General features: G+C 35.7%; 107 protein-coding genes, 3 tRNA genes and 1 riboswitch (1 of these 111 running past the window's edge). Of the genes, 56 read left to right on the top strand and 54 right to left on the bottom strand.

The features are described from left to right. Both ACLMCG_RS14435 and ACLMCG_RS14430 read right to left on the bottom strand, forming a co-directional pair. Positions 1 to 1,225, bottom strand: partial view of a SusD/RagB family nutrient-binding outer membrane lipoprotein gene (locus ACLMCG_RS14435; RefSeq protein WP_413960124.1) — the 5' portion only. Its footprint begins 389 nt before the window's first position; the window shows 1,225 of its 1,614 coding nt (coding positions 1–1,225); its start codon is at positions 1,223 to 1,225; the stop codon falls past the left edge of the window. 24 nt (positions 1,226 to 1,249) lie between these two features. Beyond that, positions 1,250 to 4,255, bottom strand: a complete 3,006-nt coding sequence (locus ACLMCG_RS14430) for a SusC/RagA family TonB-linked outer membrane protein (protein WP_309872852.1) — start codon at positions 4,253 to 4,255, stop codon at positions 1,250 to 1,252. A 546-nt stretch (positions 4,256 to 4,801) separates the two neighbouring features. Between ACLMCG_RS14430 and ACLMCG_RS14425 the strand changes: the two genes are divergently transcribed. Further along, positions 4,802 to 5,386: a ribonuclease HII gene (locus ACLMCG_RS14425; protein ID WP_413960125.1), complete on the top strand. Its 585-nt coding sequence runs from the start codon at positions 4,802 to 4,804 to the stop codon at positions 5,384 to 5,386. Positions 5,387 to 5,516: 130 nt separating this feature from the next. Here ACLMCG_RS14425 and yidC read toward each other — a convergent pair whose 3' ends face one another. The 3 genes from yidC to ACLMCG_RS14410 form a co-directional block, all read right to left on the bottom strand. Further along, entirely contained in the window at positions 5,517 to 7,316 is a 1,800-nt protein-coding gene (gene yidC, locus ACLMCG_RS14420; protein WP_413960126.1) for a membrane protein insertase YidC, read from the bottom strand. Positions 7,317 to 7,520: 204 nt separating this feature from the next. Next, on the bottom strand, positions 7,521 to 9,128 hold the full coding sequence (locus tag ACLMCG_RS14415) for a CTP synthase (RefSeq protein WP_413960127.1): 1,608 nt from the start codon (positions 9,126 to 9,128) through the stop codon (positions 7,521 to 7,523). Between the two features lie 227 nt (positions 9,129 to 9,355). Next, on the bottom strand, positions 9,356 to 9,925 hold the full coding sequence (locus tag ACLMCG_RS14410; RefSeq protein WP_413960128.1) for a YceI family protein: 570 nt from the start codon (positions 9,923 to 9,925) through the stop codon (positions 9,356 to 9,358). Positions 9,926 to 10,061: 136 nt separating this feature from the next. Here ACLMCG_RS14410 and radA point away from each other — a divergent pair, with 136 nt between their 5' ends. Continuing rightward, positions 10,062 to 11,411, top strand: a complete 1,350-nt coding sequence (gene radA / locus ACLMCG_RS14405; RefSeq protein ID WP_047379126.1) for a DNA repair protein RadA — start codon at positions 10,062 to 10,064, stop codon at positions 11,409 to 11,411. Positions 11,412 to 11,541: 130 nt separating this feature from the next. After that, entirely contained in the window at positions 11,542 to 12,135 is a 594-nt protein-coding gene (locus ACLMCG_RS14400; protein ID WP_223599792.1) for an ACP phosphodiesterase, read from the top strand. Between the two features lie 210 nt (positions 12,136 to 12,345). Here ACLMCG_RS14400 and ACLMCG_RS14395 read toward each other — a convergent pair whose 3' ends face one another. Beyond that, positions 12,346 to 12,861 carry a DUF6702 family protein gene (locus tag ACLMCG_RS14395; protein ID WP_223599791.1) on the bottom strand — a complete coding sequence of 172 codons (516 nt, stop codon included), beginning with the start codon at positions 12,859 to 12,861 and terminating at the stop codon, positions 12,346 to 12,348. Between the two features lie 80 nt (positions 12,862 to 12,941). Then, a complete protein-coding gene (locus ACLMCG_RS14390) occupies positions 12,942 to 16,160 on the bottom strand; it encodes a S8/S53 family peptidase (protein ID WP_413960129.1) in 3,219 nt (1,072 codons plus the stop codon). 151 nt (positions 16,161 to 16,311) lie between these two features. Here ACLMCG_RS14390 and ACLMCG_RS14385 point away from each other — a divergent pair, with 151 nt between their 5' ends. The 4 genes from ACLMCG_RS14385 (at position 16,312) to ACLMCG_RS14370 (ending at position 20,153) form a co-directional block, all read left to right on the top strand. After that, positions 16,312 to 16,890, top strand: a complete 579-nt coding sequence (locus ACLMCG_RS14385) for a HupE/UreJ family protein (protein ID WP_413960130.1) — start codon at positions 16,312 to 16,314, stop codon at positions 16,888 to 16,890. A gap of 67 nt (positions 16,891 to 16,957) precedes the next feature. Further along, complete coding sequence (locus ACLMCG_RS14380) at positions 16,958 to 19,345, top strand: M1 family metallopeptidase (protein WP_223599788.1); 2,388 nt, start codon at positions 16,958 to 16,960, stop codon at positions 19,343 to 19,345. 295 nt (positions 19,346 to 19,640) lie between these two features. Then, a complete protein-coding gene (locus ACLMCG_RS14375; protein ID WP_165790518.1) occupies positions 19,641 to 19,778 on the top strand; it encodes a hypothetical protein in 138 nt (45 codons plus the stop codon). Between the two features lie 240 nt (positions 19,779 to 20,018). Then, positions 20,019 to 20,153 carry a hypothetical protein gene (locus ACLMCG_RS14370; RefSeq protein ID WP_262497574.1) on the top strand — a complete coding sequence of 45 codons (135 nt, stop codon included), beginning with the start codon at positions 20,019 to 20,021 and terminating at the stop codon, positions 20,151 to 20,153. A gap of 55 nt (positions 20,154 to 20,208) precedes the next feature. On the opposite strand, the gene ACLMCG_RS14365 is transcribed toward ACLMCG_RS14370, so the two are convergent. Both ACLMCG_RS14365 and ACLMCG_RS14360 read right to left on the bottom strand, forming a co-directional pair. Further along, positions 20,209 to 20,907: a LytR/AlgR family response regulator transcription factor gene (locus tag ACLMCG_RS14365; protein ID WP_223599787.1), complete on the bottom strand. Its 699-nt coding sequence runs from the start codon at positions 20,905 to 20,907 to the stop codon at positions 20,209 to 20,211. Continuing rightward, on the bottom strand, positions 20,900 to 21,808 hold the full coding sequence (locus ACLMCG_RS14360; RefSeq protein ID WP_413960131.1) for a sensor histidine kinase: 909 nt from the start codon (positions 21,806 to 21,808) through the stop codon (positions 20,900 to 20,902). Before ACLMCG_RS14360 ends, ACLMCG_RS14365 begins: the two co-directional genes overlap by 8 nt. A 442-nt stretch (positions 21,809 to 22,250) precedes the next feature. On the opposite strand from ACLMCG_RS14360, the gene ACLMCG_RS14355 reads away from it, so the two are divergent. The 8 genes from ACLMCG_RS14355 to ACLMCG_RS14320 all read left to right on the top strand — a co-directional run bounded on the left by ACLMCG_RS14355 (position 22,251) and on the right by ACLMCG_RS14320 (position 30,268). Beyond that, complete coding sequence (locus tag ACLMCG_RS14355) at positions 22,251 to 22,859, top strand: DUF2490 domain-containing protein (RefSeq protein ID WP_413960132.1); 609 nt, start codon at positions 22,251 to 22,253, stop codon at positions 22,857 to 22,859. Between the two features lie 24 nt (positions 22,860 to 22,883). Then, positions 22,884 to 24,170: a CitMHS family transporter gene (locus ACLMCG_RS14350; protein ID WP_413960133.1), complete on the top strand. Its 1,287-nt coding sequence runs from the start codon at positions 22,884 to 22,886 to the stop codon at positions 24,168 to 24,170. 43 nt (positions 24,171 to 24,213) lie between these two features. After that, positions 24,214 to 25,425, top strand: a complete 1,212-nt coding sequence (locus tag ACLMCG_RS14345) for a cation:dicarboxylate symporter family transporter (protein ID WP_413960134.1) — start codon at positions 24,214 to 24,216, stop codon at positions 25,423 to 25,425. Continuing rightward, positions 25,412 to 26,203 (top strand): TerC family protein, encoded by a 792-nt coding sequence (locus ACLMCG_RS14340; RefSeq protein WP_413960135.1) that lies wholly within the window; start codon positions 25,412 to 25,414, stop codon positions 26,201 to 26,203. The genes ACLMCG_RS14345 and ACLMCG_RS14340 overlap by 14 nt, the downstream gene beginning before the upstream one ends. Positions 26,204 to 26,319: 116 nt before the next feature. Further along, positions 26,320 to 26,598: a co-chaperone GroES gene (groES, locus tag ACLMCG_RS14335; RefSeq protein WP_034696138.1), complete on the top strand. Its 279-nt coding sequence runs from the start codon at positions 26,320 to 26,322 to the stop codon at positions 26,596 to 26,598. 102 nt (positions 26,599 to 26,700) lie between these two features. Continuing rightward, complete coding sequence (gene groL, locus ACLMCG_RS14330; protein ID WP_413960136.1) at positions 26,701 to 28,326, top strand: chaperonin GroEL; 1,626 nt, start codon at positions 26,701 to 26,703, stop codon at positions 28,324 to 28,326. Between the two features lie 260 nt (positions 28,327 to 28,586). Next, positions 28,587 to 29,414 carry a hypothetical protein gene (locus ACLMCG_RS14325; RefSeq protein ID WP_413960137.1) on the top strand — a complete coding sequence of 276 codons (828 nt, stop codon included), beginning with the start codon at positions 28,587 to 28,589 and terminating at the stop codon, positions 29,412 to 29,414. A 239-nt stretch (positions 29,415 to 29,653) separates the two neighbouring features. Further along, positions 29,654 to 30,268, top strand: a complete 615-nt coding sequence (locus ACLMCG_RS14320; RefSeq protein WP_413960138.1) for a hypothetical protein — start codon at positions 29,654 to 29,656, stop codon at positions 30,266 to 30,268. A 493-nt stretch (positions 30,269 to 30,761) separates the two neighbouring features. Here ACLMCG_RS14320 and ACLMCG_RS14315 read toward each other — a convergent pair whose 3' ends face one another. Both ACLMCG_RS14315 and ACLMCG_RS14310 read right to left on the bottom strand, forming a co-directional pair. Beyond that, on the bottom strand, positions 30,762 to 33,629 hold the full coding sequence (locus ACLMCG_RS14315; protein WP_413960139.1) for an SIR2 family protein: 2,868 nt from the start codon (positions 33,627 to 33,629) through the stop codon (positions 30,762 to 30,764). Between the two features lie 163 nt (positions 33,630 to 33,792). Then, positions 33,793 to 34,053 carry a helix-turn-helix domain-containing protein gene (locus ACLMCG_RS14310; protein ID WP_255812675.1) on the bottom strand — a complete coding sequence of 87 codons (261 nt, stop codon included), beginning with the start codon at positions 34,051 to 34,053 and terminating at the stop codon, positions 33,793 to 33,795. A 697-nt stretch (positions 34,054 to 34,750) separates the two neighbouring features. On the opposite strand from ACLMCG_RS14310, the gene ACLMCG_RS14305 reads away from it, so the two are divergent. The 25 genes from ACLMCG_RS14305 to ACLMCG_RS14185 all read left to right on the top strand — a co-directional run bounded on the left by ACLMCG_RS14305 (position 34,751) and on the right by ACLMCG_RS14185 (position 53,319). Beyond that, positions 34,751 to 35,275, top strand: a complete 525-nt coding sequence (locus ACLMCG_RS14305; protein ID WP_413960141.1) for a hypothetical protein — start codon at positions 34,751 to 34,753, stop codon at positions 35,273 to 35,275. 123 nt (positions 35,276 to 35,398) lie between these two features. Next, a complete protein-coding gene (locus tag ACLMCG_RS14300) occupies positions 35,399 to 36,034 on the top strand; it encodes a hypothetical protein (RefSeq protein ID WP_413960142.1) in 636 nt (211 codons plus the stop codon). A 233-nt stretch (positions 36,035 to 36,267) separates the two neighbouring features. Continuing rightward, positions 36,268 to 36,810 carry a hypothetical protein gene (locus ACLMCG_RS14295; protein WP_413960143.1) on the top strand — a complete coding sequence of 181 codons (543 nt, stop codon included), beginning with the start codon at positions 36,268 to 36,270 and terminating at the stop codon, positions 36,808 to 36,810. Between the two features lie 24 nt (positions 36,811 to 36,834). Continuing rightward, the gene (locus ACLMCG_RS14290) at positions 36,835 to 37,284 is read left to right on the top strand and encodes a hypothetical protein (protein ID WP_413960144.1); all 450 of its coding nucleotides are present in this window, start codon (positions 36,835 to 36,837) and stop codon (positions 37,282 to 37,284) included. A 246-nt stretch (positions 37,285 to 37,530) separates the two neighbouring features. Beyond that, entirely contained in the window at positions 37,531 to 38,037 is a 507-nt protein-coding gene (locus ACLMCG_RS14285; protein ID WP_413960145.1) for a hypothetical protein, read from the top strand. Positions 38,038 to 38,062: 25 nt separating this feature from the next. After that, positions 38,063 to 39,235, top strand: a complete 1,173-nt coding sequence (locus ACLMCG_RS14280; protein WP_413960146.1) for a kelch repeat-containing protein — start codon at positions 38,063 to 38,065, stop codon at positions 39,233 to 39,235. A gap of 125 nt (positions 39,236 to 39,360) precedes the next feature. Further along, positions 39,361 to 39,738 carry a hypothetical protein gene (locus ACLMCG_RS14275; RefSeq protein ID WP_413960147.1) on the top strand — a complete coding sequence of 126 codons (378 nt, stop codon included), beginning with the start codon at positions 39,361 to 39,363 and terminating at the stop codon, positions 39,736 to 39,738. Between the two features lie 93 nt (positions 39,739 to 39,831). Further along, complete coding sequence (locus ACLMCG_RS14270) at positions 39,832 to 40,407, top strand: hypothetical protein (protein WP_413960148.1); 576 nt, start codon at positions 39,832 to 39,834, stop codon at positions 40,405 to 40,407. Positions 40,408 to 40,590: 183 nt separating this feature from the next. After that, positions 40,591 to 41,136 carry a hypothetical protein gene (locus ACLMCG_RS14265; protein WP_413960149.1) on the top strand — a complete coding sequence of 182 codons (546 nt, stop codon included), beginning with the start codon at positions 40,591 to 40,593 and terminating at the stop codon, positions 41,134 to 41,136. Between the two features lie 7 nt (positions 41,137 to 41,143). Continuing rightward, positions 41,144 to 41,803, top strand: coding sequence for a DUF2461 domain-containing protein (locus ACLMCG_RS14260; protein WP_413960150.1), 660 nt, complete (start codon positions 41,144 to 41,146; stop codon positions 41,801 to 41,803). 200 nt (positions 41,804 to 42,003) lie between these two features. Then, the gene (locus tag ACLMCG_RS14255; RefSeq protein WP_413960151.1) at positions 42,004 to 42,792 is read left to right on the top strand and encodes a hypothetical protein; all 789 of its coding nucleotides are present in this window, start codon (positions 42,004 to 42,006) and stop codon (positions 42,790 to 42,792) included. Between the two features lie 195 nt (positions 42,793 to 42,987). Continuing rightward, on the top strand, positions 42,988 to 43,320 hold the full coding sequence (locus ACLMCG_RS14250; protein WP_309872916.1) for a PadR family transcriptional regulator: 333 nt from the start codon (positions 42,988 to 42,990) through the stop codon (positions 43,318 to 43,320). 1 nt (position 43,321) lies between these two features. Continuing rightward, entirely contained in the window at positions 43,322 to 43,936 is a 615-nt protein-coding gene (locus ACLMCG_RS14245; protein ID WP_413960152.1) for a hypothetical protein, read from the top strand. Between the two features lie 157 nt (positions 43,937 to 44,093). Further along, positions 44,094 to 44,291 (top strand): hypothetical protein, encoded by a 198-nt coding sequence (locus ACLMCG_RS14240; protein WP_413960153.1) that lies wholly within the window; start codon positions 44,094 to 44,096, stop codon positions 44,289 to 44,291. 47 nt (positions 44,292 to 44,338) lie between these two features. Continuing rightward, positions 44,339 to 44,878: a dihydrofolate reductase family protein gene (locus ACLMCG_RS14235; RefSeq protein WP_223599764.1), complete on the top strand. Its 540-nt coding sequence runs from the start codon at positions 44,339 to 44,341 to the stop codon at positions 44,876 to 44,878. Between the two features lie 18 nt (positions 44,879 to 44,896). Further along, positions 44,897 to 45,271, top strand: a complete 375-nt coding sequence (locus tag ACLMCG_RS14230) for a VOC family protein (protein ID WP_413960154.1) — start codon at positions 44,897 to 44,899, stop codon at positions 45,269 to 45,271. A gap of 19 nt (positions 45,272 to 45,290) precedes the next feature. Next, positions 45,291 to 45,812, top strand: coding sequence for a hypothetical protein (locus tag ACLMCG_RS14225; RefSeq protein WP_413960155.1), 522 nt, complete (start codon positions 45,291 to 45,293; stop codon positions 45,810 to 45,812). Then, entirely contained in the window at positions 45,790 to 46,326 is a 537-nt protein-coding gene (locus ACLMCG_RS14220; RefSeq protein WP_413960156.1) for a hypothetical protein, read from the top strand. Before ACLMCG_RS14225 ends, ACLMCG_RS14220 begins: the two co-directional genes overlap by 23 nt. A gap of 73 nt (positions 46,327 to 46,399) precedes the next feature. Next, a complete protein-coding gene (locus ACLMCG_RS14215) occupies positions 46,400 to 48,010 on the top strand; it encodes a serine hydrolase (protein ID WP_413960157.1) in 1,611 nt (536 codons plus the stop codon). Positions 48,011 to 48,143: 133 nt separating this feature from the next. Then, a complete protein-coding gene (locus ACLMCG_RS14210; RefSeq protein ID WP_413960158.1) occupies positions 48,144 to 48,527 on the top strand; it encodes a 5-carboxymethyl-2-hydroxymuconate Delta-isomerase in 384 nt (127 codons plus the stop codon). A gap of 32 nt (positions 48,528 to 48,559) precedes the next feature. Next, positions 48,560 to 49,063: a DinB family protein gene (locus ACLMCG_RS14205; protein ID WP_223599757.1), complete on the top strand. Its 504-nt coding sequence runs from the start codon at positions 48,560 to 48,562 to the stop codon at positions 49,061 to 49,063. A 471-nt stretch (positions 49,064 to 49,534) separates the two neighbouring features. Continuing rightward, positions 49,535 to 50,779, top strand: a complete 1,245-nt coding sequence (locus ACLMCG_RS14200; protein WP_413960159.1) for a hypothetical protein — start codon at positions 49,535 to 49,537, stop codon at positions 50,777 to 50,779. Between the two features lie 41 nt (positions 50,780 to 50,820). Beyond that, on the top strand, positions 50,821 to 51,174 hold the full coding sequence (locus ACLMCG_RS14195) for a DUF2200 domain-containing protein (RefSeq protein WP_413960160.1): 354 nt from the start codon (positions 50,821 to 50,823) through the stop codon (positions 51,172 to 51,174). 145 nt (positions 51,175 to 51,319) lie between these two features. Beyond that, positions 51,320 to 51,445: riboswitch (FMN riboswitch) on the top strand. 92 nt (positions 51,446 to 51,537) lie between these two features. Then, positions 51,538 to 52,185, top strand: coding sequence for a 3,4-dihydroxy-2-butanone-4-phosphate synthase (gene ribB, locus ACLMCG_RS14190; RefSeq protein WP_413960161.1), 648 nt, complete (start codon positions 51,538 to 51,540; stop codon positions 52,183 to 52,185). Between the two features lie 135 nt (positions 52,186 to 52,320). Next, a complete protein-coding gene (locus ACLMCG_RS14185) occupies positions 52,321 to 53,319 on the top strand; it encodes a T9SS type A sorting domain-containing protein (protein ID WP_413960162.1) in 999 nt (332 codons plus the stop codon). A 63-nt stretch (positions 53,320 to 53,382) separates the two neighbouring features. On the opposite strand, the gene ACLMCG_RS14180 is transcribed toward ACLMCG_RS14185, so the two are convergent. Continuing rightward, positions 53,383 to 55,467 carry a TonB-dependent receptor domain-containing protein gene (locus ACLMCG_RS14180; protein ID WP_413960163.1) on the bottom strand — a complete coding sequence of 695 codons (2,085 nt, stop codon included), beginning with the start codon at positions 55,465 to 55,467 and terminating at the stop codon, positions 53,383 to 53,385. A gap of 165 nt (positions 55,468 to 55,632) precedes the next feature. Between ACLMCG_RS14180 and ACLMCG_RS14175 the strand changes: the two genes are divergently transcribed. Next, a complete protein-coding gene (locus ACLMCG_RS14175; protein ID WP_413960164.1) occupies positions 55,633 to 56,385 on the top strand; it encodes a DUF3575 domain-containing protein in 753 nt (250 codons plus the stop codon). A 103-nt stretch (positions 56,386 to 56,488) separates the two neighbouring features. After that, positions 56,489 to 57,781, top strand: a complete 1,293-nt coding sequence (locus ACLMCG_RS14170; RefSeq protein ID WP_413960165.1) for an MFS transporter — start codon at positions 56,489 to 56,491, stop codon at positions 57,779 to 57,781. Positions 57,782 to 57,842: 61 nt separating this feature from the next. Here the strand turns inward: ACLMCG_RS14170 and ACLMCG_RS14165 are convergent, their stop codons facing one another. Continuing rightward, on the bottom strand, positions 57,843 to 58,058 hold the full coding sequence (locus ACLMCG_RS14165; protein ID WP_034696179.1) for a hypothetical protein: 216 nt from the start codon (positions 58,056 to 58,058) through the stop codon (positions 57,843 to 57,845). Positions 58,059 to 58,277: 219 nt separating this feature from the next. Between ACLMCG_RS14165 and ACLMCG_RS14160 the strand changes: the two genes are divergently transcribed. The 5 genes from ACLMCG_RS14160 to ACLMCG_RS14140 all read left to right on the top strand — a co-directional run bounded on the left by ACLMCG_RS14160 (position 58,278) and on the right by ACLMCG_RS14140 (position 61,671). Then, positions 58,278 to 58,952, top strand: a complete 675-nt coding sequence (locus tag ACLMCG_RS14160) for a DUF4919 domain-containing protein (RefSeq protein ID WP_047425610.1) — start codon at positions 58,278 to 58,280, stop codon at positions 58,950 to 58,952. Positions 58,953 to 59,155: 203 nt separating this feature from the next. Then, positions 59,156 to 60,007: an alpha/beta fold hydrolase gene (locus ACLMCG_RS14155; protein ID WP_413960166.1), complete on the top strand. Its 852-nt coding sequence runs from the start codon at positions 59,156 to 59,158 to the stop codon at positions 60,005 to 60,007. Then, positions 60,007 to 60,477: an RNA polymerase sigma factor gene (locus tag ACLMCG_RS14150; protein ID WP_223599747.1), complete on the top strand. Its 471-nt coding sequence runs from the start codon at positions 60,007 to 60,009 to the stop codon at positions 60,475 to 60,477. Before ACLMCG_RS14155 ends, ACLMCG_RS14150 begins: the two co-directional genes overlap by 1 nt. Further along, positions 60,467 to 61,060, top strand: a complete 594-nt coding sequence (locus tag ACLMCG_RS14145) for a hypothetical protein (RefSeq protein ID WP_413960167.1) — start codon at positions 60,467 to 60,469, stop codon at positions 61,058 to 61,060. The genes ACLMCG_RS14150 and ACLMCG_RS14145 overlap by 11 nt, the downstream gene beginning before the upstream one ends. Beyond that, positions 61,057 to 61,671 (top strand): class I SAM-dependent methyltransferase, encoded by a 615-nt coding sequence (locus tag ACLMCG_RS14140; protein ID WP_413960168.1) that lies wholly within the window; start codon positions 61,057 to 61,059, stop codon positions 61,669 to 61,671. Before ACLMCG_RS14145 ends, ACLMCG_RS14140 begins: the two co-directional genes overlap by 4 nt. A gap of 71 nt (positions 61,672 to 61,742) precedes the next feature. Here ACLMCG_RS14140 and ACLMCG_RS14135 read toward each other — a convergent pair whose 3' ends face one another. The 5 genes from ACLMCG_RS14135 to truA all read right to left on the bottom strand — a co-directional run bounded on the left by ACLMCG_RS14135 (position 61,743) and on the right by truA (position 66,248). Then, positions 61,743 to 63,500, bottom strand: a complete 1,758-nt coding sequence (locus ACLMCG_RS14135) for an ABC transporter ATP-binding protein (protein ID WP_413960169.1) — start codon at positions 63,498 to 63,500, stop codon at positions 61,743 to 61,745. 132 nt (positions 63,501 to 63,632) lie between these two features. Continuing rightward, entirely contained in the window at positions 63,633 to 64,403 is a 771-nt protein-coding gene (locus tag ACLMCG_RS14130; RefSeq protein ID WP_223599743.1) for an alpha/beta hydrolase, read from the bottom strand. A gap of 85 nt (positions 64,404 to 64,488) precedes the next feature. Continuing rightward, on the bottom strand, positions 64,489 to 65,076 hold the full coding sequence (locus tag ACLMCG_RS14125) for a Crp/Fnr family transcriptional regulator (RefSeq protein WP_413960170.1): 588 nt from the start codon (positions 65,074 to 65,076) through the stop codon (positions 64,489 to 64,491). A 68-nt stretch (positions 65,077 to 65,144) separates the two neighbouring features. Then, a complete protein-coding gene (locus ACLMCG_RS14120) occupies positions 65,145 to 65,489 on the bottom strand; it encodes a hypothetical protein (RefSeq protein WP_413960171.1) in 345 nt (114 codons plus the stop codon). Between the two features lie 27 nt (positions 65,490 to 65,516). Further along, positions 65,517 to 66,248, bottom strand: a complete 732-nt coding sequence (gene truA, locus ACLMCG_RS14115) for a tRNA pseudouridine(38-40) synthase TruA (protein ID WP_413960172.1) — start codon at positions 66,246 to 66,248, stop codon at positions 65,517 to 65,519. A gap of 109 nt (positions 66,249 to 66,357) precedes the next feature. On the opposite strand from truA, the gene lpxK reads away from it, so the two are divergent. The 6 genes from lpxK (at position 66,358) to ACLMCG_RS14085 (ending at position 72,260) form a co-directional block, all read left to right on the top strand. Further along, entirely contained in the window at positions 66,358 to 67,383 is a 1,026-nt protein-coding gene (lpxK, locus tag ACLMCG_RS14110; protein ID WP_213277125.1) for a tetraacyldisaccharide 4'-kinase, read from the top strand. Continuing rightward, entirely contained in the window at positions 67,367 to 68,182 is an 816-nt protein-coding gene (locus tag ACLMCG_RS14105) for a purine-nucleoside phosphorylase (protein ID WP_413960173.1), read from the top strand. The genes lpxK and ACLMCG_RS14105 overlap by 17 nt, the downstream gene beginning before the upstream one ends. 215 nt (positions 68,183 to 68,397) lie before the next feature. Next, positions 68,398 to 68,913, top strand: coding sequence for a TlpA family protein disulfide reductase (locus tag ACLMCG_RS14100; protein ID WP_413960174.1), 516 nt, complete (start codon positions 68,398 to 68,400; stop codon positions 68,911 to 68,913). Positions 68,914 to 68,999: 86 nt separating this feature from the next. Continuing rightward, entirely contained in the window at positions 69,000 to 69,455 is a 456-nt protein-coding gene (locus ACLMCG_RS14095) for a GNAT family N-acetyltransferase (protein ID WP_413960175.1), read from the top strand. 190 nt (positions 69,456 to 69,645) lie between these two features. Then, positions 69,646 to 70,743 (top strand): DNA polymerase IV, encoded by a 1,098-nt coding sequence (dinB, locus tag ACLMCG_RS14090; RefSeq protein ID WP_223599735.1) that lies wholly within the window; start codon positions 69,646 to 69,648, stop codon positions 70,741 to 70,743. A gap of 44 nt (positions 70,744 to 70,787) precedes the next feature. Continuing rightward, a complete protein-coding gene (locus ACLMCG_RS14085; RefSeq protein ID WP_413960176.1) occupies positions 70,788 to 72,260 on the top strand; it encodes an alpha-amylase in 1,473 nt (490 codons plus the stop codon). Between the two features lie 39 nt (positions 72,261 to 72,299). Here ACLMCG_RS14085 and ACLMCG_RS14080 read toward each other — a convergent pair whose 3' ends face one another. The 3 genes from ACLMCG_RS14080 to ACLMCG_RS14070 form a co-directional block, all read right to left on the bottom strand. Beyond that, a complete protein-coding gene (locus tag ACLMCG_RS14080) occupies positions 72,300 to 72,467 on the bottom strand; it encodes a hypothetical protein (RefSeq protein ID WP_223599733.1) in 168 nt (55 codons plus the stop codon). Between the two features lie 243 nt (positions 72,468 to 72,710). After that, entirely contained in the window at positions 72,711 to 74,048 is a 1,338-nt protein-coding gene (locus ACLMCG_RS14075; RefSeq protein WP_413960177.1) for a carboxylesterase family protein, read from the bottom strand. Between the two features lie 204 nt (positions 74,049 to 74,252). After that, the gene (locus tag ACLMCG_RS14070) at positions 74,253 to 75,155 is read right to left on the bottom strand and encodes a helix-turn-helix domain-containing protein (protein WP_413960178.1); all 903 of its coding nucleotides are present in this window, start codon (positions 75,153 to 75,155) and stop codon (positions 74,253 to 74,255) included. A 191-nt stretch (positions 75,156 to 75,346) separates the two neighbouring features. On the opposite strand from ACLMCG_RS14070, the gene ACLMCG_RS14065 reads away from it, so the two are divergent. Then, positions 75,347 to 76,399 carry an NAD(P)-dependent alcohol dehydrogenase gene (locus ACLMCG_RS14065; RefSeq protein ID WP_223599730.1) on the top strand — a complete coding sequence of 351 codons (1,053 nt, stop codon included), beginning with the start codon at positions 75,347 to 75,349 and terminating at the stop codon, positions 76,397 to 76,399. 53 nt (positions 76,400 to 76,452) lie between these two features. Here the strand turns inward: ACLMCG_RS14065 and ACLMCG_RS14060 are convergent, their stop codons facing one another. Beyond that, entirely contained in the window at positions 76,453 to 76,881 is a 429-nt protein-coding gene (locus tag ACLMCG_RS14060; protein WP_223599729.1) for a winged helix-turn-helix transcriptional regulator, read from the bottom strand. Between the two features lie 82 nt (positions 76,882 to 76,963). On the opposite strand from ACLMCG_RS14060, the gene ACLMCG_RS14055 reads away from it, so the two are divergent. Continuing rightward, positions 76,964 to 77,842: an NAD(P)H-binding protein gene (locus tag ACLMCG_RS14055; protein ID WP_413960179.1), complete on the top strand. Its 879-nt coding sequence runs from the start codon at positions 76,964 to 76,966 to the stop codon at positions 77,840 to 77,842. 84 nt (positions 77,843 to 77,926) lie between these two features. On the opposite strand, the gene ACLMCG_RS14050 is transcribed toward ACLMCG_RS14055, so the two are convergent. From ACLMCG_RS14050 to tuf, 25 genes are all read right to left on the bottom strand, one after another. Continuing rightward, positions 77,927 to 79,210 (bottom strand): ectonucleotide pyrophosphatase/phosphodiesterase, encoded by a 1,284-nt coding sequence (locus tag ACLMCG_RS14050; protein WP_413960180.1) that lies wholly within the window; start codon positions 79,208 to 79,210, stop codon positions 77,927 to 77,929. A gap of 109 nt (positions 79,211 to 79,319) precedes the next feature. Continuing rightward, the gene (locus ACLMCG_RS14045) at positions 79,320 to 80,165 is read right to left on the bottom strand and encodes a GNAT family N-acetyltransferase (protein WP_413960181.1); all 846 of its coding nucleotides are present in this window, start codon (positions 80,163 to 80,165) and stop codon (positions 79,320 to 79,322) included. Positions 80,166 to 80,337: 172 nt separating this feature from the next. Further along, entirely contained in the window at positions 80,338 to 81,117 is a 780-nt protein-coding gene (locus ACLMCG_RS14040; RefSeq protein ID WP_223599725.1) for a T9SS type A sorting domain-containing protein, read from the bottom strand. 4 nt (positions 81,118 to 81,121) lie between these two features. After that, positions 81,122 to 81,646 (bottom strand): ankyrin repeat domain-containing protein, encoded by a 525-nt coding sequence (locus tag ACLMCG_RS14035; RefSeq protein WP_413960182.1) that lies wholly within the window; start codon positions 81,644 to 81,646, stop codon positions 81,122 to 81,124. Further along, positions 81,643 to 82,188 carry a YceI family protein gene (locus tag ACLMCG_RS14030; protein WP_413960183.1) on the bottom strand — a complete coding sequence of 182 codons (546 nt, stop codon included), beginning with the start codon at positions 82,186 to 82,188 and terminating at the stop codon, positions 81,643 to 81,645. Before ACLMCG_RS14030 ends, ACLMCG_RS14035 begins: the two co-directional genes overlap by 4 nt. Positions 82,189 to 82,198: 10 nt before the next feature. Next, positions 82,199 to 82,546, bottom strand: a complete 348-nt coding sequence (locus tag ACLMCG_RS14025; RefSeq protein WP_413960184.1) for a hypothetical protein — start codon at positions 82,544 to 82,546, stop codon at positions 82,199 to 82,201. A gap of 1 nt (position 82,547) precedes the next feature. Beyond that, complete coding sequence (locus ACLMCG_RS14020) at positions 82,548 to 83,390, bottom strand: DUF5777 family beta-barrel protein (RefSeq protein WP_413960185.1); 843 nt, start codon at positions 83,388 to 83,390, stop codon at positions 82,548 to 82,550. Positions 83,391 to 83,515: 125 nt separating this feature from the next. Further along, the gene (locus ACLMCG_RS14015; RefSeq protein ID WP_223599720.1) at positions 83,516 to 84,166 is read right to left on the bottom strand and encodes a Crp/Fnr family transcriptional regulator; all 651 of its coding nucleotides are present in this window, start codon (positions 84,164 to 84,166) and stop codon (positions 83,516 to 83,518) included. Between the two features lie 185 nt (positions 84,167 to 84,351). Then, positions 84,352 to 84,657 carry a DUF3467 domain-containing protein gene (locus tag ACLMCG_RS14010; protein WP_002976436.1) on the bottom strand — a complete coding sequence of 102 codons (306 nt, stop codon included), beginning with the start codon at positions 84,655 to 84,657 and terminating at the stop codon, positions 84,352 to 84,354. Between the two features lie 87 nt (positions 84,658 to 84,744). After that, positions 84,745 to 89,010 carry a DNA-directed RNA polymerase subunit beta' gene (rpoC, locus tag ACLMCG_RS14005; RefSeq protein ID WP_223599719.1) on the bottom strand — a complete coding sequence of 1,422 codons (4,266 nt, stop codon included), beginning with the start codon at positions 89,008 to 89,010 and terminating at the stop codon, positions 84,745 to 84,747. Between the two features lie 84 nt (positions 89,011 to 89,094). Next, positions 89,095 to 92,916: a DNA-directed RNA polymerase subunit beta gene (gene rpoB, locus ACLMCG_RS14000; RefSeq protein ID WP_149833638.1), complete on the bottom strand. Its 3,822-nt coding sequence runs from the start codon at positions 92,914 to 92,916 to the stop codon at positions 89,095 to 89,097. Between the two features lie 441 nt (positions 92,917 to 93,357). Next, complete coding sequence (locus ACLMCG_RS13995; RefSeq protein WP_413960186.1) at positions 93,358 to 95,955, bottom strand: T9SS type A sorting domain-containing protein; 2,598 nt, start codon at positions 95,953 to 95,955, stop codon at positions 93,358 to 93,360. A gap of 36 nt (positions 95,956 to 95,991) precedes the next feature. After that, positions 95,992 to 97,125, bottom strand: coding sequence for a hypothetical protein (locus ACLMCG_RS13990; RefSeq protein ID WP_413960187.1), 1,134 nt, complete (start codon positions 97,123 to 97,125; stop codon positions 95,992 to 95,994). A 131-nt stretch (positions 97,126 to 97,256) separates the two neighbouring features. Continuing rightward, positions 97,257 to 97,754: a hypothetical protein gene (locus tag ACLMCG_RS13985; RefSeq protein ID WP_413960188.1), complete on the bottom strand. Its 498-nt coding sequence runs from the start codon at positions 97,752 to 97,754 to the stop codon at positions 97,257 to 97,259. Positions 97,755 to 98,029: 275 nt separating this feature from the next. Continuing rightward, positions 98,030 to 98,395, bottom strand: coding sequence for a 50S ribosomal protein L7/L12 (gene rplL / locus ACLMCG_RS13980; protein ID WP_007845452.1), 366 nt, complete (start codon positions 98,393 to 98,395; stop codon positions 98,030 to 98,032). Positions 98,396 to 98,441: 46 nt separating this feature from the next. Further along, entirely contained in the window at positions 98,442 to 99,029 is a 588-nt protein-coding gene (gene rplJ / locus ACLMCG_RS13975; protein ID WP_047379247.1) for a 50S ribosomal protein L10, read from the bottom strand. Between the two features lie 17 nt (positions 99,030 to 99,046). Further along, complete coding sequence (rplA, locus tag ACLMCG_RS13970) at positions 99,047 to 99,739, bottom strand: 50S ribosomal protein L1 (protein ID WP_047099699.1); 693 nt, start codon at positions 99,737 to 99,739, stop codon at positions 99,047 to 99,049. Positions 99,740 to 99,750: 11 nt separating this feature from the next. Next, complete coding sequence (gene rplK / locus ACLMCG_RS13965) at positions 99,751 to 100,194, bottom strand: 50S ribosomal protein L11 (protein ID WP_047379251.1); 444 nt, start codon at positions 100,192 to 100,194, stop codon at positions 99,751 to 99,753. Positions 100,195 to 100,518: 324 nt separating this feature from the next. Next, positions 100,519 to 101,187, bottom strand: a complete 669-nt coding sequence (locus tag ACLMCG_RS13960) for a hypothetical protein (RefSeq protein ID WP_413960189.1) — start codon at positions 101,185 to 101,187, stop codon at positions 100,519 to 100,521. Between the two features lie 7 nt (positions 101,188 to 101,194). Continuing rightward, on the bottom strand, positions 101,195 to 101,842 hold the full coding sequence (locus ACLMCG_RS13955; RefSeq protein ID WP_223599714.1) for a hypothetical protein: 648 nt from the start codon (positions 101,840 to 101,842) through the stop codon (positions 101,195 to 101,197). 12 nt (positions 101,843 to 101,854) lie between these two features. Next, a complete protein-coding gene (locus tag ACLMCG_RS13950) occupies positions 101,855 to 102,475 on the bottom strand; it encodes a hypothetical protein (RefSeq protein ID WP_413960190.1) in 621 nt (206 codons plus the stop codon). Between the two features lie 464 nt (positions 102,476 to 102,939). Next, positions 102,940 to 103,482, bottom strand: coding sequence for a transcription termination/antitermination protein NusG (gene nusG, locus ACLMCG_RS13945; RefSeq protein WP_223599712.1), 543 nt, complete (start codon positions 103,480 to 103,482; stop codon positions 102,940 to 102,942). 19 nt (positions 103,483 to 103,501) lie between these two features. After that, entirely contained in the window at positions 103,502 to 103,708 is a 207-nt protein-coding gene (secE, locus tag ACLMCG_RS13940; protein WP_045501119.1) for a preprotein translocase subunit SecE, read from the bottom strand. Between the two features lie 12 nt (positions 103,709 to 103,720). Beyond that, positions 103,721 to 103,791, bottom strand: a tRNA-Trp gene (locus ACLMCG_RS13935). A 54-nt stretch (positions 103,792 to 103,845) separates the two neighbouring features. Continuing rightward, positions 103,846 to 105,057 carry an elongation factor Tu gene (tuf, locus tag ACLMCG_RS13930; protein WP_034687396.1) on the bottom strand — a complete coding sequence of 404 codons (1,212 nt, stop codon included), beginning with the start codon at positions 105,055 to 105,057 and terminating at the stop codon, positions 103,846 to 103,848. A 323-nt stretch (positions 105,058 to 105,380) separates the two neighbouring features. Here tuf and ACLMCG_RS13925 point away from each other — a divergent pair, with 323 nt between their 5' ends. After that, complete coding sequence (locus tag ACLMCG_RS13925) at positions 105,381 to 106,886, top strand: DUF4394 domain-containing protein (RefSeq protein WP_413960191.1); 1,506 nt, start codon at positions 105,381 to 105,383, stop codon at positions 106,884 to 106,886. A gap of 89 nt (positions 106,887 to 106,975) precedes the next feature. Here ACLMCG_RS13925 and ACLMCG_RS13920 read toward each other — a convergent pair whose 3' ends face one another. The 7 genes from ACLMCG_RS13920 to ACLMCG_RS13890 all read right to left on the bottom strand — a co-directional run bounded on the left by ACLMCG_RS13920 (position 106,976) and on the right by ACLMCG_RS13890 (position 115,181). Continuing rightward, complete coding sequence (locus ACLMCG_RS13920) at positions 106,976 to 110,074, bottom strand: efflux RND transporter permease subunit (protein WP_413960192.1); 3,099 nt, start codon at positions 110,072 to 110,074, stop codon at positions 106,976 to 106,978. Positions 110,075 to 110,143: 69 nt separating this feature from the next. After that, positions 110,144 to 111,229: an efflux RND transporter periplasmic adaptor subunit gene (locus tag ACLMCG_RS13915; RefSeq protein WP_184557673.1), complete on the bottom strand. Its 1,086-nt coding sequence runs from the start codon at positions 111,227 to 111,229 to the stop codon at positions 110,144 to 110,146. 4 nt (positions 111,230 to 111,233) lie between these two features. Next, complete coding sequence (locus tag ACLMCG_RS13910) at positions 111,234 to 112,475, bottom strand: TolC family protein (RefSeq protein WP_413960193.1); 1,242 nt, start codon at positions 112,473 to 112,475, stop codon at positions 111,234 to 111,236. Between the two features lie 218 nt (positions 112,476 to 112,693). Continuing rightward, positions 112,694 to 114,058: an ATP-binding protein gene (locus ACLMCG_RS13905; protein ID WP_223599708.1), complete on the bottom strand. Its 1,365-nt coding sequence runs from the start codon at positions 114,056 to 114,058 to the stop codon at positions 112,694 to 112,696. Next, complete coding sequence (locus ACLMCG_RS13900) at positions 114,059 to 114,739, bottom strand: response regulator transcription factor (RefSeq protein ID WP_047379264.1); 681 nt, start codon at positions 114,737 to 114,739, stop codon at positions 114,059 to 114,061. Between the two features lie 255 nt (positions 114,740 to 114,994). Continuing rightward, positions 114,995 to 115,066, bottom strand: a tRNA-Thr gene (locus tag ACLMCG_RS13895). A 42-nt stretch (positions 115,067 to 115,108) separates the two neighbouring features. Beyond that, positions 115,109 to 115,181: transfer RNA gene (locus tag ACLMCG_RS13890), tRNA-Gly, on the bottom strand. Between the last annotated feature and the right edge of the window lie 162 nt (positions 115,182 to 115,343).

The following is a 115,343-nucleotide window of genomic DNA, read 5'->3' as shown; positions in this document are numbered from 1 at the left end:
AGAAAATAGCTGGATATCTTACAGCAGCTTCAGCTTGAAGGAAATCACTCTCTGAACGAGTCATTAAAACACCTGATTTAGCAGATCCCACAGATGTTAGCTGAGCATTACTTGTAGGGCTTCCTGCACCAAATATTAAACCATTTCCAAATCTTGAAACAGTAGTAAGATCCGTTGGAGCTCCTGGCTGACCTGGTGTAGCACCTTGTCTAACTCCTTTAACAACTGGAAGACCATTGTAAGAAATTAATGAGAACATTCTTCCTCTTCTTGCATCAATGATTCCATTAAATTTCTGATAAACATTATCAGTCATATTATAAGGGTTACCATTAAGACAAGTTGCAATGTGCTCAGAAGCTGTAAATAATGTATTGTTTTGCAACTGAGAATTAGAACTATTTCTTACATAATATCCAAAAAATGGATTTTGCTGATCATCATTAGCAGCACTATAACCAGGGTTAACTAAAACATCACTTTCTACAAAGTCTGCTCCTGATAAAGTTTGAAGCTGCTGATCTCTAAAAGTAGCCATAGAACCTGTTACTTTAGACATTCTAACCAACATTCTTAATTTCACAGTATTAGCAAGACGCTTCCAGTTATCCATATCCCCTTGGAAAACAATATCAGTAGGGCCTAATTCAAGAGCTGCAGCATTCGCATTATCAATAATTGTAATTGCATCATTGATACCAAGAATTAATGATCTATAGATTTCCTCATCATTGTCATATTTTGGAGTGGAATTTGCCTGCCCCATAAATGCTTGGCTATAAGGAGCATCACCATATAAATCTACAATTGTCTGCATATAGAATGCCTTCATTACTTTTGCGGCTGCTAAGTAATTATCATACTTATGTGTTGAATTGTCAAATTTTTCAATCGCCACAAAGTTACTCACGTTTCTATATAAACCATCCCAGATTTGTGGATAAAAAGAACTATCTACATTCAGAGTATATTCATTACCAAATGGAGATCCAAAAGAATAAGAGTTACCAGCATAAGAGTTCATCATAAGCCCACCAAATCTATTCATCCATGTAGCTTGAGTTCTATAAGTCTGAGCAACAGCACCAGGGAATAATAAAGTTGGAGTAATAGCTTCTGCATGGATGTTATTTGGATTTTCATTAATATCCAGATAATGATCACATGAAGTCAACGTCATAGAGGCAACAATTAAACCTAGTATTGTATATTTAAATTTTTTCATTTTCAAGTAATAATTAATTAAAGTTTAGAAAGATGCTTTAAGATTTAAACCAAAGCTTCTAGTCGATGGATACTGTGTCGTATAAGCAAAACCTGCAGCATTCCCCGTTGTACTTGCAGTTTCCGGATCAGCATAGTTTCTATTGTTATCTGCGTACTTAAAGAATGGGTTTCTTGAGTAAACGCCAACTGTCAGTGAGTTCAAGAAAGTAGAACTTAGGACAGATTTTGGTATATCATAGCTCAATGCGATTTCTCTAATCTTCAATGCAGTTGCATCCACTACCAAGTTTTCTCCAACAGCTCTATAAGCACTACTAGAGAAGTAGTTCGTAACGTTAGTATAAGTTCCCGCACCTCCAACTGGAGTATTGTTAGGAGTATAAACCGGATTGGCTGCTGTACCCGTGTTTTGTACTGAATTAGGGACAACATATCCTTGCGTTCTGTCAAACTCAGCTGATTCTTCTAAACCTCCTGTAAAGGCAAGTAAGTTTTTCGTAAATGATACAAATTTACCTCCTTTTCTAAAGTCTCCCATTGCAGATAATGTGAATCCTTTATATTTAATGTTAGTTGAGAATCCAAGAATATAATCAGGGGTAGCTCTTCCTAAAACCTGAAGGTTACTTGTTGTCAAAGGATTTCCTTTAGAATCAACAATAATTCTTCCCTGATCGTCTCTCTGGAATGCACTTCCTTTAATAACCGGGAAGTCAGATCCTTTTACAGCAAAGATACCTACAGCCGCTGCAGTACTGCTCAATAAAGATACTTCATCAGCTCCATCAGCCAATTCTAATACTTTAGACCTGTAAGTAGAATATGACACTTTCATATCCCAAGTAAAATCTTTTGTTTTAATTGGAGTTAATCCTAAATCAACTTCAAGACCTCTTAGCCTCATTTTACCTACGTTATCTAGAACGCTGGTTAGACCAGATGCACTAGATGTTGTTTTAGCTGTGATCAAGTCATCAGTAGTAGACTGATAAACTGAAGCATCTAATCTAACTCTATCCTTCAAGAATCCTAGAGATACTCCGAAATCTAAAGTATTAACAAATTCAGGCTTAATATCTACTGCCGTAGGAGTTTGGTTATTGATATATGAACTTAAGCCGTTGAAAGGGAATCCTGTTGGAAATACTCCGATCTCATCTGTTGCATATGGAGGAATTGCAGAAGTATTACCTACTCTTGTATATGAACCTGTAATTTTTGCATAATTAAGGATATCTCCTTTTAAATTAGCAAATGCCTTTGTAGGAACAAAAGACAAACCTACAGAATAATATGGATAAACCGGGTTTGTTCTCTTACCTGTATTATAAGGGATTGTAGACATTACTGAGGATTGCTCAATTCTGAAAGTAGAGTTTAAAAATAAATAATCATTATAACTTAAATCTAAATTCGCAAATCCTGCAATGATTCTACTATTCGTTTGATAGTTATCTAAATTCGCACTTGAAAAAGGATCTGGATTCAGGACGTTCCTAATATTATACCAACCTGGGATATCAAGATTATTTCCCCCCACAGATGTTACATTATAAGTTCTGTCCTGGATGTTATTACCAATGTTAAGTTTTAAGTTGATTTTATCTGTTAAATCATAATTAAAGTTAACCATTAAATCACCATAAAAATTTCTTTCTTTTGATGTACTTTCATAATACCAAGAAGTGATATCACCCTGTCCTAAATCACCAAAAGTAATTCCATCAATAGATGTTCCTGGAAGATTATATGTTTTACTGAAAACCGCACCATCATTATGTCTTGTATAAGTCATCCCTCTTGATGTAAGGTTTCCGGTATATGTAATATTAATGTTCTTATTTAGCTCATAATCTAAGCCAAGGATAGCACTGAAATAATCACTGCGTCTGTCATATCTCTCGTGATCGATAGTCCAGTAAGGGTTTACAGCATATCCTGTATAATATCCTTCAATACCACTATTTCTGTAAAGCTTTATATTATTATTAGTAGGAGTCTGAAGAATATCATCGTATAAAGATGAGTTAGTATTAGAAACTATTCTATTAATATAGTTGATGTTACCATCAATTCTCAATTTTCCAATTTTCTTACCTCCTTTGAAAATAAAACTGTTTTGTCTCAGTTTATCTCCCTCAACTACGAAATTGTTTTCTGTTCTGTTAGCAGAGAAAGATACATAAGAATCAGATCCACCTGCAGTTGCAGTAATTCCGTTTTGAGTTAATACTCCTGTTGAGAAGAATTTATTCATGAAATTTTTCACCGGAGCATATTTTTCATAAATAAATGATCCATCAGCCTGTGGAAGACCTGAAGGCATCATAGTTCCTCCGATAACCGGATTGTCATAAGCAGCACCCCAAGACATGTTTTCCCACGGCACATAGTTTGTACCACCATAGCTTACATCACTCCAACCTTCATCCTGAACTCCTTTCCCGTATTTCTGCTGAACTTTTGGAAGCATGAAAACGTTAGAAATATCAATAGATGAATTGAATGTCATCTGAAGTTTCTCAGATTTCGTACCTCTTTTTGTAGTAACAATAATCACCCCATTTACCCCTTGCTGACCGTAAAGAGCAGCTCCTTGTAAACCTTTAATTACGTTAATGTTTTCGATTGCTTCTGGTGGTATCTGCTGTAAGATGTCAGCAGATGAAATAACGTTATCAATTACAATTAATGCTTGGTTGTTACCCGTGATAGATTTAGCACCTCTTAAGACAACTCTATAACTAGGATCTACACCATTATTTGTCAAATTGATTTGTAAACCTGAAACCTTTCCTGTCAATGCCTGTACAGCAGTTGGTGCAGACGCCTGATTCAGCTCTTTTGTCGTTACAACTTGCTGTGTATTTGTTACCGCATCAGCCTTTCTTTTGATACCTAAGGCTCCGGTAACAACTATCTCCTCTATATTTTTGGTTTTTAGAGTATCCTTCGTGTTTTGGGCTGACATCATCACAAATGAGGACGATAGAACAACCGCAAATACACTCGCAGTTAATTTCTTCATATCAAATTCAATTATTTTTTACAGGCTACAAATTTGTAAAACTTTCTTAAAATTACAAAGGATTTTCTTAAAAAAAATAAAATTTTCAATTATTAACAATAAAAACTAAAAATAAAATATTAATATTTGTTAAAATTATTTTTCTTAACAAATATTAAAAAAAAATCAAACAATATTTTTTTTAATCCCACAATAGTAATTTTAATTGATTTTTTTGACGTCAATAATAAAAAAATAAAATTCAAAAACCTGATTTACAATTCATTAAATTCAATTCATTAAGAAAAACACTACAATATTAGAATATTAGGAATATTATTTTCAATACTTTCACCTTCACCAAAAAAAAGAAATAATATAAGAAATCAGAAACAATAGTATTATTATCAAAAAAAGCATCTTTTTTATAAGAAATAACCATCTACCACCTATACGGAATCACCTTAAAAATTAGTTTTACGTCAATTTATATTTTTGACAAAATCTGATCAAACAATAGATTAATATATTTGTTTTTTTAATTTTGCATCTATTATTTAGACAAATATGGAGCTAATAAAAAACTGGTCAAACCTTTACATCGAGGCCGGATGTGATGAAGTAGGAAGAGGATGTTTAAGCGGTCCAGTGGTAGCTGCAGCGGTAATTTTAGACGATGATTTCCAACAGAATCTTGTGAATGATTCAAAAAAATTAACGTTCAAAACCCGAATGGAACTGGATAATTACATTAAAGACAATGTGAAAGACTATGCCATATCAGAGCTCCCTCCTTCGTTTATTGATGAGCATAATATTCTTAACGCAAGTATTCATGCAATGCATCGTGCACTGGATAAACTTACCATAATTCCAGAGCTTATTCTGGTAGATGGAAACAAATTTCATCCTTATAATTACATTCCACATCAATGTATTATTAAAGGAGATTCTAAGATTTTATCTATTGCTGCAGCGTCTATTCTAGCTAAAAACTACAGGGATAAATTAATGATTCAGCTTCATGAAGAACATCCTGAGTATGGTTGGGACACCAACTTTGGCTATGCTACAAAAAAGCATCAGGAAGCCCTTATAAAGTATGGTCCCACATCTCATCACAGGCAATCTTTCAGACTGAAATATGATTGAACCGTCTCATTTTCAATTATTAAATTCTTATGCCAAAATCAGAAATTTGAAATCATTCTAAATAAAATTCAAATAAAAAAAAGAGAAGCAATTATTCAATTGCTTCTCTTTTTATGTTATAATTAAGAAATTATTTCTTTTTACTTCTTTGCTGCTCCTGAGTTTTTTGCTGCTCTTGAGCCTTCTCCATCATTTCTCTCATTCTCTTTTGGAATTTACCTTCTGCTTTCGGTTTTTCCTTGTTAGACTGAATCTGAGCATGGATTTTCTTTTCATCCAGGATCAGATATTTAATTACCAGGATAATTAAGATGTTAATCGCATTCGACACAAAATAATACCATGAAAGACCTGAAGCCGAAGTATTAAGGAAGAATAGGAATGTAATCGGGAAGATATACATTAAAACCTTCATATTTGGCATTCCTTCCTGTTGAGGCTGTTGCATATTTCCTGAAGTCATTACAGTATATATCAAGATAACAACTGTACAAGCTAATGCAAAAATACTTAAGTGATCTCCAAGGAAAGGAACTTTAAACGGAAGTTTGATCAAATCATCATAAGCCGTTAAATCCTTTGCAAACCAGAACCCTTGCCCTCTAAGATCAATAAAGTTCGGGAAGAAACGGAACAATGCATAGAAGATAGGAATCTGAACCAATGCAGGCAAACATCCCGCCATCTGATTCACTCCTGCTTTTCTATAAATTTCCATTGTAGCCTGTTGCTTCTTCATTGGATCTGCATCCTTAAATTTAGCATTCGCTTCATCAATTTCCGGACGGATCACCTTCATCATTGCACTCAATTTATGCTGCTTATACATAATTGGTGATAAGATCAACTTCACAATGATTGTCATTACAAAAATTACCCAGCCTGCAGATAATCCCCAGCCAGCGATAACACTATACAACCACATAAAGAAATAACGGTTCATCCAACCGATAAAAGACCATCCTAATGGTAAAATCTCATCGAAATTTTTATCATAAGATTTCAACAATGGAAGATCCAATGGCATAAAATACCAGGTAAAATCCTGATTCAATTCACTTCCGGTCATCTGAACGAAACCTTCATAATTTAGCTTCTTCAAATACTCTCCTTCTTCAACAGTCTCCTGGTTACCTTTACTATGTGTAAAACCATTTTTAGCTTCAATCACTGAAGAAAAGAACTGCTGCTTTACTCCAATCCAGTTAAGCGTTTCTTTCTCCTCATCCATTGTAGTTCTTCCATCATAATCATAATCCTTATAATTATTGAAAGCATAAGAGAATTCTGAGTGAGACTGCTCCTGAGCTCTACCTTTTTCCAGGTTTCTTACATTGTAGTCCCAGATAAAATCTGCTTTATTGTCAGATGTGATATTGGCTAAACCTTGAGTTCTTACTTTAAAATCTAAAGTATATTTTGGAAGCAATGTATAAATGAACTGGATAACAGCACCATTATAATTAGCCGTCATCGTTACCGCATTTCCATTAACAGCAGGTGAGAAAACTAAATCTTTAGTATTGATTACTTTTCCTGTTTTATCTTTAAATTGGAAACCGTAGTTAGAATTATTTTTATTGATCAGGTAAAGAGGAAGATCTGCTTTATCTGTTTTGTGATCATATGCTTTATATTTTGAAAGCTGAACTTTAGAAACCTGTCCTCCTAAGCTTGAGAATTCAACATTTAATTCCGTGTTTGACAGACTGGCGGTCTGAATTGCGCCTGGAGTTACATTTGGATTGATATTGTTTGCCTGAGTTTGCTTTACGGCATTTTTCACCTGTTCCGTTTTCTGCTCCTGAGCTTTCAACTCCGCTTCTTTCGTTTGTTTGTTCTGGAAGTAGAACATAAAACCGAAGAGAACAAGGCATAAAACCGCGAAACTAATCATCTGCTTCTTATCGATTCCGTTGTTTTGTTGCATTTTATTTTTGTTATAATTAAAATTTCCTATTCTTAGCTTACTACAGAACTATAAGAAAACTGATAAATCTGCAGCAAATTTGAGCTGACAAAAATACTGTTTTTTTATCAAAACTCTATACTATAATACATTACTATATAATAAACTCAAGCTGAGAATAATCAGCCTGAGTTTATGTGTAGACGTTTATGATAAAATATTACCTTATTTCTTTTCGCAAGCCTTGATGAAAGCTCTGAATAAAGGATGCGGTGTCGCTACCGTACTCTTATATTCCGGGTGATACTGAACTCCCACATAGAACGGGTGATCAGGAAGCTCAAGTGCTTCTACCAAGCCTGTTTCAGGGTTTGTACCTGTTGCAAGGAAACCGTTTTTCTCAAATTCCTGAAGATAATCACTGTTGAATTCATAACGGTGACGGTGTCTTTCAGAAATATTCTTGCTTCCGTAGATATCAAATAGTTTAGAACCATTTTTCAAAGAACATTTCCAGGCTCCAAGACGCATTGTTCCTCCTTTATCAATTACATTTTTCTGTTCCTCCATTAATGAGATCACAGGATCCGGAGTTGCCGTATCAAATTCTACTGAATTCGCTTTGGTGTGTCCTAAAACATTTCTTGCAAATTCAACTGTCATGATCTGCATTCCTAAACAGATCCCCAACATTGGAATTTTATTTTCTCTTGCATATTTTGCAGTAAGAACTTTTCCTTCAATTCCTCTGTCTCCGAAACCTGGAGCTACAAGGATACCATTTACTCCTTTCAGAGTATCTTTGATATTTTCTTCAGTAATATCTCCACTGTATACCCATCTTACTTTTACTTCAGTTTCAAGGTCAGCTCCTGCATGTTTGAAAGCTTCAGCAATGGAAATATAAGAATCCTGAAGGGAAACATATTTTCCAACCAATGCAATCTCAACTGTTTTCTTAGGGTTCTGGAATTTCTTAAGGAAACTCTTCCAGTCTTTAAGATCAGCTGTTTTCTCACTTTTCAGATCCAGTTCTTTCAATACTACATCATCAAAGTTTTGTTTCTGAAGATACATCGGAACTTCATAGATTGTTTCCAAATCTTTACATTCAATAACGTTTTCTAAAGCAACGTTACAGAATTGAGCCAGTTTTGCTCTCTGATCTTTAGGAATTTTATGTTCTGTTCTGCACACTAAAACATCTGCCATAATTCCGCTTTCCATCAATTGACGAACGGAGTGCTGGGAAGGTTTTGTTTTTAATTCTCCACTTGAAGCCAGATAAGGCAGTAAAGTAAGGTGAATCACCATAGAATTACTCTCTCCCAGTTCCCATTTCAACTGACGAACAGTTTCAATGTATGGCAAAGATTCAATATCCCCTACAGTTCCTCCGATCTCCGTAATGATGATATCGTAGTTCTGTTTTGAAAGGATTTTAATTCTACGTTTGATTTCGTTAGTAATATGAGGAATTACCTGAACTGTTTTTCCAAGGAAATCTCCTTTTCTTTCTTTTTCAATTACAGTTTGATAAATTTTTCCTGTAGTAACGTTGTTGTTTTGGGATGTAGGAGCATCAAGATAACGCTCATAGTGGCCTAAATCCAGATCCGTCTCCGCACCATCTTCAGTTACATAACACTCTCCGTGTTCATAAGGGTTCAAAGTTCCTGGGTCGATATTGATATAAGGATCTAATTTTTGGATCGTTACATTAAAGCCGCGTGATTTTAGTAGAAGTCCCAGAGAAGCAGAAACGATTCCCTTTCCCAAAGATGAAGTTACACCTCCTGTCACAAAGATGTACTTTGTATTCTTTTTACTCATTAGATTAGGTTTGTGCAAAGTTATGGGAAAAAGAGATACAAAGCAATTATTTACATTTTGAAAATTAAAAAACATCAATCAAACAATTATAAAACCTGATAAAAATTTTTATCTATATTCAATAATAAGCAAATGAAACAAAGTTATAACCAACATGATTTCTGTCTATCAACTAAAAAGGTTTTCCACTCAATGGAAAACCTTTTTAGTTTTTATGTTTTAAAATATTACTGCTTAACCAATTCAAAATAAGCCGTTACTTCAACATCTTTTGCAATCCCGGCTCCTGCAGGGTCATACTTGATTCCGTAATCCAGACGGTTGACTGTAAATTTTGTCTGAATTCCCATAACTTCTTTTCCGTCTTTATTTTTTGTAATTCCACCGAATGTAGCTGGAGCACTGATTTCTTTCTCCACTCCTTTCATCGTCAGTTTTCCTTTTACGATATAATTGTTGTTTTTATCTTTTGTAACAGAAGAACTTTTGAATTCAATAGTTGGATATTTGGCAACATCAAAAAATTCTTCGCTTATAAGATGTCTGTCTCTCATGTCTACTCCGGTATTAATGCTGGAAACACTTACAGAAAAGTTTAAATCCGCATTATCCAGATTAGCACCACTGCTGGCCATTCTACCGTCAAATTTATCGAACCTTCCCTGTACAAAGCTAATTCCCATATGCTTAATATTAAAGTTAACAGAAGAATGCATATGATCTACCTGCCAGGTACCTTGTGCAAACGCCACAACACTTAAAAGCGCAAATACGAAAGATAAAAATACTTTTTTCATTGTAATTATATTTTACATTACTATTTAATTGAACAAAGCTAAGATATGAAAGATATTCCTACTGTGGATGGATTAGTTTTTAATATTAAATCCATTTAGATTCTGAAAGAAAAATGCTTTTTTATAACTTCGCAGTATGGCAAAACTGAAAACAGCATATTTCTGTCAAAACTGCGGAACACAATATCCTCAATGGCTCGGGCAATGTAAAAACTGTGGAGAATGGAACACTCTGGTGGAAGAAGTGGTTGAGAAACCATCTCATAAAACTCCTCCTTTTTCAAAAACCAAACAACATGTAATTAATATTGTTGAAGTGGTAACAAGTGAAGAGCCAAGAATAAAAACTCCTTCTGATGAATTGAACCGTGTTTTAGGAGGCGGAATTGTTTTAGGTTCTGTCACTTTGATTGGTGGTGAACCTGGAATCGGGAAATCTACCCTTCTGCTTCAGCTTGCTTTGAAAATGAAGAAAAAAATCTTTTATGTTTCGGGGGAAGAAAGTGCTTCTCAGATTAAAATGAGAGCAGACAGGCTTACGGATATTCAAAATCCAAACTGCTTCCTTTTTACTGAAACGTCATTGGAAAAAATCCTTCACGAGGCCAAAAAGCTGGAACCGGATTTCATGATTATTGACTCTATTCAGACTTTGCAGTCTCAGCTGATAGAAAGTTCCCCGGGAACCGTTTCTCAAATCCGGGAATGCTCTAATGAGATCATTAAATACGCCAAAGAAAACAATACTCCTGTATTTCTTGTAGGACACATTACCAAAGATGGACAAATTGCAGGACCAAAAGTTCTGGAACACATGGTGGATGTGGTTCTGAATTTCGATGGAGACCGTAATCACCTTTTCAGATTGTTAAGAGCGAATAAAAACCGTTTCGGATCTACTTCCGAGATTGGTATTTATGAAATGGTTTCTCAAGGATTGAAAGAAATTAAAAATCCTTCTGAAATTCTGATCACCAAGAAATTTGAAGAACTTTCCGGTAATTCCGTTGCGGTAACTCTGGAAGGAAACCGACCTATGCTTCTGGAAATTCAGGCATTGGTAAGTACTGCCGTGTATGGTACACCTCAGAGAAGCTCTACCGGTTTTGATTCTAAGAGGCTGAATATGCTTTTGGCTGTACTGGAAAAAAGAGCGGGTTTCCAACTGGGAGCTAAAGATGTTTTCCTGAATATTACCGGAGGGATAAAAACGGATGATCCGGCACTGGATCTGGCCGTGGTAGCTTCTGTTCTTTCCTCCAATGAGGATATTGCTATTTCAGAACACTACTGCTTTGCCGGAGAAATAGGGCTAAGTGGTGAAATACGTCCTGTAGCACAAGTGGAACAAAGAATTACTGAGGCTGAAAAACTGGGCTATGAAAAAATCTTTGTTTCCAATCTTAATAAAATTCCGAAAAGAAAGTTTGGGATAAAGATAGAGGAAGTGAGTAAGATTGAGGATTTTCATGAGAGGCTTTTTTAATGTGAATGGTCAATTTTGCTTCACAAGTCAATTGTCAATTGGATGTGGATAAAAATTCATGAGCGAAGCGGATTCACTATTCATTATTCACCATTATCAAACATTCACTTTTAATTCATACCTTTAAGTTATGAATTATCTGGCTCATTCTTTTCTTTCTTTTACCGACGGGCAGATCGTGGGGCAATTTCTCGAAGATTTTATCCGTAACAGGGATCGTTTTTCTTTCCCGAAGGATATCCAGGACGGCATTACCCTGCACAGAGCTATTGATACTTACACAGACTCCCATCCCGCTATTCATGAGGCCAAAAAAGTATTTGCTCCTTTGGTAAGACTGTATGCCGGTGCATTTGTGGATGTTTCTATGGATCAATTTGTTGCCAGAGATCTTTCCCTGCACTCTTTGGCAGAATGGAAAGCTCATTCTCTTAAAGTTTACAGCGTTTTGAATGCCCACGAAGAATGGCTTCCGGAAAATTTCAAAAAGATGCTGGCCAAAATGGAACAGGACGACTGGCTTTATAATTACCGCGAAGACTGGGGAATTAAATTCAGTATTCAGAATGTGCTCAATAAAGCGAAATACCTGGATAAAGACATTCCTGTTTTTGAAGCTTTTTTAAAGAATAAAGATCATCTTCAGCAATGTTATGATGATTTTTTTCCTGATCTGCTCGCTCATGCAAAAGGGATTAATACATTACTCCAACTGGAAAATTAATATTTTCGAATTATTCAAAACCTAAAGTTAGTATTAAAATTGATCTCATAAAGATATCTCAAAAGTCAAACAATTTGGCTTTCTCTTATGACGAAGGAAGAATCTTATTGATTACTGAACACTTGAGATTCTTCAATCCATTTCATTTCTTTCAGAATGACACTTTCGATACTACCTCGGTTAAGTTGTATGAATATTCATACATTATGTTTAGAACTGTTTATAGAGATAGCGATTAGGATAAGTAAGTTTTTCACTGCTTCTTTGTCCGTTTACAATGATATGAACAATATTGATCTGATCATCGAAAAGATTATACAGGAAACTTACAGCTGTTTCTACTTTTTTGGGGGTGGCTACAGGTTCTGACTCGAGAAAAATATCTACAGATTCCTGGTCTTCTTCATACCCGATATAATTTACTTTCAAAAATTTGTTATCAGCTTTTAATTTGAAATATTCTGAACAGTATTTTTGCAGGGCATCATTCAATTTTGCTTTATATTTTTCATCATTAAAATGAAAAGCTCCTCCATATTTTTTTCCCAGACCATTTTCCATATCATCAAGGAAAAATCGCCCGGTCACTTCAAATGTTCTGGATTTTGAATTATAATTAATTTCCACAGAGCCTACATGGTAAGGATGAAAAGCTTCATCGCTCACAAAACTCTGAAATACCATGGTTACGAATAAAAAAAATCCAAAAAAAAGCTTACCCGACATGAATTCTATTTTTACAGCAAATATAAAAAAAGCAGCAGTTATAAAACCACTGCTTCTGATTATAATTGATTGTTGAAGATTTACTGTTTAATTACTTTCTTCGTAATTTTTGTACTATCTTCCAGTACAAGGGTGAACAGATAAGTTCCTCTTACCAATTCCGAAACATCAATTTTACCGGAATTTGTATCCACATTTACGGTTTTTATTAATTTTCCTGAAGCATCATAAATGGTTACTGCCGCTTTGGAATGTTTTCCTAATGCTACATTCACAAAATCTTTCGCAGGGTTCGGAGTAATGTTTACTTCTGAATTTATTTTAACATCTACTGTTCCTAATGTTGTTCCTGTTTTCACAAAATATCCGCCAAAACCTGTCGTCTGGAAACTCACTTCCCAGTATTGGTAGGTATCATTCCAGATAATATCTGCAATATCAGGTGTAATAATTGTAGCAGCTCCCCCAAAAGAAGTTATTGTACCTGTAGTACTTGTTCCTGTATATTTTTCAATAAGAAGATTCGCTTTATTGGCAACATCAGTAGGTGAAGTAGGAAGCTTGACACCATTGGTCAGATTATAAGCATCAAAATCACTCTGTTTAAAGTATAAAGTTACTTTTCCTGTCGCTGTGGCTGCATTCGTGTCCGGATTTATTTCATATCTTCTTGCAACGTAGTTAGGCTGTGCGTTATCCACCCATACCTTTGATGTTGTATTTCCTGTTACCGTACTTGCAGTTTGTTTTTCAACTCTTGAAATAAGTTGGCATGCGTTGGTAAAATAGTTATACCCATTAGCTACTGTACTTGCTTTCGTTTGATTAGTTGTTGCTAAATTCTTCACTTCGGCAACATTTTCATACACCACGGCTCTCATTTTGAGATCGAATGTTCTCGAAGTCCATGTCGTTCCATCAGTAGACGTTTTGGATCTGTTATTGACTACTGCATTCTCTGCTTTCATGGCAATTCTTCCTCCTAAACCATTGACTACAATATAAAATTCTTTTCCGGTAACCATCTGTACATTCAGATCGGAAAGATTCACGTAATTCCAGGTAAATCTCTGCATATTATTAAGCCATGAAGTAATAGTTTTAGTAGCTATAATATCTCCGGGATTTCCATTGGCATCCACTTTTCTGATTTGAATATCTACCGGAATATCTGAAGGGAGTGAAGTTCCCGTTAATAATGAAAACCCTCCCAATTTTCCTGTAAGGGTTGGTGTATATCTTACAGCAAGGGCTATATTATCAAAATAATAATTAGATTCTGTATTAGCAATAATATAAGGTTCATCGTATCCTACAGTTTCAAAATTAGATTTTACACATCCTAATTCATCGGTAACCGCCTTGTAAATATCCAGTTTACCATATCCCCATCTCATGTTGGGCACAGTTCCGGTTGCTCCATCCATTCTTGCATTAGAAGTAATGCGTGCTTTTACCTGAGCTGCCGTTAATGCCGGATTGGCCTGCAATAATAATCCTACAGCTCCTGCTACACCAGGTGAAGACATACTTGTTCCCTGGTTTTTCACATAATAATTGGTTCCTGCAATAATATCTGTTGCTCCTGGAGCAGAATCACCTGATCTGGATGAAATGACATTCTGTCCTGAACCTGCAATTTCAGGTTTTTGAACACCATCTACTCTTGGGCCCTGTGCACTGAATGAAGAGATGGATTCCTGTGGAGTAAGGGTAAAATAACCACTTGCGCCACTATACCAACTGGCCCTTCCCATATATGAAGCTACTGTAATCGCATTGGAAGCATTTCCCGGACTTCCCACAATATATTCATTATCCCCGTTTTGTAAGGTAGTTTGCACGCCCTGACTATACAGCCAGCCGTGGGTTGTTATTTGCTGTGCTCCATTATTGGTGATTTCTAATGTATAATTTCCTTGAACATTGGTAGTTCCTGAGGTTCTGGTTACTATTAATTGTACATATCTTTTATTGTTATCATTTCCCCAATAGTTATACATCGTTGCTGTAAGACCTCCCCCCAATATAGTATGAGCCGTATTCGTACTTATATTCTGTGTATATTGCTGTCCATCAGGAGTCGTCAGTTTTGCTGTAACAGCAGTATTGTCATTGGCATACATAATAAATGAAAATACGGAAGTAGCGGAAGTATTGCTTGCTACTGTAAAATTATACGTCTGTGCTGCACCAGCTGCGATATCCACTTTTCTGTGAAGGTTAGCCCCGTAATCATTTCCGGCAGAAATAACGACTACTCTACCCGGTCCAGACGTTGTAAAATTATTAACAGCCACTTCATGACTGGATGTTCCGTCGTGAGCAGTTCCCTGTCCGCCAATACTCATATTGACAACGATAGGTTTATTAAGGGCTGTAGCTACATTTTTGAAATAGGTTAAAGCATTAATGGTATTTGTTGTTGGAAAAGAACCATTTCCTCCTTTTACGAATACAATATCTGCATCAGATGAAAATCCTTTATGTCTTTTATCTGTAAAAGCTGCACCATTTCCGGCAGCTGTACCTGAAACATGGGTTCCATGTCCGTTTGTATCATTTTCACGAACGAATCCTACAGGTGTTCCATCCAATTCATCTTCAATTTGTGCTCTTGTATATTCTACACCTGTTGAAAATCCTGTTGGAGTAGTTTCTCCAGCCTGTGCTGTTAAGGTCTGATCCCAGATAGAAACAATTCTGCTCTTTGTCTGGTCACTAGCTTTTCTGAAGTCCGGATGTTTCCAGTCTATTCCACTGTCATAAATTCCTACCAGAACACCGGTACCGTTATAAGCTGTATTATTGAAAACCCCATCCTGCAAAAGGCTTGCTCCGGACTGAGCTCTGCTTACATCATTATGAAGCTCATCAAATGCCGGCCCCATTACAGATGTTACATACGGAAGCTGCACAAGTTTTTCAATATCTTCAATGGTAACCAAAGCTGTGGAAAAAGCCGGCAGCTGGCTCTGAATAATAAAACCTTCTGCTTTCAGTTTTTCGGGTTCTTGGGTATAAATAATACAGGAATACATTGTTTGCGCCCCTTTTGAAGTCACCACCAAATGCTGATCAAGTTTCATGTCCGGACGTTCCAGTTCTTTGACCGCTCTTCCATTGGCAATACTCTCTTTATTTTTCAATAAAACGTCAAATCGAGAGTCCAGTTTCTGTACCTGCCCGTAAAAAGCATAGGAATATAATCCCAAAAAGGCTGCTGTCGCATTTCTCAGAAGCTTCGCTCCTCCGTGTGAAATGTTTACTTTTGTAAAAAATAATTTTTTAATATCCATATTTCATTTTTAAGCAATACAATTATACAATATTTATTTAAAACATAAATACTATTAATAATTAACAAACAACAATCGTAAAAATTAAATCAAATAATAAAATTAATAACATTTTAACAAAATATTTAAAATATAAAATTTTTTAACCAAAATGCAGGATTTTCTTTTTTATTTAAACCTTGGGTGGGAACATATTATTTCTTTGGATGCCTTAGATCATCAGTTATTTGTTCTGGCATTGATTGCTGTTTATTCTTACAATGACTGGAAAAAAATTCTGATTCTTGTTACCGCATTTACAATCGGACATTCCATTACATTGGCTTTAAGTATTCTGGATGTTTTCAGAGTTCCGTCTGCCTGGGTTGAGTTTTTAATTCCCCTAACGATTGTACTGACATCACTGGATAATATCATTATGAAAAATCAAAAGCAGACCTTGATGCGGGCCAATTATTATCTTGCATTGATCTTTGGTCTGGTACATGGGATGGGATTCGCCAATACCGCAAGGGTTATGATTGCGAAAAGCCAAAGTATTGCTTTACCTCTGCTGGGATTCAATATTGGTCTGGAACTTGGACAAATTGTAATTGTTGCTGCGATCTTAATTATCCTGTTTATTTCACTCAATCTTTTCAAAGTGAATAAAAAAGACTGGATCCTCTTTGTTTCTTCCGGGGTATTTGCTTTATCCTTAAAAATGACTTTGGAAAGAATTCCTTTTTAAAAGTTAAATATTTTCATTATTTCAAGAGCTTATCACTATCTTTGATCATTAATAAATCATTTCGGTTATGAAACTAAAAGTTGTTATACTTTCACTTTCTGTATTTGCATATACAGGTTTCACCGCACAAAATATTCAGAATAACCCAGGCAGCAACCACGGTAACAAGTTTGAGCAGCTGGGAACAATTCTACCAACACCCAACATTTACAGAACAGCTTCAGGAGCTCCGGGACACGGATACTGGCAAAACAGAGCCGACTATAACATTTCCGCTTATCTGGATGAGGATAAAAGAAATCTGAAAGGTTCAGAAACGGTAACATACTACAACAATTCTCCGGATGATCTGGATTATATCTGGCTGCAGCTTGATGAAAACGAGCACTCAAACATCAGGAATGCCGGGTATGATACTTCATCTGTTCTTCGCCCTTCAACGACTGATCAGCAGCTTAAAGTAACAGAACTTCCTGTTAAGGATAATGGTTATGGAGTAAGTCTTGAAAAAGTAACAGATGCTTCAGGTAATGCTTTGAAGTACACGGTCAACAAAACAATGATGCGTATTGACCTTCCTAAGGTTTTGAAAAAGGGTGAAAAATTCGTTTTCAAAGTAGACTGGAATTACAATATCTCCAACAGAATGAAGATGGGAGGCCGTGGCGGTTATGAGAATTTCCCTGAAGACGGGAACGATCTGTATACGATAACCCAATGGTATCCGAGAATGTGTGTATACAGTGACTTTCAGGGCTGGCAGAACCATCAGTTTACCGGAAGAGGAGAATTTGCTTTGGTTTTCGGAGACTTTAAAGTTTCAGTGAATGTTCCTTCCGATCATATTGTAGGCGGAACAGGTGAATGTAAAAATTACGATCAGGTATTAACCTCTGATCAGCTGTCAAGATACAGAAAAGCTGAAAATGCCTCTGAGCCTATTGAAATTGTAACCTTGGATGAAGCTAAAAAAGCAGAGAAAAATCATTCAAAACAAAGAAAAACATGGGTTTTTGAAGCAAAAGATGTTCGTGATTTTGCATGGACTTCTTCGAGAAAGTTTGTATGGGACGGAATGCGTGTAACGATTCCTGAGAACAATAATAAAGTAATGGCAATGAGTTTCTATCCAAAAGAATCTTATGGACTTTACAGAAAGTTTTCCACAAAGGCTGTTGCTCATACCATCAAAACATATTCGGAGTTTACGATTCCTTATCCATATCCTGTAGCACAATCTGTAGAAGCGGCCAACGGAATGGAATATCCGATGATCTGTTTCAATTTCGGAAGAACTGAAAAAGACGGAACGTATTCTGAAGGAACCAAAAACGGAATGCTTGGAGTAATTATTCATGAAGTTGGACACAACTTCTTCCCGATGATCATCAATTCTGATGAAAGACAATGGGCATGGATGGATGAAGGTCTGAATACATTTACAGAATATCTTACAGAAGAAAAATGGGATAATAAATTCCCTTCTAAAAGAGGACCGGCATGGACGATCGTAGATTATATGAAACTACCGAAAGATCAGCTGGAGCCTATCATGAGCAATTCTGAAAATATTGTTCAATATGGTCCGAATGCGTATTCAAAACCTGCAACGGGATTGAATATTCTTCGTGAAACGATCATGGGAAGAGAACTTTTTGACAAAGCTTTTAAAACCTATGCTAAAAGATGGGCTTTCAAACATCCTGAACCTGCAGATTTATTCCGTACTATGGAAGATGCCAGCGGGGAGGATCTTGATTGGTTCTGGAGAGGCTGGTTCTACGGTACAGATCCTGTAGATATTGCGATTGATAAGGTAACGGTAGCCGTTCCCAACCTAGATACCGATCCTAAAGCTGCTGCTGAAGTGAAATATCAGGTTGAAAAACCATTGGTAAACAGTTTTGAAGATCTTTCAAAAATCAGAAACAGAGAAGACAAGAATATTAAATTCTATGTTGATACTGACAAAGCTGCTCAGGATTTCTATTATAAATATGACAGAGGTCAGGAAAAGGTAGATAATAATAAGGAATACACTATCAAAACTGAGGCTAGCCTTCCTTTAGATGCTAAGGATAAAGAGAAATTCAAAAATATTACAGGATATCAGATCGATTTTGTAAACAAAGGCGGACTCGTAATGCCGATCATCCTTGAATTTACATTTGAAGATGGTTCAAAATTGTACGATAAATCTGCTGCACAGATCTGGAGACTGAATGAGCAAAAGGTTTCCAAGACCTATTATTTTGATAAGAAAGTAAAATCTATTCAGCTTGATCCCATGAGAGAAACTGCTGATATTGATACCAACAATAATTTCTGGAGCAGCACCGGATCAGGGACTGAAACTTCAAAATTCCAACTCTTTAAACAAAAACAGGAAGGAGGATCTGTAAGAGGAGGCTCAACCGGAAAGGTTAATCCAATGCAGGCCGCAGGGAAGAGTTAAAAACCAAAAAGTTGTCACTTTTAACAAATACAGCACTACTTCATATTAACTAGGGAAAGAATAATTCTTATGACCTTTTTAATATGAAGTATTTTTTTTGCTTAAAACCTAACCTGTTCGTTCAGAGTTCATTTATCAATTGAACTACCATCAGATATCAACACCTTATTTTCGTCTACAAAAAAATATAACAACCTGACTTAAAAAGTTTTATATTTGAATTACGATAAACACCAAATGTCAAAAACCTGATTGACAATAAATGCTCAGGATTAAAAAAAACAAAATATTACTTATGAAAAATGCCAAATTACTAAGCAGAGATGCTCAGAAAACCATCAATGGCGGAATTGCTGCCAGACTTGTATGCTGCGAACGCGACGATAACGGAAAATGTACTTTATGGATCGGACCGGGACAAAACTGTCCTTAGTTCTATTACCTGATAACAATTTTGAATAAAGCCGGATAGTTCCGGCTTTCTCTTTTTATATCCTCAATATTAAAACTCATTAATAATTGATAATCAAAATTTTATTAAAGAAAAAATAGCAACAAAATATTTCACATAATATAGAAAAACAGTATCTTTGATCCACTTCTTTTACACCAAATGTCAAAATCCTGATTGACTTTAAATGTTCAGGATGTATAAATCAAAATATTACTAACTATGAAAAACGCTAAATTATTAAGCAGAGATGCTCAGAAATCAATCAATGGCGGAGCAGCAGGACGCGTTTGCTGTGAGTACAATTACAAAGGACAATGTATCCTTTGGATCGGACCTGGACAATATTGCCCATAGTTCTGTCATCAGATAACAATTTTGAATAAAGCCGGAAATTTCCGGCTTTATTTTTTTAACTTAAATGTGCTTTTAAATTCTTTTTATAGGTTCTTCCCAATGGAAGTTCTTCACCATTTTTCAGGAAAACATGACTGGAATTATAAGAATTGATATGATCCGATAATACGATATAAGACTTATGAATTCTGATAAACCCAAAATGCTGAAATTTCTCTTCAAAATTTGACATTCTTTCCAGAATCATATACTTTTTCAATGGCGTCATCAGTACGATATATTCCCCAAATCCCTGTATCCAGAGAATATCTTTCAGAAAAACCTTGTTCATCACATAATTGGATTTGAACATAATAAAATCTTCCTGTTGTTTACTGCCAGCTGAACTTTTAAACTGGACAAAATCCCTTGCTTTATTCACTGCTTTTTTAAAGGTATCAAAATCCACAGGTTTGATAAGATAGTGAACGACATCCAGCTCAAATGCTTTCACCGCATACTTTGTTTCCAGGGTAATGAAAATACACAACGGCGGATCGGAGAGTTGCTGCAAAAGCTCTACTCCATTCATACCAGGCATATTGATATCGAAAACAACCAGATCTACTTTGTTTGCTTTCAGAAACGCCAGTGCTTCTTCCGGTTTCTGAAATGAAGCCAGCAGTTCAACACCTTCAAGCTGATCGCAGTATTGTTTTACAAGCTGCAATGCTGGATACTCATCATCTACATTAACGATAGTCAGGTTAGCCATTGATAGTAATTGTTAAAGCAATTTTATATTGATCATTTTCTTTCGGTCCGGAATAAAATTCATACCGATCAGGATAAAATTTATCCAATATATGAATAATTGCTTCATTACCCAATCCGTGATAATTAGATTCAGCTGCATGAATTTTATCTTTCCCTACAGAATTTATAATTTCAAAATACAGTTCAGAGCGCTCAATATTACAGAATAATTTTATAAAACCATGAGCATCCTCTCCTATTGCTGAGTGCTTTAAAGCATTTTCAAATAAAGTAAGAAGGATAGCAGACGGTATTTCAGCAATATCAAATTCTTCCTGCTCTTCAATATCCATGACAATATCAAGCTGGTTATTATATTTAAGCTGATATAAAGCTGCAAGCGCTTTCAAGGAAGAAAATTCCTGAGAAACCGTGACTTTTTCTTTCCCACTGTCATAAATAATATACTTCAGAAGTTTGCTCAACTGCAAAATAGAATCCGATGTCTTCTCCGAATGTGTAAAACTGTTCGCATAGATATTGTTAAGCGTATTCAGCAAAAAATGAGGATTCAGTTTAGACTTCAGCAAATCAAGATAAAGCTGATCTTTCTCTTCTCCAAGACTGATTACATCTTGTTCTATTAAAAATTTGTCTTTGGTAATCCCCAAAAAAGATCCCACCAGAATGATGATTCCCTGCGAGATGTACACATTATACAGAAACCCAACGTGATAGCCTTTTTCACTAAAATCCATCTGAAAAACTGCCGGCTCCCACAAAATCCTGAAAAGACTGGACACCAAAAAGCAGATTAAAGCATAAAGGATAAACTCAGGGTATTTATTGGATAAATAAAACCGGGGAACAAGATAATAATATACCAGATAATAGATTCCTACATTGAAAATTGTATTCAAAATAATGCTTATTACCAACTGAGTTGAATCCAGGAAGTAGTTTTCGGTGAAATAAGTCATCAAAATGAAGATAAAAAGGAAAAATATATGCTGAAACCTCAACAAGAACTTCCAACGGTACTTCATAAGACTTTCCAGAATCTTACCACTAAATAAAATCCTGATAATCAATAATATAATAATAAAATTAATGATTAAAAACATAGTCCATACCTTATTTTGAAACGCATCAAATATAATATCTTTTTGTCTCAAAATGCAGTTCGTTGAGAAAAACTGTCATTGATTGAAAAAATCCAGACCCGCTCTTTCGAATAAATATATTTGAGAAACCGCAATATTAATCAAATATTACATGAAACTTAATATACAATTAACGCTTATTTTATCATTTTGTTTGATAAATGGCCTTTTACACAGTCAGAGCAAAGACAATTATAATATGTGGTTTCAGTACCTGCTGTCGGCAAAGATTACTGATAAAAGTACTTTAACTGCACTTACCCAATACCGTTCTTTCGACCTGGCTTATGATACAAGACTTTTTCTGGTAAATGCTTATGTAGATTATGAAGTGGTAGAAAACATAAAACCTGCTGCAGGAGCCATGTTTTTGATCCTTGAATCCTATAATGCTGACGATTCTAAAAAAATAAGATATGAAAAAAGACCTTTTCAACAGGTTACTGCAGATTACTACATCGGCAGAACGTCAATCTCCAACCGTCTTAGAGTAGAGGAACGTTTCATCAGTAATCCGGATGAATTTGAAGTAAGAATCCGATACCTCATCTCCGTCAGAATCCCTTTCAATAAAAAGGGAGAAAAGGAAAAACTCTATGGTATTCTTAAAAATGAAATAAGAATGAATGTTGATAAGCTGGAACCTTTCGACAGCAATCGTATTACGGCAGGTCTTGGAATAAAATTAGGAAAAAATTCTGCGCTGGAGCTTGCCTTTATCAATCAGCTGGAAACCAAAAAAACGAGTAATTACGGATTTGTCGGTTTCAGAAACAATTTTGACTGGAGAAAAAAGAAACAACAATAACCTCATTAATATTTACATAAAACTATGCTTACATTTCTTGGTTTTTTAATGATTTTCATCTTCATGATTCTCATCATGAACAAAAAGATGACTCCGCTTACGGCTTTGGTGCTTGTACCTGTATTGATAGCTGTAGTAGCAGGATTCGGGCCTGATCTGGGAAAAATGATGAAAGAAGGAGTAAAAGAAATAGCGCTTACGGGGGTTATGCTGATTTTTGCCATTCTGTATTTCAGTCTGATGATTGATACAGGACTTTTTGAACCTCTTGTGAATGCCATATTAAAGGCTGTGGGAGATAATCCTGTAAAAACAACCATCGGAACCGCCCTTCTCACCACTTTAGTTTCTTTAGACGGTGATGGCTCTTCCACCTATATTATTGTAGTTGCAGCATTACTCCCGCTTTATAAAAAACAGGGAATGAATCCTTTAGTTCTTACGTGTATTATCATGCTGGCAGGCGGAATTATGAATATTTTGCCATGGGGCGGACCTACGGCAAGAGTAATGAGTTCTCTTAAACTGGGACACACAGAAATATTTGTTCCTATGATTCCGGTAATGTTGGTTGGGTTGGTATGGGTATTTTTTGTTGCCTATATTTTAGGAGTAAGAGAGAAAAAAAGAATAAGCAAACATGGAAAATATACCAAATACAGCGGACAGGATATTGCTGGTGAAAATGATCCTGCATTAAGACGCCCGAAACTTATTATTATCAATCTGATTCTGACTATTATTCTGCTTTGCGTGATGATCCTTGATATTATTCCTTTGGGAATTGCCTTTATGATTGCCTTCTGTATCGCTTCCCTGATTAATTATCCGAAACTGAAAGACCAGCAGAAAATCATTTCAAAACATGCAGGAAATGCCTTATCTGTAGCAGGAATGATCTTCGGCGCAGGGATTTTTACAGGAATCTTAAATGGTACCGGAATTATGAATGCTATGGGAAACAGTATTATCAGTATCGTTCCTAAAACCTGGGGTGGCTATCTGAATGTAATCACAGCTATATTCAGTGTACCGCTTACATTCTTCCTCACCAATGATGCTTATTATTTCGGGATATTACCAGTGATTACAGCAACGGGCAGCCAACTGAATATTCCTCCGGATATTTTGGGACGTGCCAGTCTTGTGGGACAGGCTTCCCATTTATTAAGTCCATTGGTTCCGTCCACTTATCTCTTGGTTTCACTGGCAGGTGTTGAATTCTCCGATCACTTGAAATTCACCTTAAAATGGGCCATAGGATCATCAATCGTAATGTTGCTGAGCGCATTGGCTCTTGGTATTATATAAGATTATATCTTTGAATTTTGTAATCTTATCATATAAAAAGTGGATGATGAAACCTTTTAAGCAAAAAACATTTACAGACTCCTATTTAAGAAACCTTACCCTGTATGTGTTCACAGCTATTATCTGTGGAGCATTAACGGGCTATTATTTTCCGGAAGTCAGTAAACATCTGGAAACGGTAAGCAGTTACTTTTTCATGCTTCTGGAGATTTTGATTATTCCCGTTATTTTCATTGCAGTGACGTATGGAGTAAGCTATATTTTCAGCACTAAAAATGCATTTAAAATTGTAAGCCAGATGGTGATCTATTTCTTAATCATCACTTCCATCAGTATTTTATTGGGAATTGGCTCCGGGCTTCTTTTAAAACCGGGAGCCAATACGGGAATTATAATTTCTTCTCATAAAGCGCTTCCTGAAAGATTCTTAGCAAAAACCACAAACCCTTTACACATCAGTAATTATGTGCTTTTTCTTTTAATATCCATATCAGCAGGAGTTCTGATTGGTCTTTCGAAAAAAAAGAATAACATTCTTAAAGTTATAGATAGAGGAAGAAACCTGTTTTTTAAACTCATTAAGTATGTTTATATATTTCTTCCGATAGTCATTTTCTGTAATATCGCGTATGGAATTTCAGTATACGGCATTAACACTTTATTGCCGTTAAGTAAAATTGTTGCCACGGTATACCTTACGAGTGTATTTTTCATTTTCGGGATACTGGGAGTTATAACAGCTTACTTTAAAATTAACCTTTGGGATTTCCTGATCAGCATCAAAGAAGAAATTATTCTGGTAGTAGCCACTTCTTCTTCCAAGATGGCGTTCCCCATGATTTTTGATAAAATGGAATCACAGGGTTATGACCGGAAAATCCTTCGACTTATCATTCCTCTAGGGTACAATTTTAATCTGGCGGGAGCGTGCATTTATCTTTCCATCTCATGTATCTTTCTTATCCAGTTTTATAATATTCCTCTTACGCTAAAAGACTACTTCTGGCTTTTTATCACCATTTCAATTGCTTCAAAAACCGCTTCGGGAGTTCCGGGATCAGGCTTTCTTGCCCTGATGTTTACCTTAAGCCGGTTTGGAAAAATCCCTACCACAGATCTTGCGCTGTTATACAGTGTAGACCGCTTTATGAATGAAGCCAGATCTGTGACCAATTTCATAGGCATTTCAGTTTCTGCTGCCATTATTTCAAAACTTAACCAAAATACTATTTCTTTTAAAAATGATATTTCCTGATTTCACCCACCTTTTCAATGACATCTTACAAAACCCTGCAAAATCTATAGCCATTATCGGCAATCTTATCCTAATAGAAAGTCTTCTTTCCGTAGACAATGCTGCAGTATTGGCAACCATCGTAATGGATCTGCCCGAACATCAAAGAAAAAGAGCTCTGAAATACGGAATCCTTGGAGCTTATGTATTTCGCGGCCTCGCTCTTATTTTTGCTTCTGTACTGATTTCCGTATGGTGGCTGAAACCATTGGGTGGATTATACCTGCTCTACATTTCCTTTGACTGGTTTATCAAAAAAATAAAAAACACAAATGATGAAGAAAATACAGAAGAAAATCCTGACAAAGAATCCAGCTGGCTGTACAAAAATTCAATTGGGCTGCTGGGACAATTTTGGGCAACGGTTGCTATAGTAGAAGTAATGGATCTTGCTTTTTCGATTGATAATGTTTTTGCTGCTGTAGCATTTTCAGACAATTTACTTTTAATTACTCTTGGGGTATTTATCGGGATTTTAGCCATGAGATTTATTGCACAGTGGTTTGTCCGTCTGATGCAGGTATTTCCTTTTCTGGAAACGGCCGCTTTTATAGTGATTGCTATTTTAGGAATTAAGCTAAGTTTGTCTTTATTTGAGCACTTCTACCCTGCTACAGCTTTTGCTCAGTTTTTAGCCAGCCATACCATGGAAATTCTGGTTTCCGCCATTACCGTTCTTTTGTTTGTAGTGCCTGTAACTACCAGCTATCTCTTCGGATTTCCGGCCCGCAAAAAATAATTTTTCTGCCAATTTTTCACATTCGGAAATAAAAGTCTGCCATTTCATCCATCAACGTCTCATGGCATACATTTAGAGAATTAGAAGACAGAAATAATTAAAAAATTAAATATATTATGTCAGTAAACTTTAAACCATTGGCAGACAGAGTTCTGGTAGAGCCAATCGCAGCAGAAACTAAAACAGCTTCAGGTATTATTATCCCGGATACTGCAAAGGAAAAGCCGCAAGAAGGTACTGTAGTAGCAGTAGGTCCTGGTAAAAAAGACGAGCCTACAACGGTTCAGGTAGGTGACAAAGTTCTTTATGGAAAATATTCAGGTGCTGAATTAAAGCTTGAAGGAAAAGACTATTTAATCGTAAGAGAAGCTGATTTATTAGGAATTATTGGCTAAGATCTCAGATCACAGACATCAGATTTCAGATTAAAAAATCAAATTAAAAAACTATCGTTAGTTGTCTAATATCTGACATCTAACATCTAATATCTAATCAAAATGGCAAAAGAAATAAAATTCGATATTGAATCAAGAGACGCTCTAAAGAGAGGAGTAGATGCATTAGCTAATGCAGTAAAGGTAACTTTAGGTCCTAAAGGTAGAAACGTAGTCATCGAAAAATCTTTCGGTGCTCCACACGTAACTAAGGACGGTGTTTCTGTTGCAAAAGAAATCGAACTTGAAGACAGAGTAGAAAACATGGGAGCGCAGATGGTAAAAGAAGTGGCTTCCAAAACTAATGATATCGCAGGAGACGGTACTACTACCGCTACTGTATTGGCACAGGCTATCGTAAGAGAAGGTCTTAAGAACGTAGCTGCAGGTGCTAACCCAATGGATCTTAAAAGAGGGATCGACAAAGCAGTATCTGCAGTTGTTGAAAACCTGAAAACACAGTCTCAGACTGTTGGAGATTCTACAGAAATGGTAAAGCAAGTTGCTTCTGTTTCTGCTAACAATGACGAAACTATCGGTGCTTTAATCGCTGAAGCTTTCGGAAAAGTTGGAAAAGAAGGAGTAATCACTGTAGAAGAAGCTAAAGGTATCGATACAACTGTAGATGTTGTAGAAGGTATGCAGTTCGACAGAGGATACCAGTCACCTTACTTTGTGACTAACCCTGAGAAAATGTTAGCTGAACTAGAAAACCCATATATCCTTTTAGTAGAGAAGAAAATCTCTTCAATGAAAGAATTACTTCCGGTTCTTGAGCCAATTGCACAAGGTGGAAAATCTTTATTGATCATCTCTGAAGAAGTTGAAGGTGAAGCTTTAGCTACTTTGGTAGTAAACAAACTAAGAGGTTCTCTTAAAATTGCTGCTGTAAAAGCTCCTGGATTCGGAGACAGAAGAAAAGCAATGTTAGAAGATATCGCTATCCTTACAGGTGGACAGGTGATCTCTGAAGAGCAAGGTTTCACAATGGAAAACATCTCTTTGGATATGCTTGGAACTGCTGAGAAAGTAACAATTGACAAAGACAACACAACTGTTGTAAACGGTGGTGGTGACGAAGCAAAAATCAAAGGAAGAGTATCTCAGATCAAAGCTCAGATGGAAACTTCTACTTCTGATTACGATAAAGAAAAACTTCAGGAAAGACTGGCTAAATTAGCTGGTGGTGTTGCTGTACTTTATGTAGGTGCTGCTTCTGAAGTAGAAATGAAAGAGAAAAAAGACAGAGTAGATGATGCGCTACACGCTACAAGAGCAGCTGTTGAAGAAGGTATCGTTGCAGGTGGTGGTGTTGCTTTAGTAAGAGCAATCTCTGCATTGGAAAACCTTACCGGAATCAATTCTGACGAAACTACAGGGATCAAAATCGTGAAAAGAGCAATCGAAGAGCCATTAAGACAAATCGTTGCTAACGCAGGTGGTGAAGGTTCTGTAATTGTTGCTAAAGTAGCAGAAGGAACAGGAGACTTCGGATACAATGCTAAAACTGACGAGTATGTTCACATGCTTGAAGCAGGAATCATTGACCCAACTAAAGTAACAAGAGTTGCCCTTGAAAATGCAGCTTCTGTATCTGGAATGCTTTTAACTACTGAATGTGTAATCACTGAAGTAAAGAGCGCTGAACCAGCTATGCCAATGGGTGGTGGAATGCCAGGAATGATGTAACAGCGTGTCGCTGAGACAATTTAATATATAAACCGTTCTGCTTTTGTAGGGCGGTTTTTTATTTTGTAGATAACTCCTTTGTTTATCATTTATTATATACTATTGCGTTTATCCAAAACAACTAAAAATAAACCGCTGTTTAACAAGCAATTGTACAATACATATATGAAATAAGCGCAATAATATATATGTGATATTTGCGCAATGCGTATATTTGGACGTTATCTGTAATTGCAAAACCAATATCTCGCAAAAAATAAATGACTTTATTAAATGTAATTTGGCCCGCTATTTATGTTAGTGAAGAAGTTCAAAAATTTTGGTATTTAATTTTCCTTACAATAATTATTGAAACCATAACTATTTATGTATTTCTTAAAATTGGTTGGAAAAAATCTGTGCTAATATCAATAATCGGAAATTTAATTTCTGGATTTCTTGGAACTCTTGTAATGATGTTTGCAATGTTAATTTGGCATTTTGCAATTGATAGATTTCTTCCAAATGCAACTTTTGACAAATTTAACTGGATTGCAACTTATTTTTTGATGTGCTTGGGAAGTGTGTGTATTGAAACTTTCGCTATATCAAAAATTTTCAAATTCAGTTTTAAAAAATTATTTATTCCTCTTTTAATTGGAAATGCTTTAAGCTATTCATTTATAGTATTTGCAGCAACAAAAGAAAACGATGTAAAACAAGCTAAACAAAAGCGTATTGAAAATGTTTTTTATAAACCATTAAAAAATAATTATACCTTATTAAACAAAAAAGATGTAATGTTTTACACTGCAAAAATTGAAATAGAATACGATGAAAATAATAAAATTTCAAATATCAGTTATCCATTGGAAATAATTTTTAAATATGATTATAGGGACTACTTTATAGATTTTCCGTTTGAACTTCGATTATCGACAGATGAAAATTCCAGCGAAATTGGAAACGGAAGAAAAATAATTTATCTTGACAAACTTTATGATACTGTAAAAGTAGTCCTTGAACAAAAAAATCCCGATGAAAACATTGGTTGGACAAAACCAATAATTACTGACACACTTAAATTCGTTCGATCAAAAACCGAATAATGCAACTACAGATAACATTATATTGGCAAAATATGGGTTAAGGTTGCCCTTGAAAACGCAGCTTCTGTTTCCGGAATGCTTTTAACAACCGAATGTGTAATCACTGAAATGAAAAAAGACGAACCAGCTATGCCAATGGGTGGTGGAATGCCAGGAATGATGTAGTAGCGTAAGCTAAGGCAAATTAATATACAAACCGTTCTACTTGTAGAGCGGTTTTTTTATATTCGTAAAAAAATATGAAAAACTTATTAGCCATAATTTTCATAACTGCTTTCAACATTTTTATTTCCGGCCAAAATAAAAACACCATAAATTGTAAGATCACATACTTACCCACTATCAGGCATGAGAGTACATCAACCAAGATATCAAAAATACAAGCAAAGAAAATAGACAGCTTAATTCATCTTAAATCTTATAAAGTTGATCTTAATGACAATGATTTAAAAATGCTAAAAGAGCTTTATGATAAAGAGGATTTTCAGGGAAATAAAATCTACAAAATTTCAGAATTAACATTTTTGATATTACTTAAAGAGAAAGAAATCATTATAGACTTTGATCGTATAAATTTATTTTCAGAAAAAAGTATTACTGATTTAATAAGTTCTGTGATTGATGGCTCTCCATTCACTCTAACACTAAATACAAAAAATAATCAATTGACCTTTACAAATAACTTTTCCGGAATGCCAAGGCTAAAAGAATTACGAGAGTATCTTATTTTTTATTCTATTTATAATGAACTCACTTTTTGTGGAAATGATAATGAGCTTGTAAAGAACTATTTTGGAAGGAAAAATTTAATGAAAAATCTTATTTATTTCATGGAGAAATTGGAATCATATTAGTAGTGGAATGCCAGGAATGATGTACAGCGTGTTACTGAAACAAATTAATATACTAACCGTTCTGCTTTTTGTAGAGCGGTTTTTTTTGTTTATAAGGTTTAAATTTTGGGCAAAGACGGCTGAATTGGCATCCTTGTCAAGGTTTAAGACCTTGACAAGGATGCGTACATATAGAAAAATAGTCGCATCACATAGTATTGGCAAAAAAATGGCTCCTGAACTCATCATTTGAGGTTCCAGATATCCCGGCCGAGGTTTTGAAACGCTATTTTGGCGTTCTGAAATACTCCTTTGAGGTCTTCAGCTTCTCACGCTAGGTTTGCAATCCCAAATTTCCGGTTGGTGAACCCCAACAGATGGGTTTTATATAGCTTCGGATGGGTTTAGAACCATAAAAGAATATTCTGGAACTGGATAAGTAAGGTAAAATAAAAAGGCAGAGTGCAAATGGTCAATTAATATGCTAATCGTTCTACTTTTTGTAGAGCGGTTTTTATATAACTTGATTATATTTCTGTAAAATATCTTTAAACTCTTTTTTATGCTTATATTTTTCTTTAATATCAGGTAAAAATTTAGATGCTAATATTCCCTCTTTTAAAATTTCATCCAGATGTTTATAAAAGCTTACATCATCACCAATACTACCATAAATTGCGGCTTTCGTCCCTTTAACAGTATGATGATTCTCTAAACTAATTGCTTTTTCAATTGTTGAAAAAGCCAAATCATATTCTCCTTTTAATCGGTAATAATTTGCAAGTGTATTATAATAGTTTGCATTTTTAACTCTTGCTTTTGTTAATTGCGAAAATGCTAATTCAAACTGATTTAAATATATTAGATAATAAACCTTTGTAAATATTAATGTTTCATCATCAGTTAAACTTATTGCTTCATTAATATCCTCAAGCGCTTTGTCATAATTATTGATTTCTGAATACAGATTAGAACGATTTGAATAATAAATCGGATTACTTTGATCTAGAGCTATCGCCTTGGTAAACGCTTCCATTGCCTCGTCAGTAAATTTCAAATGTTGATAAATTACACCATAAACATTATATAATCTTGATTTAGGTTCAAAATTTTGTTTTTCTGCATTTTGAATAGACTTTAAAGCATCTGCATACTTACCCATTTCAATAAATACAACTGACTTTTCGTAATGGGAATTCGCATTTTTATCAGTTGAATTAATACTTTCATCATAAATATCCAATGCTTTTTGATATGATTTCTGGGAAAAATAAATACTTGCTAAGCGATTTAGATTGTGTGTATATTTTGGATATTTCTGTCTAATCATAGTAGAAAGATCCTTTGCTTTTCCAATTTCTTTATTACTTAAGTGACAATTTACCAGATTATCAGATATAGCTAAATCTTCTGGACTAAGTTGAAGATATTTCTCAAAATTAATTATAGCTTGTCCCCAATTTTTTTCTTTATGAAAATGAATTCCTAAAACACGGAATTTTTCTTTTTCACTTAAAAGATAATCTTTTAAAGGTGTTGATGTTATTTTTAACTGTATATCTATCAAATTCTTATGTTGTAGTGCTGGAAAGTTCTTAATAAAACTAACAAATTCTTGGATATATCCAGCATAAGGGTAATAATTACCGTTAATATTAAGGTGTTCTTTAGCATTTTTTCTGATTAGAGTATGATCTTCATTATCTTCAATTCCAATCTTTTTAGATTTAGTGTTACATATAATGTATTTAAATGAATCAGGATAAGGAGATCTTTCTAGTAAATCAATAAATTTTTCAATATCCTCACCATCATAATTATCGTAAATATTATCAAATAGTGGATTATCTTTTTTAAAAAAAGGTAAAAAGTAATTATACGGATTATCCATAAAATATTGATTTTCAAAAACTTTCTCCGCAAAATTAAATTTACCAATACCAAAAATCAAAATATATTCAACTATCTGTTGACATGCATCTTGCACTTTGTTGTTTAAAGTTAGAGACTTAATCTTTCTCTTAATTGGATCAAACCTTAACCATTTATTTCCTAAGTGATTTAGAATCATTACTAAATAAGTAATCGCTCTTTCCCATACATTATCTTCATTATCATTAATAAAATCCACTAACAATGAAATCTTTTTTTCATCTGCTTTATTGAATATAAATAAACTACAAGTAATTGCACTTATTAATTGACACCTTTCAAACCATTGATGATTTTCATGATCATTTCTAATTCTATTAATTTCATCAATGGTTTCCTTTGATAATTTTTCTGTGGCATATATTGAATCAAAAAGCATCTGAAGATGGGTATTTTTATACTCTTTATCAAAAGTTTTGAGATAATCTAAATCGCCATATATAAGTTGATCAATTTTTGATCTTATATCATGCATTTCAGATGCCAATGACTTATTACCTGGATCATTTTTAAGTTCATCAATTTTATTTTTTATTAAAATGGTTAAATTCTCGATATTATCATCTTTCACATCTGATTTATTAGCGTTTATATCATCAATAATTATATCTTGTTCTTTAAACTTTTCTTGAATAAGTGCATTCAGATAAGTAATTAAAGAATCACTCCAATTATTAATAAAAATTTTCTTTACATCATACTTCGAAAAATCTCCAGTATCAGTTGTAGAAAAAATAAAATGATTTGCAATCGTATGATTGTTGTATAGATTTTTTATTTTAGTAAAAAGTTCATTTATAAACGGATCTGAAAGACTAAACCCTAAAAATAAAAGAGTATTATTTTTAAAAAATGTACTTAAAGCATCTTCATTAGCGTTGTTTTGTGAATATATTGATTTATAATCACTTTCAAATAAGACTATTGTTTCTGGATTTTTAAAATCACCATGGATTTTATATAAAAATTTAGCGTTATCTTTTTGAGCTTTTAAGGACATAAAGACATTTTCATTTCCAAAAACATCAATTGTACGATCATCGGGGCTATTAGCCTCAATAATTTGATCATAATTTGTAGTCACAATCTTTGAAGACAATTCCCAAAGTAATTTGTGTACATCAGAATATAAAGAATTTTCAGTATTAATTTTATTTAATACTTTATGAACATATTCCTTCGCTCTGGTTTTATATATCCCCCCACTATCCGAATCATTTTCTATTTTATTTAAAATTTCTAAGGGGCTTTTGGTATTATCAATTAAGGAACGTTTTAAATTAATAAAATTTAAAGATGAATCTTCAGAAAAATCTGAATTTAAATCATCTAAAATTCCAGAAACCAAACTTTTCCAAGAAGGATGGTTCAAAGGTATCGAAGCTCCTGCACCTATAAAGAGAACAAGTTTATTATCTCTAATAGCTTTCTTCAAATTTTCATCAATCATTAGTTATAAATTATTTGTATTTTAACAAAAAAATGATTTTACATATAAAATTATCTTAAACAAATTAATATTATATTTTAAAGTAAAATAAAATATTTTCTTTAAAACATGCTGATATGTCTACTGAATTTGGATGGAACATAAATCCCAGCTATTGTGAAGATTATTCATCAATTTTATACTTTTCTATATCGAAATCAAAATCAAATAGTTCTTTTGGTGGAATTTTAAATGCTGAAGCCATTTTAAGAATGGTTTCAATCGTCGGATTTCCTTTACCATTTTCATATTTGTTATAATTACTGGAATCAAAAACCGAATTTTGTGCAACAGCATCCATAGAAGTGTATTTTTCCTTCCTGATCTCTTTAAGATGCTCAGAAAAACACTGCATATACAATTTTAAAACGTCTTTGCTATCCATTAATTTTATAATTAATAGCAATTTTGGAATTTCAATCAAATATTTCATGGTAATATATTACCATATATGGGAAAATATATTATATTTGTACAATAAGCTACAATAAATGTAGCTTTGCGATACTTCAAAGAAATATAGAAGCTATTGCTTAGAATCTTGTAATAGAAAACTGGTAATTTTTAAGAGACAAGAAGATAAGCACGAAGCTCACGACCTAGGCGTGGGCTCTCTTATCTGTCTCAAGGTATACCAGTACCCCTATTACAGATATTGTAGAGTCTCATGCCGTTTTTATTTTCATGCTGTTCTGCTTTTCTACAATCATCTTTTTCTAAGCCTGCTTTACCACATCAAGTATCATGATACGGTACAATGGGGTGTACAATCCATTGCGGCTTTCGGGCTTTTAGAAAACACAAATTCTATCATATTCATTGGGCTTATATGGGCAGAAAGTTCAGAACTTCTTCCTTTATGGCCAGTAAAATCGTACAATAAAAACAAAAAATTAAAACCATTAAGGAAGATGAAGAGAATAAGATAAGTTAAGATCCATCAAGGATGGATGAAGCAGTCCGCTGAACACACATAGCTTCAGCTATGATCTTAATGATTCTTAATCCCTTAAAAATTCTTAATGGTTCAAAAAATTGTACACCAATCAATCATTTTAAAATCACTAAAAAAATACAAACTCATGAAAAGAAACAGAACAGACTTTCAGTCCCGGCTGGGAAAAGGCCACAAAAAATACTACGGCTTACAGCTGATGGAAACCTATTTTCAGCTCAATGATCTTACCGCATCCAAAGAACAGCTAAACAGCATTATGAATTATGCTCTCAAACGAAACAGCCGGATACAAGAAGATCCGTCCGTCATTCTTCATTTTTATCAGTCGATGCGGTCATTCATCCGTGCAGGTTACTTCATCATTCTGAAGGAAAAGAAATTGGTGGTTAATACTCAGTTGGAGGATGTTTCTCCGTTGGTTCTTGGCCTGCTTTCTGAGAAAGAATATCAAAATCCTCTGTTGGTCTTTAAAAAAGCGTTCAAAGAATACAGCGTTAAGGAATTTGATTATTTTATTTCTGGAATGGTCTATTTCTCAATGGGAATCTATGACAAGCTACCGGAAAGAAATATGATAAACCCATACATTCATCTGATCAAAATGCTGGATGCAGCGTATCTTCTTCTTGAAAGGGAAGGGAAAGTATAAAAGCTATACTAAAAGAACAATTTTTGTTCAAATGCTTTCTATTTAAATTTGAACATATAGATATTCTCAAATGTTAATTTAATATCTAAATTTGGATGTTTGTAACAAAAAAACAAATTAAGAATGAAAACGAATTGCAACAAATGTAAAAATGAAGTGATTACTCTAAACTTTTCTGAAGAACAAAAGCTTGATCTTTATATTTTGATGCAAAGCGATTTAAAAGTATTTACTGAAAAAAAATTAATTGACGAATTCAATGTAGACAAAAATGAAGCGAAAATTATTATTCAACATTTAAACAATAGAAATGGAAGATGTGCAGAATGTGAGTTTGAAAAATTGAATGGAGAATATATTGAATGTCCCAATTGTGGTGCCTTTAATTATAATCTTAATGAACCCGTGTTTAATTCAGAATTTTGCAGTCATTTAGAATGGTCTCTGGATTTTCAAAACATTGAAAATGAAAAGATAAAATATTATGCTAAGTCTTTTTGGTGTGACGGTATAAGTCATTTACCAGAAGACTCAAAATCTTTACTTTATCATAATATTGAAAAAAACAGGCAAATAATAACAAAAGCCTGGATTGGATATAATGGCAATGAAATTTATGAAATGAAAATCAAGTTTGGGAAAAAAGCGATAGAAAATTATAAAAATAATAAAAGTTTAATCGAATGCATTCCAGGAAATAATGAAAATCCGAATTGGATAAAGTTATTTATGGAAGAAAAAAAATTGAAATTCAATTAAAATAATAACTGTTGCTAACATGAATTTGCACCATTGTAGAAGGCAGTAATCTCTCTCCACAAAGTCTCCTGACTTTGCGTCAATAAAAACAAAATCCAAAGCCAGGAGACTTCGGATAGCAAAGAAGGAAGAATAAAAATGGCTCAAACAACATTATCAGCATAGTATATAATTTATATTGGTACAATATGTAAATTTGGGCCTTACTAAACACTCAACATACTGTTATCAAAATGAAATTAAACATTAAACTTTTTTCCATCTTTATTCTTTTTCTGGTTTCAAGTTCTTCTTTTGCACAAAAGAAGACACCTTTTCAGATCAATGGAGAGTTATTTGAGGTTCCCGGAAAATGGGAATATAAAAACCAACTGAAACAATCCGGACAATTTCACTTAAGTAATAGAGACGAAAAAATAAGTTTGCTGATTTCAGTAAGAAAACCTGAAAAATTTGAGTTTTATAAAGAAGGTTTAACCGAAAAAGAATTGCTGAATGCATTTTACAAATGGGAATATGATTACTGGGCCTCTTCAACCGGAGTGAAAGCTGAAGTTTCCGAAGTAAAGCGAAACGAAGAAAAAAATTATATCATCTGGAAAATTATCCTAAAAGATAAATCTCAGGATGTTAGTAAGGACAAGACTTCCTATTTACTATATGCCGTTAGAAACAACAATTTGATCTCATTCAATTTAACAAATAATATCGATAAGAAGACACCATTAACTGAAGCAGAATCAGTGGAGCTTCTTGAACAAACGTATTTGAAATAAAAACAAAACTAATAACCTCCCTTCATGAAACTCTATACTTTAATCGTAGGAATATTCTTACTGTTTTTCAGTTGTACAAAAAAAGACCAATACCGCGCCGGCCAGGAATGGAATTACAAAACCCGCCCTACGGAAAAAAGCTCCATTCTTAAAATCTTAAAAATTGAAGAATATCCTGAAACCGGAAAAGTGATTCATATTTCCGTCAGTGGTTTGAAGATTAAAGATACCAGTAGTACCACAGGCATTGCAGACAAATTCACACATATTCCCATATCAGAAGAAGCTTTGGACAAAAGTGTCACCACTCTGAAAAATGAGACCGGTAAAAAACCGGATTCCCTTGAAATGGACGGATATTCTTACTGGAAAAGAGAATTCGATAAAGGAGATGCCGGGATATTTACCATTCCCGTTTCTGAGATTATAAGCTCCATGGAAAAATCTATTGTTGCAGGGGATTATACGAAATAAATACACCTACAATAACCTCTCATCACAAAACCTTCTGGCTGGGAAATAAAATTTAGGAAAGTTCAATTACATAAATAATGAAATATTTATCAATTATTATTTTTTATAAATGGTAATGCACAAAAAATGGATACTTCAGCTTTGTAAAGTCTTCCGGCTTTACACTGGTAAAATAATTTTAGTCCTTTAAAATGATCTCACTTTAATATTTTAACTTAGCAAAATTCAATTGAGTAAAAACATAACATGGTAAAATCAAAAATAAATTTTGAATCATTTTTAATTATTCATTTCTTAACCTTCATCCTATCTCTGGTTTTTTCACTTATTATTTACTCTAATTTGAAAGGACTAATAAGTGCCTTTAATATAATGATCATATTAAAAACAACTTTTCTATTAGGTGTTTTATTTTTTATATGGACTTTCTTTTATAAAATTCATACGAAGATTATAATCACTAAAGAAGATATTACATTTCAAAAAATATTTAACTCTAAAAAATACAATTTCAACGATCTAGAATATTTCTTTGAAAAGCAGGAACTTGCAAAGCATAGGAAATATAACGCATTGTTTCTTGTGAAGGAAAACAAAATTATTGAAAGAATTTCAAGTTTTGACTATTCAAATTATGAAGAATTAAAAAGCAAAATTAAAATATCTGAATCCATAAATAAAGAAGTATATTTTTATGATTTAATAAAAGTATTGATAGGATTGAATCCTAAAGTTAGAACAAAGAACCATTAAAAACAAACACTAAATCTTATTACCATTGAAAACAAAATTATTATTCCTTTCATTTCTGGCCTCATTACTCACCCAGGCACAAACGCTTAATTTTAAAAATCTCGCCAATATGTCTGCAGGCAGAGGCGCCATAACTAGTGTAATCGTGGATGATAATATATATGTAAGTAATGGGTATCAGGAAAGCAGCGGTAATGCAAACTATATTGAAAAATATAATATTACTGACAACAAATGGAGTGTTTTCAATTCTTCTCTGCTTTCCAAAAAATTTGCTAACTCGGAGACTTACAATAATAAAATTTACATTTTTAACGGTTGGGGAAACAGCCATCTTGAAATTTTAGATCTTGAAACCAATAAAATAACGAAGGGAGCAGTTAATCGTTCCTACACAGGAAATGCAGGTTCTGCCATCCATAACGGCAAAATATATGTGTTTGGTGGCAGCGGACTAAACGGTGCTGCAACCACTAAATTTTCTAATAGGTTCCAATATTATGATATTGCTTCAGATACATGGCATCCGTTACCCGATATGCCTACAGCCAGAGAAACAAGGGGCAAAATTGTGAATGATAAGCTGTATGTCATTGGTGGTTTCAACGGTACTTCATCCCGACTGATCAATGTTTACGACCTCAACACTGATCGCTGGACCGATCAGTTTACGATGCCCGCCGGTATATCCGGACATTCATTAGCGGTATCCGGTAATAAGATTTTTATTGCAGGAGGGTATAATAATCAGACTTTCCTGGCCTATTTCGATACTGCAACCAATAAGTTCCATCAGTTATCATCCAATATGATTCCCAGAAGACATGCTACCGCGGAAGTATACAATGATAAGCTATATATCATCGGTGGAAGTACAACGTCTGTAATCAAATCAGCTATTAAAAGCATACAGGTAGCAGATATCAGCGAAAACGTACTCGCAAATACAACCAATGAGAACCGAGTATTGGAAACAAAAGTCTATACCAATGCATCCAAAGATGGTTTTATCATCAGCAATAAAAACAACAGCAATCAGTTTGAATACACAGTTTACTCCACAGATGGAAAGCAGATCAGTAAAGGTTTTGCCTATTATAATAAAACGATAGATCTATCCAGAGTACGACCTGGGAACTACATTTTTAGTTTTAAAAATGAGAAAGGGGTTCTGCAGCAGATTAAAATTTTCAGATAATAATAAGTGTATTAAAAAAATAGCTTACAACCATATATTAAAAACCCACAATGATTAAAATGAATTTAAATTTTAGCAGTACTAAAATTGAGGAGGCAGTCAGACAAAACTCAAAGAGAAGTTCTATGATATTAGATTTAGCCAATACTGCTTCATTGGCGAGTGATGGAAAATTATTCTATGGCAGGGAGTTTAAAAACAGAATTGAAGTGACAAGAATAAAAACACCTTTCTTAACAATCCTTCCCATACTAATCATTGTTTTTAAAAAGAATAATCTTCAGAATCCCAGATTGAGATTAAGCTTTTTTGGATATATCTGGTTCTCAATTCTTACGCTAATATTTTTATTGACTATCATTAAAAAAATTATTGATACTGATTTTCAAGGGGATCTTGGATTGGTTATATTTTCTGTACTATTTTTTTACTCACTATTTGCGATAGAACTTTACTTCACAAAAAAGGTTTTTGAGAGACTAAAACTAAGAATCAGAGAATAGATTTTCATCATTACTTTACTGGACAAAAGTTACAACGGTAATTTATTTTAAATTTCTGATGCTATTAAAGCTATTTTGAAAAGGAAATATTGAATGTATTTAAAGCAAATCGAAAACAAAGGAATCAAAACAGATCAATTTTACGTTCCCCCATTTACACTCAATGAAGGGGAAATTATTATTATAAATCTTTTCAACGGACCACGCTTTCATGAAACGGAAATGTTTCTTAAAGATCTATTTTGTGGTAAGGTACCCCATGAAAATATTATCATCCACAAAAAAATGACTTTTGTTGAACATTTCAGAGAATCAAAGTTTAGAGATATTTTTTATCCTATGACCGTGGGAGAATATTTAAGGAAGAATGCAAATCCTGCTAATCCTTATTCCGAAAAAATTTATGAGACGGAATGGATCAATAAAAAAATAAAAATCAATACACTTACAGGCAGCCCGAGAAATCTCTTATCATTGTATACTACCCTTTCAAATACAAATAATATTATTTTTGACTTAGTTGGACTAGGACCCGATGGAGCCCAAGAAAATTACAAAATTGTAAAAGAAGTCGTGAAAAATGGAGGTTCGGCAATTTTACTCGATGGATATGATGAAATGAAAAACGATTGTACAAAATACATTGAACTGCAATGGGCACAAGAATAAGTCACTTAATAAAAACAGCTAATCAAAAATAGGAAAGCATCACAAAGAAGATACTAATGACAAAAATTCCATTTCCCAAACCACATCATTTTCCTTCCTCCATTTTTTATCCCTTCAACTTTCCGCTATATTTGTTTCAATAACGGTCTGATCAATGATGACGGCATAAAAACCAAACAAAATATGGCAACAAAAGAAGAATTCTGGGATAGAAAAAAGAAGCTAAATGATGACTTTTTCGTAATGGGCTCTGTGGCAAATCCGGCAACCGAAGAACAGATTACACAGTATGAGGAAAGCACAGGTTTTATATTCAGTGAAGATATTAAAGACTTTCTGACCACATTTGGTTCCTTGATTTTTGAGGTTAAAGAAGAGATATGGGCACGACCACAGGAGTTTGACGTTCTTCCTGCGTGGAAATTCGGATATGGCTTTTTTGTATATGGTCTTTCTCAGGATGCAGAGATGCCTTCATGGATGGGTTTTGAGGAAAAGCACGATGAAGCTCTTGAATATCGGGAAAAACCTTTGGGACAGTTATTTTTCAAACGCAGTGGAAATCTGTACAGGGCTTATACCGATAACGGAATCATAAAAATTGAGTACGACAAATATGACGATGAAGATTACGATGTATTTGACGGAAATATATATGACTTCTTAATTAAAGAGATTGACAAATTAGAAGAAGACTATAAAGAATATATCAACGAAGAAAAATCCTGATCTGAATATGAAAAAAGCATTTGAATTTCTCACTCATTTAAAAGAAAATAACAATCGGGAATGGTTTGCCAAACACAAATCTGAATACGAAGCCATTACAAAAGAAAACAAAGTTTTTTTTAATCAGATTTATAATGAACTTCAGGAGTATGATAATCTGAAAGGAATCCATATTTTCAGAATTTATAAAGACGTTCGTTTTTCAAAAGATCAAACGCCGTACAAAACCAATTTCGGAGCTGGATATTCCCGTTCAAAACCAATGTTGAGAGGTGGATATTATATTCAGCTGGAACCCGGCAACAGTTTTGTGGGAGGCGGATTCTGGGGTCCTGAAGCCAAAGATCTACTCCGTATCCGTAAAGAATTTGAAATCAGCAGTACAGAAATCGAAAAGATTACTTCAGATAAAACCTTCACTAAATATTTTGGTGAACTAAAAGGAGATTCTGTAAAAACAGCTCCGCGAGGTTTTGATAAAAATCATCCGGCTATAGATTTAATCAGGAAGAAACAATTCCTGGTGATGCGGAAATTTACTGATAAGGAAGCATTGTCAGATAACTTTCAGAAAGAAGCACTTCTCACCTTATTGGCAATGCGTCCCTTTTTCGATTATATGAGTGAAGTACTTACTACTGATTTGAATGGGGAGCCTTTAATTTAAATGGAGAATCAACAGTTATCAAAAAAATAAAGAACTGAAAACAAGTTCATCAAAAACCATTCTAAAAACCAGAATGGTTTTTTATATAATCTACCACAAAAGGGTTATTGACAGGTACACTTATGCTTGGTAATTTTGATTAGTGAATGTTTGAAGCAAAACATTTATAGAAAAATTGACTAACCATAAAAACTTGTACTATGTTATCAAATACCGGAACCGTTTCATTCTATCTGTACCTTTTCTTTATTGTGATAGGTTTGCTCTCTATTTTTATAGTGTATTATCTGATAAAAAAAGGAACTCTAGACCCTGATAAGCTTGAAAACTTTTTAGTTTACTTTAAATGGGTGATTATAACTCTTGCAATCAGTACTGTCACTTTAATTGTAACCGATCTCTTTAAAGAGAGGGACCAGGATATTAAAGAACTTGAATATTTTGATAAGTACGTAAATGATGTTAAAAACGAAGACCGTCCACTGGTAAGGCTTCAGCTTGCCAAATATCTTTCAATAGTAGCTCCAAGCGGTGAAATGAAAAAATCCTGGACCAATTATTATGACACCATTAAAAAGGAATATGATGACTATGTAGAAGCAAGTAGTAATTTAAAACAGGACACTCTCAAAGGTAACTTAACTCCCAAACAAATAAAACAAATTGATGAAAACAAAAGAAAAGTAGAATTATTTGAAACCCCTTTATCAAGCAACAATGCAGAATGGTTTATTATCGCAGCAGGTAACAATGATATAGGCGGGGCCAATATCAACCTTGACAAAGCTATTAAGATCAATCACAATTCAACTATTATAAAAAAAGGTGGTTCATACAGGACGGTTCTGATGGGATATTTTTCAAAAACTGAAGCAGAATCACAGTTAGAAAAGGTCAGAAATGAAGTTAATCCCATGTCATATATTGTCAGAAAAGCTACCTGGTGCAATACAATTGAAAGAGGTGATGACTGTTTGATCTGTAAATAACAAATGTTCAGATAAATTTCCATACCGTTCTGTTTTTCAGAACGGTTTTTATTTTCCCACAGCCTAATGACCCGCAGCAATATTTAAACATAATCAACTAATTATCAATCAATTATAAATTATTTATATTTTTACAAAAAAATACATTGTTATACTATGTATTTTGTTTTATATTTGGGATATGAATTTTGCGATATGAATAAAGAATTTCTTGAAAAATGGCAATCACAAGTTAAAAAGGGAACACTGTCATTTATTGTTCTGCTTGTACTAAAAGAAAATGAACTGTATGGTTATGAACTTATTGAAAAAGTAAAGACATTAACCAATATTGAAATTGCTGAAGGAACTCTTTATCCTTTGATGAATAGATTAAAAACAGATACTCTGTTAGAGTCGAAATGGGTTGAGCAGGAAACCGGTATTCCAAGAAAATACTACTTTCTTACCGAAATCGGAAAAAAAACTCTTGAAGAAATGAAAACACAATGGATTGATTTACAAAACATAATGAACAAATTAATATAAAATGGAATTCAAAAAAATACAATTTAAAAATACTGATGCTCAAAAAATTTATGAGAATTATGTAAAACAAATACAGTCAGTAACTAAAAAGCTTAACAAAGAAGACCAGAATGATATTCTGATGGAATTAAATAGCCATATTTATGAAAGTATATCGAAAACAAACGATGAAAACGATGAAGTAAAAAGTCTTATTAATACGCTTGATAAAATTGGGATTCCAAGTGAGATTCTAAAACCACTGATTGCAGAAAAAAAACTGGAGCAGGCAACAAAAACTTTTAACCCTATTCATATTTTTCAGGCTTTGATTCTAAATTTTTCCTCCGGAATCATCTATATCATGTTCTTCCTTCTCTATTTATTTCTTTTCTCATTTGTCTTTCTCATTTTTGGAAAGCTTTTTTATCCTGAAAACATTGGTTTATATTATAAAAAAGGAGAAATATTTCAATATGGTGGCTTCGTAATGGACCGGGATATTCAACAATATGAAGTGCTTGGAAATTGGTTTATTCCGGTTGCAGTTTTACTTGGAATATTATTTTATTTCTTGATAACTTTCTTACTGAAATTAAAAAAATCACTAAAAAAAAATAATAAAATAGTCTTGTAAAAACTGTACCTTTTTATATATTAACAGTACAATTTATTGAAAATAAAACAGTTAATATATAGATTAGAAATGACTAACCATGAAAAATATACCGTTCCGCTTTTTCGCTTCTCTTATATTGCTTGGTTGTTCCAAAAATTCACAAAAAACAAAATCAATGGATTTTCGCAGCTTTAGCTTTCAGGCTCCTAAAGATTGGAACCAATTGAAACTGGACGACTATGATAGTAATGCCGGACCTTATTCAAATCCATTAGATGAAACTTCAGCTGTAATTATTGGCGGAAAAGATTTGATGGAACTTCTCAAAGTAAACCTTAAATTTGACACTACAGAATTTGTTATCATTCTGTGAAGAATAGAAAGCAATATATTTGTTCTGAAAATCACTAATAAATAAAAATGAAAAAAGTAATATTAGACCTGGCCACTACTTTAGATGGATTTATTGAAGGCCCCAATGGAGAAACAGATTGGTGTATCATGGATGATGATATGGATTTTGATGGATTTCTGGCAGGTATAGACACTATTTTCTACGGAAGAGTAAGCTATGATGCATGGGGAAATTATCAGCCGGAAGAAAATGCAGGTCCAGAAGAACAAAAACTCTGGAAAGCCGTTCATTCAAAAAATAAATTTGTGTTTTCCAGTCAAAACAGAGAAGATGAAAATGCCGTTTTTATCAGTTCTGACATTGTGGAAAAAGTTTCAGAAATAAAAAATCAGGACGGAAAAGATATCTGGCTATATGGAGGAGCGAGCCTTATCAAAACATTCATTCAGCACAATCTTATTGATACCTACAGAATATCTGTTCATCCGATTGCTTTAGGAAAAGGGAAACCTCTTTTTGAAGATTTAAAGGAAAGATTAAATCTAAAACTAGTCAAAACCAATGTTTTCAGATCAGGAGTAGTGCAACTTATTTACGAGGCTTAGCCTTAAAACAGTCAAGACATGAATGCTCAGCTTGGAACTATTATTCTCTATGTACAAAATGTGCAGCTGCTAAGGAACTTTTATGTGGAACATTTTAATCTGAAAGTGATTGAGGAAGATCCAATCTGGGTTTTGCTTGATGCCGGAGGTGTTCATATCGGACTCCATAAAATCGGAGATCAATATCTTGAAAACATTGAAGCGGGATATCTCTTCGACAACAATACCAAACTCGTTTTTGAAATTGACATTGACATAGAATCTGCAAGAAATGAACTGGTCTCAAAAAATATTCAGATGAGAGAGATCAAAACTTTTGAAAACTACCCTTTCTGGCTCTGTGACGGAACCGATCCTGAAGGAAATGTTTTTCAGCTAAAGAGCAAAAAATAAAACTACCCCATCTGCAACCATGAAAAAAATAATTGCGGCCACTTGTCTTGTCTTAATCCTGACCCTTTATAACTATCCTATTTTTGACGATAAAAAAATTACATTTGCTGTTATTTTTCTGTGTTTTGTTGTGATCATATTTTCGGTAGCAAAACTTTATTCTCCTGTTGAAAAAGAGGATTATGATTCAGTTGAAAAAGAAATGGACAAGCTGCATAATGATGACGGAATCTTTCAATATACAGACGACGGGTTTTACTTTAAACAAAAAAATATAACAGAGTTTATACAATGGGATGAAATTATTTCAATATATTCTTTCCGTATTCCCTCTCCATTCAGTGAAAGAAAACAATCCGGGCTGGAAATTATTACCGATAGAAAAAGCTATGAATTCGATTATAGTGTAACATCTGGAATCGTAAAGCTTACCGATCAACTTTACAACTATCTTCCGGACTGGGAAGAAGATTCACTTATGGAGATAAATAATTTCGGTCTTGAAAAAACAAAGTTGTATGAAAGAAAACCTCCACAGTAATCAATCAGACATACCAACGATTATTGAAATAAAAAACAAAACCAATTGGCTAATTGCCTTTATCACAAGTATTGGCTTAATTTTCTTGTCTTTGATGGGATTTATCATCATCATTCTTGGGCTCCTGCAGTATGATGATTTTTTTGCACTCACCAGTTTATCTTCTATAACTGCAATTATAATCTGCCTTTTTATTTTCTTTCTCTATATCTGGTTGTGGAATAATTTTGGAAAAACAGTTCTTACCATTGATCCCGAAACTTTGACCATAGAATATAAAAACAAATTATTCACAAGTCCCAAAACCTATCTGAAAAAAGAAACAGACCATTTTGAAACAAAAGATTTTAAAATAGAAAGACATCAATTGGGAGTCCGCTACCATTTTTCAATAAGTGGTTCAACCTATTCCGTTATTCTCATACAAAAAGAAACCGAAACAAGAATTGTAGACTGGCTCACAAAAGATAAAGCAGATGAAATTGCAGGTGAATTAAAAAGAATTTGGTATTAAATACAGATAACCAAAATAGTTCATTGGCCATGTAATATTATCACACTTAAAAGTGTCTTATTTAAAAAAATCAATGAAGTCTATTTTAACCTGCATTATAATATTGCTTGCAGCCAGTCCACTTTTTTCTCAGAAATCAGAAAAACTGGAACAATTATTCTCCACATATGAAAAAGCCGGTTTGTTCAGCGGTTCTGTTCTCATTGCCGAAAGAGGAAAAGTTATTTTTGAAAAAAGTTACGGTTATAGAAATGCCCCTAAAAAACTTAAAAACACCAATAACAGCCTTTATCGTGTTTTCTCTACCACAAAAATGTTCACTGCAACCGTTCTTTTTCAGTTAGAAGAGCAGGGAAAATTATCTTTGAATGACAAACTTTCAAAATATTATCCTGACTTTCCGAAAGGAGACAGCATCACTATAGCCAATCTGCTTTCGCATACATCAGGAATTCCCAATGACACAAACTCTGAGTATACTATAGATGAAGAAACATTTTTAAAGTATATTTCCGCAAAACCATTGAATTTTTCACCTGGTAAAGATTGGGATTACTCCAATTCAGGATATTATATTCTCGGCTATATCATTAAAAAAGTGACAGGTCTGAATTATGATACAGTGATAGAAAATAATATACTAAAGCCATTGAAAATGAATCACAGTGGATTCAACTTCAATAACGTTACAGATGAAAATAAAGCGTTGGGGTATGAGTTTTTATCCGATAATAGGTCAAACGAAGCATTACGTTTCAAAACCGATCATCCTTTTGGTGCAGGAGCCATGTATTCTACCGTTGAAGATCTTTTTAAGTTCAATGAAGCACTAAAGAATTATACCATCCTGAAAAAAGAAACTATAGATAAAGCTTTTACTCCTTATCTTAAAGATCATTATGGATTAGGTTTTCAGATTTCGACTGTTTTTGACAAAAAAAGGATAGGCCATGATGGCGGTGGGCCTGGCTACAGAAGCAGGTATTACAGAATTCTGGAGGACGATATTTGTGTGATTGTCATTTCAAATTCAGAGCTTTCACACACAGATTTTATTTTTCCTCTGGTAGAAAAAATTCTGTACAATAAACCTTATACTATTCCAACAATTGCAAAAGTAAGTACAGAGGATTTAAAAAAACTGGAAGGGGTTTATTCCACTGAAAATTCAAACTTTTATATAAACAGTGCTGATGGGAAACTAATTTTTAAAGAAGGCAGTTATCCTAGAAATGCCTTGCTGCCATTAAGCAAAACATCATTTCAACTGGATGAAAAGTTTTCCTGTACTTTTAAACCTGATCAAAACGGGAAAATAGATAGTGTTGTCATTCATTTTTGGGATGGAACAGTGAAAACAGCAAAGAGAAATACCAATAATCCTACATGGGGAATTATCGGAAATGCTACTCCTAACGGCTGGGATGGAAAAGATATTCCACTGCAGACAAATCCTGAAACCCCTAATATTTATTTTCTTAAAAACTATAAACTGAATAAAGGCAATTTAAAATTCAGATTTAATAGCGACTGGGGATACAGCCTCGGGTTGAATAATGACAATAAAAGCATCGCCTTTGATGCCTATGATTTTCCAATCAATGAAGAAGGTGCTTATGATATTGTTCTCGATATGACCAATACTGTAAAACCACAGTTCAGCATCAAAAAAACAGTTCAATAAAAATCGGCATTTACATAGTAAAAAATACATATTTTTCAACCGCTCTAAAAATAGGGCGGTTTTTATTTTAAATATCCATTGATATTTTTTATTATTTTTATCTCACACAAAATCAAACCGCAAAATATAATCTATGCCTCATTTTATTATAGATTGTTCACAGGATATTCTTCAGTTGAGAACGCCCGAAGAATTAATGGATGCCGTTTATGAAACAGCTGACGCAACAGGTCTGTTTGCTCCCAATGATATCAAAGTGAGGCTTCAGCCTTATCAGTATTACAGATTAGGAACAGGCAAAAAAAATTTTCTGCATGTCTTCGGATATATTATGGAAGGCCGTACTACTGAACAAAAAGCACATCTTTCCAGGCAGATCAGCACCAGACTTTCTGAATTACTCACTGATGTTTCATTTCTTTCTGTAAATATCAACGATTTTGAAGCCGCAACATACAGCAACAAAGCACTCATTAATCCCGAAAATATAGATAAAGACCGGCATTTCGGATTATAATTTTCTTATTACACCAACTAAATACTAATATTATGAGCTTAAAAGCATTAGTCAACAAAAGCGTACAGTACAACAATTGGGTAGTCAACAAATATATTGACTGGTTATCCACAAAGTCTGACGAACAACTGAATCAGGAAACAATTTCAAGTTTTCCGACTATCCTAAAAACCTTACACCATATCTGGCAGACCCAGGAATACTGGTGGAGCCACATTTCTGAAAAAAATGATTTTGATTTTACTAAAACTACAGAAACCACAGACAAAGAAGATGTTTTCAATGCAATTAAAAACAATTCACAAAAGCTGGTAGATTATGTGGAGAGTCTCTCTGAAGATGACCTTACAAAAAATGTAAAAATAGAATCTCAATGGTTTCAGTGTGATTTTTCAAAATATGAATACATTCAGCATGCCATTCTCCACGGGACTTATCACAGAGGGCAAATCGTAACGATGGGACGAAATATCGGAATAACGGATGCTCCTATGACGGATTTCAACTTCTGGAATATTTATAAGGATAAGCAATAATACCATCCATTTTGTGGATAAGTCTGACATGAAACTTCAAAAGAGTAAAGAACTATTTCAAAAATAATTGATTTTAAAATAGTTACGTGAATAAAATCGGTTATCCACACTTTTAAATATTTGTGGATAACTTTTCAACATCCTAATTACAGCTGTGGATAAAGTATGGATAAGTTTTTTATCCAGGAAAACAAACAACCTAACATTTTGAAAATAAATGATTTAAATTAATATTAATTTTTTTAAAAATTTCAGAAATAAAAAATCATGTGGATAAGTTCTGTGGATAACTTATCCACATTTTTTGATCTTATTGTTCGCAGGCATTATTTTAGTACCAGAAGCTATCCACAAAACGAATTTCTCCAATAACCAGAATTGTTTTATCAAACCTGATTATTAGATTTTTTGTAAGTTAGTTGGTAAGGAATATAACCTCATTTTTCAATAAAATTTTAACATAAAAATTCAATGTACAACACTACAATCCAAAAAGAATGGTTCTCAGAAGGAGAACGCTATGCAAAAGACATCAATGAAATGGTTGAGTTTGGTGAAAAAAACGGCTGGGAAAACTGGAAAGGTGAAGAACCTGAAGATAAAAGAGCCAATATAGCCCGCGAAGTTTTTGAACTGCTTAAAGCCGCCAATAAAAACGGAGATACAGAAAATTTCAGAGAACATTTCCCGCCTGCTCATGCACCTATCATTCCTTTAATGGAAAATAAAGCTCAGAATATTGAGCATATGCACTTTATTTCTGAGGAAAGAATTGTTTTCCTGACGGGCACATCATATGAAAAAAGACAGGCTTATCTCCTTGATAAAGATACCGTCACGCCACTTGATGAAAATATTCGAGCCATCGGGAAATCCAAACGGGAAAACATTTTCGCCATTGCATATTCTCATAAAATATCTTTATACAAAGGCTGGAATGGAGACCTCATCAATGAATTTGAACTGGATGAAAATCCAGATTTTGGGATTACGGATTTATACCCTTTCAATGATGGAAGCAAAGTTGTGATTGTTTCCTCAGACGGAATTTTCCTGGTTTCAAATACTGAAAAAAAGCTCATCCATCCCATCAATGAAGACAATGAAGAAGACTGGAGCTCTCAGATTGATATGGAAAATGCAGCACTTTCCAACGACAATTCTTATATCGTAGTAGGAGATCAGTGCTATGATCACAGAATACTGGATCATGAGGGTAATACTTTAGGATCTATAGGACCTCAATCATCTTATCCACATTTTTGTCTTTTTGCAAAAGATGACAGCCAGCTGATTACAAATTCCTGCCACTTTTACAACGGAATTACCATCGGAATCAATTCCGATCAATATGTAGGAGCTGATATTGAAGCATATACAGAAAGTGAAGACTTTACTTTCATTGATGAAGAAATGAGAGTATACGAAGGAGTTGCCATAAAAGATTATTATATTCTGGGAGACGCTTACGGCTATATCAAAGCTTTTGATAAGAATGGAAATCAGCTTTGGAGATACTTTCTCGGTTCTACCATTACAGGAATAGCATTTTCTGATGATGAAGAAACCCTTTGGGTAGCAGCACACTCAGGTATTTTACACAAATTAAAACTAGAAAAAGGACACAGAGATACCCACACCATCGGCAATGGGAAACATTATGAAGAGTTCAGACTGCTGATCTGGAAAGATGAGCCTCAGATCTGGAAATGGTAATAAAAACCTCCATCTAAATATTAATTAATAAAAATAAAGTCATGCAGAATACCAAAATTTTCACAACGGCTTTTGCCAGTGTGTATCCACATTATATTCAAAAAGCAGAAAAAAAGGGACGTACAAAATCAGAGGTTCATGAAATCATCTGCTGGCTGACAGGTTATGATGAAAAGGGCTTACAGGAACAGATTGATAAAAGAAACGATTTTATTACTTTTTTTGATCAGGCTCCTCAAATGAATCCTAATACTTCATTGATTAAAGGGGTAATTTGTGGATATCGCGTAGAAGAAATTGAGGATAAACTCATGCGAAATATCCGCTATATGGATAAACTCATTGATGAGCTGGCGAAGGGAAAGAAGATGGAGAAAATCTTGAGAACAGTCTAAAAAATAAATACATCTTGTATGGTATTATAAATCTTACAAATCTCTTCTCCATTTCAAAAAACTTCCCGAAATTAGCGGTCTGTGCGTTAAATACTATTCAATGAAATAAAAATTTAAATTACAACATACAGCAAAACTTAGTATAAGTTTTCTTCGGGGCAGGGTGAAATTCCCTACCGGCGGTTACAGTCCGCGACTCCTTTCTTTTGAAGGGACTGATCTGGTGAAATTCCGGAACCGACAGTTAAAGTCTGGATGGGAGAAGAAAATGAGATGACCAATAAGATTCCTTATGGACTCTTGTTGCGTTGTATTTCATTTCCATGTACCGAAGACTATTTTAACTTTTAAAAGTAAAATAACATGGAAAAATTATTAGAACAATTCGGAGCAAACTCCAAAGAACGTGTAGAAAAAGCACTTTCAACTTTACAACAGGGAAGAGGTATTCTATTGGTAGATGATGAAAACCGCGAAAACGAGGGTGATATCATCTTTCCCGCCTCCACTATTACAGAACAGGACATGGCACTTCTGATCCGCGAGTGCAGCGGTATTGTGTGCTTATGTATTTCTGAGGAAAAAAGCCGCCACCTCAACCTTCGTCCGATGGTGGAAAACAACAATTCAAAAAATCAAACTGCATTTACCATTTCCATTGAGGCCAGAGAAGGTGTGGAATCAGGAGTTTCAGCAAAAGACCGTGTGACAACGATCAAAACCGCTGTAGCATCCAATGCTCAGGCAGAGCACATTGCAAGTCCGGGTCATGTTTTCCCCCTAATTGCCAGAAAAGATGGCGTCTTTGAAAGACGCGGTCATACCGAAGGTAGTGTAGACCTTGTAAAAATGGCTAACCTGGGCGACGATGCCGTACTTTGTGAACTCACAAATGAAGACGGTTCCATGGCTAGACTTCCTGAAATTGTAGACTTTGCCATCAAAAAAGGGATGAGTGTCGTGACGATTGAAGATATTTATGCTTACCGTAAAATGGTGAAAAGCAACTAGACTTAAAAATTTTTAACGCACAGAGTCGCCTGCTGATATGATCAGCAGGCGTTTTTATTGAAAATTTAATAATAAAACAATAAAATTAACATTTGAATACTATTTTTTAATTATTTTTAACAAAAAATTCTGACTATGAAAAAATCTTTACTCCTTTTATTAGGAGCATCTGCCATGATGTCTGCGCAGATCACGCTTACAAAAGCAGCCAATGATCCTATTTCCGGAAATGCTATCAATTACAATAACGCAACCGGTACCGTAAACAACTCCGCAACAGGACCTAACGCAACATTTTCAAATGGAGGACTTACAATGGGAGCCGCGTCACAAACAACCTATTCAACTCCTTCTTCTACTGAAATAGCAACTTTCCCGGGTTCTACTCTTAAAATGGTAGACGGAGCAACAACCGTTTATTACAAAGCTTCAGCTTCCAAACTGGAAATTACAGGAATTGTAAATACACAGGCAACTTTAAACTTTAGTGTGGATAACGGTACTCATATTAATTATCCAACAACGTACGGACCAACACAGACTGATACCGCCAAAGGTACTTTTTCCTCATCTTCTGCCAGCGGGTTATTCAGTGGTACAATGACTGCCATTTCTGATGCATATGGAACTTTAATTATAGGTAATCAGACCTACAGTAATGTTCTGAGAGTAAAATTCACACAGAGTTTTAATCTGTATTCATCTCTGGATGTTACTTATTCTAACCCTATCGGAACAATAACCAATACAGCATATTCTTATTACGATGCTTCTCACAGATATGCCCTGCTAAATTCTACAAACGGAAATATCAGCATTCCATTGTTGAGCATCAACCAGAATGTAAAAACTACATTTGCATTAAGTGAAACATTCCTGGCCGTAAACAATGCAGTAAAAAAAGAAAACTTAGTGGTTTATCCTAATCCTGCACAGGATTTTATCGGTTTCAAAGGAAATACGGATAATTATTCCAAAGCCAACATCTATAGTCTGGATGGAAAACTGGTTAAAACTTCAGATGTAAAATCAGGAAACATACAGATCTCAGATCTTCCTCCTGCATCTTATTTCATTCAGATCAGCGGGAAAAATGCTGCAGATACAAAGAACACGAAATTCATCAAGAAATAATAAAAACAAAATCCCCGCTCCTACAAATGAGCGGGGATTTCTTATTAACATTCAAATTTGCCTTTAAAAAGTAGCTGCAGGAGCTGTTTCATTATTAAGTTTTCGGTGAATTTCGGTCTTTTTCCCTTTGGAGAAATCATAGCTCAATCCTAATACAAACATGGATTTATTGTTCATAATCTGGGTATGAACTTTATAGTCTACTAAGCTTTCAGGTAAACTTTTCGTTTTATATTCCGAAGGCATTCCTATCCAGTACATTCCTGTGGAAAACGTCCAGTTCTTATGTTTATAGCTTATAAAAATATTATTCTGATTTTCATTTGTATTGAGGAAAGCTCCATTAAGGGTATACACCGGAATATTGAACTGATACTGGAGTGAGAAAGATTTATATTCTGAGGAAAGTGAAAAGTAATTTCCCAGATAATCATTCTTAATCAAAGCCCCTGTACTGGTTCTTACCGTTTCAGAAGTAGGCGTAATCACAGCTTTTATTACAAGTAGGCTATTCCCGAAGGGTTTATAAGACCCTGTAAGCTGCACTCCGTACCGTTGTCCATTTTTTCCGTTTTCATAAGTCAGCGCATAGCCTCCCAATACGTCATCCTGCACATAATACTGATTGATCACCCTATTGGTATACCGATAAAATAAACCTGCATTGAAATCAAAATATTTATTATTAAAAGAATACGTCAGGTTGTTAGAAAAAACCTGTTGAGATTTTAAAAAAGGGTTTCCTCTCTGGACAATATTTGGCGCCAACTGCACCACATTACTACTCAAAGCATTACTCCATGGACTTACCGGATTATAGCTTGCTGTAAATCGAAGATTCTGATTATTTTTAAGTTGATAAGCTAAAATAACCTTCGGGGTGAAAGTCCATTCATCAAAAGTATTCTCTGCACTTTTGTTGTGGATATTCGTAAGACCAGCTCCGAGGCGGTAACTGAATTGATTTACCTTTCCCGCAAACTCGGTATAAAAATACTGTTCCAGATAAGTAACACTATATTGAGAATATCCGGCAAGGTTATTCAGATCATTGGAAATAGAAGACCTTGAAATACGATATCCGGATGAAAGTTTTCCAGCTTTAAAATCATGAGTATGGGCAAGCTCCCCTACCAGACTCGTTTGCTTTGCTTTCAGAACCATATCATTATCATATACCGAAAGTCCTGAGCCTACAATCCATTCACTGGCAGTTTCTGATGTATTGGTGGTGTAATGAGATCCTACAACATTAATACTCAACTCATCTTTTTCGCCAATCTTTTTGGAATAATAAAGATCCAGCTTAGGAATCACATAATCCGAACCGTTATTTTTAAACATTGCATGTTCTTCCTTCAGATTATCTTCACTAAAGACACTCTGCCCAACTCCTTTTGAAAGCCTGCTGAAAATATCCATATTCAGTTTGGCCTGAAAAGCATAATCGTCAGGAACAAGTCTTGTATAACGCAAAGCAACATTCTGAAAAGTATACCCGAAATGATCTTTCCTGTTTTCATCAGAACGATACCGCTTTCCGTTCAGCTGATAATCATAGATGCTGTTTACTCTTCGGTCATCATAATCCCTTACATTCAGGGAATATTCAAGTCCGAAATTATTTTTTCCTTTAGTATAATTAGCATAAGCAGAACCATTCACAAATCCGGTATTTAAGGCCGTAGACACATCAGCCCCGAAAACATATCCTGTTTCTGTAGATCTTGTCAGGATATTAACTACAGTATCAGCTCTTGTTGCCCATCTTGCAGGCGGAATATCATAATACTCTACCTTTACCACTTCACTTGGAGCTACACTACGGATCTGCATATCTGTAGCTTCAATCCCATTGATCAAAAAGAGCGTAGTTCCGCCCTTAGTACTGGTAATTGTATTGGCTACCGGATCCAGTTGTAACTCTGGAAGCGTACGAAGGAGGTCTTTTGCATAACGTGCCCTTTCCAACGCTTCTTTATCAAAAGTATAAACTGCTTTATCCGCAAACTGTTTTTTACGTTGTGATTTTAAAATAACTTCCTGAATCTCTTTTGTTGCTGCAACATCGGCTGTATCATTTTTCTTTTCCTGAGCAAAAGCAAACGCTCCGCAAAGAAAGAATATGGTATAAATAGTTTTTTTCATGTCAAAAGACGAATTATACTATTAGGACAATCAATCCCTGATGTATATTACATTGATGATCGTTAATATTAAAGATTTATCAATAATTTCACTTTAAATCTTATTATTATGTTAAATACAGCCCGTTTTTTGCTGGTATTATTTAGCATCACAAAATATAAAGTCATGAAAAAAGTATTCATATTACTTCCGTGCTTTCTTTTTTCAGTATCGGAAGCTCAGGAAATTCAAAACAGTTCGGCAGAAAAGATGAATATCATCAAGACTAATGTCACAGCTTATGCTTTCAGAAATATTAATCTTTCTTATGAGCGGGCCATCAACCAATGGTTTTCAGTAAATATCGGGTTCGGAACAATGCCGGAAGGAAAAGTACCATTCATCAATGCATTTCTGAAAGATGAAGATGAAAAAAGATTTCAGAATCTTAGGGTAAAAGCCACCAATTTTACCATAGAACCAAGGTTTTATATTGGTAAAGGCTATGGAAAAGGATTTTATTTTGCGCCTTACTATCGGCATTCAAGTGTTACTTCCAATACTTTTGATTTTTATTATGATTATAATGGCCCCAATGGAGTTACCTATCAAATTCCGCTTAAAGGACTGGGAGACACCAATGGAAACAGCGGAGGCCTGATGGTCGGCGTACAATTTTTCCTTACCCGAAGTCAGAATTTTGTCCTCGATTTCTGGATTGCGGGTGCACACTATGGAAGCGGAAAAGGTGATTTTATGATGACTTCAGATTATATATTGACTCCTGATATGCAGGCTCAGCTTAAAAAAGAAATTGAAAACCTTGACATTCCATTTGTGAAATATACTGTAGAAACCAATGCCAATGGAGCCAAAATAAAAGTGGATGGTCCGTGGGCAGGATTCAGAAGCGGGCTTTCTATTGGATACAGATTTTAAAAAGCACACAGCTTATACCTGTAAATCGTTCTTTTTCAGAGCGATTTATTTTTTTCTGAAATTTGTATCTTGGATGTCAAAAACTTGTCTGAAATAATACTTTATGAATTCATCCACAATCACTACTGGTCAAAGAATCAAAGCCATCATAGGCGGATCAATAGGAAATCTTGTAGAATGGTATGATTGGTATGCCTACGCTGCCTTTGCCATTTATTTTTCACATTCATTTTTTCCGGATTCTGACCTGAATGCACAGCTGATGAATACAGCGGGAATATTTGCGGTAGGCTTTCTGATGCGTCCCATTGGAGGCTGGATATTCGGAAGTATTGCGGATAAGATCGGCAGAAAAAAGGCAATGACACTTTCTGTATTACTCATGTCATTCGGATCTCTGCTGATTGCCCTTACTCCTACTTATAAAACCATTGGAATCCTGGCTCCCGCCTTATTACTGCTCGCCAGATTATTACAGGGATTGAGTGTAGGAGGCGAATACGGTGTTTCCGCGACTTACCTCAGCGAAATGGCATCGGAAGACAAAAGAGGATTTTATTCGAGCTTTCAGTATGTCACTCTGATCGGAGGTCAACTGATTGCACTGGGAATACAATTGATCTTACAGAAACTGCTTTTAACAGAGACTCAGCTTGAAGAATGGGGCTGGAGAATTCCTTTTGTTATTGGAGCATTACTTTCTGTTATTGCTTTATATTTAAGAACCAATCTTCACGAAACCGAAGCATTTGAGAATAAAAAAGAACTTAGTGAAAAGAAAAAAGGAACGGTAACGGAACTTCTCAAACATCCTAAAGCTTTGCTTACAGTAATTGGCCTTACATTAGGAGGAACTCTTGCGTTTTACACATATACCACTTACATGCAAAAATTCCTGGTGAACACCGTTCATCTGACTAAAGAACAATCTACCCTTATTTCATTTATTTCGTTATTTATATTTGCCTGTCTGCAGCCTGTTTTCGGGGCATTATCAGACAAAATTGGAAGAAGACCGCTTCTTTTGGGCTTTGGAATTTTGGGAACACTATTCACCGTACCCCTTCTTACCGCTTTAAGTACAACCACTTCAATGTGGACTGCTTTTTTCCTGATTATGGCATCTCTCATCATCGTCAGTGGATATACCTCCATCAATGCCGTTGTAAAAGCAGAACTCTTCCCTTCAGAGATCAGGGCGCTGGGTGTAGGACTCCCGTATGCACTGACAGTAGCTATTTTCGGAGGAACTGCAGAATATATTGCCCTGTGGTTTAAGCAGGCAGGAGCAGAAAGCTATTTCTACTGGTATATTACCGGATGTATTTTATTTTCCCTGATTGTTTATGCCGGAATGAAGGACACAAAAGAAACTTCTACCCTCGATAAAGACTAATATTATACAGCTTTATAAAAAACTGAGCGCCGCAGAGGATCTGCGGCGCATGTTCTATTTTTTAATGATAGGCCTGTTTAAATTTTTCAATCATACTATCCAGATTATGACGCTGGACGTATATACTTTTTACCTCTTCATACCTCGGTGATTTGTAGAAAACCTCGTGGAAATCCATACTACCGTTTCCTACTTTTACAACTTTCTGTACTTCGATATTCAACTTTCTCAATTCGTCTTTGAAGACTTTAAACTCATCTTGGATACTACTGCTCATTAATATTTTTAGTTTTTTAGTTAAAAATTCCATTGACCCCTTTCAATGTCAGGGGTAACCTCTTAAATTCCGAATAAAGTTAGTAAATTTATCGACACAAAATAACACTTTGATAACATTTTATTGTTTTTTTTGCAAACAGTGCGTAAACTTTTATCTTATTGATACATATTCCGTATTTTTAAGTCATCAAAAAACTACAACAACGTTATATAAACTATGAATATTAAAGCATTTTTCTCTTTATTCTTTTTAACACTGCTTACTTTCCTGCATGCACAAAAAATGGAATTTAAGGCGCCTGATTATTCTTTAATTCAAAAAAATATTGAAGATAAAAACTCGGAATTGTATTATCCGAAGCTTTTAAAAAGATTAAAACAGAATGATACGCTTCTTACAAGCAGTCAATACCGTCATCTTTACTTCGGCTACACCTTTCAAAAAGACTATCAACCCTATAAAACAGGTAAGAAAGCCGAAGAAGTGGCCAAATATTATCGAGGGGAAGGTATTTCACAAAAAGATCTTTCCAAGGGAATCCAGCTGTTTCTGGATGCACTGGATGAAAACCCGCTCGATCTGCGTGCCATGAACTATCTTGCTTATTTATATCACTTAAATAATGATGATGCTACTGCTGAAAAGATTGCAGGAAATTTCCATGGGCTATTAAACGCTATTCTTACTTCTGGCGACGGGTTGAAATGCGAGACAGGATTTCACGTTATTTCTGTGACTGATGAATATGTACTTCTGAACAGATTCCAAATGGAAACCAAGGCACAAAGCCATAATGGAAAATGCGATTATCAGGAATTTGAAAAAGACAAATATAAAATTCCAGGATTTTATTTTGACATCAGCAGGTTTTATGGAAAAATATTAGACTAATCTTTTCAATATTATACTCAAAAATTCACTAAAGTTTATCATTTAAGAATATTTTGCTAAAATATTTTCATGTAATTTCCCCCTAATGGTAAGGGTTTCGGAGTAAGGAGGAATATTTTTTTTCAAAAAAAATTAAAATCTAGTGTAACATTTTTTTGAAGTTCGTCTCTAAAAGGCAAATAAACCTTAAAACTTTAGAAATCATGAAAAAATTCACGTTCCTTCTTATCATCATGTTATTTTTCTTAGCGGTATGCAATATCTTCGGTCAGGAAGCAGCCTATCCGTTTGAAGTAAAGAAAACCGGAAAAGGAAATCAGTCTTTATTATTTATTCCGGGATTTGCCTCTTCAGGAGATGTATGGAATGAAACGACTTCAAAATTTGAAAAAAACTTCACTTGTTATACTTTAACGATGGCAGGATTTGCCGGAACAAAACCACAGGCGGACGCCAGCTTTAAAGATTGGGAAAAAGGAATTGCCGCTTATATAAAGAATAATAAAATTGACAAACCTATTATCATCGGACACAGCATGGGAGGCGGTCTTGCCCTGGCCATTGCTGCAGATTATCCTGAGTTGGTAGGGAAAATCGTTATTGTAGACACGCTTCCTTGTCTTGCCGCGATATCTGATCCTAATTTTACCTCTAAAGAAAATAATGACTGCTCCTCTATCATTACTCAATTAACAGCTATGAGTGAAGACCAGTTCCGCAAAATGCAGACACAGATGATGCCGCGTCTTCTGGCAGATACTTCTATGCAGGAAACGGTAATCGGCTGGAGCATGAAATCTGACCGAAAAACATTCGCTAAAATGTACTGTGATTTTTCCAATACCGATCTGAGAGATAAAATAAAAAACATACAATGTCCTTCCCTTATTCTCTTGGAATCGTTTTTTGCGAACCTGAAACCAACTATTGAAGGTCAGTACAAAAATTTAAAAAATGCCAATATGCAGTATGCTTCAAAAGGATTGCATTTCATTATGTATGATGATAAAGATTGGTACTTTAATCAGCTTACTCACTTTTTATCATCGAAATAATGGCTTTTGAAGAAATATATGAACTCTACTGGCAAAGGATATTCCGTCTGTGTATGGGATATGTGAATGATACTGACCTCGCCCAGGATCTTGCCCAGGAAACATTTATCATTGTATGGCAGCAGCTTCCGAAATTCAGAAATGAATCCAGCGTAGGAACATGGATCTTCAGAATTGCTTCTAATAACTGTCTCCGGCAGATTGAAAAGGAAAAGAAATTTACAAAAACAGATCTGCCTGCTAATCTGGAAGAAAAAAAGCAGGAATCTATGGAACCTCAGATACAAATGCTGTATCAGTTTATTTCGGAGCTGCCGGAAACAGACAGAATTATTATTTCATTGGAGCTGGAAGAGGTAAAACAGGCTGAAATAGCCCATATCGTAGGACTTTCAGAATCCAACATACGGGTAAAAATTCACAGGATAAAAGAAAAATTAACACAAAAGTTTAGAGAAAATGGATTCTAATATCGATTTCAAAAATATGTGGAAGCAGCAGACTTCCAACAAACCCAATCTGGAAGAGCTTATTGGTAAGTTGAAAAAATTCCGAAATCAAAATCTGCGTAAGCTGATTCTGGCCAATATTGGATTAATCACCACCTCATTATTAATCATTTATATCTGGTATCGTTTCCAGCCTGAGATGATTACTACAAAAATCGGGATTGTGCTTGTGATTCTGGCCATGGTTATGTTCCTTTTTGCTTATAATAAAATGTTTATGGTTTTTTACAAAATTGATCAGACCCAATCGAACAATGAGTATCTGCAGAGTTTATATGTGGTAAAGAGTAAACAGAAATTGATGCAGACCACTGTTCTCAACTTATATTTTATTATGCTTTTTCTGGGAATATGTTTTTACATGTATGAGTACACGTCCAGAATGACTATTGGTTCAGGTATTCTAACGTACTCAGTAACATTAGCATGGATTGCTTTCAATTGGTTTTATTTAAGACCTAAAACAATAAAGAAACAACAGGGGAAACTTGATGAATTAATTAATAAATTTGAAGAGATAAACAATCAATTAAAAGATTCATGAGTTCTTCCGACAACAAAAACCATTGGGAAAACGTATACGAAACCAAAAATCCTGATCAGGTAAGCTGGACCCAGAAAAAACCACAGACCTCCCTTGACTTTATCAAATCTTCTGAATTGGGAAAAGAGGCCAAGATTATCGATATTGGCGGCGGCGACAGTAACCTTGTTGATTTTCTTCTTGAAGAAGGCTATGAGAATATTACAGTTCTTGATATTTCTGCCAACGCTTTGGAAAAAGCACAAAAAAGACTCGGAAATTTAGCAGGTAAAGTAAAATGGATCGCAACCGATATTACCGCTTTTCAACCCACTGAAACTTATGACATCTGGCATGACAGAGCTGCTTTTCACTTCCTGACAACTCCGGAACAGGTTTTAAAATATATTGATATTGCAGAAAAGAATGTTAATAACTTTATAATCCTTGGGACTTTTTCTAAAAACGGACCTACGAAATGCAGCGGATTGGATATTCAGCAGTATGATGAAGAATCATTATCAGAAAAATTTAAAGAAAGCTTTGAAAAAATAAAATGCATTACTGAAGATCATATCACCCCTTTTGAAACTGTTCAGAATTTTGTTTTCTGTAGTTTTAAAAAGCGTTAATGAATTATATATTTAAATAAAAAAGAGAATCGTGATGACTCTCTTTTTTGTTTATTATCATTCCTTATGGATTATGACTCTTTTTCTTCTTCCAATTCCACTTCATGACGCAGCTGGGCTTTGTAAAGAGTAGAATAATATCCGTTCTTATCCAGAAGTTCAAGATGTTTACCTTCTTCTACAATTTTACCATGTTCCATCACAATAATTTTATCTGCTTTTTCAATAGTGGAAAGCCTGTGGGCAATAATAATGGAAGTCCTGTTTTTTGTAAGTTTTTCTGTTGCTCTCTGGATCAGTTTTTCACTTTCATGGTCAATGGAGGACGTTGCTTCATCCAGGATTAAAATTTTCGGATCCGATAAATAGGCTCTCAGGAAAGACAGCAATTGTCTCTGACCTAAAGAGATTGACGAACCTCTTTCGCTCACTACATAATCATATCCGCCAGGAAGCTGCTGGATAAACTGATCTACCTCAATTTCTCTGGCTCCTGCTTTTATTTTATCTAAAGTTATAGTGTCATCTCCAAAGGAAAGATTTTCAAAAATACTTCCGTGGAAAAGGAAAACATCCTGCAAAACGACTCCGATGTGGCTTCTCAGATTATAAAGCTCATAATCTTTTAAATTCACATCATCAATCAGAATATTTCCGGAGTTGATATCATATAATCTTGTAATCAGGCTGATAATAGTAGATTTTCCGGCACCTGTTGCCCCTACAATAGCGACTGTTTCTCCCGGATTTACTTTAAAATCAATACCTTTCAAAACTTCCTGCTTTTCATCATAGGCAAAATGTACTTTCTGGAATTCAATTTTTCCGGCAAAATGGTCTTTCTTTACCGTACCGTTATTCGGCATTGAATTCTCTTCATCCATTAATCCCAAGACTCTTTCTGCTCCCACAATTCCTCGTTGGATATTGTTGAAACGGTCTGCAATCTGTCTCAGCGGACGGATCAGCATTGAAATATATTGGATAAAAGCAATAACGACTCCGGCACTGATCGTGATATATCCTCCATAGAAAAGAATAAATCCTATGAATAACGAAGAAATAAGTTCTACTACAGGAAAGAACAGTGAGAAAATGAACACCGTTCTCAGCAATGCAGTTTTTAGGGTAATATTGATATCATCAAATTTCTTGAATTCGGATTCCTGTCTGTTGAATACCTGAATAATAGACATTCCTGCCAGTCTTTCCTGAACAAAAGAGTTCTGATTGGCAGTCCAGTTTCTCTCGTCTCCAAAAGCTTTCTTCAGTCTTTTCTGAAAAAATCGCGTAATGACTACCATTAAAGGTAAAATAGCCAGCGTAATATAACTCAGATGAACATTGGTACTGAACATCATAATCAGCACAAACAGAATTCTCAGAATATCCCCGAAAACCATCAGGAAACCATCCGTATATACAGTGGCAATTGTTTCCACATCTCCTACCGCACGTGTTACCAGCTGTCCGATAGGTGTTTTATCAAAAAATGAAGTCTTAAAATAAATCAGCTTAGCATATAAACGCTCTCTGATATCCCTGATCACATTCTGTGAGATAAAATTTGAAAAATAAACCAGGAAAAAGTTTAAAATCGTTTCAGCAAACACCAATCCTACAAGGATGTAGATATGTTTCATCATCAAAGCCTTATCATGAAGCTTTGTAATATCATTATCCACCACCTGCATAGTAAGATACGGCCTGTAAGTAGAAACAATGGAAAGGAAAATAGAAATTATAAGCGTAAGGATGAACCATGAACGAAACTTCATTCCGATAAAGAACAGCCTTTTTATAATCCCCCAGGTATCTTGTTTTTTCATTGTACGAATCGAAAGAAAGAATTAAAATAAAAATTCTATGCAAAAATAAGACTTTATAACCGGACTGCCTTTACAACTTTTGCAAATCGTCATAGAAAATTTCAGATACCTACCATTTACAATATGAATATATTAAGCATTCTTTTGTATCCACCCCAGAACATATTCTGCTACTTCTTCCCAATTTTTCTCTCCACAGATGAAATGACTTCTTCCTGCAAACTCTTTAAAATCTACAATGCTGTTAGAATCTTTATAGGCCTCTGCTATTTTCTTTGAAAATGCTGCCGGAAAAATGTGATCATTAGAACCTGCAATGAACAGAAGTGGCTGGTGTGGTTTCTTCAGATCTAATTTCGCAGAAGCTTTAAACAAAGGATCTTTTGCTAATTTTCGGCTTTCAGGTACTGCTACTGTTGCGTATAATCTGTCACTTTCTTCTTTCGAATAATTATTGAAAAACGCTTTGTGATACCATTCTTTTGTTCCCAGATATGGACTGTTTCCTTTGAAAAAATTCACCACCGGCCAAACGATTTTAATGGTAGAAAAAGGAGCCATTATATTTTTCGGAGGAGCACCATCAATACTTACTCCTGCTGCTGCTTTTCCCATATCAATCAGCTTCTGAACCATAAGTCCTCCGAAAGAATGTCCGATAACTATAGGTTTTTCAGGAAGGCTGTCTATCAGTTTCACAAGATTGTTGATTGCATCGTCAAAACCTACATGTCTTAATTCTCCCGGAATATTATTCTTTAAATCTACAGGATTTCCTGCATGCCCCGGATTGGATGGTGTATGCACAGTATACCCTTGAGCCTCAAAATATGTTTTCCATTCTTTCCAGCTTGTATTATTCACAAATAACCCATGAATTAATACGATTGTTTTTGTTTTCATAATTTTTACTTTTTGTATTGTTAAATTGATGAAACAAATTTCCGCAGATAAAATGACGAAAACTTTAACTCAGGTTAAAATCGTACTATTTACCTGAAATTCTTTTTCTTATCCTGCTCAGAGAAGGTCCCTGAATGCCCAGATAGGAAGAAATATGATAAAGAGGAACATTACTGAAAATATCCGGATGTTCTTTCATCAGATCCAGATAACGCTCTTCAGGAGACTTTAATAAAAATCCTTCTACCCTTGTCATGGTAACATTAAAAGCCGCCTGTGCAAGGAGCCTCCCAAATTTCTCCCATTGATGTGACTGCATATAAAGAGAAAGCAGATCTGTGTGCCGGATAAAAATAATAGAAGCATCTGTAAGGGCCTGAGTAAAATAATCACAGGAAATCTGATTGAGAAAACTTTTAAAAGGAACCACAAATCCATTGGCAGAATAAAGAAAAACATTCTTTTCTTCACCGGTATCTCCATTGATGACATAAGAACGGAAAACACCATCAACTATAAATCCCAGATAAGAACATACATTTCCCTGAAGATTGTAAAAATCTCCTTTTTTATATTCTCTGGGTATCCAAAAATTTTCAGACAGGCTGAAATCTTCTTCAGAAAGTCCGGCAAAATGATGCAATGCAAAGGCTAGTTTATCAATTTCAGTCATGGTTATTTTTTTAGTATTCCTTACATTATTTAAAAATAATCTTAATTTCCGATACTAAAAAAGAAATCTTACTGTTCAGTAGTTTTCCCTATCTCTTCGATTTCAATGATGGGCTTTACAGGTCTTTCTTTTATAAATTTATTTTCAAGGAATTTATAAACTCCCCAAACTACAACAATAGAGATTAACCAACCTACCATATTCACTCCGGAAAAACCTGTATAATTCACATTTTCTGCGGATTCAGGATCTGTTAATCCCAAATACATACCATAACCGAAACCTAACAAAAGCTGAGTTCCCAGATAGATACCAATTGCCAGAACACCGTACTGCCATTTTGTTTTTCCAAACCTTTCTGCTAATTGTGCGTAATACCGATAGGCACCGATAAGAATAAAGACTGATAACATGATTATTATTTTGTTTTTAGTTTTTATTTAAAATTCGTATCCCACATCCACAAGATACAACCCATGTCCCGGAGCAGAAGTTCCGGCAGCGTTACGGTTTTTATCTTCAATCACAGTACGAAGATCTTCCGGTTTCAGTTTTCCGGTTCCTATTTCTACCATTGTTCCCACAATCGCACGAACCATGTTTCTCAAAAATCGGTTAGCTGAAACAGTAAATTTCAGCTCTGAGCCATTCTGTTCCCACTCTGCTTTGTAGATTTTACAGATATTCGTTTTATTGTCGGTTTTTAATTTAGCAAAACTGGTAAAATCCTCGAATTCAAAAAGAATCTTACAGGCTTCATTCATAGCATCAATATCCAATCCTCTTTTCCAGTGCTGCCAGGCCGATTCCTGTGTGAACGGATTTTTTTCCAGTGAGATATAATACTCGTAGGTTCTGTACGTAGCATCAAAACGGGCGTGAAAATCATCTTTTACCGGAAAAATCCTTTTAATGGAAATATCAGGCGGGAGAAAACTGTTCAGTCTGCGTGGAAGCTGATCGTTTATTTCCTGTTCAGTATCAAAATGAGCAAATATTTTTTTGGCATGAACCCCTGTATCCGTTCTTCCTGCTCCTGTAGTTTTAATCTCTTCCCTTAAAATTGTGGAAAGTGCTTTTTCCAGTTCTTCCTGTACAGAAATGGCATCCGGCTGTATCTGGTAGCCGAAATAATTCTTTCCGTTGTAAGAAAATTCTATAAAGTATCTCAATGTATTGTAATAACTCCACAAAAATACTTTAATTTAACGAAATATTTGTTGAAAAGTCTTTGAGAATAATATACCAAATGCTTATGAAAATCCCTATTTTTGCAATCGTATGAAAAGATGGTACCTTTATCCTTTTTCCCTTGGTTATCATTTGGTAACGGGTATCCGGAACACAATGTATGATCTGGGAATTTTTAAATCGACAAAATTCAAAACTCCGATAATCAATGTCGGAAATCTTTCTGTGGGTGGAAGCGGAAAGTCACCCATGGTGATGTATCTTGCCCAATATCTATCCAAACATTACAGAACAGGAGTACTTTCACGAGGTTATGGAAGGCTGACAAAAGGCTATGAGGTAACGAATTATGAAAGTAATTACAAAATGGTGGGTGATGAAGCGATGCAGCTTTTTGAACGTTTTAAAAACCGTTTTGTCATTGCTGTTTCGGAAGAACGTGTTCCCGGAGCCAAAAAAGTAATTGAAGATATGGACCTTGAAGTTCTGGTACTGGATGACGCCATGCAGCACAGAGCCATCAAGGCAGGATTCAATATTCTGATGACCGACTTTAATGATCCTTTTTTCAAAGACTACCTTCTTCCGGCAGGAGATCTGAGAGAATCCAGAGCAGGATATAAAAGAGCCAACATCATTATGGTCAGCAAATGTCCTGATGAACTGACTGAGGAAACAAAAAGATATTATATTTCAAGAATAAGACCTTCTTATGGGCAGAAAGTATTCTTTTCATCCATCGGTTATGACGAAAATGTATACGGAAAAGATAAAATGCTTCCGGATAATAACCTGAATTATTATGATATTTTACTGATTACCGGAATTGCCAATCCTAAACCCCTTCTGGAACATCTGGCAAAATTCTCAAAAAGGGTAAAGCATTTAAAGTTCAGAGATCATCATAATTTCACGGATGATGATATTAAAAAAATCCTTGCCGAGTATAAAAAATTAGGGGAATATAAACTGATATTAACCACAGAGAAAGACTATGTACGTCTGAAAACTTTTGACTATCTTAGAGAAATTGTTTACTACTGGCCTATCAATGTACTGATTGATAAGAAAGAAGAATTCAATCAAATCATCTTAGATTATGTTAGAAAAAATTAAAGAGACTGCAGATTTTATTAAAAATATCATTCAGGAAACACCTGATTTTGCGGTTGTTTTAGGATCCGGACTGGGAAAATTACAGAATGAAGTAGAACCGATCCATGTTTTAGAGTACAAAGACATCCCACATTTTCCACAAACTACAGTAGCCGGACATACCGGAAAACTGATTTATGGACTTCTGGAAGGAAAAAAAGTACTGATGATGAGCGGTCGTTTCCATTATTACGAAGGACATTCAATGGAAACTGTAACCTTTCCTGTGAGGGTTTTTCATTTACTGGGTATTCAAAACCTTATTCTTTCCAATGCATGTGGCGGCGTAAATCCAGCTTACAGCGTTGCAGATATTGTTATTCTGAAAGATCACATCAATATGATGCCTGAGCATCCACTTCGGGGAAAAAATATAGATGAGCTTGGACCACGATTCGTAGATATGAGTGAGCCTTACAACAAAAAAATGATTGCTATAGCGGAAAAAGCTGCTGCAGATCACCAAATAAAAATCCATCAGGGAGTTTACGTAGCACTACAAGGACCAACTTTTGAAACTCCGGCTGAATATGGCATGATCAAAGCCATCGGCGGTGATATGGTAGGAATGAGTACCGTTCCTGAGGTCATTGTCGCCAGACATATGGGAATGGATGTTTTCTGTGTTTCCGTAATCACAGATCTTGGCGGACCGGATGTAGCTTTTGCTGTTTCTCACGAAGAAGTTTTAAATGCAGCCAATAAAGCAATGCCCAATGTAATTGCCGTTGTGAAAGGCTTGATTAAAAACTATCAGTAAAAAATTTCAATCAGAAATATCACAACTGAAGATGTAATATTCCCTTCACACGGAGGAGTGGGGAAAATTCAAAGAATTTTTGACGGAGTGGTTTACACATACCCATCCTCATACCCCATAGAATCCATCAATATTATAAATTTTTCCTAATTCAGCAGAAATCAATCTCAGATTGCAATTCATTGTTTAGATTTGTATAAATGAAATTGTACGAGATGAAAAAGTTGATACTAATTTTTATGATAGGTATTTTTGGGATAAGTTATTCACAACAAGTTCCTGCCGTTCTTAAAACGGGCTTTTCAAAAGAGGCTTTACAGCAGAAACTGGAAGATGAAGAAGGAAAAGCCGTTACCATCCAGCAGATTCTTGACCAGCATAAAGGAAAAGTTTTAGTCATTGATTTTTGGGCAGGATGGTGTAGAGATTGCTTAAAGGCACTTCCAAAAGCTAAAGAACTGGAAGATAACAACAAAAATATTGATTTTGTATTTTTATCATTAGACCGTTCAAAAGAAGGGTTTGAAAAAAGTCTGGAAAGATTTGAGATGAAAGACAAAGAAAATTATTGGTTTTCTACAGGATGGAAAAATGATTTCAACAATTATGTAGATCTTAACTGGATTCCAAGATATATGGTAATCGATCAGAAATCTTCTATCGCAAAATATTACGCAATATCACCTGAAGATCCTGAACTTCAGCAAACCATAAATAAACTTTTAAAATAACTTCATTTATTTTAATCCAAAAAAACATAAAAAACTCATTGGAAACCTCAACTTTCAATGAGTTTTAAAATTTCATAGATAACACCATGATCACAAGAGAAGCCACAGAACAGGATTTAGAAATCCTTTTAGAATTCGAACAGGGAGTTGTAACTGCCGAAAGGCCTTTCAACAGCACACTTATTGAAGGTGAAATTCATTATTATGATTTAAAACATCTTATAAAGTCTCCGGATGCAACTGTAATTGTTGCCGAGGAGAATAATGAAATCGTTGCATCAGGATATGCCCTGATTAAAAAAGCAGCCAAAGATTATTATCAGTTTAAAGAATATGCCTATCTCGGTTTTATGTATGTAAAACCCGATAACAGAGGTAAAGGGATTAATAAAGTAATTACAGATGAGCTTATTTCCTGGTCAAAATCAAGGGGAATCAGTGAGGTAAGACTTGATGTATATGCTCAGAATGAATCTGCCATAAAAGCTTATGAAAAAGCAGGTTTTGAACCTCATCTTCTCACCATGAGACTGAAACCGTAAGAGGTTTGAAGCATAAAGATCGAAGATGGAAGTAATTTAAGTACCATGAATGATCAGCTAGTCTTTTAGCTAACTTTTAATAAATGGATCATCCATTTCTATATCGTTTTCATTAACTTCCCTCTCCCAGCTTCAGACTTCCTTTCTACAAAAAAATTTACCGTCAATAAAGGAATCCATATCTTTGTATATGGATTTTTCTTTGCCGCTTCGTAAAATTATTCATGTTGACATGGACGCATTCTATGCTTCTGTGGAGCAGCATGATAATCCTACATTGAAAGGCAAGCCTATTGCAGTTGGAGGACAGCATCGTGGTGTAGTTGCTGCAGCAAGCTATGAAGCCAGAAAATATGGAGTACGTTCTGCAATGCCCAGCAAAACCGCAAAGGAAAAATGTCCGCATCTTATTTTTGTTCCTCCCCGATTTGCCAGATATAAAGAAATTTCAAAAAAGATCCGGGAAATTTTCTATGAATATACTGATCTGGTAGAACCTCTTTCTCTGGATGAAGCCTATCTGGATGTCACCGAAAATAAAAAAGGAATGGAATCTGCCAACCTGATTGCCAAAGAAATCCGTCAGAAAATTTTTGAACAGACAGGATTGACGGCATCTGCAGGAATTTCAGTGAATAAGTTTTTGGCTAAAGTAGCTTCCGACATCAATAAACCGAATGGCCAGAAAACCATTCATCCTGATAAAATGGAGCATTTCCTGGAAGAATTGCCTGTAGAAAAATTTTATGGAGTTGGGAAAGTGACAGCTAACAAAATGTTTAGTTTAGGAATTTATAAAGGAAAAGATTTAAAGAAGAGATCACTTGAAGATCTGGTAAGACTTTTCGGGAAGTCCGGACAACATTATTACAACGTAGTACGTGGAATTCATACTTCCGAAGTAAAACCTCATCGTATCCAGAAAAGTGTGGCTGTAGAAAGAACCTTTTTTGAGGACCTCCTGGATGATCAGCAGATCAATGAAAAACTGGAAAGCCTCGGACAGGAACTTCATCAGAGATTACAGAAAAATAATATTCTCGGGAGAACTTTAACGTTAAAAATAAAATATAAAGATTTCTCTCTTTTTACAAGGAGCATTACAAGAGAAGATTATTTCTCATCACCGGAACAGTACTTTAATACAGGAAGAAAGCTCTGGGAACTCCGCCCTTTTGATAAGGCAGTACGCCTTCTCGGCTTATCTCTCTCCCACCTGAATACGGAAGAAAAAAAACAGGTTTCCGTTCAACTAAAAATCCCGTTTGAAGAATTTGAAAGTGAGTAGGTCATATTTTTTCGCTAACTTGTATCTACCAAATCAGCAAATTTATGAACCCAACCATGATTCAGTTTTTTCACTGGTATTCTGAAGGAGACGGAAAGTTGTGGAAAGAAGCCGAAAAACAGGCCAGATATTTAGCAAAGCTGGGGATTACTTCTGTGTGGTTTCCTCCTGCCTATAAAGGAACAAATGGAGGTTACTCTACCGGATATGATGCTTATGATCTCTATGACCTCGGAGAATTTGACCAAAAGGGAACCGTTGCTACAAAATACGGCACTAAAACCGATTATATAAAAGCTATTAAAGCCTTAAAGAAACAAAATATACAGGTAATTGTAGATATTGTTCTGGGGCATAAAGCCGGAGGTGATGAGCTGGAAAAATTCAAAGTAGTAAAAGTAGATGAAGAAAACAGGGAGAAAGTTATTTCCGATGTCATTGAAATAGAGTCTTACACGAAATTCACCTTTCCCGGAAGAGGAAAAAAATATTCTGATTTTGAATGGAACTTCACCTGCTTCAGCGGCGTAGATTACGCAGAAGGTATGGAATCCCACATCTATAAAATACAATCTGAATATGGAGACGACTGGGAAGAAATGATTCACGATGAAAAAGGGAATTACGACTACCTGATGTACAATGATATCGAACATAGAAATCCTTTTGTACGGGAAGAGCTTAACCACTGGGCAAAGTGGTATTTTGATCAGACAGATTTCGATGGAGTGAGACTGGATGCCTTGAAGCATATTTCGTTCGACTTTTATAAAGAATGGCTCACTATGCTTCGTTCTAATTCGGGGAAAAATATTTTTGCTGTCGGTGAATACTGGGCTCCCGGATATCTTCATCTGCTTCAAAAGTATATTGAGGTGACAGAAGGCTGTATGAGTCTTTTTGACAGTTCCCTTCAGAACAATTTTCATAATGCTTCAAAAGAAGGAAGTTCATATGATCTCCGCAGAATTTTTGATGAAACTCTTACCCAGGCAGATCCCTTACATTCGGTGAGTATAGTAGCTAATCATGATACCCAGCCTTTACAGGATCTTGAAGCTCCTGTAGAACCATGGTTTAAGCCTATTGCTTACTCCCTTATTCTATTGAGAAAAGAAGGTTATCCGTGTGTATTCTATCCTGATTTGTATGGTGCCCATTATACGGATAAAGATAGAGAGGGCAACGATCAGGAAATATTTATGCCTAAAATAGATGGAATTGAAGAGCTATTAAAAGCCAGAAAAGATCATGCATATGGTGATCAGCAGGATTATTTTGAAGACGCCAATTGCCTTGGATGGGTTCGTACAGGTGATAATGAACATTCAGGATGTGCTGTCGTATTAAGTAATAAGGACGCTTACAACAAGCCTATGGAAGTGGGACAGCTTTACGCAGGAAAAAAATTTAAAGATCTTTTGAAGAGATTCAAAGAAAAAGTAACCATTGATGAAAACGGATGGGGAAATTTTCCTGTTCCGGCAGGAAATGTAAGCGTTTGGATTCCTGAGTAAGAGCCTTGTCAAGGTTTAAAACCTTGACAAGGCTTTCAATTAGCAATAAATATATCGGCAATTCCAAATATCTGTAGCCCATTCGCAGCATTGTCCGTCTTCGTTGGAAGTACAGCATACTTTACCCCAATTTAGATCTCCCGCCTTTAGGGTCTTCAGTTGCTCACGTTTAAGTTTTTTTACTTTGAAATCTTTGTTTGTTTTCATAATTATTATTTTTAATGGTTTAGTAATTAAATATACGTTAAAAATTACAATTATGCATAAGTATTTATCACCAAATACTTGATTTAGTATATATAATTTTCATTATTAAAGATAAATATTGAGAATGTGACGAACCACCCCGTCAAAATTCTTTGAATTTTTGCCACCCCTCCGAGGGAGGGTAATGTTTACGTCTTCAGTAGGGATATTTGTTAAGATTAGAGATTTTATACACTTAGTATGCTACATTTTTCTGAGTTGCAGGATCTCCGGTTTTTCGGAGACATCAGATATTTTCCCGGTTCTGGCAAATTCGGCCCAGAGTGCTCGTAATTTCTTACCGTTTTCATGAATACGACTCCAAGGTATATCTTTCAGCAGTTCGGAAAATTTCCACGCAGATTCATTGCCAAAGATCAAAGGAAGATCAATACAGTGAGGAGCCCCGATATGACTGTCTTTCAGTTTTGAATGAATTCTGAACAAATAAACATTTCCGCCAGCATCAGCCAGATTTTCGGCAAACCGTCTTGCCGGAGTTCCATAGATGAATTCTGTGGTTTTTTCAACTGTCTTATCCATGATTTTTAATCCCAGTCCAGTTCCGAAATATTTATTTAATGCATCAGAAGTTTTGAGATAAAATGCAGTTTCATCATTATTTAAGCCAATGAGTACATCATATTTCTGTGCATTCTTTTTCCACATTTCCAGCGATTCTTCTTCTTTACATAAAGGAAAATATCCGTATTGAGTTCCAAAAGGCATCGCAGCTTTCAGACCGTATTTCATGATGGATGGTAAAAATTTTCCGTATTCATTCATCATTTTTAACACATCTGTTTCATCTTTCAGTATTTCTGTTTTTCTCAGAAATTCTGCAGACATTTTCTGTCTTTGATGACGTAAGCCCAAAGGTGCACTCTGGATAATAACACGCTGAAATAAATCCTCCACTCCTTCAGAAATCATTAAATGCGCAATGGCATCACCTCCCGAAGACTGTCCAAGAAGGGTAATATTGTTTTCATCTCCATTGAAATCTGCAATATGGATTTTTATCCACTTTAATGCTTCGATCATATCCAACAGACCAAGATTAGCAGGCCTGGTTTCGTCTCCACCTAAAAATCCAAATAATCCCAATCGATACGAAACAGCAACAACAATGACATGCTGTTCTTTCACCCATTCCGAAGGATCGGCAGTGGCAAGATCACCGCAACCAATTTCATGGGAACCTCCATGAATCCAGACTATAACAGGAATTTTTTCATTTTCAGAAACTGTTTCAGGACGGGTGATGGAAAGATATTGTGTAGATTCATCGGCTTCAAAGCTTTCAACAGGGGTCGTTCCAATCATTTTTTCCACAAGTGGACTTAAAGCTTGAGGACACACTGGAGTTTTTTCAGGAGCAATAATAACAGATGATGAAAATTTTACAGCAACAGGTCTTTGAAATCTCTCAGAATGGGCATAGCGAATACTTTTAGCCTTGATAATTCCTTGTTCTTTCAATGCTATAATTCTCCCAAAACGGGTATTAAAAATAAAGGTTTCTTGCTGATTTGGTGTCATCTTTGGAATGGTGAAAACTTTTCTTTTTAAATTTAATTATTTAAACACAAATCTCACGAATAAATACACTAATATTCACTAATTTGAATTGTGTTATTTGTGTTGAAAAAAATCTAAACACCAATGTCACAAATGAACTTACTAATATCCACTAACTTTAATTGTGTCATTTGTGAGAAGATTAGTGATATTAGTGTTAAAAAACTAGTTCAGGATTTTGTACTCACTAGGAGAGATTCCCACTTTCGTCTTGAAGAGTCTTGTAAAATGCTGTGGATATTTAAAGCCCAGATCATAGGAAATCTCACTGATTGTTTTTGCCTGATCCAGAATCTGTTCTTTGGCGATATCAATAAGTTTGTTGTGGATAAATTCCTGCGCGGAAATTCCCAGTTCTTTTTTTATTAAATCCCCGAAATAATTAGCAGACAAATTCAGTTTTTCTGCAAAGTAGTTGACCATCGGAAAACCGATATTTTTAGGATTTTCAGATTTTAAATAATCGTCAACCAGATTTTCAAATTTACCGATAACTCCCTGGTTGATATGATCTCTGGTAATAAACTGACGATCATAAAAACGCATACAGTAATTCAGGAAAAGTTCAATATTATTGACAATTAAAGATTTACTGTGTTTATCAATAGCCTGTTCAAGCTCAAGTTTAATATTTTTAAAACAATCCAGCACCACTTCTCTTTCTTTTTCTGAGAGATGAAGCGCTTCATGCACATCATAAGAGAAGAATGAATAGTCTTTCATATTCTTCCCTAAATTGGTTCCTTTTATTAAATCCGGGTGAAAAATTAATGCAGAACCTGCAGGCTGAATATATTTATCTTTGTTATAAATTCCATAGGTCTGACCGGGAGCGATAAAAACCAATGTTCCTTCCTGATAATCATAGCTGTGTTTTCCATATTGCATATCTCCGCACATTACATCTTTCAGAAAAACGGTATAAAATCCAAATGTTCTTTTATGCTGGCAGATAGGATCAGATTTGGAAAAATCAATAACACTCACCAGCGGATGCAGGGTTTCATGATTCGCCATTTTATTGTATTCTGAGACCGTATTATAGATTTCAACCTCCTGATTTTCCATGAAGTATATTTTTATTTCTATTCAAAATTACCACTTTCTTATGTAACTGAAATAGGGTCTGTAAAATTGGTAAGTAATTCGGTAATCTGTATAAGTCCGGTTTACTAAAAAGTTTCGACTTTTGTATCGTTATGGAAACTTTTAATACATCCATATAATAATTTATAAACCTAAATAAACTAAATATAAAAATGAGTACAATCACAGTAAAAGCTTATGGTGCAGAGTCTACCACAGCAGACCTGAAAGAAATGAATATTGAAAGAAGAGAAGTAACCTCAAAGGATGTAGAGATTGAAATCCTATATTGCGGGGTATGCCACTCTGACCTTCACACGGCAAGAAATGACTGGGGTGGATCTTTGTATCCTGTAGTTCCGGGACATGAAATTGTCGGGAGAATTACCAAAGTAGGAAGCGAAGTTTCCAAATTTAAAGTAGGTGATCTTGCAGGGGTTGGATGTATCGTAGATTCATGTGGACATTGTGACAGCTGCCAGCACGATCTTGAGCAGTATTGTTTAAACGGCTTCACAGGAACTTATAATGGAAAAGACAAGCATTTGGGAGGTCATACTTTTGGTGGATATTCTCAAAAAGTAGTTGTGGATTCTCACCATGTTTTAAAAGTACCTGAAAATCTTGATCTTGCAGCAGTAGCACCACTTCTTTGTGCAGGTATTACAACATGGTCTCCTTTAAAGCACTGGAATGTAGGTCCCGGCTCTAAAGTAGCGGTTGTAGGACTGGGAGGTTTAGGCCATATGGCGATTAAACTGGCAAAAGGATTGGGTGCTGAAGTTACTTTATTTTCAAGAACTCCCGGAAAAACTGATGATGCAAAACAACTGGGTGCTGATCATGTTGTTATCTCTACGGATGAAGCACAAATGGAGTCTGTAAAAGGAAAATTTGATGTGATTATTGATACGGTTCCTTACGTACATGATGTAAATCCTTATGTGGCAACTTTAAATATCAATGGAACTCATGTTCTTGTAGGATATCTGGGAGGTTTGGAACCTATCCTTAATACTGTTCCGATGATTATGGGAAGAAAATCTGTAGCGGGTTCCGTAATTGGAGGTATTGCAGAAACTCAGGAATTATTAGATTTCTGCGGAGAGCATAATATTGTTTCAGAAATTGAAATGATCAAAATGCAGGACATCAATGAAGCTTATGAAAGAATGTTGAAAAGTGACGTAAGATACCGTTTCGTCATTGATATGCAGTCTTTATAATTCTTCTGGAGAATAGTAACGAAAACATGCGCTTCGGATTGAAGCGCATGTTTTTATTTTTTAAGATTTTGGCTAAATGTATTCTGAGCCTGATTTGGTATAAATCTGTTTCCTTCAGCACATTTGATATCATTTCTTTCCATATCCTGAAAAGCCCATGCAGCCATTGCATCAATAACGGGAGCCAGCTCATTGCCTGCATCACTCAACTTATAGGTGACATGAGGAGGTACTACAGGTTTTGCTGTTCTGATAATTAATCCATCTGTTTCCAACTGTTTCAGATGCTGAATGAGCATTTTTTCCGTTACGGCAGGAATTGCTTTTTTCAATTCGCTGTATCTTTTTTCGCCTGTGGAAAGATTAAAAAGAATAATAGGTTTCCAGAATCCTCCAATTCTTTCCATAACGTACATTACGGGACAATCCTGTACCGTCTTTCTGTTTTCCTGAATAGTTGAACTTTCTTTGATTGCTGTCATATCTACATACTTTAGGGTAAGTACTTGTATAAAAGTAAGTACAAATATAACTTTGTTCTCAGAAATAAAAAAATATTTACATATGAAAATCGTAATCACAGGATCATTAGGAAATGTAGCTAAACCACTAGCACAACAATTAATTTCTGAAGGACATACTATTACCGTAGTAAGCAGCAGCGATGCAAGAAAACAGGATATTGAATCTCTGGGAGCAACTCCAGCAATAGGTTCTATCACGGATGTTAACTTTTTGGCTCATACATTTGAAGGTGCGGACGCTGTTTTTGTAATGACACCTCCAGCTATCAGCCCGGATAAGATTGTGGAAAACACAACCAATGCAGGAAAAAATTATGCTGAAGCTTTAAAAAATGCTAATGTAAAAAGAGCTGTAATGCTAAGCAGTGTTGGAGCAGAATCTCCTGTAGAAAACGGCCCAATCGCAGGTCTCCACAATATTGAAAAAATATATAATGAAGTAGACAGTACCTCTTTCACTTTTTTAAGAGCCGGATATTTTTATAATAACTTTTTCAACGATATTCCTTTGATTCAAAATGCAGGAATCATTGGTGGTAATTATCCTGCAAATATCGAAGTTCCTGTAGTACATCCTACTGATATTGCCAAAGCCGCAGCTGAAGAATTGGTAAAAAAAGAAAATACCAACAACATCAGATATATTGTAAGTGATGTACGAACAGCTTCCGATTTTGCGAAAGTTTTAGGTACTTCTGTTAATAAGCCTGAACTTCCATGGGTAGAATTTTCTGATGAAGATTCTTTAAACGGAATGCTTCAGGCGGGATTACCTGAAGATATGGCTAAGTTGTATGTTGAAATGGGAAGAGGAATAAGAACGGGTGTTGTTCAAAAGGATTTTATTGATCATGGTTCTCCTGTTACAGGAAATGTTAAATTGGAAGATTTTGCGAAAGAGTTTTCTTCTAAATTTTAATTTCTCAGTCAATCTATAAAACTAGTTTCGGCGCACCTTTGGTGCGCCGAAACTAGTTTTAATTTTTATTTTTTAATCCTCAGATTATTTTTTCTCTTTCAATGTTTCTTTTAAAACTTTAAGTTTTCCATCAATAGGCTGATCAATTTTTAATCCTAAAACTTCAGCAACCAAAGGATAAACATTGATGTTGGCAAATTCTCCGATTGTCAGATTATTTTTAAATTCAGGCCCCCAAGCAAAGAAAGTCGCTTTCATTTCCGGAACAACTTTAGGGTTGTAACCATGTTTTCCAACCGACGTCTTTTTACCTTTTTCCAAGAAAATCTTTGGTGCTTTCGGAATCAGAAGAATCTGTCCTATTCTGTTATACTGGTCATCTCTTGTGGCAAAATGTAAATATTTAGGAAGTTTTTTGTCAAGATAAACTTCATAGTCGTCTGTTTTACTGGCTTTCAATTCTTTATAAACTGCTTTTACCTCATCCGGATTCTTAACGTAAACTCTTAATAAGGTTTGAGAGTTATAAAAATCGAATCTGTTTTTATCAAAAAGCACAGCCGGAATTTCCAATGGTGTACCGCCATCGACTTTAATCATGCCGTGGTCGGAAACAAAAATAAAGTTAACATTTTTTAATCCTAATTCATTTACTTTCTGAGCAAGGTCACCAATCGCCTGGTCTATCAGATGAACAGCCGTTTCTGTTTCTTTGGCGTCCGGACCATAATGATGTCCGCTTCCATCTACTTCCGGGAAATATAATGAAATAAAGTGAGGTCTTTTATCTTCCGGTAACTTCAGCCAGTTCACTACTTTTCCTACTTTTTCTGAAGGTGTGAATTTTTCATGATAAGGATAATAATAAGTAGGTCTCATTCCTCCTGCATCGCTGGCAGATCCTACCCACATTAAAGAAGCCGATACCATTCCCTGTTTTTCGGCAAGTCCCCAAAGTGGAGTTCCTCCATACCAGCTCCCGTCCTCAGCATTTTTTTTACTGCTCATTGCATAGCCTTCTTTTCTCTTGTAATCATAGAAAAAGTTATCAATCAAGCCATGATGGGATGGATAAAGTCCGGTGATTAAGCTCCAGTGGTTTGGGAAAGTAATACTTGGATAGCTTGGAATCATGGCTTCAGCTTTTACACCGCCATTAGCCAGTTTCAAAAGATTTTCAGCATTGTGTTTCTGAGCATAGTCATAACGGAAACCATCTGTAGATATCATAATCACGTAAGGTTTAGACTGTGCCTCTGTACTGTTTTGTCTACCCGGGATCACCACCTGGGCTGTATCAATATTTACCTGTTGTGCAAAAGCCGTAAAGGAAATTAACAGCAGTAAAAAATGGATTCCTCGCTTCATTATTTAAAAATTTTCTGCAAAGTTACATCCTATACTTCTGCCTGAAAAGTTTAAGAGATTAAAAGTATATTAAAAGCGATTATTTTTTTTGAATCAAAATTAAAACTCATTAAATAGGTCTTTTCATTTCAAACTGTGACAGCCAATTGTTCAGTCCTGCTCTTTCGCTAAGAAATTTACTGGTGTTTTCCGAAGAATCATCTACATTGTTCAATGCAATAGCCTGCCCTCCATTTTTTTTCGAAATGGCATTAAAAAGCGTCGTTCCTATTCCCTGATTTCTGAAACCTTTATCTACAGCAAACTGGTAGATTTTTTTCGCTGCAGGACCATAAACAATATACCCAACAAGCTTCTCATCAATATAAGCACCTAAAGTCACATAGTTCTCAGGCATAGGCTCCAATACGAAAACAGATCCCTGCCATGAAGGTTCGATATCCCAGAAAGAACGTAATTTTTCCCATTGAAAGTCTTTCAAATCCTTAATAGAAACCTCAGCATTTTCTTTTCCCTGCTTAATGCTACCGTTAAAGCAAAGCAATCTTCGCACAATGCTAAAGCCTAAATTTTCATATGCTCTTATTGCAGGCTGGTTTCCTTCAATAACTTCAAGCAGTAATGTATTGGCATTTCTTTCATTTAAAACAGGAATAATAAAATCATACATTTTTCTCACCAATCCTTTGCCTCTGCTTTCCGGAACGACTCCTGTTCCTCCGTTGTAGATTATCTTTTCTCCATTTTCAACTTTTTCAGACTGAAGAATAAAGCCAACCAGCCTTCCGTCTTCAAATGCTCCGGCGGATAAATTCATATCTAGTTTTTCAGCTGCAATTTTTGAAACAAGTACCTCTTTCGTTAAGTGAAAAGGAACAACATAGTCAGAAAATGAATGATTGAATACTGATAAAAGTTCATCTGTTGTGATATGGGCTAAGGTTTTAAATTCCATTGGTTATAAAAAATTATAAGGCTAAGAGATGGCCTTTTATTAAGAATCCGTATCTACACAAATATATGAATTTTAAAGCAACCTCCCTGAAATTGGGACTTAAGAAAAAATGATACCCCTGAAAAATCAGGGGTATGCATTACTAATTATTTAGGTGTGTTTTTTCTGAAAATTATTCTTTAATCAGTTTTTCGTAAGATGTAGTTCCATCTTTTAAAGTGATTTCGAAATAATAAGTACCGGATTTTAAATCTCTGACACTGATATTTTCTCCCTCAAGCTTTACAGATCTTACTTTTCTTCCGGCAGATTCATAAATATCAACAGATTTTATTTTATCTGCATTTTTAAAGCTCACCGTTTCTTTCGCCGGATTTGGATAAAGAACCATTTTCTTACTTTCGGAAGCTGTTTCTTTAGTACCTAAAGTACCAAAACTCAGGGATGTAGTACCACAGCTGTTAGAACCGTGATAACCAATCGTAAAATTCGACAATCTACGTCCATAGGTAATGTTTAAAGGGCCTGCAGGAGGAACAGTAAAAACATAATCATTAGCATCTCCTGTGTTTAAAGCTCTTGTAGCAATTACGGTACGAACACTTCCTGCCACTGTATTAGATGTTACAGTCCAGTTTTGAGTTCCATCCAAAGGCGGAACCACTCCTTGTCCATTAAATGTTCTGTCACTTAAATTAGTTCCATCAAAAATTACAACGTCTTTCCCTATATCATCCATATTCGTTGTATTGAAAGCCATTCCCAGCCATCCCGTAGAAGGCCCGACAAGGGTAAGGGTAACTAAAGAAGGGGTAAGGTCAATCTTAACTGAATAAGCCAAATCTGCTCCTCCCGGTGTGGAAAAAAGAGGTACAGTTCCTGTCGAATATTGACTTTTTACATGAAAAAAAGCAAAAAATCCGATCAATAATAATGTAGTTTTTAATTTCATATGGTCAATTTTTTAATAAGTTAATAATGTCTTGATTTTTAGTAAATAATGCATACTCAAAAACAGTTTTCCCTTGTTTATCTGATAATGTCTTATTTGCTTTATTCTTTAGCAGCAATTCTACCATTTCTTTGTTTTGTGACTGGACAGCATATATTAATGGCGTTACTCCACTGCTGTTTGCCACATTGGGATCAGCTTTGTTCGCTAATAATTTCTGAGTAAGATTTTTATCTCCTTTAAAAACAGAAGCCGTTAAAGCTGTTCCTTCTCCACTTGCGTAATTCATATTTTTAACACGAGTAATTAAAAATTCTGCAATAGGGATATTTCCTCTGTAACAAGCTAAAATAAGGGGAGAGAATCCATTTTCGTTCAGTTGATTAATAACATCCGGGTTTTGTTTCATCAGCTCCTGTACTTCAGGAACTGTTCCGCTTCTGGCAATATCAAATATTGATTTTGCCTTTTCCTGAGCAAATATCAATGAGCTCAGAAATAGTCCTAAAATTAAGATTAGATTTCTCATTGTTTTACCATTACGTAGTTGTATTCGATGTTGACATTTTCTGCCACTTTTTTGGTAACCATTTTAGGGATAGTCACTTTATAATCTGCAGGTTTAGCCACAAAACCACCCTGCATATAGATTTTACCCTCTTTTGCATATAATGTGGCTGAAGAAGCAACCGCTTTGTCTACACCATGAAAGTTAAGCGTTCCCTGAACGGTATATTTCTGAGGACTGGCCGTAAGTTTTGTTTTATCAAAGTTGACAATTTTCCCTTTGAAGGTTGTTTTAGGATATTTTGCGGATTCGGCATAACTTTCATTGAAATGCTCTTCCATTAATTTGGTTTTAAAATGAAAGTTTTTAACGGTTGAAACGGATGCCATCTCACCATTATCCGCATTCAGAATCACCACATTATTGTCATCCTGTGCAAAAATATCATCAAACAGAGGTACTGAAGCTTCAAAAGTTACTTTTCCGGTCTTAGAGCTGTATTTTTGTGCTGAAGCGTACCCGGCAGAAAGCAGTAATACGCTTAATAATGCTAGTTTTTTCATATCAATTTTTTTAGTTTTCATTTAATCCGTCAGCTTTCCACTTTATAAAAATATTGATCTGAGCTGCGGACAATGATCCTCCCTTAGGCATTTTCTCCGGATCACCATTGGGTCTTTGGATACGGTCCAGAATTCCGTCTATATTATTTTTCACCTGATCATAGGTAACCAGTGGTTTAAAACTTCCTGCAGAATGGCAACCTATGCAAGAGTTATCCACAATTGGTTTTACATCTGCTGTATATTTTACAGGCACCGTGATGGGTGTATTATCAGAAATCTCTTCATAAGTTCTGCTGTCACACGCCGTCAGTATGATTGCTGACGACACTATCAATAAGGATGTTAGCTTTTTCATATTAAAAAACTCTATAAAGATTAAACCCAAAGAAAATATGTCCCTTTCCCCATGCTCCTGTGGCATTGGTAAGATATCCGATATCAGAATTAATCTGGGAGTTCGTCAGTAAAAGCTGGAACACATGTCCTCCGGTTTCTATATCCACCCCCAAAGACAGTGGGTTTTTATAAAAACTGTGATCGTCGAAATTCACAAAGTATTCTGCATTCACAGAAACTCTTTTGGAAATTTTGTAGCGCCCTCCCAAACCTGCCAAAAACTGATTTTTGTTTTCAATGGTAGGTTCGTAAAGGTTTTTATGAACAAAGGATGGAGTAAACTGTAATGAAAGCTTATCATTGAACCTTCTTGAAATTAATGCCTGTGTAAGATAAGAAAGCCTGTCACTGAATTTAAGATGTGGATACGTTTCTTTTTTCAGTTCCGTGTTGGCACCCATTACATTGTATCCCACAATATCCACCGGGAAGTTTTCATTTTGTCTTACCAGTCTGTATTTCACAGCTCCTTCAAACGTTTTCATATTCGTTTCTCTGGAAAGGCTTACGGATACAGCATCTGAAATACCATAGATAACGCCTAATTTGGTGGAGGCATGATCCAGACCGAAAAAGTCTTTAAATCCTGCGCTTATGTCCCCAAATCTGTGAGCAACGATAATGTACCATTCTTTTTTGGCAGCAAGTTTTGTGGATTGTCCCGTGACAATCTGAAGTGCTTTGAAGGCGGGTTGTGAAGTTTCTGTGTTGGTTTTCACCGTGTCAATATCTTTCAGCAGATCTTCCTGTGCAAAGACAAGACCTGATGAAAACACTGACAAAAATAAGAGAGTTTTCGTCATATACAATTTGAATTAAATTATGATATAACAAACTTATTGAGTTCTCAATTCAAAAACAGGTGATAAAAGTCACCAGCCAAATTGTTTTTATCAATGATAGAAATAAGCTTTTCAAACAATTAGAATTAGATTATTCTAACATTTTCATTTACAGGAACTTTCATTCCTTCTTTAGTTTGAATAATTTCACCTTCGCTTTCAATTTTTTTCAAAACTCTGCTCACCACTTCTCTGGAAGTTCCCAAACTGTTGGCAATTTCACGATGGGTGATCTTAATAGGGTTGTTTCCTGTGGATGAAATCTGCTGTTTGATGTAATTCAGGACTCTTTTATCCAGCCTGTGGAACACTGCATCATTTACCATATTCATCACTTCTGAAAATCTGCGGTCATATTCATGATAAAACAGTTTATTGATTTCCGGGAATTTTATCAGCCAATCATGCATTACAGAAACGGGAATAAGAATAGCTTCCGAGTCTTCTTCAGCAATAGCATACACCCTGCTGATATAATCAGTCAAAATAGATGAAAAGGTCATAAGGCAGCTATCTTTAGGCTTAATATAGTAGTAGATCAGCTCTCTTCCATCATTAAGGGTAAAAACCTTGATAGAGCCTTTTATAAGGAAAGGGACAAACTTATTTTTCTGCCCTTCTCTTATGATTTCAGTTTTTGCTTTTATATCAACTGCAACAGCATGCTTTTCCAGCTCAGATAAAAAATCGGCTCCTAAAAAGCCAAATTTACTTACAGCGAATGCGTTATCAACCATATCCTATATTTTCTACTTTTTCTCAAACAAAGATATAAAATTGATGAATGGTTATTATATATTTTTATGTTATTAAAGAAAATTAACAATTACATAAGTTCTATACTATTTTCTAAGTTAGAATTAGCACAAAAAATGCCCCGGTTAAAAACCAGGGCATTCTTATTTTATTGTAAAAAGAAATCTTACGCTTGAACGTTGTTTCCTCCTAATACGAAAGGCTCAACTTCTTTGATTTCTCCGAACTGCTGCTCGTAGTTAGCGATGTTCTGTTGAAGAGCGTTTAATACTCTTTTAGCGTGAAGTGGAGCAAGAATAACTCTTGATCTTACTTTAGCTTGCTGAACACCTGGCATCAACTGAATAAAGTCTACTACAAATTCAGATGGAGAGTGGTTTACTAAAGCTAGGTTAGCATAGATACCAGCAGCTACCATTTCGTTTAATTCGATGTTGATGTTTCCGTCTTGTGGATTTTGATTGTTGTCCATTGTTATAAATTATGTTTTTAAAATTCGAAATTTGAGATTGTGAAAATATAAAAATAATTTCAAACCCCAAATTTCAAATCATTAATTTTAGTTAAGGTCTTCGAATTCTTTCTTAGAACCTACAATAACGTTCTGATACTCTTTAAGACCTGTACCTGCAGGGATTCTGTGACCTACAATTACATTTTCTTTAAGACCGTTAAGATCGTCTACTTTACCAGCAACCGCTGCTTCGTTAAGAACCTTAGTTGTTTCCTGGAATGATGCTGCAGACATGAATGACTTAGTCTGAAGTGCTGCTCTTGTAATACCTTGTAGTACAGGAGTTGCTGTAGCAGGAAGAGCTTCTCTTACTTCTACAAGACCTAAATCTTCACGCTTCAACTTAGAGTTTTCATCTCTTAATTCTCTTGCAGTAATCATCTGACCTGGCATAAATTCTTTAGAATCACCAGCATCTACTACTACTTTAAGACCAAATACTCTGTTGTTTTCTTCTAAGAAATCATATTTGTGCTCAAGAGCTCCTTCAAGGAATTGAGTATCACCTCCATCTACGATAGATACTTTCGTCATCATCTGTCTTACGATAATTTCGAAGTGCTTGTCGTCGATTTTTACCCCTTGTAGACGGTAAACTTCCTGAATCTCATTTACTAAGTATTCCTGAACTGCTGTTGGGCCTTTAATTCTTAAGATATCTTCCGGTGTAATAGAACCGTCAGAAAGTGGAGAACCTGCTCTTACGAAGTCATTCTCCTGTACCAAGATCTGGTTTGATAATTTAACTAAGTAAATTTTTCTTTCTCCAGTTTTAGCTTCAACAATAAGTTCACGGTTACCTCTCTTGATTTTTCCGTAAGAAACTACCCCGTCGATTTCAGTAACAACTGCTGGGTTTGAAGGGTTTCTTGCTTCGAATAATTCGGTAACTCTCGGAAGACCTCCGGTGATATCCCCTGCTTTTGCAGATTTTCTTGGGATTTTGATTAAGACTTTACCAGCCTTAATTTTTTCACCATCGTTAACCATTAAGTGGGCTCCTACCGGTAAGTTGTAAGCTTTTTGCTCAACACCTTTAGAGTCTACCACCTTCAAGGTAGGTACGGCTTTCTTATTTCTTGATTCAGAGATTACTTTCTCTTCAAATCCTGTTTGTTCGTCAATTTCAAGTTGGAATGAAATACCCTGGATGATATCCTCGTATTCTACCTTACCTGAAGTTTCAGCAATAATTACCGCGTTATATGGATCCCATCTACAGATTGTATCTCCTTTCTTCACTTTATCACCTGGCTTTACAGCTAATATAGATCCGTAAGGTACGTTAGCTACCATTAATGGAGTTCTAAGCTCATTATCAGCAACTAATCTGAATTCTGTTGAACGAGAAACTACAACCTCAGCAGTGTTACCGTTTTCATCTTCAGAAGTAATAGTTCTTACTTCATCCATTTCAACGATACCATCTCTTCTTGCAACGATAGATGGGTTTTCTGATACGTTTCCTGCAGTACCCCCCTGGTGGAAGGTTCTCAACGTAAGCTGAGTACCTGGTTCCCCAATTGACTGTGCTGCAATTACACCTACCGCTTCACCCATGTGGATCACTTTACCTGTTGCTAAGTTTCTACCGTAACATTTAGCACAGATCCCTTTCTTAGCTTCACAAGTTAATGGTGAACGAACCTCAACAGATTCTAATCCAGCTTCTTCGATTCTTTTCGCCAATGCTTCAATGATCACCTGATCTGCGCTTGCAATAAGCTCGTCAGTTTCAGGATCATAAATATTATGAAGAGATACTCTACCTAAGATTCTTTCAGAGATTCTTTCAACGATCTCGTCATTTTTCTTAAGTGCAGTAACTTCTGTACCTCTCAGCGTTCCACAGTCATCTTCTGTAACGATAACGTCCTGTGCAACGTCTACCAATCTTCTCGTTAAGTAACCAGCATCGGCTGTCTTAAGAGCGGTATCCGCAAGACCCTTACGGGCACCGTGGGTAGAGATAAAGTACTCTAGAATCGAAAGACCTTCCTTAAAGTTTGCAAGGATCGGGTTTTCGATGATCTCCGCTCCGGTAGAACCGGCTTTCTGCGGTTTTGCCATCAAACCTCTCATCCCTGATAACTGACGGATCTGTTCTTTAGAACCCCTCGCTCCAGAGTCAAGCATCATATATACAGAGTTGAAACCACCTTGGTCAGTTTTCATTCTGCTCATGATCATTTCAGTTAATCCTGCGTTGGTATTTGTCCAAACGTCGATTACCTGGTTATAACGTTCTGTATCGGTAATTAGACCCATGTTATAGTTAGCTCTAATTTCGTCTACAGTTTCAATTGAAGAAGCAATCATCTGCTTTTTCTCAACAGGAACTACAATATCCCCAAGTGAGAATGAAAGACCTCCTTTGAATGCGTTTGAATACCCTAAGTCTTTCATTGCATCAAGGAACTTCACAGTTGTAGGGAAGTCTGTATCAGCAAGGATCTTACCGATAACATTTCTCAATGATTTCTTAGTAAGAAGTTCATTGATATATCCTACCTGCTTAGGTACAATCTGGTTGAATAAAATTCTACCTACAGAAGTTTCTATCAATCTTGTTACTATTACTCCGTCTTCTTTAACAGGTAGTCTACATCTTACCTTAGCATTTAAAGAAACTCTACCTTCAGCATAAGCGATTTCCGCTTCTTCAGGAGAATAGAATGCAAGACCTTCACCTTTTACTTTCATATCTTCTGTAGAGCTCAATTCTTTAGTCATGAAATAAAGACCAAGAACCATGTCCTGAGAAGGTACTGTAATCGGAGAACCGTTTGCAGGGTTCAAAATGTTCTGAGAACCTAACATCAATAACTGAGCTTCAAGGATTGCCTCTGGTCCTAACGGTAAGTGTACCGCCATCTGGTCACCATCGAAATCGGCGTTGAATGCTGTTGTTACCAACGGGTGTAGCTGGATTGCCTTACCTTCGATCATCTTAGGTTGGAAAGCCTGAATACCCAGTCTGTGAAGCGTAGGTGCTCTGTTCAATAGAACAGGGTGACCTTTCATCACGTTTTCAAGGATATCATAAACTACCGGTTCTTTTCTGTCAATAATTCTCTTTGCAGATTTTACAGTTTTTACAATCCCTCTTTCAATTAGTTTTCTAATGATAAACGGTTTGTAAAGTTCAGCTGCCATATCTTTAGGAATACCACATTCGTGAAGTTGTAAGTTTGGACCTACAACAATTACAGAACGCGCAGAGTAATCTACCCTTTTCCCTAGTAAGTTCTGACGGAAACGACCTTGCTTACCTTTCAATGAATCAGAAAGTGATTTCAATGGTCTGTTTGATTCAGATTTTACTGCAGAAGATTTTCTTGTGTTATCGAATAATGAATCTACTGATTCCTGAAGCATACGCTTCTCGTTTCTCAAGATTACTTCAGGAGCTTTGATCTCCAATAATCTCTTCAAACGGTTATTTCTGATAATTACTCTTCTATAAAGGTCATTTAAGTCAGAAGTAGCGAAACGTCCTCCATCCAATGGAACTAATGGTCTTAATTCTGGTGGAATAACAGGAAGTACACGCATGATCATCCACTCCGGTCTGTTGATCATTCTTGTATTAGCACCTCTCAATGCTTCTACAACGTTCAATCTTTTAAGAGCTTCCGTTCTTCTTTGTTTAGAACCTTCGTTGTGAGCTTTGTGTCTCAAGTCGAAAGACAATGCATCAAGATCGATTCTTTTTAATAGATCTTCTACAGCTTCAGCACCCATTCTGGCGATGAATTTGTTTGGATCAGAATCATCAAGATACTGGTTTTCTACAGGAAGAGTTTCCATGATATCAAGGTATTCTTCTTCTGTAAGGAATTCCATATTTTCGAAATCGGAACCATCTAATTTTTTAGCAATACCCTGCTGAATCACTACATATCTTTCGTAGTAGATGATCATATCTAATTTCTTAGAAGGGATTCCTAAAAGGTATCCGATTTTGTTTGGCAATGAACGGAAGTACCAGATATGAGCAATAGGAACAACCAATCCGATATGACCGATTCTTTCTCTTCTTACTTTTTTCTCAGTAACTTCTACACCACAACGGTCACAAACGATCCCTTTGTAACGAATTCTCTTGTATTTACCACAAGCACATTCGTAATCTTTTACAGGACCAAAGATTTTCTCACAAAATAATCCGTCTCTTTCAGGTTTGTGAGTTCTGTAGTTAATAGTTTCCGGTTTTAAAACCTCCCCTCTTGAGTCTTGTAAAATAGACTCCGGTGAAGCTAAACCGATGGTTATTTTATTAAATCTACTTGTTTTATTTTTATTTGACATTTGTTAGATTTTAAATTTTAGATTTTAGATTTTAGATTAATTTCTGAATGTTGCCATTCAACATTTATAATTTAAAATTTAAAATTATTCCTCTAGTCTTACGTCTAATCCAAGACCTTGTAGCTCGTGAAGTAATACATTGAATGATTCCGGAATACCTGGTTCAGGCATAGATTCACCTTTTGCAATTGCTTCATAAGTTTTTGCTCTACCAATCACGTCATCCGACTTCACAGTCAGGATTTCTCTCAAGATATTGGATGCACCGAATGCTTCAAGTGCCCAAACCTCCATCTCTCCGAATCTCTGACCTCCGAACTGAGCTTTACCTCCTAACGGCTGCTGAGTAATCAATGAGTAAGGTCCAATAGAACGTGCGTGCATCTTATCATCAACCATGTGTCCTAGTTTCAACATGTAAATGATACCTACTGTCGCAGCCTGAGTAAATCTTTCTCCGGTACCACCATCATAAAGGTGAGTGTGACCAAATTTAGGAAGACCTGCTTTCTCAGTGTATTCAGTAATCTGATCAAGACTTGCTCCATCGAAGATTGGTGTAGCGAACTTCAATCCTAGTTTTCTACCAGCCCATCCAAGAACGGTTTCGTAGATCTGACCGATGTTCATACGAGAAGGTACCCCTAGTGGATTCAATACGATATCTACCGGTGTTCCATCTTCTAAGAACGGCATGTCTTCTTCACGAACGATTCTTGAAACGATACCTTTGTTACCGTGACGTCCCGCCATCTTATCTCCTACATTCAGTTTACGTTTCTTAGCGATGTAAACTTTAGCTAACTTCATGATACCTGCCGGAAGCTCATCTCCGATTGAAATTGCAAATTTCTCACGGTTTTTAACTCCTTGGATGTCGTTATATTTGATTTTGTAATTGTGAATTAATTGTTTGATCAATTCATTCTTGTCAGCGTCTACTGTCCAGTCTGCACCACTAACGTTTACATAATCTTCAACTGAAGTTAATAACTTGTGAGTAAATTTCACACCTTTACCGATGATTTCTTCGTCAAGGTCATTTTGTACCCCTTGAGAAGTTTTACCACTTACCAGTGTATTTAATTTTTCAATTAAAGTATTTCTCAACTCGTCAAATTTAGCCTTGTAAGTGTTTTCAATTTCTTCAAGTCTAAGTTTTTCTTCAGTTCTTTTCTTTTTGTCTTTAATGTTTCTTGAGAACAATTTCTTGTTGATAACAACTCCTCTTAATGAAGAGTCAGCTTTTAATGATGCATCTTTTACATCACCAGCTTTATCACCGAAGATTGCTCTAAGAAGTTTTTCTTCAGGAGTCGGGTCAGATTCACCTTTTGGAGTAATTTTACCAATCATGATATCTCCAGGCTTCACTTCAGCACCGATTCTGATCATACCGTTCTCGTCAAGATCTTTAGTAGCTTCTTCAGATACGTTTGGAATATCTGCTGTAAGCTCTTCCATACCTAATTTGGTATCACGAACTTCAAGAGAATACTCATCTACGTGGATTGAAGTAAACCAGTCTTCACGTACAACTTTTTCGTTGATTACGATTGCATCCTCGAAGTTGTACCCTTTCCAAGGCATGAACGCTACTACTAAGTTTCTACCAAGAGCCAATTCTCCTTTTTCAGTAGCATAACCGTCGCAAAGTACTTGTCCTTTTTCCACTACATCACCTACTCTTACGTTTGGTCTTAGGGTAATGGTTGTGCTCTGGTTGGTTTTTCTGAACTTAGTAAGTTTGTATGTTTTAGTAGCAGACTCGAATTGTACTAAATCTTCGTCTTCGCTTCTTTCATATTTAATAACGATTCTGTCAGCATCTACGTACTCTACAGTACCTGTACCTTCAGCGTTAATTAAGATTCTTGAATCTCTTGCAACCTGCTGCTCAAGCCCTGTACCAACGATTGGAGCCTGTGGCTTCAATAGAGGAACGGCCTGACGCATCATGTTAGATCCCATCAATGCACGGTTCGCATCATCATGCTCCAGGAAAGGAATCAATGAAGCGGAAATACCTGAGATCTGGTTTGGAGCTACGTCGATAAGGTTCACCTGAGCAGGCTCCACTACCGGATAGTCACCATCCAATCTTGCAATAATTCTGTCTGTTAAGAAGTCTCCGTTATCACTCAATTCAACGTTTGCCTGAGCAATTACTTTATCTTCTTCATCTTCTGCATTTAAGTAAATAGGGTCAGCGTTAAGATCAATCTTACCACTTTCTACTTTTCTATATGGAGTTTCGATGAAACCAAGGTTGTTGATTTTCGCATAGATCCCTAGAGATGAAATCAAACCGATGTTTGGTCCTTCCGGAGTTTCAATCGGACAAATTCTTCCGTAGTGAGTATGGTGAACGTCACGAACCTCGAAACCTGCTCTTTCTCTTGATAAACCACCAGGCCCTAGTGCAGATAATCTTCTCTTGTGAGTGATCTCTGATAATGGGTTGGTTTGGTCCATGAACTGAGAAAGCTGGTTGGTACCGAAGAATGAGTTGATTACAGATGTTAATGTCTTAGCATTTACAAGGTCAAGCGGTGTAAAGATTTCGTTATCTCTAACGTTCATTCTTTCCTTGATTGTTCTTGCAATTCTTGAAAGACCTACTCCGAACTGTCCTGCTAACTGCTCACCAACAGTTTTAATTCTTCTGTTTGATAAGTGGTCAATATCATCAACCTCAGCTTTAGAGTTTACAAGTTCGATTAAGTGTCTTACGATCGCAATGATATCTTCTTTTGTAAGAACCTCAGTTGTTGTAGGAATGTTAAGACCTAACTTTTTGTTCAATCTGTAACGTCCAACTTCACCTAAAGAGTATCTCTGCTCAGAGAAGAATAATTTTTCAATAATTCCTCTTGCAGTTTCCTCATCTGGTGGATCTGCGTTTCTTAACTGACGATAAATATACTCTACCGCTTCTTTTTCAGAGTTAGTAGGGTCTTTTTGTAATGTATTCTGGATGATAGAGAATTCGTTGCTGTTTTCTTTGTGAATCAGGATTGATTTCACACCAGCATCCAGGATAAGATCTAAGTGTTCTTTTTCAAGGATTGTTTCTCTATCCAGGATGATCTCGTTTCTTTCGATAGAAACTACTTCACCTGTATCTTCGTCTACGAAATCTTCGAACCAAGTGTTCAATACTCTCGCAGCCAATGTTCTCCCTTCCACTTTTTTAAGGGCAGCTTTAGAAACTTTCACTTCTTCCGCAAGGTCGAAGATCTGAAGGATATCCTTATCAGATTCGTATCCGATAGCTCTTAATAAAGTTGTTAATGGTAATTTTTTCTTACGGTCGATATACGCGTACATTACGCTGTTGATATCTGTTGTAAATTCCATCCAAGATCCTTTGAAAGGGATAATTCTTGAATAGTAAAGTTTGGTTCCATTCGCGTGGTAAGTCTGTCCGAAGAATACACCAGGTGAACGGTGAAGCTGCGTAACGATAACTCTCTCAGCACCGTTGATGATGAAAGAACCACTTGGCGTCATGTAAGGAACCGGACCTAAATATACGTCCTGAACCACTGTCTGGAAATCTTCGTGTTCCGGGTCAGTACAATACAATTTAAGTCTAGCTTTTAGAGGAACTGAATAAGTAAGTCCTCTTTCCACACACTCATCGATTGAATAACGTGGAGAATCTACCAGATAGTCCAGGAATTCTAATACGAATTGGTTTCTAGAATCCGTAATTGGGAAATTCTCTTGGAAAGTCTTGTAAAGAGCTTCTGTCTTTCTGGCTTCAGGAAGTGTATCAAGCTGGAAAAATTCTCTGAAAGACTCAATTTGGATATCCAAAAAGTCAGGAGTGATGATTTTTCCTTTCGCTGATGAGAAATTAATTCTCGGATTTCCTTGAGTTGTTGATTTTGTTTTACTCATAAAACTTTTAAGAAAGGGTTAAAAAATATTTTGATTCATTAAAAAATATCAGAAGAGAACAAAAAACAAGGTAAAAGTAAAAGGTAAAAGTGTTTTTGGCGCTCACAGAAGACCTTAGGACTCTTTTAACTATGCACTTGGTTCTTTCTAACTGCAACACTGGTATATCTTTTCACAGTGTAATGCAAAATATTTTTATTACTTTTGAGGCAGCATTACCGCAATATCTACATATACGAAATCCCCTTCACGTTTTCACAATGAAAGAGTTGATTTTCAGTATATTATAAATTTACAAACAATTTTTCGCGCCAAAAGAAGGGCAAAGATACAAAAATCTATCCACAATAACAAATAAATCATCTCATTTTGAGACTCTTAAAAACAAGAGAGGCTGCTCAAATATGAGCAACCCCTCCACAACACAAGCTAATCTTATGACTATTTCACAATAACCTTATAAGATTTTATTTTTGATTTGGTTTCTATTTTAATGATATAAACCCCTGTAGGAAGTGAAGATGTATCAATACCAGTATTGGCATTAAATTTATCTGTCCTAATTACCTGTCCCTGTGCTGAGAACAGAGTATACACTCCTTCTTCTGCAGATGTAATTCTAAGATTTTCTCCTGCTTTTACCGGGTTTGGATAAACTTTCACATCATTGGCAGCATCAGTAATTTCCCCAGCTGTGGTTTTTGCAGCAGTTTTAGAAGCATTTTTCAGCAATGAAGCATATGGTGAAAGCGGAGAATCAGGGGAACCTCTTTTCACAAGATCAGTATCTACAACTGCCTGAATACCGTCTTTATCCTGATCATTAATTGTAGAGATAAATCCACCTCCTAAGGTATCCAGATTACCTTTTCCGATCTTATAAAGGTCAAGATCTGATCCGTTGGAAGTAATATCGAGGAAGTCCGGTTTATCATCTCCATCTGTATTTTTGATTGCATATTTCAATATTCCTGAATCAGGTGATGTTTCCAGAATATCAGCGATCCCGTTTTTACCTACCGGAACATTAGCATCGATAACTCCGTTGTGATCTGCATCAATCTGATTGATGACTGACGTTGGAATTCCTGATTCAAACAAATCTAAGATACCATCGTTATCAGAATCAAGATCCAGATAATTCGGAACTGAATCTCCCAATACCGGCGTCAACAGAATATCTCCTTCATTATCATCATCCTGAAATTTTCCATTTTTATCAAAGTCTTCCACAGCATCAGGAATACCATCGTTATCAGAATCCAGATCGCAAGCATCTACAATACCATCTCCGTCTGTATCGAGTGCAGGAGATTTATCATTCACTTCTGTACATCCTTCTGCACAGTCAGGAATTCCGTTTCCGTTATTATCTATGCTGTCATCACCTCCAGGGCAAAGGTCAAAACAGTTTGGAACACCATCGTTATCATCATCTCTGCTCGCAAAAGCATTATAGATATAATAACTTTGAGGAATGCGAACCGCAGTTCCGCTGTTGAATGTAATTTTAATACGGTTGAAAGGCTTTGTAGCTTTTCCTCCGACATAGAATTTATTTGAATTCGTTGTGAAGAAGTTTCCGCTGATAAGACTTCCTGAGCTTGTAAAAGTATCTGTCAGCGTATTTCCGTTGTATAATGTCACAGTGATATTTTCCAGAACACTTACTCCAAGAAGGTTTCCTGCTTTTTCTACAGTAAACCCAGCCATCGTATTGACTGGAAGCACAGTATTACTGCTTACCGTGGCAAATGCTGAAAAAATACTAAGAAAAGATGCTGCCGGAACCGTAGCCGTTGCATAATTAGACGGATTATTATCCACAATAGCTTCCGGATTGGTCATCTTCGCTAAAATAAGACCAAGGAATCCCGGACCTGATGTCCATGAAGTTCCAGATACCAAATTTCCAGGTACCGCAGAACCACTTGTCTGGATTTTATCATCACATTCGCAAGAAACAGGTTCTTCAAAAGCATAGTAAACTTTTAAAGCTCCTAAATTAAATCCAACTGTCTGGGTAATTTTTAATCGTACTTCATTGAAAGGCTTAGTAGTCGTTAATGTAACTTTCTGTTTTCCTGAACCGAATCCTAATACCTTTATATTAATCAAACCACCTCCGTCAGATAGTTGTTTTGAATCCTGAAGCTGGCCGTAAAGGTAAGTTTCTATTGTAATATTCTTTAAAAACTCTGCACTTAAGAGTTTCCCCTGATCATCCGGTTCTATTACAAAACCTGTTCTGTTACCTGCAGGATACACCTGATTTTTGTCAAGAACCCCAACTGAATAAGATCCCAGTAATCCGACCGGAAGAACTATTGATCCGTAAGAGTTTTTATTTCCATCTCCAATTCTTTCTTTATTCTGAACATAAGAAAGCGGAGCCAGGAAACTGCTGCTTCCGGATACATTCCCATCAACACCGCTTCCTGCAATGATATCATCACAAATACCATTATTGTCTGTAGGTACTTTTGCAGGATCAAATGCAAAGGCATAATACACATTCATAGCACTGAATACGGAAAGAACATTGGTTTGGTACAGTCTTACTTCATCAAATTCTTTTGAAGTTTTAAAATGAAGGAATATCCTGTTTTTACTTCCTCCGAATGCAGGAACTGACAAAAGAGTACTGCTGGTAGTGGTCTCCTGAAGAACACCATTTTTATAAGTACTGATTCGTAAAGAACTCAACAGATCAACAGTAATAAAACTCGTTCCAAGATCTACATTGAATCCGGTAATATATCCTGCAGGATAGGTTGTATTTTTATTCTTCACAGAGATTCCGTTTCCACTTAGCAGGGAAGCGAAATTCCCCATGCTTACGCTGTTGTCAAGACTTGCATCCACCACCGGATTCATACTTCCGTTATAACATGCCAGGCAGATCCCTGAATTGTTGACAGGTTTTGCCTCTACACCCATCCCACGGATCGGTTCATAGCCCTGCTGCGCAAATACTACTGCTGACATTATCAGTGTCATAAGCATCGCAGCTAACTTTTCGAATAATTTTCTGGTCATTTTTTATTTTTAAGGTTTGTGTTTATTTGTATTGAATTAGTAAAGTGCTTTCCAGTTGGTCCCATTACAACCTTCATGTACTCTGGTGGTTGTATTATATCGGATTGCACCCTCCTCAGCGGTTGAACAAACCGCATTAGCACCTGAAGCGATTCCTTTCATCTGAATGGCAGCACCTGTAGCAGTAGCTGCTGTAGGGGTCATATTGATTCCTAATATTGTGTCTGTACCGTTATTTTTATTGAAGAAAATATGTTGTTTGTTGGCATAAACCATCTGTCCAGCTGCTGCCTGACCTGAAAATCCTATTGCAAAAGCTTCTGTACCAGTGGCTGTATTCGCTGAACCGACAGCAATATTGTTCAATGATGTTGTATTTCCGCTTCCGATAGCAATCCCGCCACTGTTGATATGATTGTTTCCAACTGTGAGTCCTGTGAGTCCTGTTACGGTATTAAGATTTCCAAATACTAAATTATTAGGTCCTGTAGCATTATTGCTATTCCCTATTACTTTAGCACCATTATTTGCGGTATTCCCCATTCCAATTGCAACAGCGAGAAAATTCCCCTGTGCAGAGACTGTGTTGTCTTTTCCCAATGCAATATTTGAAGAGGTACTATTGGTAAGAATATTATTGGATCCCCAGGTGAATGATGCATAAGGACCTGTTGCAGAATTGGAATTTCCACCTTGCAGGGTTCCATTAGTATCTAATATCCCTTTTACGTTTTTCTGAGTAGCCAAAACCAAATTCTGACCGTCATTGGTACCTAAGTAATTTCCGCTGCCAATATCAGTTCCTAAGGTTGACGTTGTTGCTGTTGTACCGGCATTTCCTACCGTACGCCAGTTTCCGCTGATACTTCCCCATTTGGTACCATCAAAATAATAATACCCTGGTGAAACGACATCAATGGTCTGCCCGGAAGGTGTAGTTTCAACTGAAGTAACATATACTATAGCCCCTGTTTGAGCGGTGGTATAGGTTTTAGCTTTTAATTGTACACCTGTAAGCCTTGGAGCAATCACGCCATCAAGTTTACCAGGGTTAGAAGGTGATCCTACTATATCAAAAGTTGCCTGAGCTTGTCCGGTATTAATCCCAACCTGTGCTAATGCCGGTAAACCAAATGATAAAAGTGCGATAGTAAATAATCTGTTTTTCATGTCTAATGATATTTGCTGTTTTTTATGTGTATGTGTGTTTTTTGAAAGGGTAATTCTCGGGCATTCTCATTCAAATAATAAATGAAATAACAGATAGTACTGTAAGAAAGCGCATAAGATTGTTAGAAATATTAGGAGATAAAAGAATGGATTAGTTTATCAGGAATTTTGATAATAAACTTAAAGCCATCAACAAGTTTAAGAGGGTTGACACAGAGCTTTCGGACTTCATTAAATGTAAGGAAAGTATATTCTTTGCAGACAGAGAATGAAAATATCCATTGAGTCCACATAGTGGCGAATCTTACATCTCTCAGTAGAAATAACTGAAGACCGCTATTATTAAAAAAAGAAAAATTGTGTTGCTTGCTATTGCTATAAAATGCAAAGGCTTTATTTTGAACAGCAGACAATTTGTTTGCAGCTGTCAAATCATTTCCTGCTTCAGACAGATGAACTGAAACATCAGCTAAGCATCGCTGCGGATGATTATTTATAGCTGTGCAATAAGGTAATTCAGTCTTACTCATTTTGCCAGCTGTAAACTTAGCGTTTAGTTTTCCTACAGCCGCCAGAAGCAATAGAAGTGTAATCTTGTGGCCGTAGGAAAGAAAATAATTTCTATCCAATTATGTTGTGTTTTTTTCGGTACAAATATAATATTTTTTTAACCAAAACAACAATTTGTTAGTAAAAAACTAAACAAAATTAACAAATCATAAAATACAAATAAAATATTATGTTAATTTTTAGTAAATGAATAATCATATTAAAATATAACAAAGAAAGAATTAATAATATTCAAATACTATTATAAAATAACATACGCATTTGCAAAGACTTACATACAAAAAAAAGAGCCCGGGCAAATGCCCGGGCTCCTGTATTTATAATAAAATTGAAATTATTTCAATTCTACTTCAGCACCAGCTTCTTCTAATTGCTTCTTAAGAGCTTCAGCTTCGTCTTTAGAGATACCAGTTTTGATTGGAGCAGGAGCACCATCTACGATATCTTTAGCTTCTTTAAGACCAGCACCAGTTAAATCTTTTACTAATTTAACGATAGCTAATTTAGAAGCACCTGCAGACTTAAGAATTACGTCGAATTCAGTTTTTTCTTCAGCAGCTTCACCACCACCTGCAGCAACTACTACAGCAGCAGCAGCTGGCTCAATTCCGTACTCATCCTTAAGGATAGTTGCTAATTCGTTTACGTCTTTTACTGTTAAGTTTACTAGCGTTTCAGCTAAATTTTTTAAATCTGACATTGTTGTAATGTTTTTGTTGATTATTTATTTAATTTCTTGAGTGTAATTATTCAGCACTTGTTTCTTCAGTGCTTTCTGCAGCAGCTTCCGGAGCTTCAGCAGGAGTTTCTTCTACCGCAGGAGCAGCAGCTTCTTCAGCTTTAGCTTCTACAGTTTCAGGTTTGTTTTGAAGAGCAGAAACAACTCTTTGAATTGGAGATTGAAGTAATCCGATGATTTCTCCGATCATTTCTTCTCTAGACTTGATGTTAGCAAGTGCAGATAAGTTTTCGTCTCCAACGTAGAAAGTTTCCTGAACAAAAGCAGACTTTAAAGCTGGCTTTTCTTCTTTCTTTCTGAAACCTTGGATTAATTTTGCTGGACCGTTTGCAGTCTCAGAAATCATTAATGCAGAGTTTCCTTTAAAAGTCTGGAACATTTCAGAGTAATCTACTCCTTCAATCTGCTCCATTGCTTTTTGTAAAAGTGTATTTTTTACAACTTTCACTTTGATATTTTGCTTGAAAGCCTGTCTTCTGAATTCTGAAGACTTCGCAGCGTTCAAACCGTCTAGATCTGCTACGTATACTACTTTTGCATCCTGAAGCAAGTCTTTGATCTCTTGTATTGCTACAACTTTTTGGTCTTTTGTCATTGTCTTAAGGATTTATATTAGTTAACAGATTTAGTATCGATTGCAATACCAGGGCTCATTGTAGAAGACAAATAAATGCTTTTTACATAAGTTCCTTTAGCAGCAGTTGGCTTCATTTTGATCAATGTAGAAATCAATTCCTGCGCGTTTTCTTTGATCTTAGCAGCATCGAAAGATACTTTACCAATACCAGCGTGGATGATACCATACTTGTCTACTTTGAAATCAATTTTACCTGCTTTCACTTCAGTTACTGCTTTACCAATTTCCATTGTTACAGTTCCTGATTTAGGGTTCGGCATTAAACCTCTTGGACCTAATACTCTACCTAATGGACCTAATTTACCCATTACAGCTGGCATAGTAACGATAACGTCAACATCTGTCCAACCTTCTTTGATTTTTTGTAAATATTCGTCAAGACCTACATAATCAGCACCAGCAGCTTTAGCTTCTGCTTCTTTATCTGGAGTTACAAGAGCTAATACTTTAACATCTTTACCAGTACCGTGAGGAAGAGATACAACACCTCTTACCATTTGGTTTGCTTTTCTTGGGTCTACCCCTAATCTTACAGCGATATCTACAGAAGCATCAAACTTTGTAGTGTTCACTTCTTTTACAAGAGCTGAACCTTCTTCAAGGTTATAGATTCTTCCTTTTTCTACTTTGCTTAAAGCTTCCTTTTGCTTTTTAGTTAATTTTGCCATTTCTTTAAGTTTTAAGCGTTAGTTGGTTTAGTTCCTGTTACTCTTAATCCCATAGATCTAGCAGTACCTGCAACCATAGAAAGTGCAGAGTCTGTTGTAAAACAGTTAAGATCCGCCATTTTATCTTCAGCGATTTTCTTTACTTGTTCCCAAGTTACAGAACCTACTTTGTTTCTGTTTGGTTCACCAGAACCTCCCTTGATTTTAGCTGCATCCATTAACTGGATTGCTGCAGGTGGAGTTTTAATAACGAATTCAAAAGATTTGTCTTCGTATACTGTAATTACTACAGGTAAAACTTGCCCTGGCTTATCTTGGGTTCTTCCGTTAAATTGCTTACAAAACTCCATGATGTTCACACCTGCAGAACCCAATGCTGGACCTACTGGTGGAGAAGGGTTAGCTGCGCCACCTTTCACCTGAAGCTTTACCATTTTAAAGACTTTCTTAGCCATTGTTTGTTTTTTAAATTTGAATAATTAATGAGTTTGGAAGCATTTATTATTCAGCAGGTTATGCACTCACATAACAATAAACCTACTTTTTGGACTGCAAAAGTATAAAATATTTTTGAAATAGCAAACGGAAATTGCTGATTTTTAAAAAGTTTTAAAAAATAATTGAGATACAGAATTATTTTTCCAGATCCTCTTTTGCAGTGTCCTCTTTCGGGAGGAATTGAAATACATCCCACCCGATTTTAAAAAGTAAACCTTTAACCAAAAAAAAGAAGAACAAACACTTGCTCTTCTTTTTTTATTTATTGATTCAAAGAATTACTAAAAACCTGATGGTTTGGTAATCGTTTGGGTAGAACCATTATTTCCGCCAAGATCAGCAGTAACATCATTGATATTTTGTTTTGTAATCAGTCTTCTGTAGGCCATCAGATAAAGATCTACCGTAAAGTTGTTATAGCTTCTTGATGGATTGGATGAATTCACAGCAATAATTCTACTGTCTGTAAATTTTGCTCTGATATGCCACGTTCCGTTACTTTTGAAAGCAACCACATCAGGTGACCCCTGCTTGTTGTCATTAATACCGTTATCGCCATAATCAAGCATTACATTGGTGTTCCCGTCATTCAGTTTGAATGAGTAGTTATGAAGTACAACCAGAAAGTTATTTGCATCAATTTTGGTATCATAATCTGTGATTCCCGAACCTGATATTCCGGTAAGGGTAAGTTTAAGATAATTGAACAACCCACTACTTTCTAAAGCCGGATCATACAATTGCAAACCATTCTGTGAAGTTGCCAAGAAACTACCTCCCGTCATGGTAGGCTCACCCGGGTTTCTCAGATATAGGGAATTCGTGTATGTTTTTCCATTAACATCAAGTGTTTCTGTTGGATTAGCAGTGTTTATTCCTACATTTCCTTTTTGGGCATTTAAAAAGATCCCCAGACACATAATTATTGTTATATAAATTTTTCTTTTCATAGTTTTTTTATTGAAGCCCTAGAGGCGTGTTGGTTGATACTCCCGAATAAGCCGGGGAAGCAGATGCTGAAACTGAGCCATTGAAAGTTCCCCAGTCTTTAACTAGTGATTTTTCAAAAACATTCAGGGTAAGAGTCCATGTTCCATTTTGGGATGAAACGGTACCGGCTCCTTTAAAGCTTAAATTAATCGCATGGTAATTTTTACCTCCACTTGCTACCTGAGTAACTTCAGTAGAATAAGAACCAAATGATTTTGGGTTAGTCGTGGTATTAGCTGCCGACACTGCTCCTGTAAAAACTGCACCTGTAATGGCCACAACATATTTACTTACATCTAATCCTGTATTGAGGTTCACCACTTCATCCTGTCTCACATTTTTCAATACAATATTATATATATTTACAGGGGCTACATTACGGAGCGATATATCCAGCAGCTTTACTTTACCTACCGGTGAAGTATCTTTTGAACGGGTAAGAAGAAGATAGTTTCCGCTTGCCTTTGTATTTTCAGTATCTATTAAATAGGACTCTACCAGTGTTTCTCCTTCAACATCGAGAGTTCCTTTGGGTGTGCTAGTATTAATTCCAACTTGTGCATTAATACTTAAAGCAGCAAAACCCGTAAAGAGTATCGCAATAATTTTTTTCATAAAGTATTTGTTTTATTGAATTAATGGAGCTGCAGCAGCACCCGTTGTTGAAGCATTAAGGCTTTGTGTAGAATTAAAATCTTTGGCATATGATCTGTCAAATACCAGCAAATTCAGTGTCCATACTCCTGTAGGAAAAGAGCCATCCGGAGAAAACCCCTGATAATCTGCCTTAAGTTTCCATGTACCTCCTGCAGAATAAGCAAAAATCTGAGGTACCGGTGTAAGCCAATCCGCAGAAAAAGTCCTTGTAGGCTGTGTAAATCCAAAGGAAGAAATTACCACCAAAAATTTACTAGAATTGATTTTTGTGTCAAATTGGTTCACCCAATCCTTGTCTGAAGGATCACAGGTAATTTTAAATTGAATAAGATTAATCGGTGCCGGAGAATTAGGTACAAAGGAATCGTTGTACGCTGTAATTTTGTTTTCCGGAGCTGGAGATTTGATGATGAAAGTGTAATTCTCATCCGCTTTCAATTTCTCCATAGGTTGCTTGAAAACAACTCCTGATGTCTTCATTGTACCGTTCACGGTAAGTTCTTTTTCAGGATTCGCAGTATTGATACCAACCTGCGCATTCACGAGTACGGACGTACCCACAAGAATGACCATCGAAATAATTTTTGTCATTGGGTTATGTGTTTATATAAGGCTTGTGTTTTGAATAGATAATCCAAACTTTATATTTTTTTAAGTAAAAACATAAAATCTACCATACGCCTGTAAACAGTGTATGAAATAAAAAAACATAAAATTTATGGATTATTTAACAGCTTGGTTGCAAGAACTATGCCATCGGAAAATAAATTAAAGAATTGGAAGAAACTATAAAGCAATTAAATTTAAGACTTTCATTGTAGAAATCAACAAGATGTCTGTAATAAAAGACCTTCACTACGTCGAATCTTCGATTTCTGGCGAAGGAAAAATCTTATGTAAAGCCCGGATTCTTCATTTCACTACGTTACATTCAGAAGGACAGAGTCATAATAATAAGACAGCAGATTAATGTAAAATTGCATATAATTAATGAAGTATTATAAAAGCAAAAAGACCGCTTAATAGCAGTCTTTTTATATTTTTATAAGTAATTGTTATACTTTTTCTACTTGCATGTAGCTTAGCTCCATTGGAGTTTTTCTACCGAAGATCAATACAGAAACTTCAATTTTCTTTTTGTCTTCAAGAATCTTCTCAACTGTACCATTGAATCCGTTGAAAGGTCCATCGATTACTTTAACGTTTTCACCTACTACATAAGGAATTTCAACATCGCTTGCAAATTCTGAAAGTTCATCCATTCTTCCAAGCATTCTGTTAACCTCTGATTTTCTCATTGGAACAGGATCTCCTCCTTTAGTTAAACTTAAGAAAGAAATAACTCCGGGAATATTCTTGATAACGTGAGGAATTTCTCCCATCAGTTCAGCTTCAATCATCAAGTATCCAGGGTAGTAAGGTCTTTCTTTAGGAACTTTTTTTCCGTTTCTAATTTGAATAACCTTTTCCATAGGAATAACCACTTGAGTAACGTACTGATCAAACCCTAGACGTTTGATTTCTGTCTCAATATAGTTTTTCACTTTATTTTCCTGTCCGCTGATTGCTTTCAGCACATACCATTTCAATTCGCTCATTATGGGAAAATACTTTTAATTAATTGAACAAGTTGATTAGCATTCCAATGATGTTGCTGATTGATTTAGAAAACAATTCATCAACTCCAAAAGTAAATAATGCCAGAATCACTGTCGCAATAGTCACTACAATAGTAGATGACTGAAGGTCAGCCCACTTTGGCCATTCAACTTTATGTCTGAATTCGTTATAAGAACCTTTTAAAAAATCGACAAATGAACTCATAATTTATATTTGCACGGGCACAAGGATTCGAACCCTGATCAACGGTTTTGGAGACCGGTATCCTACCATTGGACGATGCCCGTAGATAAAAAGCTTCCGAGAGTTTCCTTTCGGAAGCTTTATTTATTTTAAGATGATTAGTCTAAGATTTCAGTAACCTGACCTGAACCAACTGTTCTACCTCCTTCTCTGATCGCAAATCTAAGACCTACGTTAAGAGCGATTGGTTGTAACAATTCTACAGTGATCTCTAAGTTATCACCAGGCATTACCATTTCTACACCTTCTGGTAAGAAGATCTCACCTGTAACGTCAGTAGTTCTTACGTAGAACTGAGGACGGTATTTGTTGTGGAATGGAGTGTGACGTCCACCTTCTTCTTTAGAAAGGATATAAACAGAAGCCTTGAATTTTTTGTGTGGCTTAACTGAATCTTTCTTAGCGATAACCATACCTCTCTTGATGTCAGTTTTTTCAATACCTCTCAACAATAGACCTACGTTATCTCCAGCTTCACCTCTATCTAGGATCTTTCTGAACATCTCAACTCCTGTAATAGTAGAAGTTAATTTCTCGTCACCCATACCTACGATATCAACTGGATCACCAGTGTTGATAACACCAGCCTCGATTCTACCAGTTGCTACAGTACCTCTACCTGTAATAGAGAATACGTCTTCGATTGGCATCAAGAATGGCTTTTCAGTATCTCTTGGTGGTTGCTCGATCCAAGTATCAACAGCATCCATCAATTCTTCAACGCTCTTGAACCACTTATCTTCTGTGTTAGCAGGAGAAGCAGTAGCTGCAGTAAGAGCACCTAGTGCAGAACCTTGAATTACTGGAGAGTTATCTCCGTCAAATTCGTAAGTAGATAATAAGTCTCTAAGCTCCATTTCAACAAGCTCTAATAACTCTGGATCATCTACCATGTCAACTTTGTTCATGAAAACAACGATTCTTGGTACGTTTACCTGACGGCAAAGTAGGATATGTTCTCTAGTCTGAGGCATAGGACCGTCAGTTGCAGCACATACTACGATAGCTCCATCCATTTGAGCAGCACCAGTTACCATGTTCTTAACATAGTCGGCGTGACCTGGACAGTCAACGTGAGCATAGTGTCTTTTTTCAGTTTCGTATTCGATGTGAGCAGTATTGATAGTAATACCTCTTTCTTTTTCTTCTGGAGCAGAGTCAATTGCAGAGAAGTCTTTTTTCTCAGCAAGACCTTTGCTAGCTAATACAGCAGAAATAGCAGCTGTAAGAGTAGTTTTACCATGGTCAACGTGACCAATAGTACCAATGTTCAAGTGTGGTTTGTTACGATTAAACGTTTCCTTTGCCATGATTTAAAATTATTTATTTATTGTTTTTCAAATTTTCGGTGTGCAAATATAATGAATTTTTAAATACCAAAAACTTTTTATTAAAAAAACTTTCAATATTCTCATCCAGTGAAGGACAAACCTTATATTTAACGTATTGAGACTGCAAATTTACAAATTTTTCCGAATAGAAAAAATCCTTAGAAACGTTTTATTAAAAATATAAACTATCTTACTAGTTATGAATACAATATACAGATAAAAAAAACGGGCAGTGATCTCCATCCGTAAATCCAACTTTATTTTTTTCTCGTAAATACAAAACAACAACTAAAATTACTATTATGAGAAAACTATTACACATGTATTTAGCCCTGTTTGCTATTATAACATTATTTTCATGCGATAATTCGGATGAAAACAACATGCCTGAAAATATGACACCTCAAGGTCCGGATCTTATGGTATACGGAATAACCGCTATGAATGAACTTGTTTATTTTAATTCCAACAATCCTAAAACTTTCACCTCAAAAACAGCGGTAACCGGCATTGTATCAGGAGAGAAATTATTAAGCATAGATTTCAGACCTGCGACTGGAGAATTGTATGCATTATCCAATGCCAGCAAATTATATATTATCAATACTTCCAATGCTTCAGCAAGAGCGGTAAGCTCTACTGCATTTTCTCCTATGTTTTCAGGAACAATAGCTTCTATTGATTTCAACCCTACCGTCGACAGGATTCGTCTGGTGAGTAATACCGGACAAAACCTTCGCTTACATCCGGAAACCGGAGCTGTTGCTGCTACTGATATCAATATCAACGGAACAGCAAACCCTTCCGTAACTGGATTAGCATATACCAACAGTAAAGCTGGTGCTTCCACTACTGCTTTATTTGATATAGATCCGGCTTTGGGAAAATTATACAAACAAGATCCACCCAACAATGGAACTTTAGTAGAGGTTGGGAGTCTGGGAACTACTTTTACAGGACAGTCTGCGTTTGATATTAGATATGATAACAGCACTGCATTATTAGCTTTCAATGATAAATTGCATGTTCTGGATCTGAATAATGGCAAAACGACTCCGATAGGAACTCTTCAACAGGCAGTCATTGATATTGCCATTCCTACAGAACCGACAGCTTATGCTATTGACAATTCAAATAATCTTCAAATTTTCAATCCAAACAATCCTATGCCTGTTTCTAAAACAGTGACCGGTTTACAAAGCGGTGAGAATATTTTAGGAATAGATTTCAGGCCGGTCAACGGGCAATTATATGCTTTGGGGAGCTCAAGCAGAATTTATACTATCAATTTAGGGACAGGTGCTGCTACAGCGGTCGGCACCTCTCCTTTTTCAACTTTACTTTCCGGAACGGATTTCGGATTTGACTTCAATCCAACAGTTGACAGAATAAGAGTAGTGAGTAATACTGGGCAGAATCTCCGACTTAATCCTAACGACGGAACAATAGCTGCCGTAGATATTACGTTAAATCCGGCAAGTCCAATGATAAGCGCCGCAGCATATACGAACAACTTTACAGGAGCCACGTCCACTACCTTGTTTGTCATTGACCATAATACAGATAAATTATATCAGCAAAACCCTCCCAATAACGGAACTTTAGTAGAGACAGGTTCTTTAGGTATTAATATTACCAATTCTAATGGTTTTGATATTGGAAGTATGAGCCAAAAAGCCTATTTAATGGCATCGGTAGGTTCCTCTACAAAAATTTACTCTATAAATACAACAACAGGAGCTGCAACTTCAGTTTCCGACTATCCTAATCCTATGGTAAAAGCTTTTACCATAGGATTAGGATTTTAAACTCATCATATTTTATTTCAATAATGGAGAAGCGCGGAAAACTTTGTTTTCCGCGCTTCTGACTAATATAAATGAAAGATAATCCAAATTTAAATGTGGCTGAGCTTTTTAGTTCTGTTGAATATCCAGAAAATAATTGGAAAAATAAGCAGTGTAAGCACGGTAGCTGTAATAAGCCCTCCAATAATGACAATCGCCAGAGGTTTTTGAGATTCTGAGCCGATCCCTGTAGACAATGCTGCCGGCATCAATCCGATAGAAGCCATAAGCGCAGTCATAATTACGGGTCTTGTTCTGGATTTCACTCCGTTTAATATCGCGGAGTCTATATCAAGACCGTCTTTCACATTCTGATGGAATTCTGTGATAAGAATTACCCCATTCTGAATACAAATTCCCAGGAGAGCAATCATCCCTACTCCGGCAGAGATTCCAAAATTGATTCCGGTAACGTGTAAAGCGATAATTCCTCCTATTAAAGCAAAAGGTACATTAGCCAGTACCAACAGGGAATCTTTCATATTTCCAAACAGGATAAACAACAGGAAGAAAATCATCACAATACTTACGGGTACCACCTGTGCCAATCTGTGAGAAGCCCGCTGCTGGTTTTCAAATTGTCCGGTCCATCCTACGGAATAGCCATCAGGAAGTTCAATAGTTTCCACTTTTTTCTGGGCATCGGCAATGGTGCTTCCCAAATCTCTGTCACGGATAGAGAATTTAACCCCGATATATCGTTTGATATTGTCCCTATAAATAAATGCAGCTCCGTTGTCTTTCACAATGGTACTTATTTCTTTTAAAGGAATCTTTGCTCCGTCCTGGGTAGGAACCATCAAAGCAGCAATATCGTTTTCATTGGTTCTGTATTCCTGTGAATAACGCAGACGGATCGGGAATTTTCTTTCACCATCAAACATTTCTGAAGCGGTTTTCCCTCCAAAAGCCATTTCCAATACGGCTTGTGCATCTGCCGGCATTACTCCATAAGCAGCCATTTTATCTCTGTCCAGCACAACGCTTACTTCCGGCTGACCGATATTTTTAATAATTCCCGGATCTTTTACACCTTTTACATCTTTAATTTTTAACAGAACTTCATTCGCTAGTTTATCCAGGGTTTCCAGGTTATCACCATAGATTTTGATTCCGTTTTCTGCTTTAAAACCTGCTACTGCTTCTGCCACATTATCTGAAATCGGCTGGGAATAATTGAAAGTAATTCCCTGATAACTTCTGAGCTTTTTATCAATTTCATTAATCAATTCATCATAGGTGATCTTACGCTTCCATTCTTCTCTTGGCTTAAGGTTAACAGCAAACTGTACGAATCCAAATCCATTAGGGTCTGTTCCGTCATTACTTCTCCCCGTCTGTGCCAGAACATCTGTGACTTCTGAAAAGCTCATAATGTCTTTCTTTAAAAGGTCTGCTGTTTTCAGAGATTCTTTTAATGAAGAGCTCATCGGCATTTCGGCAGTGATCCACAATGAACCTTCATTCAACTGAGGCAGGAATTCTGTTCCTAAAAATTTACCGGAAAATAAAGTGAGTGCAAGGAAAGATATGGCAACAATCATACTCGTTTTTTTATGCTTAAATGTTAAATTAAAGCCTTTCAAAACGATTCTGTCCCAGAAATTAACAAACGGATTATTTTTTTCTCTTACATTTTTATTTAAAAGGATATGTGAAAGAACAGGAACCAGCGTCAATGTAAATATTAATGCTCCAATTAATGCAAATCCCAGTGTAAAAGCCAAAGGAGAAAACATCTTCCCTTCTACTTTCTGAAATGAGAAAATAGGAATCAGGGAAGTAATGATGATTAATTTTGAAAAGAAGATTGCTTTTCCCAATCCTGTTCCGGTCTGTTTGATCCAGCCTCCTTTTGCGAGTTTGTTAAACTTCTCCGTTCCATATTTGTGCGCCTTATGATCAAGCATTACAAAGAGTCCTTCTACCATGACGACGGCTCCGTCTATGATGATCCCGAAGTCCACGGCTCCTAATGAAAGCAGGTTAGCACTCATTCCGGCTAACTTTAAGCATAAAAATGCAAAGAGTAAGGATAGAGGAATAATGATGGAAACAATCAGTGTTGTTCTCCAGTCGGCCATAAAGATTAAAACGATTACCGTTACCAGCACAATTCCTTCAATAAGGTTATGCATTACAGTGTGGGTGGTAAAATCCATCAGATTGTCACGGTCGTAGAAAGTAACCATTTTGACATCTTTTGGAAGGATTTTTTCGTTAAGCTCTTTAATTTTAGCCTTTACTCCTACCAAAACCTCTCTTGGATTTTCTCCTTTTCTCATGACAACAATTCCTTCTACTGTATCGTCATGATGATTCAGGGCGGCCTGTCCTACTCTGGGCATGGAACTTTCATGAACCTCAGCAACATTTTTTACCAAAACAGGATTCCCGCTGTCATTCTGAATGGTAATATTTCCTATATCGGCCACAGATTTCACCAAACCAATCCCTCTTACTACATAAGCCTGACCATTTTTTTCAATGACATCTCCTCCCACATTCAGGTTACTCTTGGTGACAGCATCATATACCTGAAGCGGAGTCAGATTATATTTATCCAATGCTCTCGGATCAATACTTAATTCAAAAACTTTATCCTGGCCTCCGAAAACGTTGATATCAGCTACTCCGGGAACCCCTCTTAATGCACGGTCTATGACCCAATTTTGAAGGGTAAGCAACGCTCTTGAATCTTTTGTTTTACTTTCCAGCGTATATCTGAAAATCTCCCCGGTTGGCCCGTAGGGTGGCTGTACTTCTGGATCTACCTCATCAGGAAGGCTAATGGTTCTTAATTGGTTATTGACCTGATTTCTGGCAAAAGTATCGTCCACCCCATCGTCAAACAGAATTTTAACAATGGAAAGACCAAACATGGTGGTACTTCTCACACTTGTTTTTTTCTGAACCGGGCTCATCGCCAATTCTATGGGGGTAGTGACAAAACGTTCTACTTCTTCTGCACTGCGCCCATTCCATTGGGTAATGATGACAATCTGGGTATTGGTAACATCCGGAAAAGCTTCAATAGGCATATTTTTGAAACTTATAAATCCGGAGATGGCTAAAATCGCTACCCAGATAAAGGTAAATGCTTTATTTTTTAATGAAAAAGCGATTATATTTTTTATGAATTTATTCATGATAGATAAATTGATGACCTAAAAAAGCCGTTAAAGAAAAACATCAATATTCTTAAAGGTTTAATAAGACTAGCTGTTCAGTGAACGGTATATCAGCAGCTGGTTGTTGGTAATCACTTCTTCTCCTTCTTTCAGGCCGTCTGCTATATAAGTGACATCCCCTACTTGTTTTAATACTTTAATTTCTCTCACCTTCACATCTGTTCTTGATTTAAAAATCACTACAAAACTTTTGTTATCATCAAAAATCACTGCTTTGGAAGGAACAGTCAGCATCGTATTGCTCTCCAGGCTGGAAACCTTTATTGTTGCTTTACTGTCCGGAATGAGAAGTCCATTGGCATTATCCAATACCACTCTGGCCTGCATAGCATTGGTCTGTGGATCAATAATCTTGAATATTTTATCAATTTTCCCGTCAAAAACTTTATCCGGGTAAGAAAGAGTAGATACCTGCGCTTTCATTCCAAGGCTTATTTTATCAATATCCGATTCGTTGACATTCATTATTGCCCAAACGTTGGTTGTATTGGCAACATCAAAGATATTATCACTCCTGTCACTTCTCAGCTGCATATCTTTATTGATACTTTTCTGAACAATATAACCGTTGATGGGTGCTACTACACTGTATATATTCCCGGTTTTTACATTATAAACCGTACTTACTGCTGCAGCTCTCTGCAACTGGTCTTCGGCTTTTTGTAACTGGCTTTTTGCTTCCAGGACATCTCTTTCTGTATTCAGTTTTCCTTCGTACAACTCCTTTGCAACACGAAGATTATTTTTTGCCACTACCAGATCTGTTTTTGCATCGCTTACATCTTTTTGAATTTCTGCAAGCTCGGTGCTCCTGATTGTTGCCAGCACCTGCCCTTTTTTCACATAGTCGCCCAGCTCTACATTTACACTCATCACATTTCCTCCTACCAGCGGATAAACATCAATATAACTGTTTTTGTCTGCTGAGATCTTTCCGTAAAAGCTGTATTCATCTTCTATATTCTTTTTTTCAACTTTTGCCAGGGAAATAGAATTCAGCATTGTATTGCTCAGCTCGAATCCTTTCTTGGCGTGATTGGTTTTTTCTTCCTCTTTTTTTGAACAGGCCAATAATGAAAGGGCCATCAATACGGGGATAATATATGTTTTCATGGTTTTAATAGAAGATTTTAGTTTGTACGAGTTGATTAAGCTGTTCTGCGGACTGCATGATCTCATTTTTCATATCATAGATCTGTAGGGCTGTTTCCCTGTAGCTGTCCATAAAGTCTGTGAATTCAATCAGGTTGACATTTCCTTTTCTGAAATTATTCAGCATTCCGTTGTATACGAGATCCATATTCTGCAGATCTGTAGTTTTGATGTCCAGAAGCTGATCATACTGAGCTTTCCAGGTTTTATAAGCAGACTGAACTTTCGTCTCCAGAGTCATTTTTTGAAAGTCAGCGTTTTTCTGATTCTGTTGAATAGCATAGTTTGCTTTTACCACGTTCCCCTGATTCGCTTTCCATAAAGGCAAAGGAATTCCTAAGGTAAGGTTCGCTTCATTATTAAAAGTTCCGCCTGCCTGATCCCATGCAGCACCTACTGTCACATCCGGCACATTCAAAGATTTCTGCCATTGTGCATATAGCTTACTGTTGTCAATAAGTTTCAGATTGTAACGGTAATCAGCATTATTTTCCAACGCTTTGCTTTTCAGTTCTTCTTCATCACCGAATGGCTGTGCTGCCAGTGATTCTTTAGCTTCAGCTTCAGACATCGTTGGTTCTATTTCTTCCGAAACTCCCGTTAAAACTTTCAGGTTCTGTTCAAAATCCAGAATATTTTTATTGATCTCAAGTTTATCATGATTCAGCTGGATTACAATACTCTGTAACCTTACTGCATCTTTAAGGGAAACATTCCCTTTTGCAGACTGCATACGATAAGCATTTAAAAGATCATTCATGTAGCCTAACTGCTTATTGGTATTCTCCAGTTTTAGTTTTTCGTAATAAAGGTTGAAATAGGCGGAACGAAGCTGAGATCTTAAATCCGCCAGCAATTGGGAAAACTGAAGCTGGGCAAGTTCTTTATTGGATTTGGCAAAAGCAATTTCGTTTTTCTTTTTCCCACCCATGTAAATCAATTGAGTAATTCCTGCTCCTTTTGAGTGTCCCACATCAAAAACCTTTTTATCCTGGGGGTTGTAAGCATTGAATTGCCCGCTTAGTTGTGGTAGTTCCCAGATTTTAGCCTGCAGAATATCTGCATCAGCCATATTGATGTTGTATTGTTCGGCGAGCAGCTGGAGGTTGTTCTTCTGAAAGGCTTCTTCGCAATCCAAAAGAGACATCTGCTGTTGTGCTGCCATGAATGAGGAAACGGCGAGACACAGCACTGCAATTCTGTTCATTGTTTTTCTTTTTAAATTACAAAATTGCTTTGATGCTATTAAAAGAAACTTAAATGACGCTTAAAAAAATATTAAAATCTCCTTCTACAGGACGTTTCAAACAAAAAAATAACAGTTGAACAGGTATTTTATTCTCCAAGAGTTGAATTTTTTATTAAAAATTTAATCCGGGGTTTAACAAAAAAGCAACTGATTTTGAGGTCAGTTGCTTTTGAATATTATTTCTTAAAAATTAAAGTAAATTTATTAATATATTCCTGAGGAGAGGAGTATATGATATCGGCATCATGGTATTCCAAAATTCTTTTGACAATCCTAAGACCTAGGCCCGATCCTGCAATATTCTGGGCATTATTCCCTCTTGTAAAAGCTTCAAACAGTTTAGCCTGCTCATCTTCAGAAATAGTATTTCCATGAGAAAGAACTTCTACAGAAAGGTTATCATTCGTTTCGGTAATCAAGACATTCACTTCTGAATTATCAGAATATACCGCTGCATTTTTAAAGAGATTAATAAAGACGATAACCAATAACGATTGAATTCCTTTTATCATGAGAAAAGCATTCTCGGAACTGTCTTCATTAATAAGAAAGTCTAGCTTAAGTTGTGGATAACTTTTCTCTACTGCCTCAAAAGCCTCAAAGATAACTTCATCAATTCTTACCTCCTCATAAATACTCTGAATATTTTCTTTATCAAATTTTGTAAGCAGCAAAAGTGAATTCGTCAAATCCGACAACTGGTATACATCCCGTTGAATCTGTTGTAAAGAAGACAAGGTTTCCGGAGAATGCTCTTCAAATTTTATGAGGTTCTCCAACTGAAATGCCATTCTTGTAATTGGTGTTCTTATCTCATGGGAAGCACTAGCGGTAAAATCCTTTTGTGACTGAAATACATCATCCAGCCTTCCGATCATTGTATTAAATGATTTTGCCAGTACACTGACTTCATCATTAGACTGCTCCACAGGAATCTGTTTCGTAAGTTTATGGGCTGTCACTTCTGAAATTTCTTTGTTCAGATCTTCCAGCGGACGCAGAAACTTTTCCACAAAATAATAACTGAAAAAGCCAATAAGAAGGGTACTCATAGCATAAGCTGTGATCAAAAGATATTTCAGAAACCCCAGTTTTGATTTTCCGTTGGTATCAAAGGCACTCGTAAGAATATAATAGTCTTCACCATTAATTGTCCTGAGCGCGGCATAGATCTCCGGAACTGTTCTTTCCGTATAGATAATTTTCTTTTTATCCAGTTCTTTAAGCATTGCACTATCCCAAGTAACATTCCGGTCTTTAATTGTACTGTAGATTAACTCTTTTTTTTCGTTGAAAATTAAAATCTTTTCATTCAAAAGAATATTATCTGAATTTTCATTGAAAAAAACCGGTGCTTCCTCCTCAAAGTCTTTGGATTTTGAAATAAAATGGGACGTAAATTCAAGTCGTTGTCTGAAACGTTCTTTAAATTCATCTCTCCTGAAATCGTTAAAAGATAAATAAATGACCGCCATCACCATTCCAAAAAGTAATGAAAAGGCGATACTGATCGTTAAAGCTATCTTTCTTTTTAAAGACATTTATAGTGGGCTAAGGTAATATCCGAAACCTGAACGGGTATGGATCAGTTTTATTTTAAAATCTTTATCAATTTTTTTTCTGAGGAAATTAATATAAACTTCTACCGTATTGGTATTCGTATTAAAATTATGCTCCCATACATGTTCTGTAATCTGCTGTTTGGAAACCGTTCTTCCTTGTGCTTCCGCAAGATAAACCAGCAGCTGAAATTCTTTTAATGTAAGCGTAATTTCATTTCCTCCACGATAGACCTTCTGCTCGGTTTTGTTAATGATAAGATCATCAATTCTGAGAATATCCTGATCCGAATTATCGGAAGGTGCTTTTCTTCTCAGCAGCGAGTTCATTCTTAAAAGAAGTTCTTCAAACTGAAAAGGCTTTACCAGATAATCATCGGCCAGCCTGGTGAAGGCATCCTTTTTATCAGAGATATCTCCATAGGCAGAAATGATAATGATCGGCGTATTCTTATCAAAAGAACGGATGGTCTGGCAGACGTCAAGTCCATTTATTTTAGGAACATTAATGTCAAGCAAATACAATTCGTAAGTATTATTTTTTATCTGGCGGAGAAAAGTTTCCCCGTCATAGATTTTATCACAGTTAAAATTATTTGATTCTAAAAATCGGCAAAGTTCTGCAGACAGAATGAGATCATCTTCTAATAAAAGAATATTCATCAAAAATTTATTTTACACGAATTTAACGAAAATTTTATGATTGTGATTCTAAAGATAAAGTAAAAGTTTTCGGGGAACTACTATATTTTATTATTAATAGATAAAAAGTAGCTTTGAAAAAATTGGATGCAATCAGTTTTATTGTTTTGTTTAAGCAGGTGTTTAACGATAAAACTCCTTCAGTGATAAAATCACATCTGTAGTATTCAAAAAATTAGAGCAAAAAAAATCCCGAATAAATTCGGGAAAATCGAGAGCCAACTACGGGACTTGAACCCGTGACCTCTTCCTTACCAAGGAAGCACTCTACCGCTGAGCTAAGTCGGCATTAACTAAAAAAAATCACACTGAGTAGCGTGATTTTTTTTGAGCGGAAGACGGGGGTCGAACCCGCGACATTCAGCTTGGAAGGCTGACGCTCTACCAACTGAGCTACTTCCGCAATTTTGTTTCCAAAACTATTGGTAAACGCTGTGCAAAACTAATAAAACTTATTTAATTTTGCAAGTTTTTTAATAATATAAAATGTGGGGAGAGCAGGATTCGAACCTACGAAGCCGAAGCAACTGAGTTACAGTCAGTCCCATTTAGCCACTCTGGAATC

Origin of the sequence: Chryseobacterium sp. S90, assembly GCF_047444895.1 — a bacterium.
Lineage (GTDB): Bacteria > Bacteroidota > Bacteroidia > Flavobacteriales > Weeksellaceae > Chryseobacterium.
Note: the sequence above shows the minus strand (reverse complement) of the source record. Positions and strands in the feature narration are given on the sequence as shown.

What these genes read in the sequence shown, in the direction of transcription:
- ACLMCG_RS14145 (WP_413960167.1), top strand. Translation starts at nt 60,467, where the DNA reads ATGGATTCTAATATCGATTTCAAAAATATGTGGAAGCAGCAGACTTCC.
- ACLMCG_RS14265 (WP_413960149.1), top strand. Translation starts at nt 40,591, where the DNA reads ATGGCAACAAAAGAAGAATTCTGGGATAGAAAAAAGAAGCTAAATGAT.
- ACLMCG_RS14050 (WP_413960180.1), bottom strand. Translation starts at nt 79,210, where the DNA reads ATGAAGCGAGGAATCCATTTTTTACTGCTGTTAATTTCCTTTACGGCT.
- ACLMCG_RS14285 (WP_413960145.1), top strand. Translation starts at nt 37,531, where the DNA reads ATGGTAAAATCAAAAATAAATTTTGAATCATTTTTAATTATTCATTTC.
- rplJ (WP_047379247.1), bottom strand. Translation starts at nt 99,029, where the DNA reads ATGACAAAAGACCAAAAAGTTGTAGCAATACAAGAGATCAAAGACTTG.
- ACLMCG_RS14060 (WP_223599729.1), bottom strand. Translation starts at nt 76,881, where the DNA reads ATGACAGCAATCAAAGAAAGTTCAACTATTCAGGAAAACAGAAAGACG.
- ACLMCG_RS14020 (WP_413960185.1), bottom strand. Translation starts at nt 83,390, where the DNA reads ATGACGAAAACTCTCTTATTTTTGTCAGTGTTTTCATCAGGTCTTGTC.
- ACLMCG_RS14275 (WP_413960147.1), top strand. Translation starts at nt 39,361, where the DNA reads ATGATATTAGATTTAGCCAATACTGCTTCATTGGCGAGTGATGGAAAA.
- ACLMCG_RS14180 (WP_413960163.1), bottom strand. Translation starts at nt 55,467, where the DNA reads ATGAAAAAAACTATTTATACCATATTCTTTCTTTGCGGAGCGTTTGCT.
- ACLMCG_RS14365 (WP_223599787.1), bottom strand. Translation starts at nt 20,907, where the DNA reads ATGGCTAACCTGACTATCGTTAATGTAGATGATGAGTATCCAGCATTG.
- ribB (WP_413960161.1), top strand. Translation starts at nt 51,538, where the DNA reads ATGGAAAAATTATTAGAACAATTCGGAGCAAACTCCAAAGAACGTGTA.
- ACLMCG_RS14425 (WP_413960125.1), top strand. Translation starts at nt 4,802, where the DNA reads ATGGAGCTAATAAAAAACTGGTCAAACCTTTACATCGAGGCCGGATGT.
- ACLMCG_RS14325 (WP_413960137.1), top strand. Translation starts at nt 28,587, where the DNA reads ATGACTTTATTAAATGTAATTTGGCCCGCTATTTATGTTAGTGAAGAA.
- ACLMCG_RS14205 (WP_223599757.1), top strand. Translation starts at nt 48,560, where the DNA reads ATGAGCTTAAAAGCATTAGTCAACAAAAGCGTACAGTACAACAATTGG.
- ACLMCG_RS14350 (WP_413960133.1), top strand. Translation starts at nt 22,884, where the DNA reads ATGCTTACATTTCTTGGTTTTTTAATGATTTTCATCTTCATGATTCTC.
- ACLMCG_RS14305 (WP_413960141.1), top strand. Translation starts at nt 34,751, where the DNA reads ATGAAAAGAAACAGAACAGACTTTCAGTCCCGGCTGGGAAAAGGCCAC.
- ACLMCG_RS14070 (WP_413960178.1), bottom strand. Translation starts at nt 75,155, where the DNA reads ATGGAAAATCAGGAGGTTGAAATCTATAATACGGTCTCAGAATACAAT.
- ACLMCG_RS14055 (WP_413960179.1), top strand. Translation starts at nt 76,964, where the DNA reads ATGAAAATCGTAATCACAGGATCATTAGGAAATGTAGCTAAACCACTA.
- ACLMCG_RS14235 (WP_223599764.1), top strand. Translation starts at nt 44,339, where the DNA reads ATGAAAAAAGTAATATTAGACCTGGCCACTACTTTAGATGGATTTATT.
- ACLMCG_RS14410 (WP_413960128.1), bottom strand. Translation starts at nt 9,925, where the DNA reads ATGAAAAAAGTATTTTTATCTTTCGTATTTGCGCTTTTAAGTGTTGTG.
- ACLMCG_RS14065 (WP_223599730.1), top strand. Translation starts at nt 75,347, where the DNA reads ATGAGTACAATCACAGTAAAAGCTTATGGTGCAGAGTCTACCACAGCA.
- ACLMCG_RS13990 (WP_413960187.1), bottom strand. Translation starts at nt 97,125, where the DNA reads ATGAAAAACAGATTATTTACTATCGCACTTTTATCATTTGGTTTACCG.
- yidC (WP_413960126.1), bottom strand. Translation starts at nt 7,316, where the DNA reads ATGCAACAAAACAACGGAATCGATAAGAAGCAGATGATTAGTTTCGCG.
- ACLMCG_RS14105 (WP_413960173.1), top strand. Translation starts at nt 67,367, where the DNA reads ATGTTAGAAAAAATTAAAGAGACTGCAGATTTTATTAAAAATATCATT.
- ACLMCG_RS14370 (WP_262497574.1), top strand. Translation starts at nt 20,019, where the DNA reads ATGAAAAACGCTAAATTATTAAGCAGAGATGCTCAGAAATCAATCAAT.
- ACLMCG_RS13960 (WP_413960189.1), bottom strand. Translation starts at nt 101,187, where the DNA reads ATGAAAAGAAAAATTTATATAACAATAATTATGTGTCTGGGGATCTTT.
- ACLMCG_RS14385 (WP_413960130.1), top strand. Translation starts at nt 16,312, where the DNA reads ATGCAGGATTTTCTTTTTTATTTAAACCTTGGGTGGGAACATATTATT.
- ACLMCG_RS14355 (WP_413960132.1), top strand. Translation starts at nt 22,251, where the DNA reads ATGTGGTTTCAGTACCTGCTGTCGGCAAAGATTACTGATAAAAGTACT.
- ACLMCG_RS13925 (WP_413960191.1), top strand. Translation starts at nt 105,381, where the DNA reads ATGAGAAAACTATTACACATGTATTTAGCCCTGTTTGCTATTATAACA.
- ACLMCG_RS14040 (WP_223599725.1), bottom strand. Translation starts at nt 81,117, where the DNA reads ATGAAATTAAAAACTACATTATTATTGATCGGATTTTTTGCTTTTTTT.
- ACLMCG_RS14170 (WP_413960165.1), top strand. Translation starts at nt 56,489, where the DNA reads ATGAATTCATCCACAATCACTACTGGTCAAAGAATCAAAGCCATCATA.
- ACLMCG_RS14185 (WP_413960162.1), top strand. Translation starts at nt 52,321, where the DNA reads ATGAAAAAATCTTTACTCCTTTTATTAGGAGCATCTGCCATGATGTCT.
- ACLMCG_RS14315 (WP_413960139.1), bottom strand. Translation starts at nt 33,629, where the DNA reads ATGATTGATGAAAATTTGAAGAAAGCTATTAGAGATAATAAACTTGTT.
- groES (WP_034696138.1), top strand. Translation starts at nt 26,320, where the DNA reads ATGTCAGTAAACTTTAAACCATTGGCAGACAGAGTTCTGGTAGAGCCA.
- ACLMCG_RS14035 (WP_413960182.1), bottom strand. Translation starts at nt 81,646, where the DNA reads ATGAGAAATCTAATCTTAATTTTAGGACTATTTCTGAGCTCATTGATA.
- ACLMCG_RS13915 (WP_184557673.1), bottom strand. Translation starts at nt 111,229, where the DNA reads ATGAAAACATATATTATCCCCGTATTGATGGCCCTTTCATTATTGGCC.
- ACLMCG_RS14120 (WP_413960171.1), bottom strand. Translation starts at nt 65,489, where the DNA reads ATGTTATCAGTCTTTATTCTTATCGGTGCCTATCGGTATTACGCACAA.
- ACLMCG_RS14195 (WP_413960160.1), top strand. Translation starts at nt 50,821, where the DNA reads ATGCAGAATACCAAAATTTTCACAACGGCTTTTGCCAGTGTGTATCCA.
- ACLMCG_RS14270 (WP_413960148.1), top strand. Translation starts at nt 39,832, where the DNA reads ATGTATTTAAAGCAAATCGAAAACAAAGGAATCAAAACAGATCAATTT.
- ACLMCG_RS14200 (WP_413960159.1), top strand. Translation starts at nt 49,535, where the DNA reads ATGTACAACACTACAATCCAAAAAGAATGGTTCTCAGAAGGAGAACGC.
- ACLMCG_RS14130 (WP_223599743.1), bottom strand. Translation starts at nt 64,403, where the DNA reads ATGAAAACAAAAACAATCGTATTAATTCATGGGTTATTTGTGAATAAT.
- lpxK (WP_213277125.1), top strand. Translation starts at nt 66,358, where the DNA reads ATGAAAAGATGGTACCTTTATCCTTTTTCCCTTGGTTATCATTTGGTA.
- ACLMCG_RS14340 (WP_413960135.1), top strand. Translation starts at nt 25,412, where the DNA reads ATGATATTTCCTGATTTCACCCACCTTTTCAATGACATCTTACAAAAC.
- ACLMCG_RS14015 (WP_223599720.1), bottom strand. Translation starts at nt 84,166, where the DNA reads ATGGTTGATAACGCATTCGCTGTAAGTAAATTTGGCTTTTTAGGAGCC.
- ACLMCG_RS13920 (WP_413960192.1), bottom strand. Translation starts at nt 110,074, where the DNA reads ATGAATAAATTCATAAAAAATATAATCGCTTTTTCATTAAAAAATAAA.
- ACLMCG_RS13955 (WP_223599714.1), bottom strand. Translation starts at nt 101,842, where the DNA reads ATGAAAAAAATTATTGCGATACTCTTTACGGGTTTTGCTGCTTTAAGT.
- ACLMCG_RS14085 (WP_413960176.1), top strand. Translation starts at nt 70,788, where the DNA reads ATGAACCCAACCATGATTCAGTTTTTTCACTGGTATTCTGAAGGAGAC.
- ACLMCG_RS14250 (WP_309872916.1), top strand. Translation starts at nt 42,988, where the DNA reads ATGAATAAAGAATTTCTTGAAAAATGGCAATCACAAGTTAAAAAGGGA.
- ACLMCG_RS14310 (WP_255812675.1), bottom strand. Translation starts at nt 34,053, where the DNA reads ATGGATAGCAAAGACGTTTTAAAATTGTATATGCAGTGTTTTTCTGAG.
- ACLMCG_RS14245 (WP_413960152.1), top strand. Translation starts at nt 43,322, where the DNA reads ATGGAATTCAAAAAAATACAATTTAAAAATACTGATGCTCAAAAAATT.
- ACLMCG_RS14125 (WP_413960170.1), bottom strand. Translation starts at nt 65,076, where the DNA reads ATGACTGAAATTGATAAACTAGCCTTTGCATTGCATCATTTTGCCGGA.
- ACLMCG_RS14430 (WP_309872852.1), bottom strand. Translation starts at nt 4,255, where the DNA reads ATGAAGAAATTAACTGCGAGTGTATTTGCGGTTGTTCTATCGTCCTCA.
- ACLMCG_RS14255 (WP_413960151.1), top strand. Translation starts at nt 42,004, where the DNA reads ATGTTATCAAATACCGGAACCGTTTCATTCTATCTGTACCTTTTCTTT.
- ACLMCG_RS14290 (WP_413960144.1), top strand. Translation starts at nt 36,835, where the DNA reads ATGAAACTCTATACTTTAATCGTAGGAATATTCTTACTGTTTTTCAGT.
- tuf (WP_034687396.1), bottom strand. Translation starts at nt 105,057, where the DNA reads ATGGCAAAGGAAACGTTTAATCGTAACAAACCACACTTGAACATTGGT.
- ACLMCG_RS14300 (WP_413960142.1), top strand. Translation starts at nt 35,399, where the DNA reads ATGAAAACGAATTGCAACAAATGTAAAAATGAAGTGATTACTCTAAAC.
- ACLMCG_RS13950 (WP_413960190.1), bottom strand. Translation starts at nt 102,475, where the DNA reads ATGACAAAAATTATTTCGATGGTCATTCTTGTGGGTACGTCCGTACTC.
- ACLMCG_RS14140 (WP_413960168.1), top strand. Translation starts at nt 61,057, where the DNA reads ATGAGTTCTTCCGACAACAAAAACCATTGGGAAAACGTATACGAAACC.
- ACLMCG_RS13910 (WP_413960193.1), bottom strand. Translation starts at nt 112,475, where the DNA reads ATGAACAGAATTGCAGTGCTGTGTCTCGCCGTTTCCTCATTCATGGCA.
- ACLMCG_RS14095 (WP_413960175.1), top strand. Translation starts at nt 69,000, where the DNA reads ATGATCACAAGAGAAGCCACAGAACAGGATTTAGAAATCCTTTTAGAA.
- ACLMCG_RS14295 (WP_413960143.1), top strand. Translation starts at nt 36,268, where the DNA reads ATGAAATTAAACATTAAACTTTTTTCCATCTTTATTCTTTTTCTGGTT.
- ACLMCG_RS14045 (WP_413960181.1), bottom strand. Translation starts at nt 80,165, where the DNA reads ATGGAATTTAAAACCTTAGCCCATATCACAACAGATGAACTTTTATCA.
- ACLMCG_RS14210 (WP_413960158.1), top strand. Translation starts at nt 48,144, where the DNA reads ATGCCTCATTTTATTATAGATTGTTCACAGGATATTCTTCAGTTGAGA.
- rpoC (WP_223599719.1), bottom strand. Translation starts at nt 89,010, where the DNA reads ATGTCAAATAAAAATAAAACAAGTAGATTTAATAAAATAACCATCGGT.
- ACLMCG_RS13995 (WP_413960186.1), bottom strand. Translation starts at nt 95,955, where the DNA reads ATGACCAGAAAATTATTCGAAAAGTTAGCTGCGATGCTTATGACACTG.
- rpoB (WP_149833638.1), bottom strand. Translation starts at nt 92,916, where the DNA reads ATGAGTAAAACAAAATCAACAACTCAAGGAAATCCGAGAATTAATTTC.
- ACLMCG_RS14345 (WP_413960134.1), top strand. Translation starts at nt 24,214, where the DNA reads ATGATGAAACCTTTTAAGCAAAAAACATTTACAGACTCCTATTTAAGA.
- nusG (WP_223599712.1), bottom strand. Translation starts at nt 103,482, where the DNA reads ATGAGCGAATTGAAATGGTATGTGCTGAAAGCAATCAGCGGACAGGAA.
- ACLMCG_RS13905 (WP_223599708.1), bottom strand. Translation starts at nt 114,058, where the DNA reads ATGTCTTTAAAAAGAAAGATAGCTTTAACGATCAGTATCGCCTTTTCA.
- ACLMCG_RS14100 (WP_413960174.1), top strand. Translation starts at nt 68,398, where the DNA reads ATGAAAAAGTTGATACTAATTTTTATGATAGGTATTTTTGGGATAAGT.
- rplK (WP_047379251.1), bottom strand. Translation starts at nt 100,194, where the DNA reads ATGGCTAAGAAAGTCTTTAAAATGGTAAAGCTTCAGGTGAAAGGTGGC.
- ACLMCG_RS14220 (WP_413960156.1), top strand. Translation starts at nt 45,790, where the DNA reads ATGAAAGAAAACCTCCACAGTAATCAATCAGACATACCAACGATTATT.
- ACLMCG_RS14075 (WP_413960177.1), bottom strand. Translation starts at nt 74,048, where the DNA reads ATGACACCAAATCAGCAAGAAACCTTTATTTTTAATACCCGTTTTGGG.
- ACLMCG_RS14010 (WP_002976436.1), bottom strand. Translation starts at nt 84,657, where the DNA reads ATGGACAACAATCAAAATCCACAAGACGGAAACATCAACATCGAATTA.
- ACLMCG_RS14150 (WP_223599747.1), top strand. Translation starts at nt 60,007, where the DNA reads ATGGCTTTTGAAGAAATATATGAACTCTACTGGCAAAGGATATTCCGT.
- secE (WP_045501119.1), bottom strand. Translation starts at nt 103,708, where the DNA reads ATGAGTTCATTTGTCGATTTTTTAAAAGGTTCTTATAACGAATTCAGA.
- rplA (WP_047099699.1), bottom strand. Translation starts at nt 99,739, where the DNA reads ATGGCAAAATTAACTAAAAAGCAAAAGGAAGCTTTAAGCAAAGTAGAA.
- ACLMCG_RS14375 (WP_165790518.1), top strand. Translation starts at nt 19,641, where the DNA reads ATGAAAAATGCCAAATTACTAAGCAGAGATGCTCAGAAAACCATCAAT.
- ACLMCG_RS14415 (WP_413960127.1), bottom strand. Translation starts at nt 9,128, where the DNA reads ATGAGTAAAAAGAATACAAAGTACATCTTTGTGACAGGAGGTGTAACT.
- ACLMCG_RS14240 (WP_413960153.1), top strand. Translation starts at nt 44,094, where the DNA reads ATGGATTTTCGCAGCTTTAGCTTTCAGGCTCCTAAAGATTGGAACCAA.
- ACLMCG_RS14025 (WP_413960184.1), bottom strand. Translation starts at nt 82,546, where the DNA reads ATGAAAAAGCTAACATCCTTATTGATAGTGTCGTCAGCAATCATACTG.
- ACLMCG_RS13900 (WP_047379264.1), bottom strand. Translation starts at nt 114,739, where the DNA reads ATGAATATTCTTTTATTAGAAGATGATCTCATTCTGTCTGCAGAACTT.
- rplL (WP_007845452.1), bottom strand. Translation starts at nt 98,395, where the DNA reads ATGTCAGATTTAAAAAATTTAGCTGAAACGCTAGTAAACTTAACAGTA.
- ACLMCG_RS14175 (WP_413960164.1), top strand. Translation starts at nt 55,633, where the DNA reads ATGAAAAAAGTATTCATATTACTTCCGTGCTTTCTTTTTTCAGTATCG.
- ACLMCG_RS14215 (WP_413960157.1), top strand. Translation starts at nt 46,400, where the DNA reads ATGAAGTCTATTTTAACCTGCATTATAATATTGCTTGCAGCCAGTCCA.
- ACLMCG_RS14260 (WP_413960150.1), top strand. Translation starts at nt 41,144, where the DNA reads ATGAAAAAAGCATTTGAATTTCTCACTCATTTAAAAGAAAATAACAAT.
- groL (WP_413960136.1), top strand. Translation starts at nt 26,701, where the DNA reads ATGGCAAAAGAAATAAAATTCGATATTGAATCAAGAGACGCTCTAAAG.
- ACLMCG_RS14160 (WP_047425610.1), top strand. Translation starts at nt 58,278, where the DNA reads ATGAATATTAAAGCATTTTTCTCTTTATTCTTTTTAACACTGCTTACT.
- ACLMCG_RS14165 (WP_034696179.1), bottom strand. Translation starts at nt 58,058, where the DNA reads ATGAGCAGTAGTATCCAAGATGAGTTTAAAGTCTTCAAAGACGAATTG.
- ACLMCG_RS14390 (WP_413960129.1), bottom strand. Translation starts at nt 16,160, where the DNA reads ATGGATATTAAAAAATTATTTTTTACAAAAGTAAACATTTCACACGGA.
- ACLMCG_RS14400 (WP_223599792.1), top strand. Translation starts at nt 11,542, where the DNA reads ATGAATTATCTGGCTCATTCTTTTCTTTCTTTTACCGACGGGCAGATC.
- ACLMCG_RS14230 (WP_413960154.1), top strand. Translation starts at nt 44,897, where the DNA reads ATGAATGCTCAGCTTGGAACTATTATTCTCTATGTACAAAATGTGCAG.
- ACLMCG_RS14155 (WP_413960166.1), top strand. Translation starts at nt 59,156, where the DNA reads ATGAAAAAATTCACGTTCCTTCTTATCATCATGTTATTTTTCTTAGCG.
- ACLMCG_RS14380 (WP_223599788.1), top strand. Translation starts at nt 16,958, where the DNA reads ATGAAACTAAAAGTTGTTATACTTTCACTTTCTGTATTTGCATATACA.
- ACLMCG_RS14320 (WP_413960138.1), top strand. Translation starts at nt 29,654, where the DNA reads ATGAAAAACTTATTAGCCATAATTTTCATAACTGCTTTCAACATTTTT.
- radA (WP_047379126.1), top strand. Translation starts at nt 10,062, where the DNA reads ATGGCAAAACTGAAAACAGCATATTTCTGTCAAAACTGCGGAACACAA.
- ACLMCG_RS14225 (WP_413960155.1), top strand. Translation starts at nt 45,291, where the DNA reads ATGAAAAAAATAATTGCGGCCACTTGTCTTGTCTTAATCCTGACCCTT.
- ACLMCG_RS14395 (WP_223599791.1), bottom strand. Translation starts at nt 12,861, where the DNA reads ATGTCGGGTAAGCTTTTTTTTGGATTTTTTTTATTCGTAACCATGGTA.
- dinB (WP_223599735.1), top strand. Translation starts at nt 69,646, where the DNA reads ATGGATTTTTCTTTGCCGCTTCGTAAAATTATTCATGTTGACATGGAC.
- ACLMCG_RS14135 (WP_413960169.1), bottom strand. Translation starts at nt 63,500, where the DNA reads ATGAAAAAACAAGATACCTGGGGGATTATAAAAAGGCTGTTCTTTATC.
- ACLMCG_RS14080 (WP_223599733.1), bottom strand. Translation starts at nt 72,467, where the DNA reads ATGAAAACAAACAAAGATTTCAAAGTAAAAAAACTTAAACGTGAGCAA.
- ACLMCG_RS14030 (WP_413960183.1), bottom strand. Translation starts at nt 82,188, where the DNA reads ATGAAAAAACTAGCATTATTAAGCGTATTACTGCTTTCTGCCGGGTAC.